The organism is Arthrobacter echini, from assembly GCF_004803505.1.
GTDB lineage: Bacteria > Actinomycetota > Actinomycetes > Actinomycetales > Micrococcaceae > Arthrobacter_D > Arthrobacter_D echini.
Genome location: NZ_SSWH01000001.1, coordinates 113,476 through 225,410 on the forward strand (window position 1 = coordinate 113,476; position 111,935 = coordinate 225,410).

Genomic DNA, 111,935 nt, shown 5'->3' on the forward strand with positions numbered 1-111,935 from the left:
CTCCGGGTAGTTCTCGGAGGCGAGCACCACCGCGACGGCGGTCTTCGACGACCAGTTCAACGGTTCCAGTGTGTCCAGGGTCCCCCTGGCCGCCGCGAGCAGTACACCGCCGAGAGGAGTGGCCAGCCGGGCGAGCACGGCCTGTGTCTCCGGATCGCCGAAGCGGACGTTGAACTCGATGACGCGCATGCCGCGGGACGTCAGGGCGAGTCCGATGTAGAGGACGCCGACGAAGGGCGTGCCCCGATGGGCCATCTCGTCGATCACCGGCTGGGCCACCCGGGTGATGACGTCGTCGACGAGGCCGGCCGGCACCCAGTCGAGCGGCGAGTAGGCCCCCATGCCGCCGGTGTTGGGGCCTTCGTCGCCGTCGCGGATGCGTTTGAAGTCCTGGGCGGGTGCCAGCGGGACCACGGTGCGCCCGTCGGAGAGGACGAACAGGGAGACCTCCGGTCCGTCGAGGTACTCCTCGATGACCACGGCGCCCCCGGCACGGAAACAGGTATCGGCGTGGGCGCAGGCGTCCTCCAGATCATCGGTGACCACTACGCCCTTGCCCGCGGCGAGGCCGTCGTCCTTCACCACGTAGGGGCCTCCGAACGTGCTCAGCGCCTCGGCCGCCTCCTCCCCGGTGGTGGCCACCCGGGCCATGGCGGTGGGGACGTCGGCGGCGGCCATGATCTGCTTGGCGAAGGCCTTGGACTCCTCGAGCTGTGCTGCGGCCCGGGTGGGGCCGAACACGGGGATCTGAGCCTCGAGCAGGGCGTCGGCGACCCCTGCGACGAGCGGGGCTTCCGGTCCGATCACCACCAGCTGCACGCCGAGCCGACGGGCGAGATCCGCGACGGTCTCCGGGTTGCCGGCGTCGACGTCGTGCGTGGTGACGTCCTGCGCAATTCCCGCATTGCCGGGGGCCGCGTGCACCTCCGCGACGAACGGATCGGCCAGCAGCGCACGGACGATGGCGTGTTCGCGGCCTCCGGGGCCCACCACGAGAATCTTCACAGTAGGACAGCGTACTGGAGGGCACCGGGTCCTCCCAGAGCCCGGGCACCTGGTACGGATGGCCCCCACCACCCATACTGTTGCCGCCGCCCTCCGAATACCCGGCATGACACCTTCCACCCGGGAACACCGCGGCAGCACCGTCCTGGCCGCGCTCGCCGGCATCATCGCCGCGGGCCTGGTGCTCGGTGTCGCCGAGTTCGTCGGCGCCTTCTTCCGCGCCGGCGCCACTCCGATGATCGCGCTGGGTTCCACCTTCATCGACCTCACCCCGTCCTGGCTGAAGGACTTCGCGATCGAGACCTTCGGGACCGACGACAAGCTCGCGCTGCTGGTAGGCATGGGCGTGACGATCGCGATCCTCGCCGCAGTCCTCGGCGTCGTGGCGTACCGGAAGTGGGTGCTGGGCGCCGCCGGGGTGCTCCTCATGGGTGCGATCATGATCGCCGCCGTCCTGAGCCGCGCCGGAGCATCGTTGCCGGACATCGTCCCCACCGTGATCGGCACGGCGGCGGGACTACTCGCACTCCGCTTGCTGATCGCCCGCCTGCACCGTGCCGACGTCGCGCCGATCACAGCGGGCGCGTCCGCCAGCGGGAGCAGCGCCGCCGGCAGCGGCGCAGTATCCGACGACGCCGCGTCCGGTTCTGTGCTGTCGAACGGCGCAGCATCCGATAGCGGAGAATCCGATAGCCCGATACGTGCCGCCGAGCATCGGCGTACCGGATCCACGATGTCCAAGGCGACGGCCGGAGCCACTACGCGGCGGGGCTTCTTCGCTGCGGCGGGCGTGACCGCCGTCGTCGCGGCTGCCACGGCCGGTGGAGGTCGCCTCCTCGCCGGAGCGCGCAGCAATCTCGCCGCCGCCCGTGACAGCCTGCGGTTCCCGGCACCGGCCAGTCCGGCGTCACCACTTCCCGACGGCGTGCAGTCCCCCGTGGACGGCGTCGCCTCCTTCATCACCCCGAACGAGGACTTCTATCGGATCGACACGGCGCTGCGCGTACCCCAGCTCAGCGCCGAGGACTGGGTGCTGCGCGTGCACGGGATGGTCGAGGAGGAGTTCGAGCTCTCGTTACAGGATCTGCTCGACGCCGACCTGATCGAACGCCGCATCACCCTGACCTGCGTCTCCAATCCCGTGGGCGGCAGCCTCGTGGGCACCGCGAAGTGGCTCGGCTATCCCCTCCGGGAGGTCCTGGCCCGCGCCAGGCCCCTCGCCGGCGCCGACATGGTCCTGTCCACGAGCTCCGACGGCTTCAGCGCCTCCACTCCCCTGCCCGTGCTGCAGGACGACCGCGACGCAATCCTGGCGGTTGCGATGAACGACGAACCGCTACCGGCCGAACACGGATTCCCCGTGCGCATGGTGGTCCCCGGTCTCTACGGCTACGTGTCCGCCACGAAGTGGGTGGTGGACCTGGAGGTGACCCGTTTCGCCGACGCGAGGGCGTACTGGAGCGATCGGGGCTGGTCCGAGCGCGGTCCCATCAAGACCATGACGCGCATCGACGTACCGAAGCCCTTCGCATCGGTCGCCGCCGGGACCGTGATGATCGGCGGTGTGGCGTGGTCCCAGCAGCGGGGTATCACCGGGGTCGAGGTGTCGGTGGACGACGGCGCGTGGGAGGAGGCCACCCTCGCCGCGGAGGCCTCGGTGGACACCTGGCGGCAGTGGTCGCACGCTCTCACGCTCGACGCCGGGCTCCACACGGTCAGCGCCCGCGCCACGGACGCCGTCGACGGTCTCCAGACCGAGGAGCGCGCCGAGACCGTACCCGACGGCGCGTCGGGCTGGCAGCGGCTGCAGTTCACCGTGGAGTGAGCCGCAGGAGCCCGTCACGAGACCTGGAGCACGAGCTTCCACCTGATCTGCGCCCACCGGATGCCCGTTCTCTCCGGTGGGCGCAGCTGTGCCGGAGAGTTGAGGTGAGCGCTGAGCGGACGGCTCCGGCGACGCCGACGGACAGGAGCCATGGTGAATACTGGACGCATGCCCTCCACCTTCACCACGGCGGACGCCGTGGACCTCGCCGTCCTGGAACGCAACGGCTTCGCCGAGTCCCGCCACATCGGCTCTGCCGTGGTCCTGGCCTCCGACGGTTCCGTGGTCACCGAGCTCGGGGACATCCGCAGCCCCGTCTTCGCACGCTCCACCCTCAAGCCGTTCCAGGCCCTGGCCAGCATGAGGGCCGGCGTACCGCTGCGCGGACCGCAGGTGGCACTCGCCGCCGCGAGCCACGTGGCCAGCGATGACCATATGGACGTGGTGCGGACCATGCTCGACGCCGCCTCCGTCACCGAGGAGCACCTGCAGTGCCCCGCGGACTGGCCCCAGGACGAGGCGGCACGCACCGAGCTCGTGCGCGCCGGCAAGGGCAGGCAGCGCATCGCGTTCAACTGCTCCGGCAAACATGCGGCGTTCCTGTGGGCCTGCACGGAGAACGACTGGGACACCGCCACCTACCTCGAGCCGAGCCACCCGCTCCAGCGTGCCGTGGCCGAGGTCGTCGAGGAGTACACGGAGGAGTCCGTGGCGGCGTGGGGCGTGGACGGCTGCGGCGCTCCCGTGGCCGCGGTGTCGCTGACCGGTCTCGCCCGGGGCATCGGGAAGATGGCGAAGGCGCCGTCGGACAAGCACGCGGACGCCCGCGCGGCGACGATCACCACCGCCATGCTCGACTACCCGTGGGCCGTCCACGGCCGCGGCATGGAGAACTCCGTGGTCATGGAGGAGCTCGGGATCCTGGCCAAGAGCGGAGCGGAGGGCGTGCTGGTCCTCGGAGCGCCGAACGGCGCCGCCCTGGCCCTGAAGGTCCTCGACGGCAACTCCCGCGCCGCGACGCTCGTCGGCCTGACCCTCTTCGCCGCCGCGGGAGCGATCGACGCCGACGCCGTGGGAGCGGTCCTGCAGCGGGTCGTCCCGCCGGTGCTCGGCGGTGGCGAGCCCGTGGGCAGTCTCCGCCTCGCCGGCCCGATCATGGCACTGCTCGACTAGGAACGGCAGGACCCATGGCACGACGACGCATCAGCGCCGAAGACGGCCGGACGGCACTGGAGAAGGTCGCTGCCGGTTCGGCGGGACGCTCCGAGCTCGCAACAGCCGTGCGGTTCACCCTGGAGGAGCTGACCGAACTCGCGCCGGGCAACAGCGTGGAGGTGCGGGTGCCGCCCTTCGGTGTCACCCAGTGCGTTGAAGGACCGCGCCACACGCGGGGAACACCGCCGAACGTCGTCGAGACGGATGCCACGACCTGGCTGGCGCTGGTCACCGGCACCCTGGGCTGGGCCGATGCAGTGGCTGCGGGGCGGATCTTCGCCTCGGGCCAGCGCGCTGATCTCAGTGGATGGCTGCCGTTCCTCCCGGACCGGATGTGAGCACTGCTGCAGCAACCGGCGCGCCCCGGTCCTTTGCCAAGCGGGTGCGCCAGGCGGTGCGAGGCCAGCCGATCGCCGCGTGGCTGACCGGCCTGGCGGCCGCCGTCCTCTACACCGTGTTCTCACTCACGCAGTGGTACGGGCTCGCCTCGCCGTCCTGGGATCTCGGGATCTTCACGCAGCTCGCGAAGGCCTATGCCGGGTTCGGGGCGCCGATCGTCCCGATCAAGGGCGAGGACTTCAATCTGCTCGGCGACCACTTCCACCCGCTGCTCGTCCTGCTGGGGCCGGTGTATGCGCTCGCGCCGTCGGGACTGACGCTCCTGATCGTGCAGGATCTCCTGTTCGCCCTGTCGGTGGTCGTCGTGGCGAGGACCGGGATGAGACTGCTGGGCGCTGTCCCGGGAATCGGCGTCGGCATCGTCTACGCGCTGTCCTGGGGACTGCAGTCAGCGGTCGCCGCGCAGTTCCACGAGATCGCCCTCGCCGTCCCGCTCCTGGCCCTGAGTCTCGAGGCCGTCCTGCTGCGGCGCGTCGGTGCCGCTGCCTTCTGGGGTGGACTGCTCGTGTTCGTCAAGGAGGATCTGGGACTCACGGTGATCGTGCTCGGGCTCGTGATCGCCTGGCGTCTGCGTTCCGTCGCCGGGCTGTGGCTCGCCGCCTGGGGCGCGCTCTGGCTGATCCTGTCGGTCCTGCTCATCCTGCCTGCGCTGAACACCGCCGGGCAGTACGACTACTCGGATCGCATCGACATCGGCGCGATGCTCGCGGATCCCGCTTCCGCCGTCGTCGAGCTGGTGTCCGGGGCCGCCAAGTACGAAACCCTCCTGCTGCTCCTGCTCGCCGGAGGCGTCCTGTTCCTGCGCTCCTCGCTGGGCCTGGTCCTGCTGCCCACGCTCGTGTGGAGATTCGCCGCGGGCGAGGAGAACTACTGGGGTCCGGAATGGCACTACAGCGCCGTGCTCATGCCCGTCCTCTTCCTGGCCCTGGTGGACGGCGTGCACACCCTCAGGGCGAGCTCCCGCCCGACGGTCCGCACCGCCGCTACGCTCGGCGTTCCCCTGGCCGTCGCGGCGGGCCTGGTCCTGCTGCCGGCGCAGCAGTTCGCAGTCCTCGCGGAACCGGAGACCTACACCCGGTCCGAGCGCTGGGATGCAGCGCACCGCATGATGGATCTCATCGAGGAAGGTGCCTCGGTGGAGAGCGGGGTGGTGCTGATGGCGTATCTCGTTCCCGAGGCCCGCGTGTACTGGCTCGGTAACACCAATCCGACCCCTGACTACGTGATCGTCGACGCGGACGACTGGAGCTGGGGTCCAACCAGGCCGGACGACGCCGAGGCGCATGCGGAGCAGCGGTACCCGGGGACGGACTACACGCTGATCTTCGACGAGGCGGGCTACCAGCTCGTCCGGGCAGAACGCTGAATCCCGGTAGCCTTCAAGCATGACCTCCGAGCAGCCTCCGCCGATCGACCCCGCCGAGCAGCCGGAGCCCCCTGCTGCCGAGACCGCGGACACGTATGGTGCGGTCCCGGCGGACGGTCGGCCCGGTCCTGCGGAGCTCGATCCGGCCTCCGGAGCGGGGTCGGCGGAGCCTGAGGGGACGACGCATGCAGCAAACACGACGGATTCGGCTGGATCCGCAACGCCCGCCTATCGTGAGGTGACCGTCAGGCGGGCCCCGAAGATCGTGCCGTTCATGGCGCTCGGTGCCGTCGCAGGCTTCCTCGCGGCCCTGGTGGTCGCCTACACGGGACCGGCGGATCCCACCGTCACACGCGAATCGGTCCTCGGCTTCTTCACCGTCGCATTCGCCGTGCCGGGTCTGCTCCTCGCTGCCCTGCTGGTGCTCGTGATCGACCGGCGCAGTATCCGCAGAGCCGAGCGGGCGCGCGCCGAGCGGACGTTCGACGACGACTGACCGGTGTCCGGAACCCTCCCCGGCCAGGATGGGCGGGCGTTCTCCCGACGCGGCACCGCAGGCGGACGAAAGGGGACGGTGTCGATCCCTGAACCGACGACGAGTGAACCCCGTGACGTCACTCGCCTGGCCGAGATGTGGTGCCCGTCTGCGAGGCCCGCCGGGTCCGCAGTACCGAGGACGAGGTCCTCGCGCAGGTCGGTTCGCACCTGAGCGCGTGTTCCCCGCTGCCGAACGGGTCCCAGTGTCGTAGGCTTTCGGCCCACGACACTGGGTAGAGGCGGCGGGCATGCGAGAATGGCCTCATGGTGCGCGGCGACGGACGGCTATCCCACGATCTTCTCCCCGGCGAGAAAAAACCGCAGGACGCCTGCGGCGTCTTCGGGGTCTGGGCGCCCGGTGAAGAGGTGGCCAAGCTCGCCTACTACGGCCTCTACGCCCTGCAGCACCGGGGCCAGGAATCGGCGGGGATCGCCACGAGCGACGGCGAGCGCATCCGCGTGTACAAGGACATGGGCCTGGTCTCCCAGGTCTTCGACGAGCCGACCCTGAACACCCTCACCGGGCATATCGCCGTCGGGCACTGCCGGTACTCCACCACCGGCTCCTCCCTCTGGGCCAACGCGCAGCCCACCCTCGGCGCCACAGCGACCGGCACGGTAGCCCTTGCGCACAACGGCAATCTCACCAACTCCGCGGAGCTCTACGAACTCGTGCTCTCCCGCGACGGGAAGCCCCGCGCCGGGGAACTGGCGCAGGGCAACACCACCGACACCGCCCTCGTGACGGCACTGCTGGGTGGACACGACAGGCGCTCGCTCGAGCAGACGGCCATGGAACTCCTGCCCCACATCAGTGGCGCGTTCTGCTTCGTGTTCATGGACGAGGGCACCCTGTACGCGGCGCGGGATCCCCATGGCGTGCGCCCGCTCGTCCTCGGGCGCCTGCAGCGCGGCTGGGTGGTCGCCTCCGAGCAGGCAGCGCTTGCGACGGTGGGCGCGAGCTTCATCCGCGAGGTCGAGCCCGGAGAACTCATCGCCATCGACGAGGACGGCGTCCGCAGCAGCCGCTTCGCGCCGGCGACGCGCGCCGGCTGCGTGTTCGAGTACGTGTACCTGGCCAGGCCCGATGCCACGATCGCCGGCCGGTCGGTGTACGAGGCACGCGTGGAGATGGGGCGGCAGCTGGCTCGTGAGAACTCAGCGGTCGGGGACATCGTGATCCCGGTGCCCGAGTCGGGCACGCCTGCTGCGGTCGGCTTCGCCGAGGAGTCGGGCATTCCCTTCGCCCACGGCTTCGTCAAGAACGCCTACGTGGGCCGCACCTTCATCCAGCCCAGCGAGACCCTCCGGCAGCTCGGTATCCGCCTGAAGCTCAACCCGCTCGAGACGGTGATCCGCGGCAAGCGCGTCATCGTCGTGGACGACTCGATCGTCCGCGGCAACACCCAGCGCGCGGTCGTGCGGATGCTGCGCGAGGCCGGCGCAGCCGAGGTCCACGTGAAGATCTCCTCCCCTCCCGTCCGCTGGCCCTGTTTCTACGGCATCGACTTCGCCTCGAGGGCGGAACTGATCGCCAACAGCGCCGCCCTGGAGGAGATCACCGCGTCCATCCAGGCCGACAGCCTCGCGTACATCTCCGAGGACGGCATGATCGGCGCCACCCGGCAGCCGCGCGAGCGTCTGTGTACCGCGTGCTTCACGGGCGCTTACCCCATCGCGCTGCCGATCGAGGATCGCCTGGGCAAGAATCTGCTGGAGCGCCTGAATCCCGCCGACCAGCCCGGCGCCACGGGGGGCGACCCGGGTCCGGGCTCCGAGCTCGAGGGCCTGCTGACCGACGACGACAGGAAAGAGCGGGTATGAGCTCGTCCGATCCCATCACCTACGCAGGCGCAGGGGTGGACGTCGAAGCCGGTGACCGCGCCGTCGAACTCATGAAGGACGCGGTCCGCGCCACGCACGGCAGGGACGTGCTCGGCGGCGTCGGCGGATTCGCCGGTCTCTTCGACGCCTCACGACTGCTCCGCTACACCCGCCCCCTGCTCGCGACGTCGACGGACGGCGTGGGCACGAAGGTGGCGATCGCACAGGCACTCGACATCCACGACACCATCGGCTTCGATCTCGTGGGCATGGTGGTCGACGACATCGTGGTGGTCGGCGCGGAACCGCTCTTCATGACCGACTACATCGCGTGCGGGAAAGTGGTCCCCGAGCGTATCGCTGCCATCGTCCGCGGGATCGCTGCCGGTTGTTCCGCCGCCGGGACGGCGCTGGTGGGCGGCGAGACGGCGGAGCACCCCGGCCTGCTCGGGGCGGACGAGTACGACGTCGCCGGTGCGGCCACGGGTGTGGTGGAGGCCGCGCACGTCCTCGGGCCGGAGCGTGTCCGCCAGGGGGACGTGGTGATCGGCATGGCGTCCTCCGGTCTGCACTCCAACGGCTACTCCCTCGTCCGGCGTGTGATGAGCCGGGCCGGCTGGTCCCTGGAACGCGACGTGCCCGAACTCGGGCGCACGCTCGGGGAGGAACTCCTGGAACCCACGCGTATCTACGCCGCGCACTGCCTCGCGCTGGCCCGCGACGACGCGGCGCAGGTCCACGGCTTCAGCCACGTCACGGGGGGAGGTCTGGCCGCGAATCTGGCGCGCGTGCTGCCGCGTGGTCTCGAAGCCACCGTGGACCGGGCCACCTGGGCGCTGCCGCCCATCTTCTCCCTCGTTTCCGACCTCGGCAGCGTGCCGCTCCCGGATCTCGAGCGCACCCTCAACCTCGGTGTGGGAATGGTGGCGATCGTCGGGGCCACAGGCGCTGACGTCGCCGTCGCCCACCTCAACGATGGGGGCGTACCCGCCTGGGTCATGGGCAGCGTCGGGGCTCCTGCCGGGTCCACGGAGGGTCCCGACTACGTCCAGGGCGCCAAGGGCGTGGACGGCGGATCGGTCCGGCTGCTCGGGGCCTACGCCTCCTAACCCGATGCGTCGCGGTAGGAGTCGCCGTTCCGGTGGGCACTCGGTACCGGATCCCGGCCCTGAGGGCTCCGAGGCGGACCCGAGAGCTGCTGGGGCGAAGGAGCTTCGGCGCAAGCAACACGAAAAGGCGCATGGTCCCCGGAGGGACGATGCGCCTTGTCCGCTCAGCCGGTGTGCGGTGCTCAGCCGGTGCGGCGGGAGGTGCTCCCGTCGCCGTCGTCGTCGTCCGCATACTTGTCCGCGTACGACGAATAGTCCGGCTCCACCGGCTCCAGCGGTTCGGGACGCCGGGCAGCAGCGCGACTTTCCTGATCCGTGAGCTCTCGCTGCAAAGCGGAGTAGTCCGTGGCCGGGCTGAAGTACTTCATGTCCCGGGCCTGCTTGGTTGCTTTTGCCTTTTGACGGCCGCGCCCCATGGCGTGACCCCCTTTGTGCGTCGATCCGGAGGTGGTCACTGGGGCACGAGGCCCAAGGCTGCAGCGAGGCCCCGGAGTATTTGGTCAAATTGTCGTACGTCTAGGTTACATGCTTTCAGTGGCCCCCGATTGCCGGTCGGATCGCACCCCGGGCACAGTGGCCACTCCACTCGACCGGCGGGAGACGAGGCCGGCCCTTGCGGGTTCCTCCCCGGATGAACTTGGATGGACTCCACGGCAGGTCGGAGCACGCAGCCTACGCACCACCGGGAATGCAGGGAGACACGGCCATGGACAATGCGAGGCAGAACCCGGACGATTCAGGACCCGGCACGGTTCCGCAGGACCCACCTGCGCCGGAGGATTCAGCCGGTCCGGACACGGCGCCCCGCGGTGCGGGAGCCACCGGCACCGACCGCGTCGGTGCCGGTGCACCGGCGGGCGCAGAGACGACCGACGACCCGATGCCGAGCGGGAGCGTCCAGCCGGAGCTGTCGGTGGGACCCGACACGATCGATCTGTCCGAACCGGATCTCGCGCCCGCGCAGATCAGCCAGGACGTGGCGGACGCCGCCTCCCTCGAGGCCGCCGCAGCCGAGGCCCGGGCGGTCGCCGCGGAGGCGGAACAGGCCAGTTCCCTCGTGGGCGGTCCCATGCCCCGGAACGCGCCGGTCACGCGAGCCTCCCACGATGCCACCGCACCTGCGGGCGGCGTGGTGGAGGACACGGAGCAGGATTCCCGTGCAGGCTCCGTTGCGGAGTCCGACCCGGCGTCCCGGGAGCGGACCTCTCCTGATGCCCCGGCCGAGGTCGCAGTGGCGGCCGAGGCATCTGCTGGACCCGATGAACGTCCCGCGGCATCAGGGCGCGCCACGGGAGGCGCAGGCGCGGAACGCACCCCCAGTACTCCCACTGCTCCCGGCGCTCCCGTTGCCTCCGCAGGCGTGGCCGCCGGTGCTTCTGCGGCTCCGGCTCCCGGCACGCGATCGGAGGACCGGGTCGTCAGCGGGAACCCGGTCGGGGAGAGTGACGGCACGAGGGTCGTCGGCCGGGCCGACGGCGCCGCCGACCGTGCCGGGCGCGAAAGGGCTGGCACCGGCGGGGACAGGGACATGCCCGCCGCTCAGGACGAACCCCGGACAGGGAGCAACGCCCTGCCGCTGCTGCTGGTGATTGCCGCGGTGGTGGTGCTGGTCGGTCTGCTGATCTGGCTCGTCGTCTCCCTCATCAGCGGGCTGGAACTCTTCGACGTAGCGGGTCAGGACCAGCTGGGGCAGCTTTCGGTCATCGCGCGCGAATGACGCAGAACGGGGACCCGGCCGGTCCCCGTTCTGAACCCGTGCAGCATGCTGGACTACATCTGACCGGCCGCACGTACGGTCAGCCCGGTCTCGTCCAGGGCCGCGTCGTCCTCCTCGGAGCGGTCGACGACGACGGTGTCCCCCTCGACGATGTCCCCGGAAAGGATCCCCTTCGCGAGCCGGTCACCGATCTCCCGCTGCACGAGCCTGCGCAACGGGCGTGCGCCGTACGCCGGATCGAAGCCGGTCAGCGCCAGCCACTCGCTCGCCGCGGCGCTGACATCGAGTTCGAGACGCCGATCCCGCAGCCGCTCCGCGAGCTGGTCGACCTGCAGGTCCACGATCCGGGACAGCTCGTCGAGGCCCAGCGGATCGAAGATCACGACGTCGTCGAGCCGGTTCAGGAACTCGGGCCGGAAGTTCGCGTTGACGGCGGACATCACGGCGGCACGCTTCGCGGCGTCGTCGAGCGAGGGGTCCACGAGGAACTGCGAGCCGAGATTCGACGTCAGCACGAGGATGACGTTGCGGAAGTCCACCGTCCGGCCCTGGCCGTCGGTGAGACGGCCGTCGTCGAGCACCTGCAGGAGCAGATCGAAGACCTCCGGGTGCGCCTTCTCCACCTCGTCGAGCAGCACGACGCTGTAGGGCCTGCGCCGCACGGCCTCGGTGAGCTGACCACCCTCCTCGTAGCCCACGTAGCCCGGAGGAGCACCCACGAGGCGCGCCACGGAGTGCTTTTCCGAGTACTCGGACATGTCGATCCGGACCATGGCACGCTCGTCGTCGAACAGGAAGTCCGCGAGCGCCTTGGCCAGCTCCGTCTTGCCGACACCCGTGGGACCGAGGAACAAAAAGGAGCCGGTGGGACGATTCGGATCGGAGACGCCGGCCCTGGCGCGGCGGACGGCGTCGGACACGGCAGTCACCGCGCGTCGCTGGCCGATCAGGCGCGAACCGATCCGCTCCTCCATCTCGAGGAGCTTCTGGCTCTCGCCCTGGAGCATGCGCCCTGCGGGGATGCCGGTCCAGGCCGAGATGACCTCCGCGATGTCGTTCGCGGTGACCTCCTCGGCCACCATCAGGTCGGGTGTGTTGACGGTCTGCTCCTCGGCCGCCTGCGCCTCGCTGAGCTCGCGCTCGAGACCCGGGATCTGCCCGTACAGGATGCGTGACGCCGTCTCGAGGTCGCCCTCCCGCTGGGCGCGGTCGGCCTGCGAGCGCAGGTCGTCGAGGGAGGCCTTGAGCTCACCCACGCGGTTCAGGCCGGCCTTCTCGGACTCCCAGCGCGCGTTCAGCCCGTCGAGCTCCTCCTGCCGGTCGGCCATCTCGGCACGCAACGCCTCCAGCCGTTCCACGGACGCCTCGTCCCGCTCGCGGGAGAGGGCCATCTCCTCCATGCGCATGCGCTCCAGGGAACGGCGCAGTTCGTCGATCTCGACCGGCGCGGAATCGATCTCCATCCGCAGCCGCGATGCGGCCTCGTCCACGAGGTCGATCGCCTTGTCGGGCAGCTGCCGGCCCGGGATGTAGCGGTGGGAGAGGGTTGCCGCTGCCACGAGGGCGGAGTCGGCGATGGAGACCTTGTGGTGCGCCTCGTAGCGCTGTTTCAGGCCGCGGAGGATACCGATGGTGTCCGGCACCGACGGCTCGCCCACGTAGACCTGCTGGAACCGGCGCTCGAGCGCGGGATCCTTCTCCACGTTCTCGCGGTACTCGTCCAGTGTCGTCGCGCCGATCAGCCGCAGCTCGCCGCGTGCGAGCATGGGCTTGAGCATGTTGCCGGCGTCCATGGAGCCCTCGGAGGCGCCGGCTCCCACCACGGTGTGGAGCTCGTCGATGAAGGTGACCACCTCGCCGTCCGAGGCACGGATCTCCTCGAGCACGGCCTTCAGCCGCTCCTCGAACTCCCCGCGGTACTTGGCACCGGCGATCATCGAGCCGAGATCGAGGCTGATGAGCCGCTTGCCACGGAGCGACTCGGGCACGTCACCGGCCACGATGCGCTGGGCGAGTCCCTCGACGACGGCGGTCTTGCCCACACCGGGCTCGCCGATGAGCACGGGGTTGTTCTTGGTGCGGCGGCTGAGCACCTGGACCACGCGGCGGATCTCGGTGTCGCGCCCGATCACGGGATCGAGCTTGCCACTGCGTGCCACCTCCGTGAGGTCGGTGCCGAACTTCTCCAGCGCCTGGAAGGTGTTCTCCGGATCGGGCGAGTTCACGCGCCCCTCCCCCCGGACACCCGGCAGTGCGGCGGCCAGCGCCTCGCGCGTGAGATCGAGGCCGCGCAGGATCCCGCCGGCGGCGCCGTCGTCGGCCGCCAGCGCCAGCAGAAGATGCTCGGTGGAGACGAACTGGTCCCCGAGGCGATCGGCCTCCTGCTTCGCGGTGTTCACGACCTGCAGTGCCTGGCGGGAGAACTGCGGCTGGGCCACGGACGCTCCCGACGACGCCGGCAGCGCCTTGATGGCATTGCTGGCCTGCACGCTCACGGTGTCCGGGTCCGCCCCGGCGGCCTTCAGCAGGGCGACGGCGATCCCCTCCCGCTGATCCATCAGTGCCTTGAGGAAGTGTGCTGTGTCGATCTGGGCGTTGCCTGCCGTGGACGCGTTCATCGCAGCGGCCGACAGCACCTCCCGACTCTTGGTGGTGAAATTCGTGTCCACGGGTACGTTCCTTTCTCCGGGATTCCAACGGTAGAACCAGTACCTTGAGTCTACCTGACTCAACTCTCGGACGGAGTGTTGCAGCCGACGATCCGGTAGAGAGACGCATCACCCTCGCTGTCCACCAGCACGAATCCGTTCTCCACCGTCAGCTCGTCCAGTCCCGACGGTACGGGCGCGTTCCCGCCCCTGACGGACGCGCTGCCGAAATCCAGGACGAACCGGAGATTCGTTCTGCGGACGGCGGCACAGACCTCCGGATTGCCCACCATGGTGTCGAGCTCCTCGAAGACCAGCCGGGCATCGGCGGTGGCGGGAACCGTTCCGTGCGGCAGCAGGGTCCTGCGGTCCGCCAGCGCGTAGGACAGCGAGGCCCCGGTCAACGGCATGCCCGCCACCACGGCGTCGGGTGGCACCGATTCGGGAAGCCGTTGCAGCAGTTCCAGTTCGTCCGAGGTGAGGAGCCGGGAATTGTCGGTGTAGCGGTACTGGGCCGCCGCCTCCACGACGCCGCGCTGCACGGCGAAGAACGGAGCCACCGCGAGCGCCGAGAGGACCAGCGCACCCGCGAGAACAGGTACGAACCAGGAGGGTTCCGGCGTTCCGCGCAGGGAGCGACGGCGCCGTGCCCGGGCAAGCAGGGCATCCGCCACCGCGGCGCCCCCGACGCTCGCGAGGAGGATCCCACCGACCGGTAGCAGGGCACTGATCCGGAAGTAGTCGTTGTACCAGGGCCCGGTGACGATCCAGCGCAGATCCGGTGCCTGACGCCAGTTGCCGATCACGAACAGGGCTGCGGCCACCGCGTACAGCGCGAGGATCCAGCGGTTCCTGCGCCGACGCAGCACGACGACGGCGCCCACCACGGTCAGCACCGTCACCAGGACGGCGACCGGCCGGGCCAGCGGACCGTGGAACAGGACCTCCGCCACGGCCCTGCCGGCGTCGCCGAGCTCGAGCCAGTTGTCCGCGCCGCTGCGCGCAGGACGCACCGTCGCCCACAGGAGGACGCCGACGAGCAGGAACGCCGCCCCACCCGCCAGTGCAGTGCGTCGAGCCCGCCCGTCCGCGCTGCGGGCGCGCCGCTGGACGACCGCCAGGACGGCGGGCGCCCCCAGTGCCAGCAGACCGAGCAGCGCCGACGGATGGGCCAGCAGCAGCCCCGGCAGCACGCCGATCAGCAGGGCGACGGAGAGCAGCGTGCGCAGCGGACCCGGGACGCCCGCGCCGACGAGCTGGAGGACGAGGCCCAGTGCTGCGGGCAGCAGGGCGACGGAGAGCAGGAACGGGTAGACGACGCCGAACTCGAGCAACAGGTAGGGAAAGGTGCTGTAGGCGGTCGAGAGCACCGCGGCCACCAGGAGGGGCAGGGCCCCCTCGCCCAGGACACGGGTGACGAGGAACAGGCAGCCCGTACTCCAGATGGCCGTGATCAGGACCACGTTGGTCACGTTGACGGCCGCTGTCAGGGGGACCCCGGAGGTCATCACCAGGGACACCACCGCATGCCATGCGGCCGGGTAGAACGTGCCCTCACGGCTTCCGAGATACCCCAGTGTCAGGGACGAGGCATTCGCGGTGTCGTCGATGTAGCGGAGGGCGTTGAGGTGGAAGGTGTTGTCGTGGGACTGCGCAATGTTCTCGGAGACACCGATGATCCAGATCATGATGGCCGCGAGGGGAACGGCCGAGACGGCCCACGCCGTGATCACGGTCCGCCAGGACGCGGCGGGCGCGGCCTCCGGCTGCGGATGCAGCAGATGCGCGAACAGGTGGCGGGCGAACCGGAGGAGGACGGCCACTCCCGCGGCCACCACCGCGACAGGCAGCAGGGACCACCCGATCCCCACGAGCGCGGCGGCCTCGGCCGAGACCACCACCGCGGTGATGCTGAGGGGACCGGCGAGGGCCAGCAGAGTCAGCCGCCGCAGGCCGAGGGCCGCGCCCCACAGCAGACCAGGACCGAAGACCACCAGCAGGGACACCAGGAATGCAGGGGCGGCTTCGGCCCAGCTCATGCTCCCCCTCGTGGTCAGTGGACGCCGGTGCTCGATGACGGGCGGTGCTCAGCGGACTCCGATGACGGATGGACGTCGTACTCGATCCTCGTCACTGTACGGCGGCGCGCTCCGCCAGACCATTCTTCAGCCCTTCCCTGACCACGGCCTGGATCAGCTCCCGATCCTGCCGGGCGCACGGTCCTGCGCGCCGAACCGCGGCGAGGCGAACGATCTCGTACATAATGAGCCGCATGGGGAAACTCCATCGTGGCACCGGGTTTATCGTCGTCGCCCTCGCCCTGACGCTGACCGCCTGCACCGACGACCGTCCGACGGCGGAGGACGCGGCCGCCACCCTCGCCGCAGGGCTGGCGCGCCTCGACGTCGGGCAGTCCGCCTTCGTCTCCGCCCCGGCGTCCGAGGTCACGGACGAGCTCGCCACCATCACCGAGGACTTCGCGCCCGGGTCGCCGGAGGTGAGCGTTGCCGGCGTCGAGGAGACCGGCGAGGACATCGCCACGGCCACGCTGGACTACGTCTGGCATCTCGACGCGACGGATCGGGACTGGACCTACAGCACGACGGCGGAACTCACCCGGGTCGAGGACGGCTGGCAGACCGCATGGAACCCGGCAGTGTTCGTCCAGGATCTGCTGCCGGAGGAGAAGCTCTCCCTGACGAGCATCCCGGCGGACCGGGGAGACATCACCGGCGCCGGTGGTGAGGTCATCGTGACGGAACGGCCGGTACTGCGCGTGGGCATCGACAAGACACAGGTATCCGAAGCCGGCCAGGATGCGTCCGCGCGCGAACTGGCCTCACTGCTCGATCTCGACCCCGACGGGTACGCCGATGAGGTTGCCGCAGCAGGGGACGAGGCCTTCGTCGTCGCCCTCGTGGTACGCGACGACGCCGACCGTGAGGTGACGGACGCGCAGATCGACGCCATCGAGGGAGCGCTCGCACAGCCGGGCACGCTCGAACTCGGCCCCACGCGTACCTTCGCCCGGGAACTGCTCGGCAGCGTGGGAGAGGCCACCGAGGAACTCGTGGCACAGTCCGACGGCGCCCTCGAACCCGGCGACATCACCGGGCTCAGCGGTCTGCAGCTGCAGCACGACGCGCAGCTCACCGGCCTGCCGGGACTGGAGGTCAGCACCGTGTCCACCGACACGGCCGCACCCACCCAGCGCCTCTTCGCCGTCGAGCCCGTGGCCGGAACGGATCTCGCCACGACCCTCGACCCGCGCCTGCAGACTCTCGGGGAGCAGATCCTGGCGGACGAGCCCTCGGCATCCTCCATCGTCGCCCTGCGGCCCAGTACCGGGGAGATCCTCGCGATCGCCAACGGACCGGGAAGCGAAGGCTTCCAGACCGCGCTGCTCGGTCAGTACCCACCCGGTTCCACCTTCAAGGTCGCCACGACACTCGCGCTCCTACGCAACGGTTTCACTGCACAGAGCCCGACCGAGTGCACCGAGGAGGTGGACGTGGACGGGCGCTCCTTCAACAACGCCGGCACCTACCCCGATGAGTTCCTCGGCACCATCGAGCTGCTCGAGACCTTCGCGCAGTCCTGCAATACGGGCTTCATCGCCGCACGGAACGACGTCACGCAGGCCGAACTCGCCGCCGCCGCCCAGGACCTGGGGATCGGCGTCCCGGCGAGCATCGGCACACCGGCGTTCTTCGGCGACGTTCCCATCGAGGCGGAGGGGACGGCGCACGCTGCATCGATGATCGGGCAGGGCCGGATCCTGGTCTCCCCGCTCTCGCTGGCCACCATGGCGGCCTCGGTCGGGGCGGGCGAACGTGTCACACCCACGCTGCTCGCACCCGGCGGGGCCACGACGCCCGACGCCGAGCAGTCCGACGAGCCGGCCCCGAGTTCGTTCACGAGTGCCGAAGCAGAATCGCTGCGGAGTTTCATGGGTGCCGTCGTCGAGCAGGGCGGTGCGCAACTCCTGCAGGACGTCCCCGGCGAGCCGGTCCTGGCCAAGACCGGTACCGCGGAGTTCGGGAGCGAGGACCCGCCGAGGACGCACGCGTGGGTGATCGCGCTCCAGGGCGATCTCGCCGTCGCCGTGTTCGTCGAGGAGGGCGAGCTGGGCTCGACGTCCGGCGGACCCCTGATGCAGGAATTCCTCACCGGTGCGGCATCCTGACCGGCAGGGCGCCCACCGGCGTGACCAGCGTCCGGACAGTGGGCCGGAGCACAGTCGAAGACCGTCGGACTAATCACCGCGGATTCACGTTCAGTCCGCTCATCCGGACCGGCCCGGATCTTCGCACTGCTCGGCAATCTCCTGAAGAACGCGGACGGGTCCGACCCGAAGAGCTCGGGCGACGCCGATTCCCAGTAGGCCTTCCACGAGAAGGGCCGCCATCCCTGGGGGCGGCGGCCCTTCTTCAATGCTGTCCGGCAGGTCTCAACGGTAGCTGGGCAGGTACGTCGAGGACGGGACGATCACCTTGCCCAGGGGTGCGAGCGAGACCGGGATGAGCTTGAGATTGGCGATGCCCAGCGGAATCCCGATGATGCTCACGAACATCGGGATGGCAGTCAGGACGTGGCCGATGGCGATCCAGATCCCGGCGACGAGCAGCCAGATCACATTGCCGATCGTACTGAGGGCACCCGCGCGGCCACCCCGGTTGACCACCATCTGGCCGAAGGGCCAGAGTGCGTAGACGCCGATCCGGAACGAGGCGATCCCGAACGGGATGGTCACGATCAGCAGGCAGCAGAGGATTCCTGCCGCGAAATAGCCGATGGCCAGCCAGATGCCGCCGAACAGGAGCCAGATGACGTTCAGAATTGCGTTCATCAGCTCATTGTCCCGCATGCTGCCCGCCGCTGCACGTGCCGTAACGGACGGAAGTCCCCTACCCGCGAGCGGGTAGGGGACTTCCGGGACTTCCCGGCGGCTCAGCGTGAGCGGCGGTCGTTCGACGCCGGAGCGCCCGCCCTGCGGGACCCGCCGGAACGGCGTGCTCCTTCGGCGCGCGGTGCGGACGAGGACGCGTGGTTCCGCTGGCCCTGCGCTGCGGGCGCTCCCGCAGCCGGGCGCCGAACGGCGTCGCCGACGCGCTGCCCGGAGGCGGGGCGGCGGGTGCGGGACGACGTCTCCGACGTCGTGCGTGGTTCTACCGCCCGTCCACGTGAGCCGCCGGATGCGGCTGCCCCGGCGTCGGAGCCGAAGCGCGGTGCCTGCGGCTGATTCGTGCGACGCTCGGCGCGATTCCCGGACTGCTTCTCCGCCGCGACGCGGCCGCGGCCGCCCCTGCCGCCGCGCCCTCCGGCGACCGGTGCTGCGGTGCTGCGTGCACGCTTGCGCTGCGCATTGGCCCCGGTGGACGTTCCTTCCCCACGGGTTGCCTCGCGGGAGGCGAGCAACGCTGCGCGGGTGCGCGGATCGATCTTCTCCGCCACGTCACCGACCAGCGAGAGGACGTGCGGCGAGGTCGGCTTCACGGTCTCGAAGGCGACGTCGACACCGGCTGCCTTCATCAGCTTCTGCACCTCGGACTTCTGCTCGGGCAGCGTGATCGTGACCACCGTGCCCGAGGAACCGGCGCGGGCGGTACGCCCGGAACGGTGCAGATAGGCCTTGTGCTCGGTGGGCGGGTCCACGTGCACCACGAGCTCGACGTCGTCCACGTGCACACCGCGGGCCGCGACGTCCGTGGCGACCAGCACGCGCACGTCGCCCGAGGAGAACTCCGCCAGATTCCGGTCGCGGGCATTCTGCGACAGGTTGCCATGCAGATCGACGGCAGGGATCCCGGCGTCGGTGAGGGTCTTGGCGAGCTTGCGCGCGTGGTGCTTGGTGCGCATGAACAGCAGGCGCTTCCCGGTGCCCGAGGCGAGCTGGACGATCAGCTGCTTCTTCTGGGCCTGGTCACCGATCAGCAGCACGTGGTGCTCCATGGTGGTGACGGAGGCCTGGGGGTCGTCCACGGAGTGGGTGACCGGCTTGCTCATGTAACGGTTGACGATCTTGTCGACGCCGTTGTCCAGGGTCGCGGAGAACAGCAGGCGCTGGCCGTCGGCCGGCGTGGTGTCGAGCAGCTTCTTGACCACGGGCAGGAACCCGAGATCGGCCATGTGGTCCGCCTCGTCGAGGATGGTGATCTCGACGGACTCGAGCGTGATGAGCTTCTGGCGCATCAGGTCCTCGAGTCGGCCGGGGCAGGCGATGACGATATCGACACCGGCGCGCAGTGCCTTCTCCTGGCGTTGCTGGGAGACCCCGCCGTAGATCACGGTGGTCTTCAGTCCGAGCTCGCCGGCCAGGGGCTCCACGGTCGCGTTGATCTGGGTGGCGAGCTCGCGGGTCGGCGCGAGGATGAGCGCCAGGGGACGCCCGGGTTTGCGGCGGTAGGCCGCCTCCTGCTCGGCGAGCCGGGTCACCATCGGCAGGGCGAATGCCAGGGTCTTGCCCGAGCCGGTACGACCGCGTCCGAGGACATCCCGGCCGGCCATGGAATCAGCCAGGGACTTGACCTGGATGGGAAAGGGTTCGGTGATGCCTTGCGCGTCGAGGTTCTCGACCAGCGTCCTGGGCACACCGAGGGCAGCAAAAGTAGTCATAAAGGAGCTAGGGGCTTTCTTCTCATCTTCCCCGGCACCGGTTGGACACCGGGGTTCGCCGAAGAAAAGTCAGACAGTGTCCACCGCGCCTGCTCGGGGAGCCGGATGCGGGACAAAAGAATGCGTTCATCGACGCAGGCTGCGCACCGTACTGATGGAGTGTCATCGCGCGCAGGCAAGTGCATTCAGTCTAGCAGCAGGCGTCACCGGAGCCCGCATCGGAGACGGATCACCGCTCACCGGGCGTGGTGCGGTCGCATACTTCCGTCGCGTGCTTCGGCCGCCTGCCGCAGTCCAGGGCGGGAGCTGCCGGTAGCCTTGACCGTGATGGAGCCACCGACACAGACCCCCGATCAGCCGTACCGCACACAGCCCGTGTCCTTCGTCCGGCGGGGCTCACGTCTCCAGGGCAGGCGCCGGGAGGCCTGGGACGAACTCGCCGAGGACTTCCTGCTCGACCTGCCGCACGTCCATGGCTCCGATACCTCGGTGGCGCCTGACTTCGTGCTCGATCTCCACGCCGCGTTCGGCCGGCCCGCGCCCCTGATCATCGAGGTGGGTTCGGGACTCGGCGAGGCGATAGCGCATGCCGCCGCACACGATCCGGACCGGAATTACCTGGCGCTCGAGGTCTACCGACCGGGCCTGGCCCAGACCATGCTGCGCATCAGCCAGGAACAGCTGACCAACGTGCGCACGGCCCAGGTGGATGCGGCTGCGGCCTTCGCCGGGATGATTCCTGCGGGAGCCGCCGCGGAGGTGTGGACCTTCTTCCCCGACCCCTGGCACAAGGCACGTCACCACAAGCGCAGGCTCGTCAAGGAGGACTACGTCGAACGGGTGGCCCGGGTCCTGGAACCGGGCGGCGTCTTCCGGCTCGCCACCGACTGGTCCAGCTACGCCGTGCAGATGCGCGCCGTCCTCGACGCGAGCGGTCACTTCGATAATCTGCACGACGGCGAGCGCTCGGGTGAACGGAGTCCGCTCACCCAGGTCTGGGAGAGCGGCGTGGAGACCGTGGTGGGCGGTGCTCCCGTGCGCGAGGGCAAGGACCCGGTCAGCACCGGTAACACGGGGGTCAACGAGGGTGTGGACCTGGTGGGCGGGTGGGCTCCGCGCTTCGACGGCAGGATTCCCACGAGCTTCGAGAACAAGGCGCTGGAGGCGGGCCGGATGGTTTTCGACCTCGCGTACCGACGCCGCTGAGCGGCATTCCCATGGAACCGCACCGATGACGCTGCGCGCACCCCGCCGATGACCGCGCTGCCGTGGCAGGGCCACGCGAAGGACTCCGCCGCCTACCGCCGTATCCTGCTCGCGCTGCTCTTCGCCGGGCTCGCAACCTTCGCCCAGCTGTATTCGCTGCAGGGCGTGCTGACCGGCGTCGCCTCGGAGTTCGCCGTCTCACCGGCGGACGCGGCACTGACGATCTCCGCCGCGACGCTGGGACTCGCCCTCGCAGTCATTCCCTGGTCGGCCGTTGCCGACCGGGCCGGACGCAAGCGCACCATGAGCTGGGCCATCGGGGCCGCCGTCGTGCTCGGGGTCCTCGCCGCGGTGGCGCCGAGCTTCGAGCTGCTGATCGTCCTGCGGTTCTTCGAGGGCGTGGCCCTCGGTGGGGTTCCCGCGACGGCCTTGGTGTACCTGCACGAGGAAGTGCAGCAACTGCATGTCGCCGTCGCCGCCGGGACCTATATTGCCGGGACAACGCTCGGCGGGCTCACGGGGCGGCTCGTGGCAGGGCCCGTCGGTGATCTGCTCGGGTGGCGCACGGGCGTCCTGTCCGTCAGCCTCCTGGCCGGCGCCGCCGCCGTCGCCTTCTTCCTGCTCGCGCCCCGTTCCCGGGGTTTCACCCCGAGTGTGCGCGGCAGCGGACCGTCCCTGGTGCGCCGGATCGTCGCAAATCTGCGATCGCTGCGCCTGCTGGCCCTTTACGCGCAGGGCTTCCTGCTCATGGGCGGGTTCGTCGCCGTCTACAACTACCTCGGCTTCCACCTCGAGGCGCCGCCGTTCCTCCTGCCTGCCTCCCTCGTGAGCCTGCTGTTCCTCGCCTATCTCTCCGGCACCGCGACCTCGCGCCTCGCGGGCAGCCTGAGCGTACGGGTGGGGCGACTCCCGGTTCTCCTCACAGCCGTCCCGGTGATCCTCCTCGGCCTCGCGGTGACGCTCACCGACTCGATCCCGCTCATCATCCTGGGACTGATCATCTTCACCGGCGGCTTCTTCGCCGCGCACTCCATCGCCTCGGGGTGGACGCCGGCGCTGGCGAGCGTGGGGCGTGCCCAGGCGTCGGGGCTGTACAACTTCGCCTACTACGCCGGCTCGAGTGTGCTCGGCTGGCTCGGCGGCCTGTTCTTCGCGCAGTTCGACTGGGCGGGCGTGGCCGGCTTCACCGGGACGCTGGCGATCATCGCCGGGCTCCTCGCCGCCGTCGCGCTTCGCGAGGCTCCGGGCGGCAGGCCCGCGTAGCGCGACACCGGGGAAGTGCTGCGCGACCTGCGCCTACACTGCTCCCATGCCGAGGCCCCTGGACAGCTCGAGGAAGGCGTAGTAATTCCGGGGCCCGACCCTGCCGAGCGTGTGCGCCGAGGCCCTCGCCACCCATTCATCGGGCAGCCACAGTCTGCTCAGCAACTGCTCGTGCTGCGCGCAGCGTGCCGTGGCCCAGAAGAAGAAGACAAGTTCCGCCCAGTCCGACTCGAGGATCCAGTTCACTCCTCCGTTGGTGGAGGTGCCCATGAGCTGCAGCTTGCCCGGTCCCACCAGGGTGGCCATCTGGATGCTGGTCCACCCCCAGGCGAGGATGGCGGAGGGCGTGTGGAGATAAAAACCGTGGTTCGTCACGGTCAGCGTGCCGGTATCGATCACCGTCCACTGCGGTGCTGCCAGCGCAGCCGCCCGACGTCGACGGCTCGAATTGACCAGGGCAGCCGCCGCTCCGTATCCGAGCATCGCGGGAATCGCGCCGCGTCCGGTCGCGACGAACAAGGAACTGCTGGACTGGTAGCTGCCATCGCCGCGCGCTTCGAAGGAGAGCAGGCGGAAGGGTCCGTGCGCGTAGGGCCGTTCATCACCGGCGTGCTGCATCGCGAAGGGCACCGACACGGGGTGACGCTGCCCCAGCCGTCCCTCGCGGTGGAGCAGCGCCAGCTCCGCCGTCGTCCACAGTGCCTCGTCACGTGCCGACCACTGCGGCTCCTGGATCTGCTCTCGTCCCGCCATGCCGCAATCCTAGAGGTGAGGCACCACCGAATGAACCCTCGGATTGCTCATGCCAGATGCAGCGTGAAAGCCGTGAGGAAGCCCAGCGTCGCGATCAGGCCCGTGTAGAGGGAGGCCGACTCGAAGGCCTCCGGAATCATGGTGTCGGTGATCATCGCGAGGATCGCTCCGGCCGCCAGGGCATTGACGAACGCCAGGGTGCTCGGCGCTGCGCCGTCCAGCAGGACGTACCCGGCCAGGGCCGCCAGGCCGCAGACGAGTGCGATGGCTCCCCAGATCCCGAACACGTACTTCGGGCTCCGTCCGGCCTGCTTCCAGCCGGCCGTGCTGGAGAGTCCCTCGGGGACGTTGGAGATGAACACGGCCGCGAACATCGGGATGCTCACGCCGCTGCCACCCAAGAAGCTCAGTCCCAGCACCATGGATTCCGGAACGCCGTCCAGCAACGACCCGATGGCAATGGCACCTCCACTGCCGGACTGCTCGCCCTGGGAGGGTTGCTGGGACCCGGATCGCTTGCGGTGCCGGGCCCCGTACTGGGCGAGGACGACGTTCAGCCCCACGTACACGACCGCCCCGACCAGGAAACCTCCTGCAGTGGGTAGCAGTCCACCCTGGTCGGAGGCCTCCTGCACCAGTTCGAAGGTCAGAGCGGAGATGAGCACCCCCGAGCCGAACGCCATCACCGCGGCCACGACACGGGTAGGGACGCGGACGAACCACGCTATGGAGCTGCCGAGCAGCAGGGCCGCTCCGGCGAGGAGGCCTGCGCCTCCCGCGAACAACCACTCAGGCACAGGCCCTCCCCGGAGAAGTCATCATCATGGTCACCATCAGTAGACGCCGGTGCATCGCGTCGTCAACCGGGGGCGTTCCGGCACAGCGTCCGTTGCGCCCGAACGGCACACAGCGTATGTCCCTGCACCTGCGCGGCACGGTAGATTCTCTGGGTCGAAGCATCCGGACGCCGGCAAGGGAACGCGGGGATCATGGGCAGGATCAGTCGCAGATGCGTCCGGCGCCGTGGAACCGGCAGGGATCCCATCAGCGCCTTCTGGCAGTGGTGGGCGGACGAGGGCGAGGACCTGCTGACCACGGCGACCCGCGACGGGGGCTTCGGGTCCCACGTCGAGGTGATGACGCGGCAGGTCCAGGCCATCGCGCGGGGGTTGGAGTGGGAGACCCGCACCGGTTGGGGTGCCGAACACACCCTCTACGTCTCCGGCGGCGCCGACCCGTCCCTGCGCGCTGTCGCCGAACGCTGGTTCCGCGCGTCACCGCCTGCGGGCAGGCGCTGGGAGTTCGCCCCGGCGCGCAGCCCGAGACCGGAGATGCTGGAATCGACCATCACCTACCGCGGCAGGACCTTCGACCTCGCACGGACCCGGGTGCACGCGAACCCCACCAGAGCGGGCGACAGCTTCATCGTCTCCGTCTTCAACCCCGCGTTCACGGGGCAGTGGGACGACGAGTACGAGCTGTGCGTCCTGCTGCTCGAATGGCTGCTCGGGGAGGACGACGTCCGTCGCTGGGTCCGCCGCGTGGACTGCATCGTGCACGACGTCGTCGACAGCATTTCTGCCGCTCAGCTGCCTGAGCGGGTTGCAGATCTAGCCCGCTCCCTGCCGCGGCCGCACTGGCTCCTGCTGCGGGGCACCCTCGGCAGCGGTAGCCCGATCCTGGTGCGGGTGCGGCGGCCGCTGCGCTGGATCGATCACCCGCGCTTGGATCTCCACTCGGCGCTGAAGGTCCCGTTCGACGCCGACGACCAGGGCCTTCCCGCTCCGTCCGCCGAGGACATGCTGCACAGCGTCGAGCAAGCCCTCGTGCGGCAGCTGGGGCCGCGCGGCCTGCTGGTCGCCACCGAGACCTCCCGGGGAGTTCGGACACTCCACGTGTACTCGGACTCCGAGGACCGGACCGCCCGGGACGTCCTCGATGCCGCGGCCCGGAACTCGCGGCGCGTCAGCATCAGGCACACGCTGGACCCCACCTGGAAGAAGGTGCAGGACTTCGCATGAACCCGCGCACCCCCACGTTCATCGGCCACCTCATCGGGGCCTCGTTCGGCACGGTGTTCGTGCTGGTCAACGCCACCGGCCGGCCTCCCGGCGTCGCGGTGCCGCTGCGGATCCTCGCCGTGAGCATGATCAGCATCAGTCGGGCCGCCAAAATTTAGGGGTCGATGTCACTCACGCGGGTGTACTCAGGATGCACCGGGCAAACAAACGATCCTGCCCTGCACGACAGGGCAGACCAATCCTGCGTGCTTCGACAGGAACGGTGAGCGACCGGCTTGCGGGCAAGTGTCAGCCGGAAAAGTGCCCGATCTCAGAGAGCCCCCGACCGCACTCGAAACCGGCTCACGCTACGCTTCTGGCATGGAGGAATTGACACGGCGTAGTCATCTTCCGGATACCGCCGGGTCCATCGTTGACCTGAATAATCGAGCGGCGATCAACCATGAGTGGTGGGCCACCCTCGTACCAGCCACCTGGGATCAACGGACGCTGACCTTGAGCGGTCCCAGCTGGTACTCACCCTCCTTCAATGACGCCAACAACGACGAATTCGAGTTCTGGCCTGTGCCGGCCACGATGCTGCGGAAAGCAGCAATCATTCACACTGGTTCCATGCCCCGCCCTGCAGGAAAGAGGCCACAGCGCCGTCCGGGAAGTGTCTCCTTCCTAGGAGGCGTCGTTTATAAGTACTGCGCGGACGGCTTGCTGAACGGCCGTCCTGGACGCGCGGCCTGGGCCCATCCCTCTGAAGGCATCGCGCCCGAGGACCTCGAGCGACACGGCGTGGAACTGGTCGCAGGCCTTCTTCACGCGAAGTCGCCATGCGGGTAGGACCAAGGCAAGCTCCGCATCCCGCTGCCGGATCGCCTACCGGGACGCGACTGATGCATCCTGTTGGAATGCAGTCGGGCGTTCAACGGTGGAGAGACACGGTCACGTCAGTTGTGGCGATGCTCAACGACCTGGATCCGTACGGTCTGGGCCCGGGCACCGGTGATGGAGCACCTCACGACGAGTACTCACTCGAAGCGATTCCCCTGGCTGGCTTGCTGCTCAGGAACGGATGTATCAGCAGCGACGACGTCGACGCAATCTGGCGGAAATGGTTTCAAGAGCCTCTGAGCGACGTTGTCGGATGCGACGCGATGAACAGCTTTTGCACCAGGCTCAATTCGCTGGGCACCATCGGATAGTTTGGAAGAGTAACTGATCAGAGTCAGGCGATGGGGACTCATGCGGCTTATCGAAAAACAAGTACTTACTATCGGGCTCGCCCTGGTGCTCTCGACTGCCGCCTGTACGAGCGCCGAACCCGGTGCGGAAACAGCATCGAGCAGTGCGAGCCCGAGCAGGAGCGCTTCCCCGACGCCCACTGCACCGCCGACCCCGGCGGCCCCCTCGACGGCCCCGACCCCCAGCACGTCCCCGACCCCCTCCTCCCCGGCGACGCCCCCGAGCGAGGCGCCTACACCGGCTTCTACCTCTGAGACGTCCGTGGCCGCGACGGCCCCGCCGGCGCCTGCTCCCATTGACCCTCAGCCAGCCCGCCCCGCGCCGTCTGCCCCAGCCGACTCGCCGACCGTCAGCACCCCTGAACAGGCCATCGAGCTGATCCGGGCAGAATACGGGTCGAATTCCGATCTGCAGTACCTCGCCGGCCCTGATCCCCTGGGCGATCCGGGCTTCGAGGTGATCGTCCAGTCGATCAGCCTCAGCGCCGGCGGCGGGTCAGGGACCATCGAGGTATGGCAGGTCCACCCGGACGGGACCTACAGCCGCGACAACTGAGCCCGAGCACTCTGGCAGACCCGGCCGACCCCATAGCAGGTCAGCGAAGGCACACTCTCCGGTTCCTGCCAGAACCACCATGAAACCTCAACATGAGACCTCGACGGCGGCCGTCCTTCCCGCACGGCGGACAGCTCCAGCAACGACCCAACGTCAGTAGGAAGGTACCTATGTGGACGAAGACGAAGACCTACACGGCCTCCGGGCTGCTAGCCCTCACTCTGGGAGTCTCGGCTACCGCGTGTGCGAATAGCGCAGAACCGACAACAGAGCCGACTACGACCAGCAGCAGCCCCGGGGAACCCCCGGCATCCATGACGCCATCAGCTTTGCCGACCTCGAGTCCGACGGCGACGTCTTCCCCGTCCCCACCGGCAAGCACATCGACGGCAGCGCCTACTACTGAGCCGGCACCGTCGTCAGCCCCGCCCGCTCCGTCCGCAGAGGGAGTACGAATCGAACACCCGTACGGGCCGTACCTGCAGGTTCCGCTACCCGAGGACGACACGGCGTACGACGTCGCTGGTCCCAGCTTCGTCTCGGCGCCGGATCTCGGCCGGATCTTCCCGACCGAGGTCTTCACGCCCGAACAAGTCGCCTCCGCCCAGAGGACCGTGAGTGACTTCATCGCCTCCGAAGGCGTGAACTCCGTCCTCAACAACTCCGCCGCTCTCCCCCCACAGGAACTCGCTGCCCTCCGCGACACCTGGTGGGACGAACACAAGGCCCTGTTCGCCCCGGACCGACGCGGAACGATCGAGCTCAACCTCTCCGGGGAGTCACCCGTCGTGGAGATGGAGCCCTGGCAGAAGGACTCCCCGACCTATCGGTATCTGTACGGGGAGAACGAACCACGGGTACAGGACCGCACCATCAGGACGCAGCAGGTCTGGGCAGGACCAGGACAGAGCCTCACCTTCGTCATCGCCGTCGTCTACACCGCCGACGTCCTCCTGGACGGCGCTGCCCTACCCTTCCCGCAGATGTCCTACGGGAACATGTCCTACACGGTGGTCCCCGACGGGAACGACACCTGGTTGATCAGCGACTACGGCGTCGGCGTGTCCATCGACATGACCACCATTCCCGCGTCGACAACCACCAGCCCCGAAAGGACCGAAGCCGAGCAGTTCGTCGAAGCCCTCAACCGGACAACGCCGGTATGATCCGGTCCTCACTGTCCAATGAACGGTGAGGGATAAACTACTGATCGAGGCTTGGTTGATCGGACCAGATCACGGAACCACGGAGCCCGCCCCGCCCCCGCAATGACTTCCGGCCGCAGTGCACGCTCAAACTTGCCCACCTACTCGTGACGACAGGTTGGCGACGCCACCTCAGGAGGACGCAGATGGCCCGAAGCACCCAGCACGACGAGGGTCGTGAACCGGTCGGTGACTACGTCGAAGCTCTCCGCCATGACGTGCCGTTCCGTGACGGGACGGGTGTGCTTCATTATCCGACGATGCGCAGCCGCCCGCAGCCGTCCTTCGTCCTCGACCCACTGCATCGATTCCTGCTCATCGGCAGTGTCGTGGCCGCCCTCGGCTACACCATCTGGATCATCGGCCGTATTCCGTCGATGCCGGCGCAGATTCCACTGCACTTTTCCGCTGACGGCTCAGTCGACCGTTACGGTTCCCCGTGGGAGATACTCATCCCTGCGTGCATACTTCTGGCAACCATCATCGGACTCGCGATCCTGACCCGTTACCCCAGAATCTACAACTACGGCGTCGGGAGAGTCACCGAGGAGAACATTCAGGCCCACTACAGGAACGGCGTCCAGATGATGATCTGGGCTACCTTCAGCGCGACAGTGCTGCACATCGCCGCCCTGGGTAGCATCGCCGGGGACTGGTCGATCATCCCTGGGATCTGGTTCGGACTGGGACTGCTTCTGGGTTCAATGACGTTCTTCATCCTCCGAATGCTCAGACTCTGACTCAGCGGGATCAGTTTCGCCGCGCAACTACTTCAGGGGCGGACTGTCAGCCGTGACGACGCCTGCAGCCTCGGCCCGTACCTGGGTTCCCATGGTGAGAGCTGTCCCGTGTAACCGGAGGCCCGGTGGGAATGCGCGCGGTGCTCAGAACGCCGTCGACGGCAGATCCCGCTCATCGTCGCGGATGGCCGTGATGATGCGCTCGGCAACCGCCGCGGGGTCCTTGCCCTGCGGCAGCTTCGGGGCTTCCCCCGCGATCGGACGGCTCGCGAGGCCGGTCTCTGTATGCGGAGGGCGCGCGTCCAGCACCTTCACACCCTGCTTGCGCAGTTCGAGAGTCAGCGCCTTCCCGTACGCGCTCAGACCCGCCTTCGTCGCCGAGTACGCCGCCATGCCTGCCGTGGGCGACTCCGCGACGACGGCGCTGAGCTGGGCCACGAACGACCCTCGGGTGAGCTTGGGAGCGACAACGCGCATGAGCCGCATGTAGCCGAGCAGATTCACGAGCATGAGTTCGTCGAGGGTGTCGTCGTCCACCTCCACAGCGGGACCGAAGGCAACCACGCCGGCCGCGAAGACCACGCCGCCCAGCTCCCTGTCCTCGAGTGCCGCAGCGATCGCCACCGGGCTGTCCGGCGTGCCGAGGTCCGCAGCGACCTGTCCCACGACGGCGTCGCCGAGTTCGCCCGCGAGTGTGGACAGTTTCTGTGCGGAGCGGCCCGACAGTGTCAGCCGGGCGCCGTGGGTCGCCAGCCGACGGGACAGCTCGGCACCGAGAACCCCGGTCGCACCGATCACGAGTACATGGGAACCGCTGAGCTCAGTCATGGGCCGAGTGTAACAACGCCCCTACTGCCCCGGCGGGTGCTCCCGGGGCATCCTTCGTTTGAGTTCCTCGAGCTCCTGCTGGGCCGCCGCATCCGCCTCGAGCTCCTCGAAGGCCTGCTGGAGTCGCCGGGAGGACGGATCGGACCAGGACAGTTCCTCGCGTGCCTGCACCTGCGCCTCGAAGCGCCGCACCTCGAGCTCCGCATCACGCCGTGCGGCTTCGATCGCTGCTGCTTCGCGGGACGACGATGCAAGGGCATCATGGACGCCGATGGCCGCCTCAGCAGCCGCTCGCCGGGCGAGCATGGCGTCGTAGTCCATGGCGTTCTGCTGCACGCGCTGCTCGAGCCGCCGCACGTCATCGTGGAGGCGCCGGGCCTGCTGCTCCGCCTCGCGCAGTTGCGCCGTCAGCGTCTCGAGGCGGCGCCGTGCCGTCATCGATTCGCGGATCGCCGCACGGGCGGCGGCGTCGTCCCCCCGCTGCACGGCGGCGGCCACCGCGGCCTCGACACGGTTGAGGTAGTCGGCGGCCTCGTTCGCGGCGAGTCCCACCCGGTGGTGATGCGCGGCGACATCGGCCGCTCCACGCCGAGCCCTGTCGAGCAGGGCGCGCTGCGCCTGCTGTGCGTTCTGCGCCTGGACCCGAGGGTCCTCTCGGGACTCGGCGGACGCGTTCCTGTTCGCCTGGACGATGCGCGTGATGCGCCGTTTGATCGACACTGCCTGACCCCCGGAGGTGCTGGATGGTTGAGGACTACCGCCGCGAGCCGGTCACCGGCCCTGACGGTTCCCATAAGTATCCCGCCACGTCGCCATGGCGGAGATCTCGGTGCGCAGGCGCGTGGTGGCCTGCTCGAGCTGCAGTGTGTCGATGGAGCGTGAAGTATTCAGGAGGCAGCGGCGCAGATCGGCGGAGAGTTCGTCGAGAGCCCTGGCCTGTGCACCGAGGTCATCGGTCCACTCCTGCTTCAGAGTCCGGTTCGGTTCGCGGTCAGCAGCTCTGAGCAGATTCTCCAGCGAGGCCGCCGCGCGATCGATCTCCGCTGCTGCACGTGGCAGCTCACCCACGGGCCGTCCCTGCGTGACCGCCTCGTTCAGTGCTGCATGCGTGGCGTGCGAGGAGCGCTTGAGTTCGAGGATCAACCGGGCCGGCTCCCTGGTGAGCCGATCGGGGGCGTAGGCACGGGCGGCGAGAATACCGCGATCCTTCGTGCGCTCGATGATCCGCGAGCGCCTGAGCTTCCGGACAACCAGCCACCCGGCCACTCCCGTACCGGCTCCGATCGCCGCAACCACCCCGGCTCCGATGGCCAGGGCTTCGACGAAGAGCTCAAGCACGCGGCAACTCCAGACGGTCTTCCATGCACCAAGTCTGCCCGGGTGCCCCGACAAATTCCAGCCATGGACAACGAGGGAGCCGACGCCATAGCCCGCAGGTCCGAAGTCGGTGCAGCCACGAAACGTGAGTGAGAGTGTAAGCGCTTGCAGCGGTGCCCTGAAAACGTGGTGATCAGCAGTGAAACAATGAGAAATCTACCTACATAGCCGCATTGCGGCGCTGCAAGCGTTTCCACCAGCGTCGGCTCGAGCACTACGCTGGGGCGCATGTCCGAGATCATCGACGTCCTGCAGCACGAGCAGCTCCCTGTCCGCACTGCGTTCCATGAGCCCCTGCACGTTGCCTCCGGATCAGACCAGTGGTGGCGTAGGTCCGTCATCTACCAGGTGTATCCGCGCTCGTTCCGCGATTCGAACGGCGACGGCGTGGGAGACCTTCCCGGCATCGCGTCGGAACTCGCGCGGCTGGCCGAGCTCAGCGTCGACGCCGTGTGGCTCTCCCCCTTCTACACCTCGCCCCAGCGCGACGGCGGGTACGACGTCGCCGACTACTGCGACGTCGACCCGCTCTTCGGCACGCTCACCGATTTCGACACCCTCGTGGCGGAGGCGGACCGCCTCGGCATCCGCGTGATCGTGGACCTCGTCCCGAACCACTGTTCCAGCGAGCACGCTCTCTTCCGGGCCGCGCTGGCCGCCCCGGCCGGATCCCCGGAGCGGGAGATGTTCATCTTCCGTGACGGCACCGGCACCGCCGGTGAGGAGCCTCCCAACAACTGGCAGTCCCACTTCGGCGGTCCGGCCTGGACGAGAATCCTCGATCCGGACGGCACGCCCGGCCAGTGGTACCTGCACCTGTTCGATTCCTCCCAGCCCGACTTCAACTGGGACAACCCCGCGGTCCACGCGGAGTTCGAGCGGGTGCTGCGCTTCTGGCTCGATCGCGGCGTCGGGGGTTTCCGGGTCGACGTCGCCCACGCGCTCATCAAGGCCGAGGGCCTGCCGGACTGGGGAGGACGCCCCGACGGCGGGTCGACGGAAGGCTACCCCGGCTGGGAAGCACCCATGTTCGGTCAGGACGGGGTCCACGCGATCTTCCGCCGGTGGCGGAGCATCCTGGCGGAGTATGACGGCGAGCGCATCCTCTGCGCAGAGGCCTCGATAGACCCCCTGGCGCGGCTCACGGACTGGGTGCGCCCCGACGAGATGCACCAGGCCTTCAACTTCGCCTACCTGCACAATTCGTGGAACGCCCATGGTCTGCGCAGTGTCGTCTCGGCCTCGCTCGCCGCCTTCGACACCGTGGGAGCCCCCACCACCTGGGTGCTGAGCAACCATGACGTCGTCCGGCACACCAGTCGCTTCGGCCTCACGGACGGCTCACCCCGAGGCGGCGACGGCATCGGAAGCGCGGACGTGCAGCCCGACACCGTTACGGGACTGACCCGCGCCCGCGCGGCCTCCCTGGCGATGTTCGCTCTTCCGGGCGGCATCTACCTGTACCAGGGCGAGGAGCTGGGTCTCCCCGACCACACGTCCATGCCCGATGACGCCCGGCAGGACCCGACCTTCGCGCGCACGGGCGGTGAACGCCTCGGGCGCGACGGCTGCCGCGTCCCCCTACCCTGGCGAGCGCAGGCGCCGGCGTTCGGCTTCATCGGCACCGACGATGCTGACTCCGCAGGCAATACTCACGATGCAGGCGCCACTGGTACACCGTGGCTCCCCCAGCCTGAGAGCTGGGGCGGCTATGCGCGGGACCTCCAGTCCGTGGACCAGGACTCGACGCTCACGCTCTACCGCACGGCCCTGCAGCTCCGCAGGGATCTGCGCCTCGGTGCCGGCTCGCTCAGCTGGTCCCGCGACTTCGAGCAGACCGATGTCGTCGCGTTCCGGAACGGGGAGATCATCGTGGTCCTGAACATGGGCGGGTTCGCCGTCCCGCTGCCGGAGGGTGCGGTCGTTGCCGCCAGCATGCCCGACGCCGTCCTGGCCGGTCAGCTCGCGCCGGACGCCTGCGTCTGGCTGATGAGCGGGGCGGATCAGGGGTAGGCCGTGACCGGGATCAAGGATGTCGCCCGGCGTGCAGGCGTCTCCACGGCCACCGTCTCCCGTGCCCTCAGCGGCAACGGCCGCGTCTCGGACGCGGCCCGCACGCGCGTCCAGGACGCCGCCCGGGAGCTGGGCTTCGTGGCGAGTTCGACGGCGTCCTCCCTCGCCTCGGGCCGCCATCGCAATATCGGCGTCGTGGTGCCGTCGGTGGCCCGCTGGTACTACTCGCAGATCGTGGACAGCGTCGCCGCGGCGCTCCTGCGCGCGGGATACGACCTCACGCTGTACAACCTCAACGAGGATCCCACTCACCGTGAGAGCGTGCTGTCCGAATTCCTCCTGCGCCAGCGGTGCGACGGCGTGATCCCCGTGTCGCTCGAACTGGGATCGAAGGAACTGGATCAGCTGCTCGCGGTCGGGAAGCCGGTGGTCGGGATCGGCGGACCGCTGTCCGGAACCGAGACCTACAGCGTGGACGACCGGGAGATCGCCGCTCTTGCGACGGAGCACCTGATCACCCTCGGCCACCGGCGCATAGCCCATATCGGCGGGCACGAGACCGATGAGAAGGATTTCCGGATCGGCAGTACGCGGCGGCACGGCTATGCATCGGCCCTGGAGAGTGCGGGGCTGGAAAGCGCCGATTCCTGGTGGGTCACCGCCGATTTCACCATCCAGGGCGGGCTGGCCCAGGCGAGGCAGCTCCTCGGCTACCCCCGAGACAGGCCGACGGCGGTCTTCTGCGCCTCGGACGAGATGGCCATCGGGGCTGTTCTCGCCGCGCGTGAACTGGGTCTGCGTGTGCCCGACGATCTGTCGATCATCGGGATCGACGGGCATGAACTGGGAGAGGCACTCGGACTGACCACAGTGGCGCAGTTCCCGCAGGAGCAGGGCCAGCGAGCCGTCGAACGCCTTCTGCAGATCCTGCAGGATCCGGCGTCACTGCAGCCGGTCAACCACCCCGCGCGCACGGAGCTGATCGTGCGCACGAGTACCGCAGCACCCGCAGCCTGAGACCGCTCATGCGCTTGCCGCACCACGGCAGCACGTCGGCACAGGGAAACCGTTTACTGAATTGTCAGGCCACGTCCGGTGCCACGGAGGGTCCATTGATCTCGGACTCGACCGCACGCGCCAGCGATCGGAGCTTCTTGCCGTCGCGCGAGGAGAATTCCCGGGGACTCTTGTCCATCACACACAGCGTGCCCACCGTCCACCCTCCCGGGCCACGCACCGGATAGCCGGCGTAGAACCGGGTATGGGGAGCGCCGATGACCAACGGGTTATCGCGGAAACGATCGTCCTCGAGTGCATCGCGGACGATCAACGGCCCGGCGCTGCGGATCGTGACGTTGCAGAAGGTCGACTCCCTCGGAAGATTCTGCCGGGTGTGGCCGGTGGCCGACTTGAGGAACTGCCGGTGATCGTCGATCAGTGTGATGCTGCTCGAACCGGTGTGGAAGAATTCCTTCGCCTCCCTCGTGATGCGGTCGAAGCGCTCTTCGCCCGCGGTGTCCAGCAACCCCGTGCGCACCACCGCATCACAGCGTTCCTGCTCCTGTTCCTCCTCGGTGAACAGGAAAGCACCGGCAACTCCGAGACCGCGTCGGGAGTCCGTCGGTGATTCCTGCGCCACGTCGGCGTCATCGGGGGTACAAGGGGGAATCAGCGGTGCGCTCCCACCGGCGGCCTCGGCCAGGAGCTGATTGACGGCCTCGCCCAGCACGTCACACTCCGTCATGGACAGTTCGAGTGACCCTCTGATGAACGCTTCGAGCTCGACCCGGGATGCCCTTCCTCCGATGGAGTAGTACCCGAGCCATACCTCATCGAGGCTCACTCCCGAGGCCGAGAGGGCATCGGTGATGCGTCTGGCCTGTGCCTGCTGATCCATCCCAAAGCCTCCACAGGCATAACGGTTCTCTCCGTCGACACCTGGATCGGTTGTCCGGGAACGGTCATTCCCGCCTATTGATCAGCCAGCTTACTACTGGGACACCTCGGAGGTTAATGGACTTGTCCCTTGGTGGAGAACCCATGTTCTGGTATGGCTCCCGCTCTCTGCCCGGGCCGGACGGCAGGAGCCATCAGCGGTGCGGGATCTCTCCCGTCACCACGAGCTGCTCCGCGACGGACCGCAATTTCTCGTTCGTCTCGGAGCTGGAGCGTTCCAGTATGGTGAAAGCCTGCTCCCCGGTGATCTTGTACCGCTCCATCAGGATCCCCTTGGCCTGGCCGATCAGATCCCGCGTAGCGAGGGCTTCACCGAGCTGTTCCACCTTCAACGCCTCGGCAAATGCCACCGCAGCATGGGCCGCCACCAGGAGCCCGACGTGCCGTGATTCGGCGCTGAACGCATGTTGTCGAAGGGAGTACAGATTGAGTGCGCCGAGGTTGTCTCCCTCGACGTAGAGCTGGAAGCACAGCATGCTGCCGACTCCAGCACGTGCAGCTCGCTGGGCGAATCTCGGCCACCGGGTCTCCGCCGCCATGTCCGGCACGTGCACGGTCTCGTGCTCGTACATCGCATCGAGGCAGGGGCCCTGCCCGGCCTCATTCTGCAGTGCGTCCAGATGCCCTGCCAAGGCGCTGGTCGGAGCGCGGGAGCCGATGCGCTGGCGGGCGTGCACCACGCTGATGGAGCCCTGGTCGACTCCGGGTATCAGCTCCACGGCAGCTGCAGCCATGATGGACAGGATGCGGTCCGAGGACTTCTCATGCTGCAGTGAGCGAGCGAGTTCTCCCAGACGCTTTGCCAGGCCACCCCGCTCGTGGTCGGGCTCTTGATCGTCCAAGGCCTGCCGAACCGCTGGGCCCTCACCCGGGGAAGAGAGATCTTCGAGGCGCTGAGCACCGTGTTCTACCATGCAACGTCCTCGTCTCGTCCCGACCAGTATGGCGTGCACGACACGCTCTGGCCAGAGTCGACAGATGCTCACCAACATGCCGGACCGTCCCGGATTCGGGCCCCGAGGCCAGCCTGTAGGGTGGAACCATCGTTCAGCAGCGGGCGGTGCAGATGCATTTCCTGTGCCGTCCGGGATCTCGGTCCCGTTGGTAGGAAAGCTTCTCACCTACCTAAGGACCCCAGTGGACCACTCGCTGCCTGGCACAAGCCCTCCTCAGACCACTCCGCCATCGCATCTGACCTTTGCGCTCCAGACTCTGGTACTCGAGAGTGATGCGATCCAAGACTTCATGGTCAGTCTCGCCCACTTCGTTGCCGAACACTTCGCCACCGCTGACAGAACCGTCCTGTGCGGTATCACGCTGATGCGGCCCCGCACGGCGGCAACGGTCGCAAGCAGTGGTGAACGGGCTCAGCTCATGGACGAGATCCAGTATGCGTTCGACGACGGTCCCTGCCTGAATTCCGCCCGCCGACGCGTCACGAATCACGTCCCGGACGTCCTCGAGGAAGACCAGCCATGGGCTGAGTACCGTGCGGAGATCGCCAGTCATGGCCTGCGCTCCATCCTGGCCGTGCCGATCCACCTGAACTCGCCGGCCAATGACGCCGACCGGGATGACAGTGCGCCAAGGGGGGAGAATGCTGCGATCAATCTCTACGCAGACGGCCCGGGGGCTTTTTCTGCAGCCGATATCTCCAAGGCCGAGAGCCTTGCGGCGGACGTCACCACCACGGTGGCGATCGCCGTCCGCCTGGCCGGGAGCAGCGACCGGGCCGACCAGCTCGAAGCGGCGATGAATTCCAGGACGATCATCGACCTTGCGGCAGGAATGATCATGGCCCAGAACCGATGCAATCAAGACCGCGCCATGACCATTCTCAAGGCCGCGAGCAGCGCTCGCAACATCAAGGTCCGGGACCTGGCCGCATCCGTCGTCGCCTCGGTATCGGCGGAGCAGCCGGTGACGCACTTCGACAATTGAGCAGCAATACCGCGTTGCACCGGGCCTTCTCAAAACCGAAGGAGACGGCCAGCGGATCGGTAGCGCGTACGGCTACCTCGAGGAGCGGGACGCCCCTGGTCGCCACACCACCAGTGCCTGGCTACGGGCGCGGGGACGCTGTCCGCGCGCGAGTGTGACGACGTCGCCGGCCAGTCCGGCTGCGAAGACGCGGCCCGATTCCGAAGAGGCGCGACGCTCCGCCAGCTCGGCCGCGAGTTCGACGATGCGCGATTGCAGCGCGGATACGTGGTTCTCGAGTTCGAGGATGCGCCGGATGCCCTCCAGGGAGACGCCTTCCTGCGACAGTCGCTGGATCTCGCGCAGCGTACTGACATCCCTGGGTGAATAGCGGCGCCCGCGCCCGGCGGTCCGGCTCGGAGTCACCAGACCCATGCGGTCGTACTGACGCAGCGTCTGTGGATGCATCTCGGCGAGTTCAGCGGCAACAGAGATGACATAGATGGGTGTCTCGGGATCCACTGCTGTCCTCCTTCCGTCACCGGTGCACCCGGTCATTGATGGTCGATGAAGTTACAGACTCGCTTTCGCTGCCAGCCCGGCACGCGGGTCGGCGTCCCTGGTGGCTTCCCGGAATGCCTCGACCGCGGCCTGAGCTTCCTTCGAAAGATTCTGCGGCACGACGACGTCGACCGTCACCAGGAGATCCCCGGTGCCCTTCGAGGTCTTCACTCCCCTGCCCTTCAGTCGCAGGGTGCGGCCCGACGGCGTTCCTGCCGGGACCCGCATCTTCACCATCTCGCCGGTGAGCGTCGGCACTTCGATCTGGGCGCCGAGAACCGATTCGTCGAAGCTCACCGGCACATGGACGCGAATGTTGTCGCCCTCGCGCTTGAACAGCGGGTGTTCCTTGACGTTGACAGTGACCATGAGATCGCCCGGACCCGCCTGCCCCGGCTGTCCCTTGCCCTTCACGCGGACCTTCTGGCCGTCGCGGATGCCGGCGGGAATCCGAACGTCGATCTGCTCACCCGAGGGTTCGCGCAGACCGATCGTGGTGCCGTTGATCGAGCCCGCGAAGGAGATGGAGGTACTCGCCGTTCGGTCGGCGCCCTTCTGCGGCCGCGGGGACGGGAAACCACTGGGGAATCCGCCACCCCCCATGCCCGATGAGCCACCACCGAACAGATCTGCGAATTCCGGGGGAAGATTCGCACCGGAGAACCCGCCGCGCTGACGCGATCCGGCGCCCTGGCTGAAGAGGTTACTGAAGACGTCCTCGAAGCCGCCGGCACCTCCGGTGGCACCACCTGCACCACCGGCGGAGAAGCGTGCCCCGCCACCCATGGCACGGATGGCGTCGTACTGCTGGCGTTCCTCCGTGTCCGAGAGGACCGAATATGCCTCGGACACGTCCTTGAACATCTTCTCGGACCCCGCATCGCCCTGGTTCTGGTCAGGGTGATGCTTCCTGGCGAGCTTCCGGTACGCCTTCTTGATATCGGCGTCGCTCGCGTCCTTCGAGACGCCGAGGATCTTGTAGAAATCCTTATCGACCCAATCCTGACTGGCCAACTGGCGTCTCCTTCCTAAGTTCTGCTGATTCTGAGCGAGATGAGATGGATGCCGGGGCTATGCCGGTCCGGTTCCCGAGGAAGGCGACGTCGCGCCTCCCCCGGAACGCCGGGTGGGTCGGTCTTCTGTAGGGCCTTTAATATTCCCGTGCGAGCTCTGCGAGCGCAGGAATTTCGTTGGCCCGGGAAGACCGTCCCACCCGGCGATACAACACCTACTCCGGCACTGCCACGATCACCTGTGCGGCACGGAGGACACGTTCGTCCTTGCGGTACCCCACGCGGAGGATCTGGCTGACGCTGTCGCGGGCGACCTCCGCGCTGGGCTGCTGGATGAGAGCCTCGTGGATATTCGGGTCGAACTCCACGCCGACCTCGTCGATCCGGGCGAGCCCGTACGTCGCCAGGACATTCTCCAGCTTCCCGATGATCGCGGCGAACGGTCCCTCTCTCAGATCCCCGTGCTGACGGCCCGCATCGATGTCGTCGAGAACGGGCATCAGCGAGTTCAGAACACCGATCACGGCCTGCTCGCGCGCCACATCCCGGTCACGCTCCACGCGACGGCGGTAATTGACGTACTCGGCCTGCAGACGGAGCAGATCGTTGCGAAGTTCCCCGGCCGGATCGGCCGGGGCATTCTCCTCACCCTCGGCGCCGGCTTCGTTCAGGATCGCTTCGGCCTGAGCCAGCACGTCCTGCTCCGGGTCCGTCTCAGCGGGCGCGTCCTGGCCGCCGGCCCCGGTGTCCTCCGGGGCCGGGTTGCCGGCGTCCTCCTGTTGCCCACGGACCTCGCCCGTCTCAGGGTCGATCTTCCGGTTGTCCCGGAAGCTGACCGGCTCCGACTCGTGCTCTTCTTCGTTTCCGTGGTGCGACATGGCTACTTCTTCTCGCTGGTCTCTTCGTCGACCACTTCGGCGTCGACGATGTCCTCGTCGGTGCCATCCGCGGTCGCCTGATCGGCCGGTGTGCCACCGGGCTGCTCGGCATCCTGCTGTGCGGAGGCGTAGATCGCCTCACCGAGCTTCGACTGGGAGGCCTGGAGCTTCTCGAACGCCGACTTCACCTCGTCGTCGTTGTCCTGGGACTCGAGGGCCTTCTTGAGGTCGTCGACATCGGCCTGGACCTCGGTCCTGACGTCCTCGGGCAGCTTGTCGGCGTTGTCGGAGATCAGCTTGTCCACGGAGTAGGCGAGTTGCTCTGCACCGTTGCGGGTGTCTGCTGCCTCGCGGCGCGCCTTGTCCTCGGATGCATGCTCCTCGGCCTCGCGCACCATGCGGTCGATATCCTCCTTGGAAAGAGAGGACCCACCCGTGATGGTCATGGACTGCTCGGTGCCGGTGCCCTTGTCCTTGGCGGACACGTGCACGATACCGTTGGCGTCGATGTCGAAGGTGACCTCGACCTGCGGCACACCACGGGGAGCCGGAGCGATACCTGTCAGCTCGAAGGTGCCCAGCGGCTTGTTGTCGCGGGTGAACTCGCGCTCGCCCTGGAAGACCTGGATGGCCACCGACGGCTGGTTGTCGTCGGCGGTCGTGAAGGTCTCGCTGCGCTTGGTGGGGATGGCCGTGTTGCGCTCGATGAGCTTGGTCATCATGCCACCCTTGGTCTCGATGCCCAGGGACAGCGGGGTGACGTCGATCAGGAGGACGTCCTTGCGCTCACCCTTCAGCACGCCGGCCTGGAGTGCAGCACCGACGGCCACGACCTCGTCAGGGTTGACGCCCTTGTTGGGCTCCTTGCCGCCTGCGAGCTCCTTCACGAGTTCGCTGACAGCAGGCATACGCGTGGAGCCGCCCACGAGCACGATGTGGTCGATCTCGGAGACCTTGATGCCGGCCTCGGCGATGACGTCGTTGAACGGCTTCTTGGTACGGTCCAGCAGGTCCTTGGTGAGGTCCTGGAACTTCGCTCGCGAGAGATGCTCGTCGAGGTGGACCGGGCCGTCCGCCGTCACCGAGAGGTACTGGAGGGAGATGTTCGTGGAGGTGGCCGAGGACAGTTCCTTCTTGGCCTGCTCGGCGGCTTCCTTCAGGCGCTGGAGGGCGATCTTGTCCTTCGAGAGGTCAGCGCCCTTGGCCTTGGCCTGCGAAAGCAGGTAGTCGACCACACGCTGGTCCCAGTCGTCACCACCGAGGCGGTTGTCGCCGGAGGTGGCACGCACCTGGATGGTGGAGAAGGCGTCCTCGTCCTTGCCGACCTCGAGGAGCGAGACGTCGAACGTTCCACCGCCGAGGTCGAACACCAGGATGAGTTCGTCCTCCTTGCCCTTGTCGAGGCCGTAGGCCAGCGCTGCCGCCGTCGGCTCGTTGACGATACGCAGCACATTCAGACCGGCAATCTCCCCGGCCTCCTTGGTCGCCTGGCGCTCGGCGTCGTTGAAGTAGGCGGGAACGGTCACGACGGCGTCCGTGACCTTCTCGCCGAGGTAGCTCTCGGCATCGGTCTTGAGCTTCTGCAGGATCCGCGCGGAGATCTCCTGCGCCGTGTACTTCTTGTCGTCGATGCCCACACTCCAGTCGGTGCCCATATGGCGCTTGACCGAAGCGATGGTGCGGTCGATGTTGTTCACGGCCTGGCGCTTGGCGATCTCGCCGACGAGGACCTCGCCCGACTTGGAGAAGGCGACGATGGACGGCGTCGTGCGTGCACCTTCGGCATTCGCGATGACGGTGGGTTCGCCACCTTCGAGCACCGAGACGACCGAGTTGGTGGTTCCGAGGTCAATACCTACTGCACGTGACATGCAATTTCCTTTCGACTGCCCGGTGTTTGCGTGGCGCTCATCCGCCGGGCACGTGGATTGAGCGTTCTGCACTCAACTATAGGCATCCGCTGCGTCAGGATCAAATCGAGTTGAGTCAGCAAGACTCAACCTGAATGCTCGTGGCGAAGAGCTCGCCACCTTCTCGGTCAGGCTGCCGGACACACGTAAAAACGGTGTACCAAAGCCACAAGTCGTTGGTACGATCATCGGGCGAGCAACCGCTCGTCGACAAAGGCAAACCCGATGCAAATCGGGGACGCAAAGCCACGGGACCCATGAGGTCAGCCGGGCCGCCGAAGAGAACAGGTCCTTACCGCATGAGATGGACATCCCACGTCCCTTGTACTCGGCAGAATGTTGCGCGGTCGACTCGGTCTCCCGTGCCGCTGACGAATCGCAGCGCGGCCGAAGGTCATGAGTAGCGGATCTCCCGGCGAGGGCCGGGCAGCGGTGGTCATCGAGGACGATCTTGAGATTCGCAATCTCGTCTGCGCCGTCCTCGAGCAGGGTGGCTTCCAGGTCACTTGCGCAGCCAGCGGGCGTGAGGGTGTCGACGTCGTCCGCGAGAAAGCCCCCACCGTGGTGACCCTGGACCTCGGTCTGCCTGATATCGACGGGTACGAGGTTCTGCGTCGTGTGCGCTCGGGCAGTGACTGCTACGTAGTGGTGCTGAGCGGGCGGGCAGAGGAGCTCGATATCCTCACAGCACTGCAGGCCGGCGCCGACGACTACGTCCTCAAGCCCTTCCGACCACGTGAGCTGAGGGCGCGCATCGATGCCATGCTCCGCCGACCGCGGGTCGAGCAGTCCTCGCCACCAGCCTCGGCACCTGTCCAGCGCGAGGACAGCGGAGCGGCAGCGAACCGCTCATCCGCGGCGCTCCTGCGCGTAGGCAGCCTCGCGATCGACGCCGGGACACGGACGGCAACCTGTGCCGGCGTGGAACTGCAGCTCACCAAGACGGAGTTCAACCTGCTGCTCGAGCTGGTCAGCAGCAACGGGGCGGTCCGGACGAAGAACGAGCTCGTGCGGATTTCCCGGGGGCAGGACTACCGTGGCTACAACTTCGTGAGCCGTACCGACGAGCGCGCCATCGAGGTGCACATCGCGAATCTTCGTCAGAAGCTGGCCCGCGCCGACGGCGACGCCAACCTGATCGCGACGGTCCGCGGGGTCGGTTTCCGCATCATGGTGCGTAGCGACAGCCCCCGCTAGAACGCCCGGATGAGCCGCCCGGATAGATCGCCTGCAGCTGTGTGATGGTGTCGGCGGCGCTCGTCCGAATCTTTGCCATGAGGAGCAGGGCGGAGTCCATGGCGCCGCGCGCCATGAGATCCTGCACCTCCACGGCCATCCGGGTGAGCTGGACCGCCCCCACCATCATCGACGAGGTCGTCACGCTCTGGATCGCATCGGCCGAGCCTGCGGCGTCTTTCACCCCGAGAGCACGCTCGATGCGGTCGAGCTTCCCGCCGAGGGATTCACAGAAGTCGCGAGCGAAGCGCGCCACCACTGCCTTGTCCGCGAAGTCGTCCTCCATGGCGCGGAGAACAGCGGGGTCGACGACCGTCGCTCCCGGGCCGGGAGCAGCGGAACCACCCTCGACGTCGTCGTTCGCGGGTGTGGCTGCCGCGTCCCGGTGGGAGTCGGACGGCGGGGTGGAATGGATTGGCACTTCCCTAGGGTAGCGACCTCGACGGGGTGCCCTCTCACAGGCGCCTGTTCCTGCGCAAAGCTTGCGTAACACTCCCGTTCGAAGTTGCACCGGCGGGAGACTTGGGTGCGCCTTTGCTCAGCCGGCACTCGTCATTGCGCCTGGTGGTCGACCAGCGCCTGCGACACCGCCGGTGAGGAGGCGGCGGTCGGCTCGACGAATCCGCAGCCGTCTTCACCCGCGCTCGCTCGGAGTTCCCGGACTCGATCGCAGTCGTCGCCTTCGAAGCCCTCACCCTGCACGCGGCAGGCCGGACGGATGCCTCCGTCGGGAATCTCCTCGGGCTGATCGCGGAGCACCTGGACGCAGACGAACTCGACCGGTACCGGCCCGCCCTGTACGGCAACGCGGAGTATCTGAGGTCACTCGACTCCTCGGTGCCGTAGGAACGTGGAGGTCAGTCGGTGAGTGCACGCCGCATCGCAACACGGGGCCACGCATCGAGTCCGAGGTCTGCTTCATGCTCACGGATCCGCTGCAGCCCTGCCGGCCACTGATCCGGCGGGACGACCGTGAAGCCGAGACGCGCGTAATAGGGCGCATTCCAGGGAACGTGGGCGAACGTCGTGAGCGTCAGCGCAGCCAGGCCGCGCTGCCCTGCCCACCTGGCTGCGGTCTCGATGAGCTCCCTCCCCCTGCCCTGTCCGGCATGGTCCGGGTGCACGGAGACCTGCTCGATGTGCGCGGCGTCGTCGACCCGGTCATCGACGTCAACCCATGCCCGGCCGTCGCGCTGGTAGGTGAGCAGGGCATGGACGGTCGGTGGCTCGTCCTCGGCGGTAGAAAGAGCAATGCGCGCATCCGCCACCCCTTTGTCGATGTACAAGTCATCGTGCTATGCCCCGCTGCAGGCGGGCCTGACTTCTGCCGATCAGGTGACGGAGCCCCCTCCACTCTCCCTCAGATACGCATCGGGACTACTACCGGACCCGCTCGAGGTCAGGACTCTTGTCGTTGACTCCAACGTAAGTGTCACAAACGTATGTCGGAACGTGTATCGTTTGTTGCTCGTTGACGTGTATACATGGGCTACCAGCAGATGAACCACCACGACACCTCGATAGAAGGACCATCATGGGCGACGGAGCAACCACGAGGACACGGCACGGACGCGGCGGTGTCACGGGATCACCCGGATACGACCTCGAAACCGGATTCAGCGACATGGTCTCGGTGCTCAACGACAACTTGGGTCCAGCGCTGACGCAGCTGATCGCGGGAAAAGACCGCCAGACCACCTCGCGATGGATGAGTGGTAAGCAGCTCCCGAAGTCCCTGGAGCCGGAACGTCGTATCAGGGCGGCCTACCAGATCTTCATGTTCCTTACTCATGATCCGCAGGCCCCGCAATCGGCCCACACGGTTCGAGCGTGGTTCATGGGGATGAACGGCCAGCTTGATGACATGTCACCTGCGGAAGCGATTGCTGCCAACCGTACCCGTGAAGCGATGGCCGCTGCGCGCGCGTACCGGGCAGGGGGATGAAGCATGAGTATGGCGACTCGCTCACACCGAAGTCAGTAGATATCCCTGACAGGGTCTGGCGAGTCGCCCTCATCCCCTCAGGGCAGCGCTTCTCCGAGATCGCGCCCGGTGATGCCCTCCTACCTGATGCCGGCAACCGATTCGATGTACCAGGCGGAGGTGTCCTGTACTGCGCCACCGAACGCCGAGGGTCATATCTGGAGACCCTTGCCGGTAAGAGGGTGTCACCAAAGATGGCCGCCCTTGTCCAGGATGACCCCAGCGGATTCATGCCACCGAACAGCATCCCTGCATCCTGGCGAGACGAACGTCGTCTCTTCAGCGTGGGTACCACACACCCAGCGCCATTCATCGACCTCGAAGACCTTGAAACGCGCCAATTCCTACTCGGTCAGGTTGGCGAGCAACTCGAGCCACTGGGCGTCGATACCCTCGATGTTCCCGACGTACGCGGCATAAATCGCCTACTCACCCGGGAGATCGCACGCTGGGCCTACTCCTCCCTGGACGATGAAGGTGTTTTCAACTACTCAGGAATCAGGTACGTGTCGAAGCTCGACGATGAAGAGTGCTGGGCGATCTTCGACGGCACGGAGACGTTCATTCATGAACAATCGACGATCGAGAAGACCGATCCGAGCTTGATTGATGTCGCCCGCTTGTTCAACCTGACAATCCACTAGTCCGCGTGAAGCTCACGGCTTCCGGGCGATGATCGTGTAGGTGCAGGGCACGAGCAGACGTTCGGCCTCGGGCCAGGCAAATCCGTCCGGCACCTCGATCGTGCGCGGTGAGAACCTCCACGGCAGCGTGGTGCCCTCCTCGACGTGCAGGATCTGCAGACCGGCGGTGATCAGCGACGTGATGATCTCGGACAGCGGATGCGCCCACTCGTACGTCCGCGAGTGGGTCACCGTGCCGTCTCCTGCGTACGTCGACGCGTCATCCCAGATCTGCGCCTCGCCGTCGCCGAAGTACGGGTACGACAGGTGTAGCCCGTCGGCGTTCTCGTCGAGGGCGTAGAGGATCGGGTGCCCGTCCCTGATGTAGAAGAGGCCCCCTGCCCGCAGGAGTCCCGCGACCTGCTCGGCCCAGCGGGCAAGATCCGGCAGCCAGGTGATGGTGCCGATGCTGGTGTAGACGACGTCGAAATCTCCCTTCACCGCAGCTCGCGCCTCGAGGACGTCGGTCTCCACCCAGGTCGCCTCGAGCCCCAATCGGCGTGCGAGACCGGCCGCGGAGGCCAGCGCGCCCGGTGAGAAGTCGACGCCGGTGACGCGCGCCCCCGCCCTGGCCAGCGACACGGTGTCGGTGCCGATGTGGCACTGCAGATGGCATACGTCCAGGCCGCTGATCACGCCGTCGGGCAGGAACGGCGCCATGGCTGCCAGGTCCGTGCGAATCACTGAACTGAAATAGTCGGGGTCGTCGAAAGCGCTGAGCGAGTAGGCCGCCTCGTGCAGGGGCACCCGGTCCTCCCAGTTCTCCCGATTGGTCGAGCGCGCGGTGTCCCAGCTGATGTCGTCCCTCATGGAGCGAGCATACGAGGAATCGCCCCCGCTGCGCTGTTCGCACGGCAGTAGGCTCTTACGGTGCCCGATCAACCGACGCCCGACCGTCCGAGCGCCAACAGCGCTGGTGTGATCAGGACCCAGGCCGCAGCGACCGTCGTGAGGGACGCCGAGGGCCGCTTCCTGCTGATCCTTCGCGGTCACGCCCCCGCAGCCGGGCGCTGGTCCCTGCCCGGCGGACGGGTGGAATCAGGTGAATCGCTGAAGGAAGCAGCCGTCCGGGAGACCCTGGAGGAGACGGGCCTTCAGGTACGCATCGATCGCCTCCTGGGGTCCCTGGAGATACCGCACGGCCCGGACCGGGTCTTCGAGGTCCACGACTTCCTGGCACGTCGGGTCGGTGGCACCCTTCAGGCAGGCGACGACGCCGCCGACGCCGGCTGGTTCACCTACCAGGAGATGACCACCATGCCCCTCACCGAGGATCTGCTGGGGTTCCTGCACCGCACCGGGCTACTTCCATGAGTCCCCGACGAGAGCGGCCCTACCGCGGCGACGGCTCCCTGCCGAGCTTCGACGGCCACCAGATCTTCGCGCCGATATCGTAGGAGAGGGCCGGAATCAGCAGCGAGCGCACCAGCACGGTGTCCAGCAGTACGCCGAACGCCACGATGAAGGCGATCTGCGCGAGGAACAGGATCGGGATCACGCCCAGCGCCGCGAAGGTCGCCGCCAGAACCACCCCGGCCGAGGTGATCACCCCGCCGGTGACCCCGAGTCCACGCAGGATGCCGGGTCTGGTCCCGATCCGCAGCGACTCCTCCCGCACCCGGGTCATGAGGAAGATGTTGTAGTCCACCCCGAGCGCCACGAGGAACACGAAGGCGAAGAGCGGCACCGAGGCATCCGCGCCCTCGAACCCGAAGATGTTGTTGAACACCAGCGCGGAGACACCGAGCGCCGTGGCGTTCGAGAGCGCCACACTGGCCACGAGCAGCACCGGCGCGAGGACCGAGCGCAGCAGGATGATGAGCACCACGAGGATCACCGCGAGCACGATCGGGATGATCTTCACGAGGTCGGCGAGCGCCGTGTCGTTCGTGTCGATCGCCACGGCGGTCACGCCGCCCACGAGCGCGTCCGGGCTGGCGTCGTCGAGCGCTGTCCGCAGGTCCCGCACCACGTCCTCGGCCGCGTCCGAGTCGGCGGGATCCTCGAGGGTGGCGCTGAGTAGCACGCGGCCGTCCTCCACGAGCACCGCACCGCCCGGATCGGTGGTCAGCGACGCGTCGGAGATGCCGTCCTCCGCCGTGACGACCTCGAGCGCGGCGTCCTGGTCGTCCTCCGGGGCCACGACGTGGACGGGGCTGCCGGAGCCGGCGTCGAAGTGCCGGCCCAGTGCGTCCTGGCCGTCGACGGCGTTGGACGGGGCGAGGACCAGGGCCGACTGCGGTACGCCGCTGGCCTGCAGCTGGGTCAGGCCCAGGGCGCCGGCCACCAGGATCAGCAGCGAGACGGCCCAGACGGCGCGGGGACGCCGCGCGACCAGATACGCGACGCGCTGCCAGAGTCCCGTGAGCCGTTCGAGCCCGGTCTCGGGTCCGCCGTCGGTGGGTACCAGGTGCTTGCCGTGATGGGGTGCGACGGCGGTGGTCGCCTCCTTGTCGTAGCGCGGGCGCAGCGGCCAGAAGGCAGCGCGTCCGAGCAGGAGCAGGACCGCCGGGAGGAAGGTCAGGGCCGAGGCGAGGGAGAAGGCGATGCCGATGGCGGCGATGGGGCCAAGGCTCCTGTTCGAGTTCAGGTCGGAGAACAGCAGGCACAGTAACCCGAGGATCACGGTGGCTCCGGAGGCCAGGATCGGCTCCACGGCTCCGCGGTAGGCCACCCGCATGGCCTCCCACGTCGTCTCGTTCTCGACGAGCGCCTCACGGTACCGGGCCACGAGCAGCAGTGCGTAGTCCGTGGCCGCACCGATCACGAGGATGGAGAGGATGCCCTGGCTCTGGCCGCTGAGCTGGATCCAGTCCAGTTTGGCGAGACCGAAGATCAGCAGGATCGACGTCGCGAGCGCGAAGACCGCCGTCAGGAGCACGATGAACGGCAGCACGACCGACCGGTACACGGCGAGGAGGATCACGAAGACCGCGCCGAGCGCCACGCCGAGCAGGATGCCGTCGATACCGCCGAAGGCGTCCACGAGATCGTTCGTGAAGCCTGCCGGACCGGTGACGTACCCGGTGACGCCGTCGGGCAGATCATCGGTCAGGACACTGCGGAGTTCGGTGACGACGTCCCCCAGCTCGGCGTCGGGCGAGATGAAGGCGATGTACTGCACGGCGAGGCCGTCCTCGGACGGGATGGGACCGGCGAGGGGTGGTGCTCCCTCGGCAGGTGCCTCGAGGCCCTCCACGTCGCCGAGCGAAGCACCGAGCTCCTCGTAGGCGCCGAGATCCCGCGGGTCGATCTCGGTCTCGGATTCCGCGACGATCACCGCCGGGAGTGCGTCGGAGTCACTGAACTGCTGCTGCAGTTCGCCGGCCTCCGTGGACTCGGCGCTCGCGGGGAGGAAGGATGCCTGATCGGTGCTCGAGACCTCCCCCAGGCGCCCGAACGTGGGGCCGCCCACAGCCGCACCGGCCAGCCAGATGAGCACGACGACGACGGGCAGCACTACTCTGAGCCAACTACTTCTCATGGATCTCCGAACCCTTCTCGATGTATCTCCGCGGTAAAGTATATCCATCGCAGAGATAAGTCGAAGAAGTCTAGGCTGGGCTTGGAAGAAGGCGAGGGACAGTGACGGCGAGGGACGAGCTCATGGAGCTCCTGCGACAGTTCACCGTGGAGACCGACCGCTATGTCGACGTCGCCAGTGCGCGCGACAGTCTCCACCGCACGGATCTCCATGCTCTCAGCATCATGATGGGCGCGGCCCAGGCGGGCCTGACCGTCACACCCGGGGTGCTGCGCGAAGAGCTGAATCTGAGCTCCCCGGCCACCACGGCGCTGGTGGATCGCCTGGACTCTGCAGGGCACGTGACCCGGAGACGGAGTGACGTGGACCGCCGGCAGGTCCATCTCGAGCTGACGAACAGGGCGCGCACCACGGGGGCCGAGCTGTTCGCCCCGCTCGGACGCCACATCGACGCAGTGTTCGAGGAGTACTCCGAGGACCAGCTGGTGCTGCTGCGCGACATGATGCAGGCGGTGACGGACGCAACCGTCGCCGCCAGGAACGAGGCTGCCGACAAGGCCGACTGACACCCGCACTCCGTCCCGATACTGTCCGACCCCGGGTTGCCCGATTGTCTCTATCATGGAGATACTTGACGCATGGCTACCCGATCAAGCACTTCAATTGCACAGACCAACGGCTCTCCCGCTCACGCGACGACGGCGGACCGTGTGCGTCAGATCGTCGTGACCGTGAGCGAGATCATCAGTCTCCTCGGTCCGCTGATCGGCTTCGGCCTCATCGGCTCCGACGTCAACGAGACCTCGGGCGGCGATCTGGCATCCGACGCCACGCTGGTGGCACCCGGAGGCCCCGCCTTCTCGATCATCTGGTCGGCCATCTACCTCGGTCTCTTCGTCTACACCATCTGGCAGTGGCTGCCATCACGGACCGTCGACACCAGGGCGCGGGCCACGGGCTGGCTCGTCGCCCTATCGATGCTCCTCAACGCCGCGTGGCTCATCGTGACCCAGGAGGGCTTGATCTGGCTCAGCGTGGGGGTCATCATCGCGCTGCTGGTGGTCCTCGTCGCGCTGGTCGTCCGGCTCACCCAGGTACCGGCGCAGCAGGGCGGCGCCGAGGCGCTCATCGTGGACGGCACGTTCGGGCTGTACCTGGGCTGGGTCAGCGTGGCGACGGCGGCCAATATCGCCGCCGCTCTCGCGTCATCCGGCGTGGCGACGACGGGCACCGGTCCGGAGTGGGCCGTAGCAGCGCTCGTCCTCTTCCTCGCCGGGGCCCTGACCTTGCTGCAGGCACGAGTGGGGGGTCGCTGGGCCGTGGCGGTCGGGGCCGCCTGGGGGCTGGGCTGGATCACGGTCGCCCGCATCTCCGACGAGCCCGCGTCCACCATCGTGGCCATTGCGGCCGCTGTTGCCGCAGTCCTGATTCTCGCCGCCACGGGCATCATCCGCTCGCGCAGGAATCCCACGCGATCGCCCGAGGTCGGATCATCGGCCCGAGCCGGACGCTGACGGACAGCGCCGCTCCGCGCTAGTCTCCAGGCATGAACGACGAGGCCTACTCCCACGGGCACCACGCGAGCGTCACCGCCGCCCACGCCACACGCACCGTGGCGTCGTCGGCGGCGTACCTCGCACCCCACCTGCAGTCCGGGATGGACGTGCTCGATGTCGGGTGCGGCCCGGGCAGCATCACGGCCGGGCTCGCCGAGCTCGTTGCGCCCGGTTCGGTGGTCGGCATGGACGGGTCGGCCGACGTCGTCGCGCAGGCCGCCGAGACCTATGCCGACGTGACGAACGCCGAGTTCCACGAAGGCAACATCTACGATCTCGACGTGCCCGACGAGTCCTTCGACGTCGTGCACGCCCACCAGGTGCTGCAGCACCTCGCCGATCCGGTGGCCGCCCTGCGCGAACTGCGGCGCGTGGTCCGTCCCGGCGGCGTGGTGGCGGTGCGCGACGCCGACTACGGCGCCATGACCTGGCACCCCGCCGTCGAGGAACTCGACGAATGGCGCGAGGTCTACGGTCGACTGGCACGGGGTAACCACGGGGAGCCCGACGCCGGCCGCCGGCTCCCGGGCTGGGCCTCCGCCGCGGGCTTCGCGGAGGTCGAGGTGTCGTCGTCGACCTGGGTGTACTCGTCGGCGGAGGAGCGCCGGTTCCTCTCCGACCAGTGGGCCGAGCGCGTGCTGCACTCCGCCTTCGCCGAGCAGACGCTCGAGCGCGGACTCGCCGACCAGCGGACCCTGGCCCGACTGGCCGAGGGCTGGCACCGCTGGGCGCGCATGGACGACGGCGTGTTCCTGATGCCGAGTGTCGAGATCCTCGCGCGCGACTGAGGCCGCAGCGGCATAGCGGGCTAGGCTGACCGAATGTACCGCATCATCGCCGTCTGCACCGGAAACATCTGCCGCTCCCCCATGGCCGAGTTCATGCTCACCGACGCGTTCTCGAAGGCGGGTCTCGAGGACGACGTCGTCGTGGACTCCGCGGGAACCACCGGCTGGGAGGCCGGCAACCCCATCGACCCGCGAGCTGCCGCGAGACTGACGGAAGCCGGTATCGACAGTGACGGGCACCGTGCCCGGCGCTTCGAGTCCGAGTGGTACCGCGAGCGCGATCTGATCCTCGCCCTCGATCTCGATCACTACCGCGTGCTCCGGGAGGAAGCGCCCGACGACGACGCCCGCGACAGGATCCATCTGCTGCGCGAATTCGATCCCGACACCACGGACACGGATCTCGAGGACCTGGGCATCTACGACCCCTGGTACGGCGACGCCAGCGACTTCGACGCCACCTACAGGATGGTGGACGGCGCGGTGGGCGGGGTCGTGAGCTACGTGCGCCAGGAGCTCGACGCCGACGTTGCGTGACTCTTGAACCGATCCTCCTACCATGAACGAGTGCATCCCTCCCTCTGCCCGGCGCCGGGCTGACTCGTGCCCGCAGCCTCGCCGCTCCTGATCGCCGTCGACGGCCGTTCCGGTGCCGGAAAGACGAGCCTCACCCTCGAACTCGCTGCTCTGCTGCGCGAACACCACAGCGTCACCGTGTTCCACCTCGAGGACATCTACCCGGGCTGGGACGGGCTCGACGGCGGCATTGCCCGCTATGTGCAGCACGTCCTCGGACCCCTGCGGGCAGGACAGCACGCCACCTGGGCCGCGTGGGACTGGGACCGGGACGCGGACGGCGAGCAGCGCACGACGACGACCGCGGAGATCGTACTGCTCGAGGGCGTGGGTGCCGCCGCGGCCCTGGCCCGGCCCCTGCTCGACGCGGTGATCTGGATCGAGGCCGACGCGCAGGTCCGGCGCCGCACGGCCATCGAACGCGACGGCGACACGTACGCACCCTTCTGGCGCCGTTGGGCCGATCAGGAGGACCGCTGGCTCGCAGGGGACGATCCCGCAGCAGCCGCCGACGTCGTCGTGCAGGGGCACACCGACGCCCTGACGCCGCAGGCCGTGCGCCGTGCTCTGGCGGCGCTGCCGTCCTGCGCCGTCCTGCTGGCACCCGAACGGGCGGACCGGCGCGGACTGACCGTCCGGTGCGAGCGTGTCGACGCCGTGCCGGACACACCGACGGTGTTCTCCGAGCTGTACGGCGCGAGCACCGCCGCGGTGTGGCTCGACAGTTCGGACGCTGTCGGCCTCATGCCGGCTCCGGATTCCCGCGGCCGATTCAGCATCATGGCGGACTCGGGCGGCTCCTTCGGCCAGCAGGCGCACCACCGCGGCGGCGTGACGGAGATCAGCGCCGGTGCCGTGACCACCCGGATCCGCGAGCCGTTCTTCCGCTGGCTCGACGACGTCTGGGGCAGGCGGGCCGTGCGCGCACCGGAGGACTTCCCGTGCGAGTTCGCCCTGGGCTGGCTGGGGTATCTCGGGTACGAGCTGAAGCGGGAGACCGGCGGCACCGATGTCCGCTCCGGCGGCGCTCCGACCGGCCCGGACCTGCCCGGCACGCTGCCCGACGCCGCGCTGGTCTTCGCCGGACGCGCCGTCGTCGTCGACCACGCGGAGGGCGCCGTCTTCCTGCTGACCCTCTCGGACGGCGGGTCCGATCCCGAACGGGACGCCTGGCTCATCCGTGCCAGGAACGCGATCGGGTCGGCCAGCGCGGTGGCAGCAGCAGACCCTGCTGGAATGGCCGGCGTGACGTCCTCGTCACCACCCGTGCTTCCCGTACCGCAGTTCACCCTGCGCGACTCGCGTGAGGAGTACCTCGACAAGGTCCGCAGCGCGCAGGCGGAGATCACCGAGGGAACCACCTACGAGGTGTGCCTGACCACCGCGCTCACGGCACGCGCAGAGCGCCTCGATCCGCTGAGCGTGTATCTGCACCTGCGACAGGTGAGCCCCGCGCCGTTCGCCCACTTCCTCCGGTTCCCCTCATTCGCCGTCGCCAGCACCTCTCCTGAGCGCTTCCTGAGGCTGGACGGCGGGGGGAATCTCCGTGCGGAACCGATCAAGGGGACCCGCGGGCGCTCCACCGACCCCGTGGTGGACGCCGCGCTACGGGAGGACCTCAGGACCTCGGCCAAGGACCACGCGGAGAACATCATGATCGTGGATCTGCTCCGCAACGATCTCTCGCACCACGCGGTCCCGGGGTCGGTGACCGTGTCGCGCCTGTGCGACATCGAGACCTACGCGACCGTGCACCAGATGGTGAGCACGATCGACGCGCGCCTGCGGCCCGGACGTCCCCATGCGGCGGTCATCGCCTCGGCCTTCCCGGCGGGATCGATGACCGGGGCGCCCAAGATCAGCACCATGGCGATCCTCGATCGTCTGGAGCAGGCACCGAGAGGGCCGTACGCGGGAGCCGCCGGGTATTTCAGCCTCACCGGCGCCACCGACCTCGCCGTCGTGATCCGCACCCTCGTGCTGCAGGACGGCATGCCCGACGACGGCACCCGCCTCACGCTCGGCGTGGGCGGCGCGATCACCGCCGATTCCGATCCGGCCGAGGAGTGGGACGAGGTGCGCATCAAGGCCCGCGGGGTCCTGTCGGCACTGGGGTCCCGGTTCCCGGATACTGTCCTTCCATGAGTCTCCTGGCCACCACCCTCCGCGGCACCCGCGTGGTGCTCGGACCCCTCGCACCTGACCACCACGACGGACTGGTGGAGGCGGCCCGCGACGGCGAACTCTGGAACCTCCGGTACACCTCGGTTCCCACGCCGGACGGGATGGAGAAGGAGATCGAGCGGCGCCTGGCCCTGCAGCACAAGGGCTCCATGCTCCCGTTCACCACGCGCCGGATGGACCGGGAGACGGGCGAGCCGGGAGCGATCATCGGCATGACCACGTACCTGAACATCGACCAGGCAACTCCGCGGGTGGAGATCGGGTCCACCTGGAATGCGGCGTCGGCGACATTTTTCTACGTCATGTAGAAAACCTTTAGAATGAAGGGACAACTGTTTCGGCCCGTCAGCATCCGGCACCTACGCCCGATGAGTTCTTCCGGGCCGGCCGCGAAGCGAAGGAGCCGCTCATGCTGTCCGATCTGTCCCGCCCTGTCGTCCAGGCCACCCTGCCCGTAGTGGGTGAGAACATCACGGAAATCGCCCAGCGCTTCTACGCGCACATGTTCGACGAGCGGCCCGAGCTCATGGACGGTCTCTTCAACCGGGGTAATCAGGCGGACGGGCGCCAGCAGCAGGCCCTCGCCGGTTCCGTGGCCGCCTTCGCGAGCTTCCTCGTCAACAAGCCCGACGAACTGCCGGACCGGATGCTCGACCGGATCGCCCACAAGCACGTCTCGCTGGGGCTTCGCGCGGATCAGTACCAGATCGTCCATGACCATCTGATGTGGGCCATCGGCGATGTTCTCGGCGAGGCCGTCACCGAGGAGGTCGCCGCTGCCTGGGACGAGGTATACTGGCTCATGGCCAACGTCCTCATCAATCAGGAACGCGCCATGTACCAGGCGCTGGATCTCGCACCCGACGCCATCTGGCGCACCTGGCGGGTGAGCGAGAGGATCCAGGAGACGGACGACGTCGTCACGTTCGTCGTCGAGCGCACCGATGAGCGCGACGTCAAGCCGTCCCTGCCCGGGCAGTACGTGACCCTGAAGATGCTCATGCCCGACGGCGTGCACCAGCCGCGCCAGTACAGCCTCACCCGTGCCGATGACGGTCATCACCGCAGCTTCGCCGTCAAGCGCATCCACGGGCTGTCAACCCCCGACGGCGAGATGTCCAATCTGCTGCACGACACCATTTCGGTCGGCGACGAGGTGACCCTCTCCGTTCCGGCAGGGGACGTGGTCATGAGTTACACCGACCGTCCCGTCGTCTTCGCCAGCGCCGGCATCGGCATCACCCCCATGGCCGGCATGCTCTCGCACCTCGTGAAGTCCGGTTCGCAGCGCAAGGCGATGCTGCTGCACGCCGACAACTCCGCCGGCAGCTTCGCGCTGCGCGAGCAGGTCCAGTCGGATCTCGCGCAACTGCCCGGTGCGTCCATGCACACCTGGTATGTGGAGCCCTCCGAGCCGACGCAGACCGTGGAGAACGAGCTGGTCGGCTTCATGGACATCAGCGACGTCGATCTGCCCGACAACGCCGAGTACTACCTGTGCGGGCCGCTGGTCTTCATGCAGTCCGTGCGCAGCGCGCTCATCGACCACGGTGTTCCGGCCAAGGACATCCAGTACGAGGTGTTCGGGCCCGACCTCTGGCTGGCCGACGTCCAGTAGCAGCGCACCCTACCCCGAGGGCACCAGGGACTGGACGATATCTGCCGCGCTCCCGGCGATCGTCCGTCCCACATTGACGCCGGCCCACAGATTGAGGCGCTGTGACTCACCCGCCGCTGCTGCGGCTGCCCGCAGCGGCGCGGTGAGGTGGTGCACCTCGGGGTAGGCCAGCGGTGCGTCGTGGTCATGGTCGCGCATGAAGTCGTTCAGCAGCGCGCGAGCGTAGCGCCCGGAGAACGCCCTCGTGAGTGCGGTCGCCTCGAACTCGCGCGACGCCAGGGCCGCCCGATGCGCCGCCTTCGTGCCCGCTTCATCGGCGCGGAGGAACGCCGTTCCTGCCTGCACCGCGATCGCCCCGTGGCCCAGCGCTGCGCGCGTGTCCTCGCCCGAGACGATCCCACCTGCCGCGATGAGAGGCACCGGCAGATCCCGAAGCTCGTCGAGGAGCTCGAGCAACGGTGTGGTGCCCGGCTCGGCCAGCGCGTCGAAGGTGCCGCGGTGGCCGCCGGCTTCCGGCCCCTGCACCACCAGGGCATCGACGCCGGCCGCGACGGCGCGATCCGCTTCGGCACGCGAGGTGACGGTCTGCAGGACGGCGATCCCTGCAGCCTCCAGGGCGGCGAGCACATTCTGGTCGGGGACATCGAACGTGAAGGAGACGACGGCCGGGGCGAGGTCGAGCAGGACGTCGAGCTTGTCGGACCAGCCGTCGTCGTCGTGGCGCGGTGTGCCGAGGGCGGCTTCCAGGGCAGCGGCGTCGGCCTCGAGGGACCGGGCGTAGGTCGCGAGGGCCTCCTCGTTCGCCGTCGAGGGCTGCGGGACGAAGACGTTCACCCCGAAGGGTGCCTGCGTCAGCGTGCGCACTGCCTGGATCTCCTGCCGCATCGCATCGGCCGTCTTGTATCCGGCGGCGAGGAAGCCCAGCCCGCCCGCGGCGCTCACGGCGGCGGCGAGCGCCGCAGTTGACGGGCCTCCCGCCATCGGTGCTGCGACGACGGGAACCGCCCGTGTGCGGAGGTCGAACGCTCGCGCGGGCCTGGGGCTGTCGGTGTGCATGGTGCTCCTTTCCGATCTCCGCCTCAGACTACTCACCCGGTCAGTGGTGCGTCGTCGTCGCGAACTGTCCATGGTGGTGAAGTCGGCGACGGCAACATGTTGTGCACGAGCGCTCTGTACCGCCATGGGTGCTCTATGACCTGACCAAGGAGGCATGGAACGGTGACGGCGCCTGCTTCCGTAAACCTTTCGCTGACGATAGGTTTACGTACATGGTCTTGAGTGTCAATGAAACCAGCGCGCGTCTAGGCATCACTTCCGTGCGAGTTCGCCAGCTGATTTCCGCCGGCACACTTCCTGCGGTCAAAGTGGGCCGTCAGTACATCCTTCAGGAAGCCGACGTCGAACGGTTTTCTCCCAGACGGCGCGGACGGCCCGCCAGTCCAGCCAGCGCCTGGGCCTTCTTGCAGTATCTCTCCGAAGACCCGTCCGGCTGGTCGGGCATCAGTAGCGGGATGCGTCAGCGCCACATTGAGTGGACCGATGACCTTCGCCGCCTGCCATCCTCTCTTCGGCCCATCCACCTCGCTGCACTCGTGCGCGCACGGGCAGAGACGAGGTTCCTGTCCGCCGACCGCCACGAGATACCGGACCTTCTGCGGGATCAGTTCTTGACTATTACCGGAGTGTCTCACCCTCAGTCAGGGTTGCTGAACAACGCCGAGGTGGAGGCGTACATCCGTGAGGAAATCTTCCAAAAGTTCCGGAGGGAATGGCTGCTGGTCCCTGCGAACCCGAAGGAGGCCAATGTGATCCTGCACGTTGCACAAAGGCTTCCCTCGGCTTTGCCGCTTGCTGCAGTAGCTGCGGACCTCGCCGAGCATCGGGGCGAACGCGAGCAGGGTCAAGCTGAACAAATCCTGGAAGATCTCCTGCATGATTGAATTACCAGTCAGCAATGAGCTCGCGACCGCCGTCAATCCGTGGCGCAGGATGTTCTCAGTACAACGGGCCCTACTCTTACGCGCTGCGCTCGGCCGTCGCCACGCTACGCCACGGTTGCCGATGACGTCGAGTGACCATCAGGTAAGCATCAGCGTGGCGTTGGCGTCTGCTGGTACAGAGCGAGACGGGGTGAACCGTCGACAAGGACGTAGGTGCTGACCATGAGCGCCTCGAACGGGTCCTCGTCGCCGCGGTACGCTTCGGCCCCGTAGACCAGCGCAGCGGCGCCCGGACCTATCGGCACCAGCCTCTCGTCGCTCAGCTCGTAGCGGTCCCACGCAGGTGCCTGATCGAGTGACGCAACGACCGCATCGCGGTTGAGGACAGCGCCGTTCACAAGGACCATCAGTCCTTCGGAAAGCATGAGATCGCCGTAGAATCCACCGCCGGTGGATGCGCACAATGCATCCCATCCAGCTCGCTCGAGGGCAACCAGTGCGTCGTGGTCCAGGCCAGGCATGACCCAATGTAGGCAGACCGCCGCGAGCTGAGCAATTTGCGGAACGTCGAGCCCCCTACGACGGAGCACTCACCATCGGTCCATCGCTTGGTGCTGGCGTAGCCGTATGCCCTTCGTCTTCTCGTCACGGGGGAGTGGCGGGCGCCAACGGTCCATGGCGCGCCGGACCGGGTGCCGTCCAGCTGCGCAGACGGTGCGATAGTGGCGGGATGACCGATCAGCAGCAGCTCTGGGACGCCGCTACCGCTCAGGCGTACGACACTCCAGGGCAAGGCATGTTCTCCCCCGAGGTCCTCGCCCCCACGGTGGAAGTTCTCTCTCAACTCGCAGCTGGAGGCCCAGCCGTCGAGTTCGCTGTCGGTACCGGCCGCGTCGCCGTCCCGCTCTCCGAGGCCGGGGTCCAGGTCAGCGGCATCGAACTGTCGCACGCGATGATCGCCGTCCTGCGCGAGAAGGTCGCTGAGGATCAGATGCGCGTCGTCCAGGGCGACATGACCACGACGACGGCGGGCGAGAACTTCTCGCTCGCGTTCCTGGTGTTCAACACCATCGCCAATCTGTTGACCCAGGACGACCAGGTCCGCTGCTTCGAGAACGCTGCCCGTCAGCTCGCGCCCGGTGGATGCTTCGTCGTCGAGCTCTGGGTGCCGCAACTGCGCTCGCTGTCGCCCGGACGTGGCGGGACGCTCGAGGTGAGCGAGCCCGGATACCTCCTCGTCGACACCTACGACGTGCTGCAGCAGCACGTCATCTCTCACCACGTCCAGTTCGGGCCGGAGCTGTCGGACGGACCGGCAGCTCGAATTGCCCGCACACCGCACAGGTATATCTGGCCCAGCGAGCTCGATCTCATGGCCCGGCTGGCCGGGTTCGAGCTGGAGTCGAGGTGGGCGGACTGGGACCGTAGTGCCTTCACGGCGGAGTCTCGCAGCCACGTCTCGGTGTACCGGCTGCCCTCCGCCTGACGTGGGGGCTCGGCGCCGAGCGGCAGGAGGCGAAGCGCGCAGGAGTCACACGCTCTGCTGAGCCCGGTTCTTCCTCGTCGCAGATGCCATTCCATTCATGCAGATCCCGAGCACCACGAACAGGACGAGCCACTTCACCCCGGCCTCGCCCCACGACGCGACCTCCCAGAACCGGCTGGACTGCATCGCCAGGAGGAGCAGAATGACGTAGGCCATATAGGGTCCAGAGTGGCTCGGAGCAGGTCGCGGTGCGGGCTTCCCCCTCGACGCCAGGTAGTACCAGAGCCCGAGTGGCACCAGGAGCGCGCTCAGGCCGAGAATGACGGACCAGGACACGAAGTTCAGGAGGGCGATGATGGTCGTGAGCAGGACCAGCAGAACGAGCATGAAACCGCGAGGTGCTTCGCGAGAGCTCGGCATGGCTTGAGAGGAGCGGGAAGTTTCCGCACGTGTTTCTCGCCGGTCGGGCGCCCGGAACGGTCCGACTTCTCCGGACTGTCCGGAACGCGATTCGTTCTCGGCCATGACGATCCCCCGCTCTCCGATGTGGACACTCTATCCGTCGACGGTCGCACCCAGCCGCTACGCTGTGGGCCATGACTGTACTGGTGTTCCTCGATCCCGCCCACGACGACGGCAGGATCGTCGACGCTACCCAGCCGCAACTCATGGCCACCGATCTGGGTGCCACGCGCGGCGACGGCCTCTTCGAGTCACTCCTCGCCGTCGACGGCACCCCGCGCAAACTCGATGCCCACCTCAGGCGCCTGGCGTCGTCGGCCGCTGCCCTCGACCTGAGCGTGCCCGACGCCGATGCCTGGCGCCGCGCTATCAGCACAGGCTTGCGCGAGTTCGCCGCAGCCGAACCAAACCGGACCACCGCCGCCGTGAAGCTGCTGGCCACCCGGGGCGTTGAAGGCGCCAGTCAGGCGACCGCCTGGGTACAGGTGACGCCCGTCCCCGCGGCCACGCTGGCTCAGCGCGAAGCCGGCCTGCGGGTACTCCTCCTCGAGCGCGGTTACGACAGCACCGTGGCACAGCGCGCGCCGTGGCTCCTGATAGGCGCCAAGACCCTGTCCTATGCGGTGAACATGGCGGCGGTGCGCTACGCGAAGGCGCACGGGGCCGACGACGTTATCTTCACCTCCTCCGACGGCAAGGTCCTCGAGGGTCCCACCTCGACCGTGCTGTTGGCCCACGATCGCGACGGGCAGAAGACCCTCGTGACACCGCAGCTCGAGAGCGGCATCCTGCCCGGGACCTCGCAGAGCGCCCTCTTCGACGCCGCCCAGGAGCAGGGCTGGGAACTGGGCTACGGACCATTGGAGCCGCACCATCTGTACGAGGCCGACGCCGTCTGGCTGATCTCCAGCATCCGCCTGCTGGCGCCCGTGGTGTCCCTCGACGGCCAGGAGCTACGGACCTCGCCTGCTCTGACCACGGAGCTCAGCGACCTCGTGGAGCGTTTCGTCTAGCTCCGCCGGTAGTGCACGTCCTTTTATGACGCTGTGCGTCTGCGGCGGACCGTTGCCTTTTGACCGCAGAGCCGCCGTCGTCCTACCGTTTTCCTGAAATCAAGAGTTCCAGCCATCGGCCCTGGCCGGCTGGACAGCAACCCTCTCCCGTAGTGGGGTGCTCCAGGTGAAGATTCGGCCGCCGGGCAAAGTCCCCCGGATGGCAAGTACGGTGTCGTGCGGTCCTGTCCCGAGATCACGGGTACATCGACCGCGCGCGCATGAACCAGAACAGCGAGCGTGTCACCCCGCAGTCAATCCTCCCCGCCGTCACCCGGCGCACTTCCCCCTCTCCGCACGCCCGTATCCGGGCCAGCTCCGAAGAAGGACACCATGACCATCTCCCGCACACTCCTCGCGGCCCTCGCCGTCCCCCTCCTCGCACTGACGGTCTCCTGCGGCAGCTCCGACACCGAGCCGGCGTCGGGCACAGGATCCACCGCCGGTACCGACGCCCTGGCCGGCAGCGACCAGGAGTCGCTCGATCAATATACGACCGACGACACCACACCCCTCGACGAGATCGACATCTCGGAGCTCGACCTCATCACCGACGGCACCCTGCGCGTCGGGACCCTCTCGGACGCACCGCCCAACATCTTCCTGGAGGACGGCGTCTTCACGGGGTACGACAACGAGCTGCTGCGCGCCATCGGGGACAAGCTGGGCCTCGAGGTGGAGTTCGCCTCCACCGACTTCTCGGCCCTGCTCGCCCAGGTGCAGAACCAGCAGTTCGACGTCGGATCCTCCTCCATCTCCACCACGGCGGAACGCCGGGAGAACGTGGGCTTCACCAACGGGTACGACTTCGGCTACATGGCTGTGGTGGCCGCCGAGGACTCCGCCGTCACGGGCTTCGACTCGCTGTCCGAGGACACCCGCATCGGCGTGGTCCAGGGAACCGTGCAGGACGACTACGTGACCAACACGCTCGGGCTCGAGCCCGTGCGCTTCCAGGACTACAACACGGTATATGCCAACGTGAGGAACGGCCAGATCGATGCGTGGGTGGCGCCCTCGCAGCAGGCCACGGGCCAGGTGAAGGAGGGCGACGGCACCACGATCGCCGAGACCATCATCAATACCGAGAACTTCACGGCCTACGCCGTCAACAGTGAGAACCAGCCGCTCATCGACGCCCTCAACGCGGGTCTGGACGCCGTGATCGCCGACGGGACGTGGACCGAACTGACCGAGGAATGGTACCCGGACCGCGAGCTGCCCACCGACTGGCAGCCCGGCAGCAGAGCCGTGGACGTGGAGTAGCGGGCGCTGCATGGACACCCTCGAACAACTCGGGAACACCTTCTTCGACTGGCAGGCGATGGTGGCGATCCTGCCGGAGCTGCTGACCGTCGGACTGCCGAACACGATCATCCTCGCCCTCGCCTCCGGCATCATCGGGACGATCGTCGGCATGGTCCTGGCCATCATGGGCATCTCCCGCAACCGGGCCCTGCGCTGGACTGCGCGCGTGTACACGGACATCTTCCGCGGCCTGCCCGCCGTCGTGATCATCCTGCTCATCGGTCTGGGCCTCGGCCCGGTCCTGAGGCAGCTCACGGGCAGCACCAGTCCCTATCCCCTGGGCATCCTCGCCCTCTCGCTGATCGCCTCGGCATACATCGGTGAGATCTTCCGCTCCGGCATCCAGAGCGTGGAGAAGGGGCAACTGGAGGCCTCGCGAGCGCTGGGCTTCAGCTACCGCTCGTCGATGCAGCTCGTCGTCGTCCCCCAGGGTGTACGGCGTGTGCTGCCCGCCCTGGTGAACCAGTTCATCGCCCTCATCAAGGAGTCCTCGCTCATCTACTTCATCGGCCTGGTCGCCAGCGAGCGCGAGCTCTTCCGGGTCGGCAATGACGCGGCGAGCAATACCGGCAATCTGTCTCCCCTGATCGCCGCCGGCGTGTTCTACCTGTTCCTCACCATCCCGCTGACCCACCTGGTGAACTTCATCGACACCAGACTGCGCGTGGGCAGGAAGCAGCAGATCGAGCCGAAGGATGACGCCATGGAACCGGTCGAGGAAGGAGCCAGGGCATGACGACCACCACATCAGGATCCCTGACCGGCAAGGACCTGCATCTGGCGTTCGGCTCGAACCGGGTGCTGCGAGGCATCGACCTGCACGTGGAGAGCGGCACGACGGCGTCGGTGATCGGCCCGTCCGGCTCCGGTAAGTCGACGCTCCTGCGCGTGCTGAACAGACTCATCGAGCCGGACCGCGGCGACGTTCTGCTCGACGGCCGGTCCGTGCTCAAGGACAATCCGGACGAGCTGCGCCGGCGCATCGGCATGGTCTTCCAGCAGTTCAACCTCTTCCCGCACAAGACCGTGCTCGAGAACGTCGCCCTGGCGCTGCGCAAGCTCAGGAAGATGCCGGCGGACGAGGCCGAGGAGTCAGCACTGGCTCAACTCGATCTCGTGGGGCTCAAGCACAAGGCCCAGGTACGTCCGGGCAACCTCTCCGGTGGGCAGCAGCAGCGCGTGGCGATCGCCCGGGCGCTGGCCATGGGTCCGGAGGTGATGTTCTTCGACGAGGCCACCTCGGCCCTGGACCCGGAACTGGTCAAGGGCGTGCTGGCGCTCATGGCCGATCTCGCTGCGGCGGGCATGACCATGGTGGTGGTCACCCATGAGATGGGCTTCTCCCGCAACGTCTCCGACACCGTCACGTTCATGGACGGCGGCGTCGTCGTCGAGTCCGGCCCTCCCGCGGCGATCTTCGACGATCCACGGACGCCGCGGCTGCACTCGTTCCTCTCGGACGTGCTCTAGCGATACGAGCCGGCGCCGGGGCCGATGTCAGGTTCGGGGCGTTTCCGGAACTGGGATCGACGGCGGCAGATGTTCCGGTTCGGGGGACTTCGACCGGCGTCGGCCCTGGTCGCACGGCGTGTCGTCCCCCGACACGCAGCCTGGGCTTCCGAAGTCCCCGGATCCGTAACCGAAGACGGCAGGACGGCGGACCGGACAACCACATCGGGCGTCCGGGTTCCGGCTCGGCCACCCCTACCGGAACTGGGATCGACGGCGGCAGGTGTTCCGGTTCGGGGGACTTCGACCGGCGTCGGCCCTGTTCGCACGGCGTGTCGTCCCCCGACACACCGTTGAGGCCCCCGAAGTCCCCGGATCTATGACAGCGGGCAGCGAGAACAGCTCAGGACAGAATGAAGTTCCAGGTCCCGGCCAGGACCGCCGTCGTCACCGCTCCCACCGCAACCACGAGCCCGACGACGGCGATCACGGCGTCGAGCGCGGAATAGGTGCTCGACCTCGCCCAGGTGCGCGTGCCCCCGCCGAAACCGCGCGCCTCCATCGCCGTCGCCAGCCGGGTTGCACGCCGGATGGCCTGCACGATCAGCCCGAAGGACTGGCCCAGCAGATTCCGCGTGCGCGCAACGAGCGACCCGTCTGAACCGACCCCGCGCGCCTGACGCGCCAGCCCGAGCGTCTCCCACTGCTCCACGAGCAGGCCCACGAGGCGCAGGGAGGCGAGTCCGCCGAGTACGAACCGGTGCGGGAGATGCAGTTTCTGCGCGAGCGCGTCGGCCAGGTCCGTCGGATCCGTGGTCAGCAGGATGAAGATGCCCGGCAGCGCGAGCGCCAGGCCACGAAGACCGACGGCGATCCCATCGGCGACGGAGTCCTCGGTGAAGACGATGGGCCCGATGGCGAGCAGCACGTCGCCGGTCTTCTCCGCGAGCAGCGCCGTGCCGTAGCCACCGATAGCGGCGGCGATCAGCAGCGGCCAGATGCGACGGAGGAGCCCCCACACGCTGATGCCCAGCAGCGGCATCAGGGCAAGCTCGCAGACCAGCACCACGGCAGCACTCACCCAGTCGATGCTGGACATGAGTGCCACCGTGATCACGACCGCGGCGAAGAGCTTCGAGACCGGGTTGGCGCGCAGCAGGGTCCTGCCCGTGAGGACCGGCGTCAGATAGGTGGTGCTCATCGGGACACCAGTCGCCCCGCGCCACCCGAGATGTGGAGCGTGGCTCCGCCCAGCGCATCGACGAAATCGGCGTCGTGCGTCACCGAGAGCACGGCGACGCCGTCGTCGATCAGCTCCCGCAGCAGCGTCACGAGCTCCGCCCAGGTCGAAGCGTCCTGACCGAAGGTCGGTTCGTCGAGGATCAGCAGACGCGGAGCGGTGGCGAGCATCGTCGCGACGGACAGTCTCCGCTTCTCCCCGCCGGACAGCGTGAAGGGGTTCGCTCCCAGCAGGTGGGTGAGCCGGAGCCGCTCGGCCAGCTCGGCGATGCGCTGGTCGTCCACGGCGTCGCTGACCCTGCGCGGGCCGAACTCCAGTTCGTCCTGCACGCTGGTGGTCAGGAACTGATGCTCGGGTTCCTGGAAGACCGTCCCGATGCGCTGCACGAGCTGCGGCGAGCGCCAGCGGAAGGGGTTGCTGCCGGCCGTCCCGGCGAGGAGCGGCTGCGCCTCCAGCGTCCCCGCGCGGGGACGGAGCAGCCCGCCGAGCGTCAGGGCTGCCGTCGATTTCCCGGCGCCGTTCGGGCCGGTGATGCCGAGCGCTTCCCCTGCGCCCACCTCGATCTCCAGAGACTCCACTGCAGCCGGGCCACGTCTGGTGCGGGCAACGGTGAGACCGCGCGCCGACAACAGCGCCGGACCCGGGGCAGAGGATGGCATGGCACCGCCCACGGCGGGCCGCCAGCCGGGGATCCATACGCCCGCGCCGGCAAGACGGCTACGCGTCGAATCCTGCACGAGCACCGTGCCCGGCGGACCATCGGCGAGCACGCCGCCGCCGGCGTCGAGCACGATCACGCGATCTACGACGTCGGCCCACACGGCCACCCTGTGCTCGACGACGACGAGCGTCGCCCCGGTGCGCCCGAGCACCCGGACGACGGCGTCGCGCACCTCGACGACGCCCTCCGGGTCGAGATTGGCGGTGGGTTCATCGAGCAGCAGCAGACCCGGTTCCATCGCGAGGACGGCGGCAAGTGCGAGGCGTTGCTTCTGGCCGCCCGAGAGCGCGGTGGTGGGGTGATCGAGCGGCAGCTCCAGCCCGACGTCGTCGAGCGCGCGGTCGACCCGCTGCCAGATCTCGTCCCGGGGCACGGAGAGATTCTCCGCGGCGAAGGCGACCTCGTCACCGACCCGTGCCAGGACCACCTGCGTCTCGGGGTCCTGCAGCACCAGACCCGCCCGGCCCATCGCGGGAGTGGGCCGGACGCCGTCGAGCAGCAGCTCACCCTCCTGTTCGCCCTCGTCCTGCGTGCCGAGGACGCCGGCGAGTCCGTGCAGCACGGTCGACTTCCCCGCGCCGGAGGCCCCGAGGAGCAGCACGCGCTCCCCCGGCGTGATGTCCAGATCGAGCCGACGCGCCGCGAAGGCCTTTCGCCCCGCATGGCGCCAGCCCCACCCCTGGGCGGTGACGTGGACGGCGCCCGGGGACGGAGCACGAGCTGGTGTCATACGTCAGCCGTGCGGCCCGCGGCAAAGGAGGACAGCACACCCGTCTTCGCCAGGCCCCGCATGGCCAGCCAGGAGATCAGACCCGCGATGACGGTGCCGGAGACCGCGGCGAACACCACGTACAGGAGCTTGAACTCGAAGGTCCACAGGGCGTTGTAGAGGATGTTCTCGCTGATGGCAAGGGCCAGGCCCGATCCGAGTCCTGCCAGGAGCGCCACCGGCAGATTCCACTTCCGGTAGAGGAACAGCAGGAAGACGACTTCAGCGCCGGCCCCCTGGATGGCTCCGGAGAGCAGGACGCTCACGCCGAACTGCGTGCCGATGAGCGCGGAGACCGCTGCGGCGAGGACCTCGCAGTAGATCGCGGCTCCGGGCTTCCGGATGATCAGGCCGCCGAGCACTCCGGCGATGAGCCACCCCCCGGTGTACAGGCCGGCGAGAGGTGGGAAGCTCGCGGTGAGCACACTGATACCCGAGTATCCGGCGGACCACGCGAAGAACAGGACGCCGACGGCGACCGCGATGACGGAAGCCACCACGATGTCGACGACGCGCCACTGATTGCTGCGCTGGGACGTCTTCTTCGGTGCTGCTGGTGCTGTCATTGGATTTTCCTCCTGAGATACAGGAGGGGAGAGTGCACGGGCACCGCGTCTGCAGTGGTCGTACACTCCGAGAACTCGACTCCCTTCGCCGGTACTAGCCGGATCAGGTTCGAGGGTCTGCGGCTTCCCGCACTCTCAGCGCCCGGTCCGCTGTGCTGCTGCGGATCTGCGCTCCCCTGTCGCTTGGTGAACAGTATCGAGCGTACACCGGTGTCCCGGCTAGCGCCCGTGATCCTGTTATACAACTAGGCTTGTCGCAGAACCCCGGATCAGAAGGAGAAACCATGAATGTTGTATTCAAGCTGCTCGGAGCGGGCCTGAGCTTCGGCGCGGGTTTCGTCGGCACGAAGCTCGTCGATCTCCTGTGGGAGAAGATCACCGGCGAAGCGGCGCCGAAGAGCAAGGACGGCCTGGAGAGCACGCTGCGCTCGGCGCTCGTCTTCGCACTCATCTCCGGTGCCGTCAGCACCACGATCCAGGTGCTGGCGAACCGCACCACGCAACAGGCGATCGAGCGCTTCACGAAGACGCGCGACATCACCTGAGCGGCAGTTGACGATGAAGGGGTGCCCGGAAGGGCGCCCCTTCATGCTCCGCCGACGCGACGACGATTACCCACGAAGGACGGCGGCGCCACGTCAGGACTGGGCATGCACAGGCACGAGACAGTCCACTTCCCCCGCCCGACGGTAGTACTCGATGTGCGGGCGCCCGGGATCCTGGTCGGCGTTCTCGAAGAGCACCTCGAAGGCCTGAGCAAGCTGCCCATAGACCACGGAGGGCTCCCCGCGAAGACGCAGCCGGAGGTAGTCGCCTCCCGGTATCACGGTCTCGTCCAACCGGAGCGGGTTCCCCTCGTCCCTGGCGACTCGCACGGAGGACATCCGATAACGGTCGTCGTCGTTGAAGACCAGCCCCATCATCCGGCGTCCCTGCAACGAATCGAAGGCGTTCTCGAACTCCGGCCACGCTGCCTGGATGGCCGACAGTTCGAACGGGACGTCCCGGCTCAGTGCGGGCGTGTCCGCACGCGTCACCCTGTCGATCACTCCGAGACCGTGGTTGGTGGCTTCCTGACTCATGGTTCCATCAGTACCAGATTCAGCTGCCGACGCGACGGCGGAAGTATTCTCCGCCGCCGGCAGGAGCGTCAGTCACTCGACTCGACGCGCAGATCCGGCATGACCGCCTGGAGGATGCGGTGCAGGCTCATCCCGATCGCCGCCGCCGCACCGAACGGAACGTCCGGCGACACCGTCTCGTAGGCTGCCCGCTCGAGCGCCCGCAACCTCTGCTGGGCGGCCAGGAACATCCCGCCATCCGACTCCTCCACCGTCCAGAGATCGAGCACCTGACCCACTGCGGTGAACGCCTCCTGCAGTACGGGTCGCAATGATTCCGGCATGGGGCTCTCGTGGCTGGTGCCGTGGAGCGCATCCTGAAGCATGTTGGTGATGTTGAGGGTGTGTGATGCTACGGTCTGCAGAACCTCCACACGGTAGTAGTCCCTGGTGATGTCGCGTGGATGGAAACGCCACCGGACGTTGCCTTTCCGGCTCTCATCGGCGTAGCGCAGGGCGTCGCGCGCGTTCCGGGTGGATCTCATCAGGTCGTCCCTGCGCCTGGCCCACCGGGGGTCGTCCTCGGCCCAGTCCTCCTCGAGGGCCTGCCCCATCTCCTGGAGATCCTGGGCAGCCATCCTGCGGAGAGAACTCATCTGACCGACGGCGTCGTTGAAATTCAGCGGCGGAAAGATCAGCCCGCTCACGGCGAGACCCACCACAACCCCTACGATCGTCTGCACGAAATAGGCCAGTGAATACCCGAGATTGTCGTTGCCGATCACGAGGACGAACAATCCCGCAGAGGCTATACCCGTTCCTCCGCCTGCTGTGCGCTTCAGTCTCCCGGCAAGAAGCACTCCCATGCCGACCACGAAGGCGATGGTCAGCCAGTTCGGGTCGCCCGCCCACACGGCGAGGTAGGCCAGCACGATGCCGATGGTGAGGCCGGCCACTGTCTGCAGCCCCTGCGTCAGTGTCCCGGCGACGGTGGGATACATGGCCAGCAGCGCACCGAGAGGCGCGTAGTAGGGGTACTCCGACGGCGTACCCGGCAGCGCGTTCGCGATCGTCCACGCGATGGCAGCGGCGAGCGCCGCCTTGGCCGCCAGGACGAGCTGGGGATCGGTGGCCACGGCACGCACGCGCCCCGTCAGCCCGTCGTCGAAGCGGGCTGCGAGGGTCTCCCGTCTGGGAGTCTTCCTGGGGGACATCCTCGCAGTATCGCACCGCGGCGTTGCTCCCGCACCGGGATCCGCCAGGACGGCACAGCTGGCGTGATCTATCCCCTAGCGTGTAGCAGTCCTTTTTCCCTGCCCGCAACGCGTCGATCGCCCTGCACCACGCACCGGCAGCCGCTACGTTTGTCCACGTACCTGCCACACCTATCGAAGGATCTTCTGTGTCGTCCGCGCTCATCCTGAGCTTCTCCGTGGTGCTCCTCATCGGGGTCCTGATCTCCGAGCGGGCAAGCCGCACCATCCTCTCCACGGCCGTCCTGTTCCTCCTCGCGGGTTTCGTCCTCGGTGAGGGCGTGCTCGACGTCGTCCCGATCGCCTCCGGTGATCCGATCGTCGGCACGCTCGCCGAACTGGCACTGTTCTCGGTCCTGTTCACCGACGGCATGAAGGTCGGCTGGCAGGACCTCCGCTCCGCGTGGCGCCTACCGGGGCGGGCTCTGCTCCTCGGGCTCCCCCTGACACTCCTTGTCACCGCCGTCCTCGCCCACTACGTCGCCGGTCTGCCCTGGCTCGAGTCCTTTTTGCTCGGCGCGGTCCTGGCACCCACCGATCCCGTCTTCGCATCGGCCATCGTGGGCCGGAAGGAAGTACCCGGGAAACTGCGGCACCTGCTCAACGTCGAATCGGGGGTCAACGACGGCCTCGCGCTGCCGATCGTCCTGGTCCTCCTCGCGGTGGCAGGCGGGACCGAGACGGAGGGTTGGGCCCTGGCGGGGGAGATTCTGCTGGGAATCGTCGTGGGCGTCGTGGTTCCGCTCGTGGTCATCACGCTCGACCGCCTCCCCTTCCTCAAGGCCGAGTCGAAGCTCCAGCCGCTGCTGACAGTCTCCATCGGTCTCCTCGTGCTGGCCATCTGCTCCGCGACCCACGCCAATCTGTTCCTCGGCGCCTTCTCTGCCGGCATCACGGTGGCCTCACGCGGGCCCGAGTACCGCCGGGAGTTCGAGCAGTTCGGCGAACTGGTCACGGAGCTACTCAAACTCGCTGCGATCCTCGTCTTCGGTGCCCTCATCACGCCGGACTTCCTGTTCCAGGAGATCCCGCTGCTCGGCTGGGTGTTCGCGGTCCTCGCAATCGTCGCCGCGCGGCCCGCGGCTCTCCTCGTGTCCTTCATCGGCGCCAATCTTCCCGGCAAACAGCGGCTCGCTGCCATGTGGTTCGGCCCGAAGGGCTTCGCGTCCGTGGTGTACGGCCTGCTGGTGCTGGAATCGGGGATCGTCCAAGCCGACTACGTCTTCCATCTCGTGGGACTGGTGATCGTGCTCTCGATCCTCGCCCACTCCTCCACGGACGTGGTGATCGCCCGGCAGTTCGACGACGAGGACGCGCGCCAGCCGACCACCTGATCGGAAGATCACCTGGTCGGGACCGCGAAGGGGTCTTCTCTTCCCCCTCGGACGCGACGATACTGGCGGCATGAGCCTCCTCAGCACAGCGCAGATCCTGGACGCCGGCCTCGCCGACTGGCGGAAACTGCCGCAGGCTCTTCACGCTCGCTTCCTGACCCGGGACTTCACCACGGGTCTCGCCCTCGTGGCGGCCATCGGTGAGCTGGCGGAGGACGCCCGTCATCATCCCGACGTCGTCCTGACCTACCCTCACGTGGACGTGAAACTGCTCAGTCACGACGCCGGCGGGGTCACAGAACGTGATGTTGACCTGGCCCGGAGCATCAGCGAGCTCGCCGCCGGTCGCGGCATCAACGCTGATCCCGGGGCACCCACCGTGGTAGAGCTCGCCCTGGACACCGCCGAGGCACAGACCATCGGCCCGTTCTGGGCGGCACTGCTCACCGGCGATGCCGGGGCGGTGGACGGCGACGACGTCGTCGATCCCAGTGGACGAGTGCCGCTCCTGTGGTTCCAGCACACCGACCACCACGAGACACCCCGGCAGCGTTTCCATCTCGATCTGTGGGTGCCGCACGACGTCGCCGATACCCGCATCGCCGCGGCCGTCTCCGCCGGCGGCCGGATCGTCGACGACGCCGAGGCGCCCTCCTTCACGGTGCTGGCCGATGCGGAGGGCAACCGGGCCTGCGTCTGCACCATTCTCGACCGCTGACGAGCAGCCTCGCCGTGGAGCACGTACCGGAGCGCGTGGACGTGCTCGTCGTCGGAGCCGGGCCCACCGGGCTGATGCTGGCGAACTGGCTCGTGGAACTCGGTGTCAGCGCCCTGCTCATCGACGGCAAGGACGGCCCGACCGTCGAATCCCGCGCGCTCGGCGTGCAGACCCGGTCCATGGAGATCTACGCCCAGCTCGGCGTGATCGACCGAGTTCTCGAGGAAGCCGTCAGAGCCACGGCGATGCGGCAGGGTTTCGGCCGCAGGGCCTTCGGGCCCGTTCCGCTGACCGCACTCGGGCAGGGCCTCACCCCCTACCCCGGGTTGTACGTCCTGGAACAGAGTGCCAACGAGCGGATCCTGGCGGACAATCTGCACGTTCTGGGCGGCGCTGTCCACTGGCGCCACCGTCTGGTGGGACTCGAGGATGCGGGCGCTACCGACGGCGTCGCCGCCGTGATCGAGGGACCGGGCGGATCCGAGGATTCCGCGACTCCGGTGACCGTCCGCACACGCTTCCTCGTGGGATGTGACGGCGCATCCTCCACGGTGCGGTCCCTCCGCGGGATCCCGTTCGAAGGCACCACCAGTCGGCAGATGTTCTACCTCGTCGACGCCGTGGGGGTCAGCGGTCTCGCCCCTGCCTCGGTGAACATCCGGCAGGGCGTCCGCGAGTTCCTCCTCGCCTTCCCCATGCGCCCCGACGCGGCGGGACGCAGTGGCCAGCGGCTCATCGGCATTGCCGATGAGCCCACGAGCGCCGTCACGGAGGACTACGCACGACGACGGCTCCGGGACGCCTTCGGGGTGACCTACGAGGATCACCGGTGGTTCTCCACGTACCGCGTCCACCACAGGATCGCCGCTCGCTTCCGCGACGGGCCGGTGCTGCTGGCAGGAGATGCGGCCCACGTGCACTCCCCCGTCGGAGCGCAGGGCATGAACACCGGGCTGCAGGATGCGCACAATCTGGCGTTCAAGCTCGCCGAGGCTGTCCGGTCGGAAGCTGCGGACGGCCTCCTCGACCGGTACGAGGCGGAGCGCCGGCCCGTGGCACTGCGGCTCCTGGCCACCACCGACCTCCTGTTCCGCGGCATCACCTCCCGGTCCACGACGGCGATGCTGGTGCGGAAGTACGTCCCGCGCCTCGTCCTGCCGCTCGGCGTCGCCGTGCTGCCCCATCTGCCCCTGGGACGCCGACTCGCCGGCTACCTCGGCCAGCTGAGGACCCACTACCCGATGGACGGTGACCCTGCCGGTGTTCCTGGCCGCCGAGGCCGGGCCGCGCGCCGGACTCGCTGCGGACGGCCTGATCGCGTCACGGGACGCCGTTTGCCGTGGACCGGCGAGAACTTCGATGTGCTTCGGGCCGCCGAGTGGGGCATGCACCTGTACGCGGCGGACGACACCACCCGCGCACGGGCCGCGGCTGCCGCCCGGGAGCTCGACCTGCCGCTCCACACCTTCGGGTCCACAAGTGCCACCCCACTCCGCCCGGGTGTGCTGTACCTCGTGCGACCCGACGGATTCGTGGCGGGGGCGGCGTCGCCGGAGACGGCTGTTTCGATCTTCCAGGCATCACGTGAGGGGACGAGCGCGCCGCCGCACCGCCCGGGCGGGACGTGACAGGTACCGGGTGGAGAAGCGCGCGGTCATCGAGCGGCACCTGCGGATCCGCCCGGCCCGTCCTGCACTCCAGCGTCGGCGCCGTCAGCGCCTGCTGGCCGCTGCCGCTCGGCCTGGTCGACGATCGCCCGCTCCACGACGTCGTCGAGTTCGTCCAGGGTGAGCAGCTCGCGCCTGAGGTGCCGCGTGCGGTAGCCGGTGCGACCCACCATGAGCGCCGACACGGGACTGGTGAGCAGCTGGAAGAGCCAGCACAGGAACAGGACCGGCAGCAGCAACCAGCTCCCGGTCTCGACGGCGAGCGCCGCGAGGACGAGCAGGAGCCCGAGGACCTGCGGTTTGGTGGCGGCGTGCATGCGCGAGAGCAGGTCCGGGAAGCGGAGGAGCCCGATACCGGCGGCAAGGGACATGAATGCTCCGCCGATCAGCAGTATCGAGACGATGACATCGGTGAGCACGGTACTATCCCCTGTCCGTCAGGAAGCGGGCCACCGCGACGGAGCCGATGAAGCCGACCAGCGAGATGACCACGAGCAGGATCAGGTGGTCCAGGTGATGGTTCACGATCATGGTGAGGACCAGTGCGGCCGAGATGATGGCGAGAACGACGTCGAGTGCCAGAGCCCGATCGAGGATCGACGGGCCGACGACCGCCCGGTACAGCGCGAGCATCACGGCGAGGGCGAGTATTGACTGCACGACATAGATCACGATGGTCATGGTGTGGACTCCTCGGCCCGCAACTCGTCGAGTTCCTTCCGTGTCCCCATGATGCGGATGAGCCCGGCCTCCGAACGAAGCACCGAGGCGCGCACGGCGTCGGCATCCTTCGGGGTCACGATATTGAGGCAGTGCAGATAGAGCGTCGACGACCCGCGGTCCACTTCCAGGACGAATGACCCGGGAACGAGCGAGGTCACGTGCCCGGTCGCGGTGAGGATGAGGTCCGAGCGGGTGCGCAGCCTCACCGCGACGACGGCGTTCCGCAGATCCGGACCCTTGCTGATGGCGAGCCAGAAGACCTCGAAGCTGGCCGTGACCAGATCGACGAGGAAGCGACCACTGAACGCGATCAGTGACAGGACGTTGAAACGACCACTCAGGCCCACGGGAGGCAGGTAGAAGAAGTTCACCACCACGATCGCGATGATGAAACCCGGTATCAGCGTGCCCGGGCCGAAATCCTGCCAGAGGGCGCTCCACACGAGTGTGAGCCAGATGATGAGCGGAATATCGGTGACGAGGGAGAACTTCTGCCGACTCATGTGCCGGCTCCGACTCCGAGGACGGCCTCGATGTAGGGCGTCCTCTCGAGCATGTCGGCTGCTGCGTTGTCGGTGAGCGTGTAGAGCGGACCGGCGAGGAACGTCAGGGCTACTCCGAGGGTGACGAGCCCGATCGTGGGGCCCGTCATCGAGCCGGGCAGGAGCTTCACGGACTCCTTCGCGAGGGAGGTTCCGGTGATCTGATCAGCCACCCGGTGCATTCCACTCGCGGTCGAGTCCGGTGCCGTGCCGACGAGCAGGATGGGCTCCGGATCCTCGACATCCTCCGTGCTGCGCCAGAACGCACGGTTCCACACCCGCGCCATGACGAGCAGTGTCAGCAGACTGGTGAACACTGCCCCTGCTACGAGGACGAAGGCCAGGGGCGTGCCGGCGTCCACGCCCGCCTCGAGCAGTCCGAGCTTCCCGAGGAACCCCGAGAACGGCGGTATCCCAGCCAGGTTCATGGCGGGGATGAAGAACAGGATGCCCAGCAGTGGCGACAGTCTGGCCAGGCCGCCGAGCCGGTCGACGTCCGCCGTTCCGGCGCGGCGCTCCACCAGCCCCGTGACGAGGAACAGGCTCGTCTGGATGATGATGTGGTGCACCACGTAGTAGACGGCAGCCGCCAGGCCGAGCCGTGAGGACAGTGCCAGCCCGAAGACCATGTAGCCGATGTGGCTGATGAGGGTGAAGGACAGCAGCCGTTTGAGATCGGACTGCGCCAGGGCGCCGAGGATCCCCACGACCATGGTGACCAGGGCGACCACCATGAGGAACGAACCGAGCCGACCGCCCGGGAACAGGAGGGTCTCCACACGCACCATGGCGTACACACCCACCTTGGTCAGCAGCCCCGCGAACACCGCCGTCACCGGGGCCAGCGCGGTGGGGTAGGAATCCGGCAACCAGAAGTACAGCGGGAAGACAGCGGCCTTGATACCGAACGCCACGAGCAGCATCAGGTGCAGCACCAGTTGCGTCGCCGGGTCCACGTCGTCGAGCTTGGTGGCCAGGTCGGCCATGTTCACCGTGCCCGTGGCTCCGTAGATCATCGCGATGGCTATGAGGAACAGCATCGAGGACACCACGGACACCACCACATAGGTGATTCCTGCCCGTACCCGCGGCGCCGTCCCGCCGAGTGTCATCAGCACGTAGCTCGCGGTCAGCAGGACCTCGAAGCCCACGTAGAGGTTGAAGAGATCTCCCGTCATGAAGGCGTTCGAGACGCCGGCCACGAGGATCAGGTACGTGGGATGGAAGATCGACACGGGCGCCTCGTCGCCGCTGTCCTCCGTCCCCTGGCCCGCCGCATAGATGAGCACCACGAGACTGACCGCCGAGGACACCACGAGCATGAGCGCCGAGAACTGGTCCACCACGAGCACGATGCCGAACGGTGGCTCCCAGCCTCCGAGGCGCACCGCGTGCGTCCCGGCGGAGGGAGCCGCCAGGAGCATCACCACTGCGAGACCCAGGGTGAGTCCCAGGACCGTGACGCTGACCAGGCGCTGGGCACGGGAGTACCGCATGAGGATGAACGCCACGGCGGCACCGAGGAGGGGCAGCGCGACGGCCAGCGGCGCGAAATCGGCGGCGATCACCGTGCCTGCCCTCCCGTCGATCCGGACGCGGACCGCGACCCGGACGCAGGTGTGGTCCTTGCACGAGGGAGGGGACGTACCTCGGCGGGGTGCGGGAACTCCGAGGCGTCCGCCGCCCTGTCGGCGTCGTCCGCGTGCCCGTAGTCGTCCTCGGTCTCACGGCGCAGCGACTCGGGATCGTCCTGCACCTCGTCCTTCCGGCCCAGGACCCACGACCGGTAGATCAGGCCGAGCATGAACGAGGTCACCGCGAAGGTGATGACGATCGCCGTGAGGATCAGGGCCTGTGGCAGGCTGTCCACGTAGTCCCGCCCCGATGTTCCCTCCGTGTAGAACGCCGCCGCGCCGCCGACCCCACTCATCGCGAGGATCAGGATGTTCACGCCGTTACCGAGCAGGATCAGGCCGAACAGCACGCGCGTCAGGCTCCGCTCGAGCAGCAGGTAGAGACCCGCGGCGAGGAACGCGGCCATGAGCACGATCAGCGTGAGGTCGACGGTCACGGGCGCACCTCCTCGATGGTCGATGGTACGGCGGCGTCCTGCGCGGACTCGTCCTGCGGCAGCGGCCCCGTTTCCGTCCGGACGTCGAGTTCCGAACCCAGACTCCGCAGGACATCCAGGACGAGCCCTACGACGATGAGATAGACCCCGATGTCGAAGAAGGTCGAGGTCGCGAACTCCACGTCACCGATCAGGGGCAGGCTGAACTCCAGGATGTAGCTCTGCAGGACGGCGCCTCCGAACACCAGGGGCACCATCGCGCTCATGAAGGCGACGAGCAGGCCGGTGCCGAGCAGCGCACCGGCGCTGAGCGGGGTCGCCTCGCCGAGTTCGAAGCGGCCACCGGCAAGATAGCGGATCGTCAGGGCGATCCCCGCGAGGAGCCCACCGGCGAAGCCGCCGCCGGGCAGGCTGTGTCCGGCGAACAGGAGATAGATGGAGAGCACGATCACGGTGTGGAACAGCAGACGCGTGATGACCTCGAAGATGATCGATCGCCGCTCGGGCGCGAGTGTTCTTCCCGCGACCAGCCAGGGGTCCCGGGCGGCTTCGGCGAAGTGCGCGGCGAGTTCACGTGCTGCTTCCGCACGGCCTCCGGCATCCAGGGACTCCTGTGTGCGATCGACCGAGCCGTCCTCGACGTCGACGGCCCGCTTCCTCGTGTCGCTGCGTCCACGGATGAAGATGAGGCTGGCGATCCCGGTGGCGGCCAGCGCCAGGACCGTGATCTCGCCGAAGGTGTCCCATGCCCGGATGTCCACGAGGAGGACGTTGACGGTGTTGGCGCCGCCGCCCTCGGTGTAGGCCAGCTCGGGATACGCCAGGGAGATGGGCGCCGCCGTCCTGGACGCCGCGGCTGATACCGCGATCACGGCGATGATGGAGCCGAACGCGATGCTCAGACCCCCCCGCAGCAGTCTGCGCTGGTTCCCGGCCCTGCTCCACAGCCCCGAGGGCAGCGACCGCAGTGCCAGGACGAACGCCACGAGCACGATGGTCTCCACGAGCATCTGGGTGAGTGCCAGATCCGGTGCACCATGCAGGGCGTAGATCAGGACCAGGCCGTACCCGGTGACACTGACCATGAGGACGCCGGTGAAGCGCCTGCGTGCCCTGAGCGCGCCGACGATGCCCACCAGGATGGCCAGTGCGACGACCACCTCGGCCGGCGATTGCGCCCACTGCACGTCGGTGGCCATGGGTGCCCGGAGGAGGACGAGGGCCGTGAGCGGCACGAGGACCGCGGTCGCCAGGATGACGTACAGGTAGAACGCGAGGGAGCCTCGCTGCGTCCGGCCGGTGACCCACCGCGCGACGACGTCGAGGACGCCGAGCACGGACCAGTAGACGGCCGCCGCCTCGCGGACGTGGGGAAGACGGGACTGGAGCCGCTCGACCGGGCCGCGCAGCAGGAACAGTGCCACTCCTGCACCGAGTGTCACCACGGTCAGTACGAACGACAGACCGATGCCGTGCCACAGGGCCAGATGCGGGGCTGCGACAGTGGAGGTGAAAGTCGTCGCGTACGGCTGGACCAGGATGTCGAGCGGGTCGGGCCAGAGCCCGAAGACCACGGAGGCGACGGCCAGGACGGCCGGCGCGAGGAGGAAGGCGACCGGGACCTTCGCGAAATCGGTCCGCGGTGTCCCGTGCTTGAGCGCGAATCCTCCCCAGACGAAACGCGCGCTGTAGGCGAAGGTCAGGATCGATCCGAGGACGACCCCACCGAGCAGAAGAGTGCCGATGATTCCCTCCTCTGCCTGGACCACGAAGGCTTCGTACACCGCTTCCTTGGCGACGAAGCCCACCAGGGGCGGAACTCCGGCCATCGACGCCGCCGCGACCAGTGCCACCACGAAGAGCGCCGGCGACGCGGACCCTACGCCGGAGAGCTTCCTGAGATCCCGGGTACCGGCCTCGTGGTCGATGATCCCCGCCACGAGGAAGAGCGTCGCCTTGAAGAACCCGTGGGCCAGCAGCAGGCCGAGCCCGGCAACAGCGCCGTCCCGTCCGCCGAGCCCCACGACCATGGTCAGGAACCCGAGCTGGCTCACCGTCCCGTAGGCGAGGACGAGCTTGAGGTCGAACTGCCGCAACGCCCGCCAGCCTCCGAGCAGCATCGTCGTCATACCGAGGAGGAAGATCATCGGGTACCACAGGGTGGTCTCGCTGAAACCGGGCGCGAAGCGGGCAATGAGGAAGATCCCCGCCTTCACCATGGCCGCGGCGTGGAGGTAGGCACTCACGGGTGTCGGCGCGGCCATCGCCGCCGGCAGCCAGAAGTGGAAGGGCACCAGCGCGGACTTGGTGATGGCTCCGACCAGCACCAGCGCGATCGCGACGTCGATGATCGTTCCGCGGGCGGCAAGGGCATCCGCGCCGGCGAGGATCTCGGAGATGCGGTAGGTACCGGCCCCCTCACCGAGGATGATCAGGCCCACGAGCATGGTCAGGCCGCCGGCGGTCGTGACGATCAGCGCCTGGAGGGCGGAGCGACGCGCCGAGAGGCGGTGGCGCGAGTACCCGATCAGCAGGTAGGACAGGATGGTGGTCAGTTCCCAGAAGATGAACAGCAGGATCAGGTCATCCGCGAGCACCAGTCCGAACATCGCTGCCGCGAAGGCGAGCAACTGCGCACCGAATGCCCCGAGGTCGGCGTCGTCGTCCTTGAAGTAGCGCGCACAGTAGAACAGGACCAGGGCACCGACTCCCAGGACGAGGATGCACAGGACCGCCGCGAGCGCGTCGAGCCGGAAGGCGAGCTCGAGGTGCACGCCGGGGATCCACGGGACGGTGACGGACGGCGGAGCGTCGCCGCCGACCAGGGCGCCCTGGTCGGCGGACAGAACATCCGGGAGCATGACGAGGAGCCAGCCGAAGGCCGCTGCGGGTGCGGCCGCGAGGATGAAGAACGCCGACCGTCCTAAGCGGGAGAAGAGCGCGGGCGCCACGAGTGCCAGCGCGAACATCGCGATGAGCACAGTGAGCATGGTCTCGCTTCTCCGCTGCAGGGATGGTCGGGCTGTCGAAGTCTATCGGCGGGACCGCCACGACACTGCATCCATGACGCGGTATTCATGACGCGTTCCTGCCGGGGAGGGCGAACAGGTACCATGCCTGTCCTGCACGACTAGCATCACCCTATGAGTACGCATCAGCAGGGTCCGGGCACTCCTGCCGAAGCACCCGGCCCGGCTGTGGGCTCCGGGCGGATCCTCAGCAGGCCGGTGCTGGCCTGGGCCTCGTGGGACTGGGGCTCGGCGGCCTTCAACGCCGTCATGACCACCTTCGTCTTCACGGTATATCTGACCTCCGAGGCGTTCGGCGATGAGGCACGCACCTCGCAGGTGCTCGGCTGGGGCCTCGCAGCCGCCGGGCTGCTGATCGCGCTCCTGGCTCCCATCACAGGCCAGCGCTCGGATACCGGCGGACGGCGGAAGCGGTGGCTCGGGGTCAACACCCTCTTCGTCGTCGTCCTGACCGGCCTGTGCTTCTTCGTCCTCCCCAACCCGCAACTGCTCGTCCTCGGAGTGGGACTCATCGCGGCCGCGAACATCTTCTTCGAGTTCGCCGGAGTCAACTACAACGCCATGCTGAGCCAGATCTCGACGCCGTCGACCATAGGGCGCGTGAGCGGGTTCGGCTGGGCCATGGGTTATGTCGGGGGCATCGTCGCGCTCGTGGTGGTGCTGCTGGTCTTCATCTCACCGGTGGTCGACTGGTTCGGGGCCTCCAGTGACAACGGACTGAACATCCGGCTCGTCGCTGTCTTCTCAGCCCTTTGGTTCGCGGTGTTCGCGCTCCCGGTGCTGTTCACCATCCCGGAGCTCCCGCGCAGCACCGCCGCTGCCCGGCTCGGGTTCCTGGCCTCCTACGGTCTGCTCCTGCGGCGTGTCCGGCAGATGTACCGGCAGAGCCCGCACACCATCTACTTCCTGCTCGCCAGTGCCATCTTCCGCGACGGGCTCGCCGCCGTCTTCACCTTCGGCGGGGTCCTCGCTGCGGGCGCTTTCGGCTTCTCGACGAGCCTCGTGATCGTCTTCGCGATCGCCGCCAACGTCATCGCTGCCGCGGGTGCGGTGATCGGTGGCTTCCTCGACGATCGGCTCGGCCCCAAGCGGGTCATCATCGCGTCGCTGATCGGGCTGCTGGTGGCCGGGTCGGCGATTCTCCTGCTCGGCACCCGAACGTACTCCTTCTTCGGGCTGGAGTGGACCTCGGACACCACGTTCTGGGTCTTCGGCCTGCTCCTGACGCTGTTCGTGGGGCCGGCGCAGGCGTCGTCGCGTGCCTTCCTCGCGCGCCTCGCGCCCGTGGGCGGGGAGGGCGAACTCTTCGGTCTCTACGCGACCACCGGCCGCGCCGTGAGTTTCCTGGCCCCCACGCTCTTCGCCGTGAGTATCGGCATCTTCGGCTCCCAGCTCTACGGCGTCATCGGGATCCTCGTGGTCCTGCTCGCCGGCCTGATCCTGCTGCTGCCGGTGAAGCCGCCCGCACAGGTCGACCGCGCGGTCCTGCCGGTGGCCTGAAGCCTCAGGTAGCGGGGGCGGAGATGTCGGTGCGATGGAAGTTCAGGTGGCTGCGCGACGCCGTCGGGCCCCGCTGGTTCTGGTAGCGGTTGCCGTACGTTCCTGACCCGTAGGGGTGCTCCGCCGGGGAGGTGAGCCTGAAGAAGCACAGCTGGCCGATCTTCGACCCGGGCCACAGCTTGATGGGCAGGGTGGCCATGTTGGACAGCTCCAGGGTCACATGACCCGAGAACCCGGGGTCGATGAAGCCCGCCGTGGAGTGCGTCAGCAGGCCCAGGCGCCCCAGCGAGGACTTGCCCTCGAGGCGCGCAGCCACATCGTGCGGCAGGGTCACGGTCTCGTAGGTGGAGCCGAGGACGAATTCGCCAGGGTGCAGGATGAACGGTTCGTCGGCTGCTACCTCGACCAGGCGCGTGAGCTCCGGCTGGTCCTCCGCCGGATCGATGTGCGCGTACTTGTGGTTGTCGAAGAGCCGGAAGTAGCGGTCGAGCCGGACATCCACGCTCGAGGGTTGCACCATCGCCGGGTCAAAGGGGTCCAGGATGATGCGCCCGGCGGCGATGTCCGCCCGGATGTCACGGTCTGAGATCAGCACCGTCCAAAGCTACCAGCCCACCCGCGACCCTCCTGAGCCCTGTGGTCAGCGGCCGATCTCGGTGCGGACCGCGAAGAGTTCGGGGAAGAAGGTCAGTTCCAGGGCCCGCTGGAGGAAGCCGACGCCGGACGAACCGCCCGTGCCGGTCTTGAACCCGATGGTCCGCGCAACGGTCTTGAGGTGCCGGAAGCGCCACAGCTGGAAGTTGTCCTCGAGATCCACCAGCTCCTCGCACGCCTCGTAGATGTCCCAGTGGCCCGCCGCGTCCTCGTACACCTCCTTGTACACGGCGACGAGCTCGGGCGAGAACTCGTGGGCCGTGCTGACGTCGCGATCCAGCAGGGCCTGGGGAATGCGATACCCCCGGCGGGCGAGCAGGGCGATGAACTCGTCGTAGATGCTGCTCTGCCCGAGCAGTTCGCGCAGCAGGGCCTGCGCGGTGGGATCGGCATCGAAGACCTCGATCATGGCAGCGTTCTTGTTGCCGAGCAGGAACTCCACCGCACGGTACTGGTAGGACTGGAAGCCGCTCGAGGAGCCGAGGTCACCGCGGAACTCCGCGTACTCGGAGGGTGTGAGGGTAGCCAGCACCGACCACTGCTCGGTGAGCGAACGCTGGATGTGCTTGATGCGGGCAATGCCCTTCATGGCGGCCCGGAGATCGTCCGCCTGCAGCTTCAGGCGCACCGCACGGAGTTCGTGGAGGACGAGTTTGAGCCACAGCTCCGAGGTCTGGTGCTGGATGATGAACAGCATCTCGTCGTGGTGCTCGGGGGAGCTCACGGGCCGCTGCGCGTCCAGCAGCCGGTCCAGCTCCAGATAGGAGCCGTAGCTCATCTTGTCCGAGAAATCCCGCTCGATGCCCTGCTCCAGCCTGCGGGTGTTCCGCTCCACGCTCATGGACCAAGCCTACGTGCCGTGATTCGTCGGCCGGTGGGTCTACGGTGGGACACAGCGAAGGAGGCCCCCATGCCGCGGATCCACTGCAGTATCGTCCCCCCGTACCTGCTGGACCGGATCGCCGGGCTCGGCGATCCGCAGCTCGCCCTGGCCTCCCGGGCCGCACGCCATGCGCTGGTCGAGCTGGACCCCGTTCTGCAGAATCGCGCCGAGGCTCTGAGTGCGCCGGTCCGCCGGGGCGGCGCGGTCGTCGGCACACTGCACCGGCGCATCCACGACGCCGGTACCCGGGAGGAGCTGCCCGGGACTCTGCTCCGCGAGGAGGGTGCCACTGCCACGGGCGACCTCGCCGCCGATGAAGCCTACGAGGGGCTCGGCGCCACCTATGCGCTCCTGAGCGAGGAGTACGGACGGAGCTCGGTCGACGGGATGGGCAAGGCCCTGCATGCCACGGTCCACTACGGGATGAACTACGACAACGCCTTCTGGGACGGCGAACAGATGGTGTTCGGCGACGGTGACGGTGAGATCTTCACCCGCTTCACGGCGTCGCTCACCGTCATCAGCCACGAGCTGACCCACGGCTTCACGCAGTACTCCACGAATCTGGAGTACCAGGGCCAGTCAGGGGCGCTCAACGAGTCGCTCTCGGACGTCTTCGGTGTGCTGGTGGAGCAGCGGCTGCTCGGTGAGCCGGCAGAGACCGCCTCCTGGCTCGTGGGCAAGGGCATCTTCACCGACCAGGTGGAGGGAGAGGCACTGCGCTCGCTCAAGGCGCCGGGCACGGCATTCGACGACGACGTCCTCGGCAAGGACCCGCAGCCGGCCACCATGGCCGACTACGTGGAGACGTCCTCCGACAACGGCGGCGTGCACATCAACTCCGGCATCCCCAACCACGCGTTCTACCTCGCGGCGACAGCGCTCGGCGGGCCTGCGTGGGAAGGCGCGGGGCGCATCTGGTACGACGCCGTCGTCAGCGGCAGTGTCCTGACCGACTGCGACTTCCGCACCTTCGCCGGAACCACGCACGACGCCGCGGTGCAGCGCTTCGGGGCCGGGAGCCGCGAGGCCGGGGCCGTCGCCGGAGCGTGGACCCGGGTGGGTGTCCCGGTGTGAGGATCGAGATCGCCCGATCCGGCGGCGTCGGTGGACTCACGCGGACCTGGACCGTCGACGTCAGCAGCGCCGAGGCCGAGCAGCGGTGGCTTCCCCTCGCCGAAGCCGAAGTCCCTCCCGTTCCGGGGGACGAGCGTGACCGCTTCACCTACCGCATCACCATCGGCTACACCGAGGTCCACCTGCCCGAGAGCCGGCTCGAGGAACCCTGGCGGGAACTGATCGACCGGGCGCGAGCGGCAGCGGTGCCTGCCACGCCGGAGGACCCACCGTCGAGCGTCGAGCCGGGCACTGCCGGGACCGACGCCGTCCGCGACCCCGGGGCCCAGGCGTAGGACGGCTGTCGTCCTGCGAAGGCGATACCACTGCGGTGGGTGGAGTTGTGTTTGAGCCCGGCTGGGGGTGGGGTAGGCTCGATCTCGTTGTTCCACAGGGACTGGCGGGCGATGACCCGGACGGTCCCGCTGCGGGCGTAGCTCAATGGTAGAGCGCTAGCTTCCCAAGCTCGATACGCGGGTTCGATTCCCGTCGCCCGCTCCCTCGTGTACTTCCGATGTATATCTGCTGTACCTCCGCCGGCGATCGATGCCATTGGATGCCGATCGATGCGGGCGCGTCCTCCGCGGTCTCCCGACCGGCCTGCCGCTGGCCTCACCGCTCCAGCACCCCTGTGGTGGCGATGCCCTTCCCTTCATGTGGTGGACTCCCCTGGTCGAGGGCTCGATGGCTGCTGTCTAGCGAATCGCGGCCTCAGGGCATATGGTCAAAAGCACGTTAGCCCGGGCTGTCGGTCCAATCGGATCCGCGGCCGGGTTGTCTACGAAGATGTGGAGGCTCGGTGCGAATGCCGACCAGTCGAAGAACACAGAATGCGGTGAAGAACCGCCGACACGCCGCCGTCGTGGCGGGCGTCCTGGCCGGAACGCTGCTGATGAGTGGGTGCGGGCCCGCGGCGTCCGACAACACCCTCACCTGGTACATCAACCCGGATGCCGGAGGCCAGGCCGCCATCGCCGAGAGATGCACCGCCGAATCGGACGGGCGCTACAGCATCGAGACGTCGCTGCTGCCCAGTGATGCCGCCTCCCAGCGCGAACAGCTCGCTCGCCGCCTCGCAGCGGGGGACTCCTCCCTCGATATCATGAGCCTCGACCCGCCGTTCGTCCCCGAACTGGCAGGCTTCCTCGCCCCGGTGCCCGACGACGTCGCAGCAGCCACCACCGAGAACGTCGTCGAGGGTGCACTGGCCGGGGCCACGTGGCGGGACGAACTCGTCGCCGTACCGTTCTGGGCGAACACGCAGATCCTCTGGTACCGGGAGTCGGTGGCCGAGGCTGCGGGCCTGGACATGTCGGCACCGGTCACCTGGGACCAGATCATGGACGCCGCAGAATCCCAGGACAAGGACCTCGGGGTACAGGGCGCCCAGGCGGAGTCGATGACGGTGTGGGTGAACGCCCTGGTCGAGTCCGCGGGCGGGTCGATCGTCACCAATCCGGAGGCCCCGGCCGACGAGATCGAGCTCGACCTCGTCTCCGATGCAGGACGCGAAGCCGCGCGGATCATCTCCACCATCGGTGAGGAAGGCCTGGGCGGGCCGGGACTCGCGACACAGAACGAGAACGCCTCCCTCGACCTCTTCCAGAGTGATGCGGGTTCGTTCATGGTCAACTACCCCTTCGTCTGGCCCGCCACCGTCGGAGCCGTGGACGCAGGCACTCTCGACGAGGCCGTCCTCGACGACATCGGTTGGAGCATCTACCCCCGCGTCTACGACGACGAGTCAGCGGCCGCTCCCCTCGGTGGCATCGACCTCGGTGTGGGTGCCGAGAGCGACAACCCCGAGCTGGCGTACGAGGCCGTCCAGTGCATCGTGTCCGTCGAGAACCAGGCGGAGTACTTCGTCACCAACGGCAATCCGCCGTCCAACACCGAGGCCTACGAGGATCCGCGTATCGCGGACTCCTTCCCGATGGCTCCGGTCATCCGCGACTCCCTGCAGGATGCCGCACCACGTCCGCAGACCCCGTTCTACAACGAGGTGTCGACGGGGATCCAGCAGCTCTGGGCTCCGCCGTCCGAGGTGGACCCCGAGACCACTCCGGAGCAATCCACCGATTTCATCACCGCTGTCCTACGAGGAGAGAGGCTGCTATGACCTCCGCCGTACCCGCTCCACCGGCAAATCCCACCAGCTCTCCCGATTCGACGCCGAGTGTCGAGACCCGGTCGACGCCGGGGAAGAAGGCCCCGAAGCAGTACAGCGAGCGGGCCCGGGCCGAACGTCGCCTCGGCTGGCTCCTTGCAGGTCCGGCCTTCGTGGTCATGCTGCTCGTCACGCTGTACCCGATCCTGCAGGCCACCTACGAGTCCCTGTTCCAGTTCCGCCTGACCGCACCCGACGAGCGGCAGTTCGTCGGGCTCGGCAACTACGGGGTCATCCTCACCGATTCCGTGTGGTGGCGAGATCTCGGCACCACACTCCTGATCACCGTCATCACCGTGGCCGTGGAACTCGTCCTCGGCTTCGCCCTGGCCCTCGTGATGAACAAGGCCCTGAAGTCCGTCAGGGGGGTGCTCCGGACAGCGATCCTGGTGCCGTACGGCATCATCACCGTCGTCTCGGCGTTCGCCTGGTTCTACGCCTTCGACATCAACTCGGGCTATGTGAACTCGTGGTTCGACTGGCTGCCCGGCATCGACGAGAACCTGAACTGGTTCGCCCAGACAGGCACCGCCCTGTTCGTGATCATGGCCTCCGAGATCTGGAAGACCACCCCGTTCATCTCCCTGCTCCTGCTGGCCGGTCTGGCGCAGGTACCCGACGAGCTCAGCGAAGCCGCGAAGGTCGACGGCGCCACCTGGTGGGAGCAGATGCGCAAGGTCATCATCCCGAACATGAAGGCTGCGATCATGGTCGCGGTCCTCTTCCGGGCGCTGGACGCCTTCCGGATCTTCGACAACGTGTTCATCATGACCAACGGCGCATACGGCACCGAGGTCCTCTCGCTGCTCGCGTACCGACAATCGATCAGTAGGCTGGAGATCGGCCTGGGCTCGGCGGTCTCCGTCCTGCTCTTCCTGTGTGTCCTGATCATCAGCTTCGTCGCGATCAAACTGTTCAAGGTCGATCTCGCCGGCACCCAGGGAGGAAAAGGATGACGAACTCCAGCACCAAGAACAAGGTCCTCTGGGCCATCGTCACGGTCCTCGTGCTCCTGTACGCGCTCTTTCCCGTGGCATCGATCCTGGCCACCTCGTTCAAGGCCCCGAGCGATCTGACGAGCGGCACGTTCCTGCCGACGTCGGGGCAGGCAACCACATCGAACTACGAGCAGATCCTCGTCGGCAACGCACAGGGACTCTTCCTCTCGGCACTGCGCAACTCGATCGGCATCTCGCTGATCGCCACGTTCATCGCCGTCGTCCTGGCCACACTGTGCGCCTACGCCATCGCCCGGCTGGACTTCCCCGGGAAGGGTCTGGTTCTCACCACGGCGCTGGCAGTCTCGATCTTCCCCGTCATCTCGATCGTCACGCCACTGTTCAACCTCTGGCGGACCATCGGTCTCTACGACACGTGGCTCGGACTGATCATCCCGTACCTGTCACTGACTCTCCCGATCTCCATCTGGACCCTCGCCGCGTTCTTCCGGCAGATCCCGTGGGAGCTCGAGCAGGCAGCACAGGTGGACGGTGCGACGTCGTGGCAGGCCTTCCGCAAGGCGATCGTGCCCCTGGCCGCGCCCGGCGTCTTCACGACGGCGATCATCGCCTTCTTCATCGCGTGGAACGACTTCGTCTACGGGATCTCCCTGACCTCCACGGAGACGGCGAGACCCGTTCCGGCGGCCCTGGCGTTCTTCACGGGAGCATCCCAGTTCGAGGCGCCCACCGGCGCGATCTCGGCAGCGGCGATCATCGTCACCATCCCCGTGGTCCTGCTCGTTCTCCTCTTCCAACGCCAGATCGTCTCGGGCCTGACCTCCGGCGCCGTCAAGGGCTAACGCCCCCGGTTCAAGTAAAGGATTCGCACCATGGCTTCAATCACCCTCAACAACCTGGTCAAGAAGTACGGGGACGGCTTCCCCGCCGTCAACGACATCAGCATCGACATCGCCGACGGCGAGTTCATCATCCTCGTCGGCCCCTCCGGCTGTGGGAAGTCCACCCTGCTGCGCATGATCGTGGGGCTCGAGGACATCACCGACGGTGATCTGCTGATCAACGGCGAGAGAGTCAACGAGAAGGCTCCGCGTGACCGAAATCTGGCGATGGTGTTCCAGAACTACGCCCTCTACCCGCACCTCACCGTGTACGAGAACATCGCCTTCCCCCTGCGCCTGGCCAAGGGCAAGCACTCGGAGGACGAGGTGAACAGGCTGGTCACGGATGCTGCCTCCACGCTCGAGCTCACGGAGCACCTGCAGCGCAAGCCCGCGAATCTCTCGGGCGGCCAGCGCCAGCGCGTCGCGATGGGCAGGGCGATCGTCCGTCAGGCGGACGCGTTCCTGTTCGACGAACCCCTCTCCAACCTCGATGCCAAACTGCGCGGGCAGATGCGCTCGGAGATCTCCCAGATGCAGCGTCGGCTGGGCATCACCTCGGTGTACGTCACGCACGACCAGACCGAGGCTATGACCCTCGGCGACCGCGTAGCGGTGCTCAAGAAGGGTGAGCTCCAGCAGATCGCCTCGCCACGCGAGCTCTACGAGCAGCCCGTCAATCTCTTCGTCGCGGGGTTCATCGGCTCTCCCTCGATGAATTTCCTGCCGGCGACCATCGAGGGGAACACGCTGCACACCTCACTCGGTGACCTCGAGATCCCGGCATCGAAGGCCGAGAAGGCGGCGGGCAGGAAGGTGGTACTCGTGGGCCTGCGCCCCGAGTTCTTCGAGGACGCCAAGCTGGTGGAGGACCACAAGCACGCCAACGGAACCACCTTCACGGCGACCCTGACGCATACCGAGTGGCTCGGCAACGAGCAGTACGGATACATCAATTTCGATCCCGCGCCCGAGATGCGGGACGTGCTGAACAGTCTCGCCCGTGAGATGGACGCCGATGAGCTGCGTCCGCAGATCGTCGTCACCCTGGACGCGGCCAGCCGCATCCGCGGAGGGCGGGAAGCGGAGATCTGGCTCGATACCCGCAAGCTCCACCTGTTCGACGCGGAGAGCGGGGAGAACCTGACGCGGGACGCCGAGGCGGGCGCCCAACTCACGCGCGAGGCCAACGAGGAACGCGCCGAGGAGATCGCAACGGCCCAGCAGGCCGACGAGGAGCGCGGATCCGGGACGGGTGAGCAGACGACCTCGGGCCGGCCCGCCGCCACTGTCCAGGCCGGTGCACCGCGGTCCTCGGGTGCCACTGCGGCGGGCGGGAAGCACACCGCCGGCTGACCCGCGCGCCGACCCTGCGCCTGCGGGGTCCGACGGGCATGAGGCGAGGCGCAGGAGGACACACAGCAGGAACGGCACCGCCGAACGGGTGCCGGTCCTGCTGTGTAGGCTGGCCCCCATGGGTGAACGCGACGCCGCCGGGCAGATCCCGGCGGATCCCCTAACTCCGGGGCCGGCTGTGCCGGAGCGGGTGGCCCTGCAGGGCGCTCACGCATGATCGCGCTGGAGATCATCAGTTCGACTCTCACGGCCCTCGGTGTGGGCCTCCTCCTGGCAGCGGTGGCGATCCGGCTCATCTACGGCTCGTGGATCAGCACGCACGCCATCAGCTTCGAGCACGAGGGCCACGCCTACCTGCGGTGGCACGACCACCGGTACCGGATCATCGAGGCGCTGTGGTCCGGCCAGGTGGAACCCAGGGGCACTGCCAGGCCTGATCCTCCTCCGTCGGGCGAGGAGATCGGCATCTACTTCCACGTCCGCAGACCCGTCACCTTCTCGCTCCGGGCACCCTATCGGGGCACCCGCGGCCTCGCCGTCGTGGGCCTCTGCCTCGCGGTCCTCGGGGTACTGGTGGGCTTCCTGCCCGGCTGAGTCCCTCCAGCCGGTACCGTTGAGGCGTGCAGACAAGCCCGGTCGTGAAGGTTCTCGCAGCCTGGGTGCTGGCCATCCTGCTGATCGTGGCCTGCTGCAGCGCGCTCGTGGCCGCCATGAACTCGCGGCTCTACAGCCCCGAGCACCGCGTGGAGCGCTACCTCGGAGCACTGCAGGAGGGCGACGGCGGGCAGGCCCTGGGTCTGCTGGACGCAGCTGTTCCCGAAGGCGTCGATCCGAGCCTGCTCGACGGCGATGCTCTGCGTGCGGCGAGTGCACCCCTCGAGGACATCGAGGTGCAGGATGCCCGGGACACCGGTGCGGACCGGGTGGAGGTCCCGGTCAGCTACCAGCTCGACGGCGCAGCGCAGACCACGCTCTTCGAGCTGGAGCAGACGGGGACCACGTGGGGTGTCTTCGACGTCTGGGAGTTCACGCGGACGACGCTGCCGACGCTCAGGATCTCGGCGCCGACCCTCGATATGGCGACGGTCAATGGCATGGACGTCGGACTCGGGGACGGCGCGACCGATCTCGCATCGTTCTACCCGGCGATCGTCACCGCACAGGTCAGCGGCCCGTATCTCACCTCCCCGCAGCAGCAGGCCGTCGTGACGGGCTCCGGCGATACCCCGGCGCAGCTGGACCTCGCCACCACGACCACGCCAGAGCTGGAGCAGGCCGTGACCGACCGCGTGCATGCGTTCCTCGACTCCTGCGCCGCCCAGGCGGTCTTCCAGCCGACCGGCTGTCCCTTCGCCTACGTCACCACCGAGCCGGTGGCCGCCGACGTCGTATGGACCATCGAGGAGTACCCATCGGTGACCATCATGGCGGAGGACGGCGGCTGGGCCCTGGCTCCCCTCGAGGGCTCGGCCCGGCTGGAGACGACGTTCCGCGACTACTTCTCCGGCGCCGAGACCGATATCTCCGAATCGATCGCCTACCAGTTCGAAGCGGACCTGACGGTCACGGGGAACGCGGTCACCGTGACCCCCATCGTCGACGACTGAGCCCATGCGAACCCGGGCTCCGTCGTCGGAGTCCGGGTCGTCCTTCCCTCCGGAGCGGCCAGGAGCCTCAGTCCAGGCCGCGCAGGTCCAGCGTCAGGGCGCTCTCGCCGTCCTCGGTGACGGACACCGGGATCCCCCAGTCCTGCTGGTACAGATGGCAGGCGGCGTGGTCGGGGATCTCCCCGCCCGGCTCGCCGTCGCAGGAGGCCGCCCGTGCGGTGATGTGCAGCACGCCGTCGCCCGCCTCCGGTGAGAGCACGAGCTCGCGCGTCAGCCCCTGTGAGGTCCCGCCGCCGGAGACGATGAGCGACTCCGGGGAGGCACTGATCGCCAGCTGCGTGGGATCACCCCAGCGGTCGTCGAGCTTCTGTCCGCTGGGCGCGGTGAAGCGGACCGTGAGCGCCAGCGGCCCGTCGGCCACCGCCGTCGTGGGTCGCTGCGTCCGGGATGCCCCCTCGTCGACCGCGAGCGCTTCCCGGGGCAGCGGAGCCCGCACCAGCTGATGACTGTTCGCCTCGACGACGATGAGCAGGGGATCCCCGCCGCCCGCCACCGGGCCCACATCCACGAGCACGTCGGAGGGCTCCGAGAGACCGCGCAGGAGGGTGGAGACCTGGCGCGTCGCAGGATCGTATCGGCGGACGGCTCCGTTGTAGGTGTCGGCGATGGCGATCGACCCGTCGGGAAGCGCGGTCACGCCCAGCGGGTGCTGCAGTCGTGCCTGCTCCGCGTCACCGTCGCGGAACCCGAAGTCGAACAAGCCGGTCCCGATGACGGTGTGCACCTGTGTCCGGATACGCCCGTCGGTCTCACTGAAGGTCAGCGAGCGCACGGCCGAGGTCTCCGAATCGGCCACCCACAGAGTACCGTCGGCGTCCTCGACGAGCCCGGAGGGCTGGGCGAACCACGCGGCGGAGGCATCGCCGTCCAGCAGTCCCTCCAGCCCGGTCCCGGCGAGGACGTCGATGGCACGGGTGCGCGGGTCGTAGCTGAACAGCTGGTGCGTGCCGGCCATCGCCACGACCACGCGCTCCAGGACGGACGAGTACACCACGTCCCACGGCGAGGAGAGCGAGACGTCCAGCGCGTCATCCCCGAGGTGTGTCTCGGTCAGGCGCGGCGACTCGCTCTCGGCACCCACCTCACGGGCGTTCTCCTGCAGCCCGGCCCGCGTGTGGTTGCCTGCGTCGAGGAGTCGCTGCGTCCCGTTGCCGGCGAGCGTGGTGACCTCACCGGTGGCCAGCTCGACGCCGCGGAGCCGGTGGTTCACGGAATCGGCGACGACGACGTCGTACCCCACCTCTGCGGCGAGTGCCGCGGGAAGCAGCGTGAGCCCCTGCGGTTCGTTGAAGCGGGCCTCGGAGGGCCCGCCGTCGGCGTGGCCCCTGGCCCCCGACCCGATGGTGCGCCGTACGGTGGTCAGGTCCGCTTCCAGCTCGACGAGTCGGTGGTGCCCGGTATCACCCACGAGGAAGGTGCCGGAGTCCGGCATGGCGAGGAGCTTCCCGGGGAACTTCAGGGTCCCGGCTGTGCCGGCGGCCGGCACGTAGGGGCCGTCCCCACGGTGCAGCGTCCCCTTGGCCTCGTGCTCGGCGACGAGTTCGGCGACCAGCGAGGTGAGACCTGCCGCATGCCCCTCTCCGGAGAGGTGCGCCACGATGTAGCCCTCGGGATCGATCACCACGAGGGTGGGCCAGGCGCGGGCCGTGTAGGCCGCCCAGGTGCCCAGCTGCGGATCGTCCAGGACCGGATGGTCGATGTCGTAGCGTTCCACCGCCGAGGCAAGGGCTGCGGGATCGGCCTCGTGCTCGAACTTCGGGGAGTGCACCCCCACGGTGACCAGGACGTCCGGGTACTGCTGCTCGAGCGGCCGCAGTTCGTCGAGGACGTGCAGGCAGTTGATGCAGCAGAACGTCCAGAAGTCGAGGATGACGATCTTCCCGCGCAGGTCCTCGAGCTGAAGTTGCCTGCCTCCCGTGTTGAGCCAGTTACGGCCGGTCAGGGCTGAACCGCGCACCCGGTATCCGGTGCGCACAGTGGTTTCGGTCATTCATCGTCTCCTGCTGTGGTGGCCCGCGCAGCGGGCTGCGTCCGGGGGGCCCGGGGTCCGACGTCCCGCGCTGCGAGGTCGGTGAACATGCTGTTGTAAGCGGCGAGCTCGGCGTCGTTATTCCTGTCCGCCGCACGGTCCTTCCGCTTCGTCTCCCGTGCGTCGGACCGGGACCACATGACAGCGACACCGATGGCGAGCAGGAGTGTGGGAAGCTCCCCGACGCCCCAGGTGACAGCCCCTCCGACCTGCTGGTCGGCGAGCGCGGAGCCGCCCCACTCACGGCCCATGTTGCCGAACCAGGACGCCTGGAGGAGGGATGTCGAGCCCATGAGCGCGACGCCGAAGAACGCGTGGAAGGCCATGGTCGCGAAGAGCAGCAGGATCCTCAGGGGGTACGGAGCGCGGTACGGCACGGGATCGGAGCCGATCATCGACAGCACGAAGATGTACCCGGTGATGAGGAAGTGCGTGATCATCAGCTCGTGTCCCACATGCTCGCGCAGCGCGAAACCGAACAGCGGCGAATAATAGAAGACGATGATGGAGGCCACGAAGTTACCGGCGGCGAAGAGGGGGTGTGTGATGATCCTGGACGGCCAGGAGTGGACGATGGCGAGGATCCACTCGCGGATGCCCCGCGTGCCGTCCCGGCGCGCACTGAGCGCCTTCAGGGCGAGCGTCACCGGCGCGCCGAGGACCAGGAACAGCGGCACCACCATGGTCAGCGCCATGTGATCGATCATGTGGGCGCTGAAGAGCACCATGCCGTAGACAGCAGGCGCACCCGAGGTGAAGTAGGTCAGCAGGAGCAGTCCGGTCAGCCAGCTGAGGAGTCTGAGGATCGACCAGGAGTCGCCGCGGCGACGCAGCTTGAGTACACCGAGCACGTACGCGATGCCGAGGGTCAGCGCGACGGCGATCCACAGCCAGTCCGGGCGCCATTCCGTGAGCCACCGGGAGAGGACGGGCTCGGGCGGCAGGTCGTACCCCGTGAGGATGCGTGCCGGTCCGGCCTCGGCGGGCAGCACCTCCGCCCGGGGCGGCGCGGTACGTCCGAGCGCTCCGGCCACGCCGAACACGGCAGCCATGACCACGAGCTCGACGGCGATGAACTGCCAGAGGACACGACGTGCCGAGAGCCCTGATGCAGCCGATCCCGCCGGGGCCTCGAGCTGGGGGATGATCCACTGGCGGTGCATCCAGCCGATCCCGCCGAGGAGCAGGGTGGCGATGGTCTTGAAGGTCACGAGCAGCCCCCACGGGGAGCCGAGCTGCGCGAGATCGGTGATCCTGAGGCTGGCGTTGATCACACCGGACGCGACCACGAGGACGAAGGCGAACCCCGCCAGCGCCGAGAAGCGCTTGAGCACGGGGAGCGTCTGGTCGCCGAGTCTCCCGCTCACCATGGCGAGGGCGATGATTCCGCCCGCCCACAGGCATACGCCCACCAGATGCAGCGCGATCGAGTTCACCGCGGCGTTGTGGTCGTCGCCGCTGGCGGAGTGGCCCACCAGCGCCATGGGGAGCAGGTTCAGCAGCGCCAGGACCAGTCCGAGCGCCAGTCCGATCTGGGAGCGCACCCCGAACAGTATGGTCGCGAGGAGCGCGGCGACGATCGAGGTGACCAGCCAGGCGCGCCCGGTGGAGAAGTCGGTCAGGAAGGCTGCCAGGCCCTCGGTGTAGGTCGGATCCGAACTCAGGGGCAGACCCGCGGCGTCCGAGTAGGTGAACACCAGCACGCCGAGTGCCCCCAGGGTCCAGGCGACCGCCGAGACGGAGGCCAGGAGTACCGCCCGCGAGAACGCGGGATGCTCGGCCGCATCCTTGTGCGGCTTGCGGCCCACCGCGCCGATCCTCCGCGGGAGCATGACGACCGCGAACACGAGGGCACCGATGGTCCCGGCGGCCGCGGTGTTGTTGAGGGTCTTCGCCACGGGCAGTCCCCAGCGGGTCAGTGCTCCGGGGTCGCCCAGCTGGCGGGTTGCGGCAGCGCCCGAGTAGAGCAACCCGAGGATCAGGGCTGCCAGGACCACGAGGCCCGCGGCGATCAACCAACCGGTGCCGATGAAGCGCCCGGTCGCGGGCGCGGCAAGCCTCTCACGCGGTTGCTTCGCAGTGGTGGACACGGACACCATTCTCTACCCGGAGTAGAAATAGGGCCAATTCCCAGGGGTCGTCCGATCGGTCGGTCCGTACCGCCGACAACGGCTACCGCTACGTGTCAGATGAAGCACAGGGGTGGGCTCTTACGACGGAGGACCGCCACCGTGAGCGGTGGCGGTCCTCCGGATCACCGTGACCTACTTGGCGGAAGCCTTGAGCTTCGAGCCCGCGGTCAGCTTCACGCTGTGGCCTGCGGCGATCTGGATGGTCTCGCCGGTCTGCGGGTTGCGTCCGGTACGTGCTGCGCGGCTCGTGCGCTCCACCGCCAGCCACCCGGGGATGGTGATCTTCTCGTCCGCGGCGACGGACTCGGCGAAGACCTCGAACAGTGCGTCGAGGACGCCGTTGACGGCGGCCTGGCTGGTGTCGGCCTTCTCTGCTACCTCGGCAACAAGTTCACTACGATTCTTAGCCATGTCAGATCCTCCTGGAAGTCAGACTTCGGAATTGAGCTCTTCTCGGTGTTGGAAAAGCCTCTGTTCGAAAACCTATCAGCTTGTCAGGTATCTCCCGCGTGTTCATGCGGCACTGCGCCGTGAATACCGGTATTTCCTGCCTCGCGGGGTTGCGTGCTGATACGGTGCTCCGCTCCCGGCCCCCGGCACGGCCACTGACACGAAGGAGTCGGCCGCCCGAGGGCTGCCGACTCCTTCTGCACCGTCGACCATATCGACGGCACCCACTACTGGGCGAAAGCGCTCGCGCCTGTCACCAGCTCGACTTCGTCACGCCGGGCAGCTCGCCACGGTGCGCCATGTCGCGGAACCGGACGCGCGAGATACCGAACTTCTGGAGCGTCCCCCGGGGACGGCCATCGATCTGGTCACGACTGCGCAGTCGCACCGGCGATGCGTTGCGAGGCAGCTTCTGCAGCCCGAGGCGTGCAGCCTCACGGGCTTCATCCGTGGCGTTCTCGTCCACGAGGGTCTTCTTGAGCTCGAGGCGCTTGGCCGCGTAGCGCTCGACGACGAGCTTGCGCTGCTCGTTGCGGGCGATCATTGACTTCTTGGCCATGCTTAGCGCTCCTCACGGAATTCGACGTGCTTGCGGATCTTGGGGTCGTACTTCATCAGGACCATACGGTCCGGATTGTTGCGACGGTTCTTCCGCGTCACGTAGGTGAAACCCGTTCCTGCGGTGGACTTCAGCTTGATGATCGGACGTACGTCCCTGTCCTTCGCCACTAGAGCTTCACTCCTCTCGCGAGGATCGAGGCGACAACGGCTTCGATCCCGCGGACATCGATGGTCTTGATGCCCCTGGCCGAGACCTGCAGGGTCACGTTGCGGCGCAGGGAAGGCACGTAGTAGCGCTTCTTCTGAATGTTGGGGTCGAACCGGCGCTTGTTGCGGCGGTGCGAGTGCGAAATGCTGTGTCCAAAGCCGGGCTCGGCTCCGGTCACTTGGCAGTGGGCTGCCATAACTCTCCTCCAGATTAGATGAACGTGACGGAATCACTTGTCGGGCGTCCCGCCACCAGTAATGACACCGTTATTACTGCAGCTTTCCGGAGGTTGACCTGGCAGGGTGAGAACCTGCCGAAGCACCTCGCCGCGGGGAAGACGGTGAAGATCAGGTGGTGCGCGGCGTCGCCACCGGCACATACCTGAATTCCAGGTAGTCGCGGGTAGCCGGAGAGCACCTGCCTGTCCACGGACGAGCGCGCTGACCTCCGACCAAACGCCCTACCATGCTACCGGCAGGCATGGCCGCGGCCAAACCCCGCTACGAGATACATGGGAAGTCCCTGTGCCGCGGGAGCCGGCGGGTGGCGCGGGCGCGCCGGCGCCCGTGCCTGGTCAGGAGGCGCCCGAGGCCCATCGCGGGTGCACCAGCGCCGGGTACTTCGCACTGAGCCCGTCACCCGAGGACACCCGCCGCAGCCGCCGTCCCACCCAGGGAGTGAGGTACTCCCTGGCCCACTGCGCATCAGCGCGTACCTGCGCGAGCCGTCTCAAAGCCGGACGTTCCGCGAGTTCGGGAAGGTCGATCCGGTGCGATGCGCTCATGGCCTCGAGGACCCGCACCGCCATGAGCGTGTGACCTGCCGTGGACATGTGCATCCTGTCCACGTCCCAGTAGCCCCAGTCCTGGAACTCACGAAGACGCCAGTAGTCCACGATCAGTGCCCCGCGCCGGTCGGCGATCTCGCGCACCAATTCGTTGTAGATGGCAGTACGCCCGCGGGTCGTACCGAACACAGCGGAGGCGGAGGCGTCGAAACCGGTGAAGAGCACGACGTCGGCCCCGGACTCCCGAAGTCTGCGTACCCCGTCGTCGTACCGGTCCATCAGCTGGTCGATGTCGACGCGCGGTCTCAGGATGTCGTTCGCGCCGGCATAGATGGTGACGAGGTTCGGCTCCAGCGCCAGCGCGGCGTCGATCTGCTCGTCGAGGATCTGGCGCATCTTCTTCCCGCGGATCGCCAGATTGGCGAAACCCCAGGACGGATCCGCATGGATCAGCTGCTCCGCGACGCGATCGGCCCAGCCCCGGACGCCGTTGGGCGAGCCCGGATCCGTATCGCCGACCCCCTCGGTGAAGGAGTCTCCCAGTGCCACGTATCTGCGGGTGAAAGTCACCTCGAGAACACTACTACCCGACGCCTGCACCCGACGGGATAGGCTCGAAGCCCACCCGCCGGCCCCCGTATGAAGGACATCATGCCCACTGACGCTCCCCCCGAGGCGATCACCGGTCCAGGGACCGACACCGGCACGGGCCCGGGTGGCCGCCGCGCAGCGCTGATCATCAACCCCACCAAGTCCCCCGCCGACGACGTGCGGGACGCCGTCGAACGCTTCTCCGCCGAGGAGGGCTGGGAGGCACCCCTGGTCCTGGAGACCACGGAGGAGGACCCGGGCCAGGGTCAGGTGCGTGAGGCACTCGATGCGGCAGTCGATCTCGTGATCGTGGGCGGAGGAGACGGCACTGTGCGGTGCGTCGCGGAGGAGCTCGTCGGCACCGACACGCTCATGGCCCTGGTGCCACTGGGGACCGGGAATCTCCTGGCCCGCAATCTCGACATCGCCGTCGATGACCCGACATCCGCCGTGGAGGCCGCCTTCCGCGGCACCGAGCGCAGCATCGATGTGGTCCACCTCACCATGGACCGCGCACAGGACGCGCAGGTCTTCCTCGTGATGGCCGGGCTCGGCTACGACGCCGCCATCATGTCCGATACGCGCGAGGATCTGAAGGACCGGGTCGGCTGGCTCGCCTACGTGGATGCGGGAATCAGGAATCTGCCCGGTGAACCTGCCCACGCCTCCATCTCGATCGACGGCGCCGCGCCCTTCGAGTGCCGCCTGCGCAGTGTGATGGGCGGTAACTGCGGGAAGATCATGGGCGGGCTCGAGATCTTTCCGGGAGCGAAGATCGACGACGGCCTGATGGACCTGATGACCATCGCGCCGAAGGGCCGACTGGGGTGGCTGGCCGTTCTCGGCAAGCTCTTCGTCCGCGGCAGGGGCAAGGATCCCTCGCTCCAGTACCACCAGTGCCTCACGGCCGAGGTCACCCTGCGGGAGCCGCTGGAGGTCCAGATGGACGGTGACGCCCTCGGGGCAGCGACCCATCTGCTCTTCGAGGTCAAGCCGAGATCGCTCCGGTTGAGGATGCCGCTGGGCTACAAGGATCCGGCCGTCGTGAGTGATCCCCTACCCTGACCGGGCACAGCCTGATCCGACCCGCTTGCTCCGGTGCGATCAGAACCACGGTGCCGGATCGACCTTATCCCCGTCGAGCAGCACCTCGAAGTGGAGATGGCACCCGGTGGAGTTGCCCGAACTGCCGACCCTGCCGACCAGCTCGCCCCGACCGATCAATGCACCCGCCGGAACCTCCAGCACACCGAGATGGTTGTAGGTCGTTGCCAGTCCGCCCCCGTGATCGATCACGACGCGCAGACCTCCGCCGTACGCATGCCAGCCGGACTCCATCACCGTGCCCGGCTCGACGGCGGTGACAGCGGCACCGCATCCGCAGGCGTAATCCAGGCCCGGGTGGAATTCCAGACCCACCCCGGTCACCGGGTTGATGCGGTACCCGAAGGATGAGGCGAGGACCGCACGCTCGACGGGTACGTCGAAGGCACTGTGGGAGTCGCTCATGATCTCCGGGGGCGCCAGGGACTCCACGGACCCCGTGGCACCAGGTAGCGCCTCGACGGCGGCGCGTACCGGGGGGCCGACGTGGACCGGCGGCCCTGCAGGGTGCAGGGAGAACGCCGCGTCCGCATCCGCAGCCGTCACCGCCACTGCACGATCGGGGGAATCGGGGTGGGCGGTCCTGGAGGTGGTCACCATGGCGGGTGATGGCGCGGTGCTGTCCGGCCCGTGGGCGATGATCAGGATCCCTACGGACGCGATACCGATACCGACCTCCATGGCCCTGCTGCGCGACGACCCGATGAGGCGGACGACGCGCTGCCCATGCCCGGCTCGTCGGGTGATCACACTGTCCTTCTCCGCAGGGGAACCGGCGGCACGATGCCGTCCTGACCCTGTCGTCCCGGCCATCCGCCACCTCCAGCCGACGTCTCGTCGCTGCGGTTCTCGTCGCAGCTGTTTCCGTCGTCACTGTAGGGAAGGAGAACCGGGGCCACAACGCGTGCACCACGCCTGTGGACAACCTGTCGCGAAAGCTCAGGACGGTTCGCTGCGACCCGTCCGCCAGTACCCCATGAAGGAGACCTGCTTCCGATCCACGCCGACGTCGCGCACCAGGTCAGGAAAAAAAGCCGTGCTCTGACACCCGCCCCGAAGCAGGTCCGAGCTGTTGGATCAGGGGGCCTCCGGTGGGGTCCCGTCGCCGAAGGGCTTTCCGCCCAGTGCTTCCCGCCCGTGCTCGGTGGTCCACCCGGAGAGGTCGGGTCCCTTCGGCACGATGCCGGTGGGATTGATGTCCTCGTGGACGATGTAGTAGTGCTGTTTGATCTGCTCGAAGTCGACGGTGTCGCCGAATCCCGGGGTCTGGAACAGGTCACGTGCGTAGCCCCAGAGTGCGGGCATCTCCGTCAGCTTGTTGCGGTTGCACTTGAAGTGGCCGTGGTACACGGGATCGAACCGCACCAGGGTGGTGAAGAGGCGGACGTCGGCCTCTGTGATGGTCTCCCCGACGAGGTACCGCTGCGTGGTCAGGCGCTCCTCGAGCCAGTCCAGAGCCGTGAAGAGCCTGTCGTAGGCGGCGTCGTAGGCCTCCTGGGAACCCGCGAAGCCACAGCGGTACACCCCGTTGTTGACCTCCGTGAAGACACGCTTGTTGACGGTGTCGATCTCCTCGCGAAGGTGCTCCGGGAGGAGATCGGGGGCACCGTCGCGGTGGAAGTCCTTCCACTCCGTGGAGAAGTCGAGCGTGATCTGGGGGAAATTGTTCGTGACGACAGCACCGGTGGTGGTGTCCACGATGGCGGGAACGGTGATTCCGCGTGGGTAGTCGGGGTCGCGCTTGAAGAACGCCTCCTGCAGTCGTTCGATCCCGAGCACGGGATCCCGCCCGTCCGGATCGAGATCGAAGGTCCATGAGCGCTTGTCGTGCGTGGGGCCCGGGGTGCCCAGCGAGATCGCGTCCTCGAGGCCGAGGAGCCGCCGTACGATGATCGAGCGATTGGCCCAGGGGCATGCTCGTGCTGCGATGAGCCGGTACCGGCCGGCCTCCACCGGGTAGCCGTCGGCGCCGTCGCGCGTGATCCTCGTCTCGATGTACTGGGTGTCCCGCGTGAACTCCTTCCCGTCGGTCACATAGGATCCCTTGGTGCTGTGCGTCGATGTGTCGCTCTGCTCGGTGTTGGTCATGGTGCAAGTCTAGAATGTCCGGCTGATACAGGAGGAGCTCCACTGCACGGCAGTGGAGCTCCTCCTGTATCAGCATTTCATCGCCGCTTCGTCAGGACTTGCGTGACTCGCGCTCCGAGTCCAGGCGCAGCTCGCGCCCCTCGTTGACGATCTTCAGGTACTTCTCGTGCTTCTTCTCCGCGGCGGAGAAGTCCCGCGGGGGGAGCTGGATGGTGTCCTCGGCCTCGATTCCTGCCTGCAGTTGCCGGCCGCGCTCCATCTCGGCGTCGAACTCCACGCCGAAGAGGAGTGAGAGATTGGCGAGCCAGAGCCACAGGAGCAGGACGATCACGCCGGCAACCGCACCGTAGGTGGCGTTGTAGTTACCGAAGTTGGCGACATAGATGGAGAATCCGGCCGTGGTGATCGCCAGGACGATCAGCGCGATGAATCCGCCCAGGCTCATCCAGCGGAACTTCGGCTGCTGGATGTTCGGCGTGCCGTAGAAGAGGACGGCGATCATGGCGACCGCGAAGGCGACCATGACCGGCCACTTCGCGATGTTCCACACGGTCACGGCGGTACTGCCGAGCCCGATCGCATCGCCGACGGCCTGGGCGACCGGACCGGAGAGCACGAGGAGCAGGCCCATGATGACGACCAGGACGAGGACGATCAGGGTGATGAGCAGCATCTGCGGACGCAGCTTGAAGAAGCTGCGGCCCTCCTCCACCTCGTACACCCGATTCGTGGCCCGGGAGAACGCGGTGACATACCCCGATGCACTCCAGAGGGCGCCCACGAGACCGATCACGAAGGTGAGCCCGGCCGCCTGGTTGGAGGCCAGGCTGAGAATGGTCGGCCTGATCGTCTCGAGTGCTTCTTCCGGTGCGAACTCCCCGAGGATCTCGAGCACCTGATTCGTGGTGGCCTGCGCCTGTCCGAAGAGCCCGAGAACGGAGAGCAGGGCCAGGATGCCGGGGAAGATCGAGAGGACGGCGTAGTAGGTGAGCCCGGCCGCGAGGTCGGTGCACTGGTCCTTGCTGAACTCGCTGACAGTGCGCTTGAACACGTATCCCCAGGCCGGCTTCCTGACCTCGTTCAGGCTGTCCGGCTTCCGCGAATCCTCCGGATGCACAGCGGTCTGCGCCCTCTTGGCCGCCTCGCTCTTCGGTGCGGTACGCACCCTGCTGCTACTACTCATGGATATCTCCCTGTCAAGCCATGGACCCGGCCCCCGGTGTCCATTGCGGCTGTGCGTCACCGTCAACTGCACCATAAGCTTACTGAGCGGTCCAGTCGCGCTCCGACGCGCCCGGGTCGCCGCAGTCGTGGAACCCGGCTGCAATCACCAGACCCAGGAGTCAGTCATGCGCATCATGGTCACCGGTGCCACCGGAAATGTCGGCACCGCCGTCCTCAGCCGTCTCCACCAGGCCGTGCGCGACCAGGAGCAGGTCTCCGGGTCCGAGGACGGCACCCTCTCCATCGCGGGAATCGCCCGGACCGTTCCCGACACGTCACTGGAGCCGTACGACGGCGTCGACTGGCACGCCATCGACATCGGCTCCGAGGACAGCGTGGACGCCCTGACCGCTGCGCTCACCGGGGTCGACGCCGTCGTTCACCTCGCGTGGGCCATCCAGCCGAACCGCGACGAGGGATTCATGCACCGGACGAACGTCACGGGAACCGCGAACGTGCTGCGGGCAGCAGCGGCGGCGGGAGTGCAGCACGTCGTCTGCGCGTCGTCGGTCGGCGCGTACTCCCCTTCCGCCAAGCACACCCGCAGGGACGAGTCCTGGCCGGCCGGTGGTATCGACTCCTCCCACTACAGCCGGCACAAGGCCGAGCAGGAGGCTCTGCTCGATGCCTTCGAACAGGACCATCCGCACATCCCGGTGGCACGGCTCCGGCCGGGCCTGATCTTCCAGGAGCAGGCCGGCAGCGAGATTGGCCGCTACTTCCTGGGTCCGCTCGTCCCGAAGATCGTGCTGGGTGCAGTACCGCTGCCCCTCGTGCCGATCCCGGACGCCTTCGTCTTCCAGGCAGTCCACGCGGAGGATGTCGCCGACGCGTACTGGAGGGTCGTGGCGCAGCGCGCCTCGGGCGCCTTCAACATCGCGGCCGAGCCCGAGCTGACACCTGCGCGCGTTGCCGATCTGCTCGGCGCGCGTCGTGTCATCTCCATGCCGGTCCGCGTCCTGCGCTGGATCGTCGGGGGAAGCTGGGGACTCGGGCTGCAGCGCACCGACCCGGGCTGGATCGACATGGCGGCGCAGTGCCCGGTCATGGATACCTCCCGTGCACGGGCCGACCTGGGCTGGGAGGCTCGCCGGACATCGCGCGATGCCATGACCGCTGTGATCGCCGGTCTGCGCTCGGGAGAAGGTCACACCGGCTCGCCGAAGCTCTACCCGCGAGGCAGGGGGTAGGCCTCCTCGCGCGACAGATCGTCAGCAGGGGGTCACGTCTGCGCAGAGGCCATCGAGGAAGCCGCTACGCCTTCGCGCCGGGCACTTCCGGGCATCTGATCCTGGCACGCCGGCAGGCTGACCGTGAACTCCGCCCCGCCGCCGGGAACGTTCCGCACGGCGATCCACCCGCCATGGCTCTCCGCGATGCGTCGGCAGATGGCCAGCCCGAGGCCCGTACCCGACGCCCGTGTCAGGCCGTTCTCGGAGCGGTGGAACTCGTCGAAGACCCGATCGAGGTCCGCCTCGGGAATGCCGATACCGTTGTCCCGGACGGACACGAGTGTCCTGCCGGTGTCCGCGTCGACCGACGTCGCGATGGTCACCTCCGCCGTCCCGTCGGTGCGTCCGTACTTCAGGGCATTGCCCACGAGATTCTCCATGAGCTGCAGGAACATCCGTTCATCGGCGTGGACCGGATGGTGGGTCAGGACGGTGAATCGGACCGGAGGCACGGTGGCTCCGCGCAGTGCACTCCTCAGTTCGATGATGCCCTGGACGGCGTCGGTCACGTCGAGGTCGGCCGGGGAGAGCCGCTCCTCCTTGGCCAGGCTGTACACGAGGAGGTTGCGGATCAGGGTCCTCATGCGCAGGCTGGCCTGCTGAAGCCGTCCGACACTCGATTGCCGTTCAGCGGGCGAAAGATCCGGGTCCTCGAGCATCTCGAGCCACCCGTCGAACACGGTGAGCGGCGTCATGAGGTCGTGGGCCACTACAGAGGCGAAGCGGCCCAGATCGCGCTGGTATACGCGCTCGTCGGTCATGTTGCGGGTGACGACGACGGCGCCGCGTTCGCCGGGTAGCGGCATGGCATCCACGGACAGATGGAGCACCTGCCCGTCCGGATGGATGAGGTCGAGGTCCATGCGTTCGGTGGCGATCCCCTGCAGCGCGAGATTCAGCGGATTCTCCGCATCGGCGAGCGGCTCACCGTCCGCAGTGGTGATCTCGTAATCGCGCTGCCAGGGTTCACCGGGCTGGGCAGCCCCGGATCCGAGCCAACGGGCACTCGTCTCGTTCTGGAAGATCAGGCGCCGATCGGGACCGGCGACCAGAACGCCGTCGTTCATCCGGCTGATCACGAGATCCCGGAGGTCGGCCGAGGCCTCCGCCTCGGCGTTGGCGCGGTACAGGCCCGCGATCAGGTGCCGGCGCTCGTCCATGCTCAGGGCCAGGACCGCGGAGAGCGAGAAGGCGATGAACATGAAGGACTGCGCTGCGTAGGTGGCAACGCCCTCGCCGAGCTCCTGGAACGGTCCTCGACCCACCACGGTGAAGAGGATGAGAAAACCGCCACAGGCGAGTCCGTGCACCATTGCCCACCCGGACCGCAGGCGAAGGCCCGCCCACATGTGGACCGGAATGACGATAAAAGCGACCGGCAGCCCGGAGGTCGCCCCGAAGGTCACCGTGTACAGGAGCAGGGAGACTCCCGCCAGAGCTGCAGCCTCGTTGGGTCCGGCACTGTTGGGATACGCGCGCTCCCTCCCGGCCGCCCGGTTCCTGATGCCTCCGGCGAGGATGATGCCGAGCGAACCGACAGCGGTGAGGGACACCGCGTGGCGGACGAGCCAGGGCACGAAGACGGAGAAGGGGGAGTCGGAGCCATCCAGCGCGCTGCCACCGACGATGACGAGGGCGCCGACGGAACAGGCGATCAGTGCCACCGCTCCGAGTCGGAGATAGTCCCCCACCGTTCGGATGCCGGGCCGGGGAACCAGTCGCCGGACGAGGTATGACGCAATGACTGTCTGGACCGTGCTTCCGAGAACCACACCGGTAGCCAGTGCGGGGCTGAGGCCGGTGACCAGGGTGACCGTTGCCAGCACGGGGATCGCTGCGATGAGCACGACGGCGACGTCGCGCCGGGATCTCAGGCTCCAGAGTCCCCAGAGGAAGTGGATGGCTGCTGCGGGCCAGACGAGGGCGAGCTCCGAGGACTCGAAGGTGATGGTGCGCCCGAGAAGCGCTGCCGCCGCGAGGAGGATGGCGAACAGAAGATGAACAGCCGGGGACGACAGCATCGTCAGTCCGCGCGCGACTGCCTGAACCCACCCCATGTCCATGCCACTACCCATTCAGAAGAATCAGCTGCGCACCGCTGCTGGACCCTGCGTGCGCACAGCAACCTGAGACCTGGCAGCTGTGCCACACATCATACGTGCTGACTTTGCCCGCCTGTGCTCACCAGCACCCCTTCGGCTGGTCGAGCGACCCGGCGTACCCTCTGCTGCGCCGCATTCAGCCCGGGATGCGGGCCAGCGTCCTGTACTGCGGGTTCTGCTCCAGGAAGGTCTGCGCTTCAGGGCAGGCTGCAACCACGCTGAGTCGACGCCTGTGGGCGTTGAGCAGCGCATGGCGTACCAGGAGACGATCGAATCCTTTGTCCTCGAAGCCTGGCTTCTCCACGAGGGAGCGCAGGGTGAGCTGACCTCCGACAATGAGGTATCTGAGGTACGTGGTCAGATACCCATCGAGGTACAACTCGAATCGCGACGTGAAGGCAGAGTCCTTGAAGACCGTACGGTCACGGCCATCATCGACCTCCGGCTCGCGACGGACCCTGGCTTCGATCTCCTCGACGGCTGCCAGGTACCGCTCATGGGCCTTGATCGGCGGATCATCGGTATCGAGCAGACGGAACATCCTGGTTGCCATGATCCTCAGGTCCGCCAGCGACATCGCGGTGAGATCCTCGGCTCGAACAGCACATGCGAGCCACTGCGCTTCGCGCTCCCGCCTCGTGGGAGGCACGGTCGCAGGACTGGTGTTCTCGAGGTGGGCGGGGGTCAGTTCTTGATCAGCCTGAACGTCCGCTGTGGCGGTGTCGAGGACGATCACGGGTTCTGTCATGAGTATCCAATGCTGGTCCGGCGCCAGAGCCTGCTGCTAGACCATGGCGTGAGTGACAGTAATCTCTGCCACCCCCAAAAATTTGCAGCGCGGACGAGATCCGGCACGGCACCCTCCTACGCTGATAAGCTTGCTCACACCCGGAACGAAGTGGTAGAGGGTTCTTCACGGACGACAGGGGAGATGATGACGATGGCCGACAAGAAGTTCACCGTGACCGAGGAGTCCACGAGCAGGCATCCGCAGGACTGGGGGCGCGCCATGGCTGTTGCCATCTGCCGCCTCACCGACCTGGCCCGGGAAGCAGGAGACCCGGTCCACGATGAGGCATTGCTGGGTGAGGACCTCCATCTCAATGTCGGCGAGACGGCTGACGGCGTGAACATCACGATGTCCTGGACCCCGCGTGAGCAGGAGGAACTGACCCTGGCCACCGGGGGCGAAGAGATCACGGGCGACGGCGGTCGCAGCGCAGGTTGAGCGCGATTCGGCCCAGCCGGCGGGAACACCGCGGGGCTCGGCCAGTAGCGCAGTACGAACCAGTAGCGCTGAATGAAGAGGGTCGGCCTCACCGAAAATCGCTAAGCAGACTGATGTTCTCCGGAGTACGCTGGGGTGGAATCACCCGACGCACCACGTGGAGGACATCATGACTGAACGGCACCCTGATCCGTCGGACTCGGACGCAGGTCACCCCGATCCCGAGGAGAACAACATCACCGGGCTGGAGCCGGGCGGAGGTGTCCCTCCGGGCGAAACACCTCCGGCAGAAGCGAGTACCACCTGGGACCAGGGTCACACGGAGGACAAGACCCAGTCGAAAGGCATCACGGCGGTATGGATCGGGGTCGTGGCCGTGATCGTCCTGCTGGTCCTGATCTTCATCGTGGGAAATATCGTCGGTCTGATCAACCTCACGTAGCTCGGCTTCGCTACGACTTGGCTACGACGGAGCCCCTGTTTCGCACCAGCGATACAGGGGCTCCGTCGTAGCCGTGAGTGGGAGAAGTACCCCGCCTACTCGGCGCCGTCCCGCAGCCTGTAGTGGTCGATCAGCGCCGATTCCTCCTCCGGTGAGAGTTCCGCTGCGCTCGCTGTCTTCGGCGAATCGGCGATCTCGCTCTTGGTCCAGCCGAGGTGGAGTTCGTCGCGCTCGAAGCGGGAGTTCGCCAGCGGTGCATAGTGCTTGCGCGAGTTCAACAACCCGAGCGAGACCGTGATCCACGCCGGTACACCCGTCTCCCGCTCGAGGTGCACGTCATTGACGTCGCCGAGTTTCTTGCCGTCGCTGTCCCATACCGTTGCCGATTGGAGCTTCGTGATTTCGCCCTGAGCCATCGCAGGTCCCTTCGTGGATGGGGGAAGTTGGTCCGCTGTCCATTTCAGCCCAGATACCGGTAGAGGGCAATCGGAGCCCGGAGTCAGTCCTCGTCAGCGGCGTCCGCAAGCATCGGGACGAAGGCGTCCTCGATGGTGAGCTGACCTGAATGCCATTACGGACTGTCTGTCCTACGTGATGGTCACCCCTCGCGGGCCTTTTTGGTCTCACGGTCGTTGGCCTTCTGCAGCGCATCGACCAGCTCACCCTTCGACATCGTCGATCGACCGCTGACCCCGAGTTTCTTCGCGAGGTCGTAGAGGTGCTTCTTGGAGGCGTTGGCGTCCACTCCCCCGGCTGTGGGAAGAGCGTCCGCCTTTCCCCCGGCGGCCTGGTCGTCGGAGGGACCCTTCGACTCCTTCTGTTCCCAGTGATCACCGACCTTCTCGAACCCGTGCTTCAGGGATGCGAAGGCCGTGCGGTGCGCACGCTCTCCGTCGCCGTACTGCTCCTCCGCGGAGTCCAGCGTCGCGGCGAAGGTGTCCTGCGCCTTGACCTCGGAGCGCTGCAGCGTGCTCGGCAGCGTCTCCGACCTGACCTTGCCGTCCTTCGTGAACCGCGCCATCTCTCCCACCTTCCACTGTTCCGTCGCGTCACGCTCCCTGGTGCCGGACGCTCGACGGCTGCGCAGCACACCGCGCACTCTCGGTAGACTATGGGACGGCAAGCGCGCCACGCGAGAGCCATCGGACTGCACATCGCTGCACCGGGGCGCACCGGGCTGAGAGCCCGCTTCAGCCCTGTCCTGCCTCATCACCCGTGAAAGGCTCCCATGAGCACCGTTTCGACCACGACCGACACGCCGGTCATCCCTCGCCAGACGTGGCTTGCCCTCGCAGCCCTTCTGCTGGGCATGGGTATTGCGCTCCTGGACACGACGATCGTCAATGTCGCCCTCCCGACGATCCGCACCAGCCTGGACGCCTCGGAGTCCATGCTCTCCTGGATCATCTCCGGCTACGCGCTGGCCTTCGGTCTGACCCTGATACCCGCCGGCCGGCTCGGGGACCGGATCGGCCACAAGTGGATCTACTTCTCCGGCGTCGCCCTCTTCACCATCGCGAGCCTCGCCTGTGGATTCGCACAGAGCGATCTGCAGCTGGTGATCTTCCGTGTCCTCCAGGGCCTGGCCGGAGGTGTCTTCGTACCGGCCGTGACGGCCTTCATCCAGCTGCTCTTCCCTGGAAGAACCCGCGGCACCGCGTTCGCGATCATGGGCGCGGTCATCGGCGTGTCCTCGGCGCTCGGACCGATCATCGGCGGGCTCATCATCGAAGCGTTCGGTGAGGAGAACGGCTGGCGTCTGGTCTTCTTCGTGAATCTGCCGGTGGGGATCATCACCTGCATCGCGGCCGCCGTCCTGCTCCCTCCCCGCGACAAGACACTGCCGCGCCCCGCCAAGGGCCTGGACGGCTTCGGGATCGCCCTCGTGTCGGCTGCTTTCGTGGCTCTTCTCGTTCCCCTGATCCAGGGGCAGGAGGAGGGCTGGCCGCTGTGGACCTGGCTCTCCCTGGCCGGCGGGGTCGTGCTGCTTGCAGCATTCGGCGCGTGGGAGGTTCACACCGCGCGGCAGGGACGCATGCCGCTGGTCCCGCCGACGCTGTTCTCCCACAAGTCGTTCACGGGTGGGGTGATTCTCGCCATGATCTACTTCGCTGCCTTCACCAGTATCTTCTTCACCATCTCGCTCCTCTGGCAGTCCGGTCTCGGCTACTCGGCCCTGGCCTCCGGCGCAGTGGCCATTCCGTTCGCCGTCGGCAGCATCATCAGCTCCTCGCAGAGCAATCGCCTGGCACTGAGGCTCGGCCGTAACGTCCTGATCCTGGGAACCGCCCTGGTGACCGTGGGACTGGGTTGGTCCTGGCTGATCCTGCTGCTCACGGAACCCGCCGACCTGACCAACTGGCTGTTCGCCGTTCCGCTGCTGCTGGCAGGGCTCGGCAACGGCTTCTTCATCGCACCGAACGTGCAGTTCATCGTCGCCACGGTGGATCGGCAGGACGCCGGTTCGGCCAGTGCCGTCATCTCGGCGATCCAGCGCATCGGGTCGGCGGTGGGCATCGCCATCATCGGCAGCGTTCTGTTCGGCTCCCTGCCGGGTGGCCAGGAGCTTGCCACCGCGGCCGGCCGCGCGGCAGGTTTCACGGACGCATCGGCGGCTGCCATGGGCGTCAGCGCAGCCTTCGCTGCCGTCGCCTTCGTGCTGGTCTTCACTCTGCCGCGGCGGGTCGCCACACCCGGACCTCCGGCTGCGGATCGGAAGACCCAGTCGACGCCGGACCGGGCCGCCCAGGAGGCGTAGGCCGGAAGGATCGATAGGGGCCACTGACCCGTCTCCTAGACTGGGGGCATGACCGCAACCCTCGTGGCGAAGGATCTCTCCGGGGGTCCGGCAGACCGCACGCTCTTCTCCGGGCTCGATCTCACGGTGGCCCCGGGGGACGTCATCGGGGTCGTGGGGGCCAACGGCGCCGGCAAGACGACGCTCCTTCGTCTGCTCGCCGGCGCGGACCAGCCCGCTGCCGGAACGGTGTCCACCACGCCGCCGGATGCCTTCGTGGGCTGGCTGCCGCAGGAACACGAGCGCCGCCCCGGCGAGACGGTCGGAGCCTACATCGGCCGCCGGACGGGAACGACGGTGGCCACCACCACCATGGAGGAGGCTGCGGCGGCCCTCGATGGCGGTGGCAAGCAGGCGGAGAACGCCTACGCCGTGGCCCTCGAGCACTGGATGGCCTCCGGGGCTGCGGATCTGGAGGACCGGATGCCCGCTGTCCTCGCCGACGTCGCCGGGGGGATCGGCCCGTCGACGCCGACGCTCACCCTGTCCGGCGGGCAACTGGCGCGCGTTGCTCTGGCCGCTTTGCTACTGAGCCGCTTCGACGTCGTCCTCCTCGACGAACCCACGAACGATCTCGATCTCGCTGGACTCGAGCGCCTGGAATCCTTCATCCAGGATCTGCGCGGCGGCGTGGTGCTCGTCTCCCACGACCGCGAGTTCCTGGCACGCAGCGTCACCACCGTCGTCGAACTCGACCTGGCGCAGGCGAAGGTGTCCGTGTACGACGGCGGGTACGAGGCCTTCCTGGAGGAGCGGGCCGTGGCGCGCCGTCATGCACGTCAGGCCTACGAGGAGTACGCGGAGAAGCGGCAGGACCTCGTGGGACGCGCCCGCACGCAGCGCGAGTGGAGTTCGCAGGGCGTGCGGAACGCCATGAGGAAGAGCCCGGACAATGACAAGCTCCGCCGGAAGGCGAGCGCCGAGTCGGCTGAGAAGCAGGCGCAGAAGGTGCGGCAGATGGAATCGCGCATCGCCCGGCTGGAGGAGGTGGAGGAGCCTCGGAAGGAGTGGCAGCTCAAGTTCACCATCGGTTCGGCGCCGCGCTCCAGCTCCGTGGTGGCAACCCTGAACAATGCCTCGCTCACCCAGGGCGGCTTCACCCTCGGCCCGGTGTCACTCCAGCTCAACGCGGGCGAGCGCATCGGGATCACCGGCCCGAACGGCGCCGGGAAGTCGACGCTCCTGCGCCTGTTGCTCGGTCACCAGCAGCCCGACGACGGCGCGGCGGCGCTCGGCCCGAACGTGGCCGTCGGCGAGATCGACCAGGCGCGCGGGCAGCTCGCTGACGCCCTGCCCCTCGGTGCCGCCTTCGAGAAGCTCGTGCCGGAGCTGACGCAGGGCGAGGTACGGACACTACTGGCGAAGTTCGAGCTGAAGGCCGATCAGGTGCGCGCCCTCGTGGGCGCTCTCTCCCCGGGCGAGCGGACCCGGGCGGGCCTGGCCCTGCTGCAGGCCCGCGGCGTGAATCTGCTGGTGCTGGACGAACCCACCAACCATCTGGATCTCCCGGCGATCGAGCAGCTCGAGGACGCCCTCGAGTCCTACACGGGCGCCCTGCTCCTCGTCACGCACGACCGGAGACTGCTCGAGAACGTCCGCCTCGACGCGCGCTGGCATGTCCAGGACGGCCGGGTCAGCGTTGCATAGCGGGTCGAGTGCCGTGGCCTCGGCCAGACTGTCACGGGGTGCCCGATTGTGGACGCGTGACGAACGACTCCAGGCAACCGCCGTGGAACTCGACGTCGGTCTTTCCGTTTCATGACACCATGAAGGCCGAGGCGCGTGTCCACCGCCTCCCGGACGAGGGGTGCCGTACCCGGTGTGCGACAAGACGGCCCGTGGGAGTATGTCATGGCATGGGTGGTCCTGATCATCTCGGGTGTCCTCGAAGCCGTCTGGGCCACGGCCCTCGGCAGGTCCGACGGCTTCAGCAGGCTGGTGCCGACACTGGTGTTCGCCGTCGCCATCGCCGCCAGCATGGCCGGGCTGGCCTACGCCATGCGGACCCTGCCCGTCGGCACCGCCTACGCAGTCTGGGTGGGCATCGGGGCAGCCCTGACCATTATCTATGCGATGGTCACCGGCTCAGAGCCCGCGTCGCTGCTGAAGATCATCTTCCTGACCATGATCGTGGGCGGCGTGGTCGGGCTGAGACTGACGTCGTGAGACTCACGGGAGTGCGCCCTGTACTGAAGCATTTGGCGCGGAACCGGAGGAAGCGAACCCTGCGTACCTAGACTGGGCTGGAACGGAACGTCACCACGAGGAGATGCCATGAGCCCGATGATGCGCGCCGCAGTGCTCCGTACCGCGGACAGGACTGCGCCCTACGCCGACAGCAGGCCACTCGGCCTCGAGGAACTCCCCGTGCCCGAACCGCGCACCGGCGAGGTCCTGGTGCGCATCGAACGGGCCAGCCTCTGCCACTCCGACCTGTCCGTCGTCAACGGCTCCCGCGTCCGTCCGCTGCCCATGGCACTGGGCCACGAAGCCACCGGCGTCGTGGACACAGTGGGCGACGGCGTGAGCGATGTCCGCGCGGGCGACCGCGTGGTCCTCGTGTTCGTCCCGGCCTGCGGGTCCTG

111 protein-coding genes, 1 tRNA gene, 1 pseudogene and 4 riboswitches (2 of these 117 only partly in view) are annotated in these 111,935 nt (G+C 67.7%); of the genes and pseudogenes, 59 read left to right on the forward strand and 54 right to left on the reverse strand.

What is annotated here, in order from left to right:
• Positions 1-1,005, reverse strand: partial view of a phosphoribosylamine--glycine ligase gene (gene purD / locus E8P82_RS00540; protein WP_136452540.1) — the 5' portion only. The gene continues 297 nt to the left of window position 1, outside the view; only the first 1,005 of its 1,302 coding nucleotides appear in the window; its start codon is at positions 1,003-1,005; the stop codon falls past the left edge of the window.
• 106 nt (positions 1,006-1,111) lie between these two features.
• Between purD and E8P82_RS00545 the strand changes: the two genes are divergently transcribed.
• Positions 1,112-2,830 (forward strand): molybdopterin-dependent oxidoreductase, encoded by a 1,719-nt coding sequence (locus tag E8P82_RS00545; protein WP_136452541.1) that lies wholly within the window; start codon positions 1,112-1,114, stop codon positions 2,828-2,830.
• A gap of 14 nt (positions 2,831-2,844) precedes the next feature.
• On the opposite strand, the gene E8P82_RS14945 is transcribed toward E8P82_RS00545, so the two are convergent.
• On the reverse strand, positions 2,845-3,000 hold the full coding sequence (locus E8P82_RS14945) for a hypothetical protein (RefSeq protein ID WP_168796453.1): 156 nt from the start codon (positions 2,998-3,000) through the stop codon (positions 2,845-2,847).
• Between E8P82_RS14945 and E8P82_RS00550 the strand changes: the two genes are divergently transcribed.
• From E8P82_RS00550 to purM, 7 genes are all read left to right on the forward strand, one after another.
• Positions 2,999-4,003, forward strand: a complete 1,005-nt coding sequence (locus E8P82_RS00550; protein ID WP_136452542.1) for an asparaginase — start codon at positions 2,999-3,001, stop codon at positions 4,001-4,003. The two genes, E8P82_RS14945 and E8P82_RS00550, sit on opposite strands and share 2 nt — an antisense overlap.
• 14 nt (positions 4,004-4,017) lie before the next feature.
• Positions 4,018-4,383 carry a sterol carrier family protein gene (locus E8P82_RS00555; protein WP_136452543.1) on the forward strand — a complete coding sequence of 122 codons (366 nt, stop codon included), beginning with the start codon at positions 4,018-4,020 and terminating at the stop codon, positions 4,381-4,383.
• Complete coding sequence (locus tag E8P82_RS00560) at positions 4,380-5,810, forward strand: DUF2079 domain-containing protein (RefSeq protein WP_168796454.1); 1,431 nt, start codon at positions 4,380-4,382, stop codon at positions 5,808-5,810. Before E8P82_RS00555 ends, E8P82_RS00560 begins: the two co-directional genes overlap by 4 nt.
• A gap of 19 nt (positions 5,811-5,829) precedes the next feature.
• Positions 5,830-6,306: a hypothetical protein gene (locus E8P82_RS15235; protein ID WP_246020863.1), complete on the forward strand. Its 477-nt coding sequence runs from the start codon at positions 5,830-5,832 to the stop codon at positions 6,304-6,306.
• A gap of 140 nt (positions 6,307-6,446) precedes the next feature.
• Complete coding sequence (locus E8P82_RS15460) at positions 6,447-6,584, forward strand: hypothetical protein (RefSeq protein ID WP_211096764.1); 138 nt, start codon at positions 6,447-6,449, stop codon at positions 6,582-6,584.
• A 27-nt stretch (positions 6,585-6,611) separates the two neighbouring features.
• Entirely contained in the window at positions 6,612-8,171 is a 1,560-nt protein-coding gene (purF, locus tag E8P82_RS00575; protein WP_136452546.1) for an amidophosphoribosyltransferase, read from the forward strand.
• Positions 8,168-9,280: a phosphoribosylformylglycinamidine cyclo-ligase gene (gene purM / locus E8P82_RS00580; protein WP_136452547.1), complete on the forward strand. Its 1,113-nt coding sequence runs from the start codon at positions 8,168-8,170 to the stop codon at positions 9,278-9,280. The genes purF and purM overlap by 4 nt, the downstream gene beginning before the upstream one ends.
• Positions 9,281-9,462: 182 nt before the next feature.
• On the opposite strand, the gene E8P82_RS00585 is transcribed toward purM, so the two are convergent.
• Positions 9,463-9,696 carry a DUF3073 domain-containing protein gene (locus E8P82_RS00585; RefSeq protein ID WP_136452548.1) on the reverse strand — a complete coding sequence of 78 codons (234 nt, stop codon included), beginning with the start codon at positions 9,694-9,696 and terminating at the stop codon, positions 9,463-9,465.
• Positions 9,697-9,986: 290 nt separating this feature from the next.
• On the opposite strand from E8P82_RS00585, the gene E8P82_RS00590 reads away from it, so the two are divergent.
• Positions 9,987-10,997 carry a hypothetical protein gene (locus E8P82_RS00590; protein ID WP_136452549.1) on the forward strand — a complete coding sequence of 337 codons (1,011 nt, stop codon included), beginning with the start codon at positions 9,987-9,989 and terminating at the stop codon, positions 10,995-10,997.
• A gap of 53 nt (positions 10,998-11,050) precedes the next feature.
• Here the strand turns inward: E8P82_RS00590 and clpB are convergent, their stop codons facing one another.
• The 3 genes from clpB to E8P82_RS14950 form a co-directional block, all read right to left on the reverse strand.
• Entirely contained in the window at positions 11,051-13,666 is a 2,616-nt protein-coding gene (gene clpB, locus E8P82_RS00595; RefSeq protein ID WP_136452550.1) for an ATP-dependent chaperone ClpB, read from the reverse strand.
• 59 nt (positions 13,667-13,725) lie between these two features.
• Complete coding sequence (locus tag E8P82_RS00600; RefSeq protein WP_136452551.1) at positions 13,726-15,684, reverse strand: DUF6541 family protein; 1,959 nt, start codon at positions 15,682-15,684, stop codon at positions 13,726-13,728.
• Positions 15,685-15,775: 91 nt separating this feature from the next.
• Positions 15,776-15,919 (reverse strand): hypothetical protein, encoded by a 144-nt coding sequence (locus E8P82_RS14950; protein ID WP_168796455.1) that lies wholly within the window; start codon positions 15,917-15,919, stop codon positions 15,776-15,778.
• Between E8P82_RS14950 and E8P82_RS00605 the strand changes: the two genes are divergently transcribed.
• On the forward strand, positions 15,918-17,831 hold the full coding sequence (locus E8P82_RS00605) for a penicillin-binding transpeptidase domain-containing protein (protein WP_246020864.1): 1,914 nt from the start codon (positions 15,918-15,920) through the stop codon (positions 17,829-17,831). The two genes, E8P82_RS14950 and E8P82_RS00605, sit on opposite strands and share 2 nt — an antisense overlap.
• 264 nt (positions 17,832-18,095) lie before the next feature.
• Here E8P82_RS00605 and E8P82_RS00610 read toward each other — a convergent pair whose 3' ends face one another.
• Both E8P82_RS00610 and E8P82_RS00615 read right to left on the reverse strand, forming a co-directional pair.
• Positions 18,096-18,494: a YccF domain-containing protein gene (locus tag E8P82_RS00610; RefSeq protein WP_136452553.1), complete on the reverse strand. Its 399-nt coding sequence runs from the start codon at positions 18,492-18,494 to the stop codon at positions 18,096-18,098.
• A 101-nt stretch (positions 18,495-18,595) separates the two neighbouring features.
• Positions 18,596-20,260: a DEAD/DEAH box helicase gene (locus tag E8P82_RS00615; RefSeq protein ID WP_136452554.1), complete on the reverse strand. Its 1,665-nt coding sequence runs from the start codon at positions 20,258-20,260 to the stop codon at positions 18,596-18,598.
• Between the two features lie 327 nt (positions 20,261-20,587).
• Here E8P82_RS00615 and trmB point away from each other — a divergent pair, with 327 nt between their 5' ends.
• Positions 20,588-21,466: a tRNA (guanosine(46)-N7)-methyltransferase TrmB gene (gene trmB / locus E8P82_RS00620; RefSeq protein WP_136452555.1), complete on the forward strand. Its 879-nt coding sequence runs from the start codon at positions 20,588-20,590 to the stop codon at positions 21,464-21,466.
• A gap of 48 nt (positions 21,467-21,514) precedes the next feature.
• The gene (locus E8P82_RS00625; RefSeq protein ID WP_136452556.1) at positions 21,515-22,729 is read left to right on the forward strand and encodes an MFS transporter; all 1,215 of its coding nucleotides are present in this window, start codon (positions 21,515-21,517) and stop codon (positions 22,727-22,729) included.
• A 33-nt stretch (positions 22,730-22,762) separates the two neighbouring features.
• Here the strand turns inward: E8P82_RS00625 and E8P82_RS00630 are convergent, their stop codons facing one another.
• Complete coding sequence (locus tag E8P82_RS00630) at positions 22,763-23,482, reverse strand: hypothetical protein (protein ID WP_136452557.1); 720 nt, start codon at positions 23,480-23,482, stop codon at positions 22,763-22,765.
• A 47-nt stretch (positions 23,483-23,529) separates the two neighbouring features.
• Positions 23,530-24,279 carry a ZIP family metal transporter gene (locus tag E8P82_RS00635; protein WP_136452558.1) on the reverse strand — a complete coding sequence of 250 codons (750 nt, stop codon included), beginning with the start codon at positions 24,277-24,279 and terminating at the stop codon, positions 23,530-23,532.
• Positions 24,280-24,471: 192 nt separating this feature from the next.
• On the opposite strand from E8P82_RS00635, the gene E8P82_RS00640 reads away from it, so the two are divergent.
• The 5 genes from E8P82_RS00640 (at position 24,472) to E8P82_RS00660 (ending at position 29,236) form a co-directional block, all read left to right on the forward strand.
• Positions 24,472-25,503: a DUF695 domain-containing protein gene (locus E8P82_RS00640; RefSeq protein ID WP_136452559.1), complete on the forward strand. Its 1,032-nt coding sequence runs from the start codon at positions 24,472-24,474 to the stop codon at positions 25,501-25,503.
• A complete protein-coding gene (locus tag E8P82_RS14955) occupies positions 25,500-25,661 on the forward strand; it encodes a hypothetical protein (protein ID WP_168796456.1) in 162 nt (53 codons plus the stop codon). Before E8P82_RS00640 ends, E8P82_RS14955 begins: the two co-directional genes overlap by 4 nt.
• A gap of 1,336 nt (positions 25,662-26,997) precedes the next feature.
• Complete coding sequence (locus E8P82_RS00650; RefSeq protein ID WP_136452561.1) at positions 26,998-27,291, forward strand: hypothetical protein; 294 nt, start codon at positions 26,998-27,000, stop codon at positions 27,289-27,291.
• Positions 27,292-27,905: 614 nt separating this feature from the next.
• Positions 27,906-28,457: a hypothetical protein gene (locus tag E8P82_RS00655; RefSeq protein ID WP_136452562.1), complete on the forward strand. Its 552-nt coding sequence runs from the start codon at positions 27,906-27,908 to the stop codon at positions 28,455-28,457.
• Between the two features lie 185 nt (positions 28,458-28,642).
• Entirely contained in the window at positions 28,643-29,236 is a 594-nt protein-coding gene (locus tag E8P82_RS00660) for a DUF1648 domain-containing protein (RefSeq protein ID WP_136452563.1), read from the forward strand.
• A 144-nt stretch (positions 29,237-29,380) separates the two neighbouring features.
• On the opposite strand, the gene E8P82_RS00665 is transcribed toward E8P82_RS00660, so the two are convergent.
• The 3 genes from E8P82_RS00665 to E8P82_RS00675 are packed head-to-tail and all read right to left on the reverse strand — an operon-like array spanning position 29,381 to position 31,402.
• Positions 29,381-30,064 (reverse strand): SDR family NAD(P)-dependent oxidoreductase, encoded by a 684-nt coding sequence (locus E8P82_RS00665; RefSeq protein ID WP_136452564.1) that lies wholly within the window; start codon positions 30,062-30,064, stop codon positions 29,381-29,383.
• Positions 30,065-30,085: 21 nt separating this feature from the next.
• Complete coding sequence (locus E8P82_RS00670) at positions 30,086-30,784, reverse strand: PspA/IM30 family protein (protein WP_136452565.1); 699 nt, start codon at positions 30,782-30,784, stop codon at positions 30,086-30,088.
• 51 nt (positions 30,785-30,835) lie between these two features.
• A complete protein-coding gene (locus E8P82_RS00675) occupies positions 30,836-31,402 on the reverse strand; it encodes a hypothetical protein (RefSeq protein ID WP_136452566.1) in 567 nt (188 codons plus the stop codon).
• Positions 31,403-31,669: 267 nt separating this feature from the next.
• Between E8P82_RS00675 and E8P82_RS00680 the strand changes: the two genes are divergently transcribed.
• Positions 31,670-33,454, forward strand: a complete 1,785-nt coding sequence (locus tag E8P82_RS00680) for a glycoside hydrolase family 13 protein (protein ID WP_136452567.1) — start codon at positions 31,670-31,672, stop codon at positions 33,452-33,454.
• A gap of 3 nt (positions 33,455-33,457) precedes the next feature.
• Entirely contained in the window at positions 33,458-34,471 is a 1,014-nt protein-coding gene (locus E8P82_RS00685) for a LacI family DNA-binding transcriptional regulator (protein WP_136452568.1), read from the forward strand.
• Positions 34,472-34,535: 64 nt separating this feature from the next.
• On the opposite strand, the gene E8P82_RS00690 is transcribed toward E8P82_RS00685, so the two are convergent.
• Together E8P82_RS00690 and E8P82_RS00695 are read right to left on the reverse strand one after the other, a co-directional pair.
• Positions 34,536-35,351 (reverse strand): GAF domain-containing protein, encoded by an 816-nt coding sequence (locus E8P82_RS00690; RefSeq protein ID WP_136452569.1) that lies wholly within the window; start codon positions 35,349-35,351, stop codon positions 34,536-34,538.
• A 193-nt stretch (positions 35,352-35,544) separates the two neighbouring features.
• Positions 35,545-36,252 (reverse strand): ANTAR domain-containing protein, encoded by a 708-nt coding sequence (locus E8P82_RS00695; RefSeq protein WP_281275753.1) that lies wholly within the window; start codon positions 36,250-36,252, stop codon positions 35,545-35,547.
• A 403-nt stretch (positions 36,253-36,655) separates the two neighbouring features.
• Here E8P82_RS00695 and E8P82_RS00700 point away from each other — a divergent pair, with 403 nt between their 5' ends.
• Positions 36,656-37,351: a GAF and ANTAR domain-containing protein gene (locus E8P82_RS00700; RefSeq protein WP_136452571.1), complete on the forward strand. Its 696-nt coding sequence runs from the start codon at positions 36,656-36,658 to the stop codon at positions 37,349-37,351.
• A 72-nt stretch (positions 37,352-37,423) separates the two neighbouring features.
• On the opposite strand, the gene E8P82_RS00705 is transcribed toward E8P82_RS00700, so the two are convergent.
• The 4 genes from E8P82_RS00705 to dnaK all read right to left on the reverse strand — a co-directional run bounded on the left by E8P82_RS00705 (position 37,424) and on the right by dnaK (position 41,653).
• The gene (locus E8P82_RS00705; RefSeq protein ID WP_136452572.1) at positions 37,424-37,888 is read right to left on the reverse strand and encodes a heat shock protein transcriptional repressor HspR; all 465 of its coding nucleotides are present in this window, start codon (positions 37,886-37,888) and stop codon (positions 37,424-37,426) included.
• Between the two features lie 15 nt (positions 37,889-37,903).
• Positions 37,904-38,905: a DnaJ C-terminal domain-containing protein gene (locus tag E8P82_RS00710; protein WP_136452573.1), complete on the reverse strand. Its 1,002-nt coding sequence runs from the start codon at positions 38,903-38,905 to the stop codon at positions 37,904-37,906.
• Positions 38,906-39,119: 214 nt separating this feature from the next.
• The gene (locus tag E8P82_RS00715) at positions 39,120-39,782 is read right to left on the reverse strand and encodes a nucleotide exchange factor GrpE (protein WP_136452574.1); all 663 of its coding nucleotides are present in this window, start codon (positions 39,780-39,782) and stop codon (positions 39,120-39,122) included.
• Between the two features lie 2 nt (positions 39,783-39,784).
• The gene (dnaK, locus tag E8P82_RS00720) at positions 39,785-41,653 is read right to left on the reverse strand and encodes a molecular chaperone DnaK (RefSeq protein WP_136452575.1); all 1,869 of its coding nucleotides are present in this window, start codon (positions 41,651-41,653) and stop codon (positions 39,785-39,787) included.
• A gap of 244 nt (positions 41,654-41,897) precedes the next feature.
• Positions 41,898-41,972: riboswitch (cyclic di-GMP riboswitch) on the forward strand.
• A 116-nt stretch (positions 41,973-42,088) separates the two neighbouring features.
• Between dnaK and E8P82_RS00725 the strand changes: the two genes are divergently transcribed.
• Entirely contained in the window at positions 42,089-42,889 is an 801-nt protein-coding gene (locus tag E8P82_RS00725) for a response regulator transcription factor (RefSeq protein ID WP_136452576.1), read from the forward strand.
• Here the strand turns inward: E8P82_RS00725 and E8P82_RS00730 are convergent.
• From E8P82_RS00730 to E8P82_RS00740, 3 genes are all read right to left on the reverse strand, one after another.
• Complete coding sequence (locus tag E8P82_RS00730; RefSeq protein ID WP_136452577.1) at positions 42,861-43,349, reverse strand: Hpt domain-containing protein; 489 nt, start codon at positions 43,347-43,349, stop codon at positions 42,861-42,863. The genes E8P82_RS00725 and E8P82_RS00730 overlap by 29 nt on opposite strands.
• A 131-nt stretch (positions 43,350-43,480) precedes the next feature.
• Entirely contained in the window at positions 43,481-43,687 is a 207-nt protein-coding gene (locus tag E8P82_RS00735) for a hypothetical protein (protein WP_136452578.1), read from the reverse strand.
• Positions 43,688-43,785: 98 nt separating this feature from the next.
• Positions 43,786-44,214, reverse strand: a complete 429-nt coding sequence (locus E8P82_RS00740) for a GNAT family N-acetyltransferase (RefSeq protein WP_136452579.1) — start codon at positions 44,212-44,214, stop codon at positions 43,786-43,788.
• Between the two features lie 248 nt (positions 44,215-44,462).
• Between E8P82_RS00740 and E8P82_RS00745 the strand changes: the two genes are divergently transcribed.
• On the forward strand, positions 44,463-44,873 hold the full coding sequence (locus E8P82_RS00745; RefSeq protein ID WP_136452580.1) for a hypothetical protein: 411 nt from the start codon (positions 44,463-44,465) through the stop codon (positions 44,871-44,873).
• Complete coding sequence (locus tag E8P82_RS00750; protein ID WP_136452581.1) at positions 44,870-45,556, forward strand: RES family NAD+ phosphorylase; 687 nt, start codon at positions 44,870-44,872, stop codon at positions 45,554-45,556. The genes E8P82_RS00745 and E8P82_RS00750 overlap by 4 nt, the downstream gene beginning before the upstream one ends.
• 12 nt (positions 45,557-45,568) lie before the next feature.
• Here the strand turns inward: E8P82_RS00750 and E8P82_RS00755 are convergent, their stop codons facing one another.
• Positions 45,569-46,405 (reverse strand): class I SAM-dependent methyltransferase, encoded by an 837-nt coding sequence (locus tag E8P82_RS00755; protein WP_136452582.1) that lies wholly within the window; start codon positions 46,403-46,405, stop codon positions 45,569-45,571.
• A gap of 60 nt (positions 46,406-46,465) precedes the next feature.
• Here E8P82_RS00755 and E8P82_RS00760 point away from each other — a divergent pair, with 60 nt between their 5' ends.
• The gene (locus E8P82_RS00760; protein WP_281275754.1) at positions 46,466-46,909 is read left to right on the forward strand and encodes an NUDIX hydrolase; all 444 of its coding nucleotides are present in this window, start codon (positions 46,466-46,468) and stop codon (positions 46,907-46,909) included.
• A gap of 19 nt (positions 46,910-46,928) precedes the next feature.
• On the opposite strand, the gene E8P82_RS00765 is transcribed toward E8P82_RS00760, so the two are convergent.
• Complete coding sequence (locus tag E8P82_RS00765) at positions 46,929-49,079, reverse strand: MMPL family transporter (protein WP_136452583.1); 2,151 nt, start codon at positions 49,077-49,079, stop codon at positions 46,929-46,931.
• Between the two features lie 101 nt (positions 49,080-49,180).
• Here E8P82_RS00765 and E8P82_RS00770 point away from each other — a divergent pair, with 101 nt between their 5' ends.
• From E8P82_RS00770 to E8P82_RS00800, 7 genes and pseudogenes are all read left to right on the forward strand, one after another.
• Positions 49,181-49,645: a MarR family winged helix-turn-helix transcriptional regulator gene (locus tag E8P82_RS00770; RefSeq protein ID WP_246020866.1), complete on the forward strand. Its 465-nt coding sequence runs from the start codon at positions 49,181-49,183 to the stop codon at positions 49,643-49,645.
• Between the two features lie 72 nt (positions 49,646-49,717).
• Positions 49,718-50,593: a tryptophan-rich sensory protein gene (locus E8P82_RS00775; protein WP_136452584.1), complete on the forward strand. Its 876-nt coding sequence runs from the start codon at positions 49,718-49,720 to the stop codon at positions 50,591-50,593.
• Positions 50,594-50,625: 32 nt separating this feature from the next.
• A complete protein-coding gene (locus E8P82_RS00780) occupies positions 50,626-51,423 on the forward strand; it encodes a methyltransferase domain-containing protein (RefSeq protein ID WP_136452585.1) in 798 nt (265 codons plus the stop codon).
• A gap of 33 nt (positions 51,424-51,456) precedes the next feature.
• Positions 51,457-51,960: a low molecular weight protein-tyrosine-phosphatase gene (locus E8P82_RS00785; RefSeq protein ID WP_136452586.1), complete on the forward strand. Its 504-nt coding sequence runs from the start codon at positions 51,457-51,459 to the stop codon at positions 51,958-51,960.
• Positions 51,961-52,026: 66 nt separating this feature from the next.
• Positions 52,027-54,144: a chorismate-binding protein gene (locus E8P82_RS00790; RefSeq protein WP_136452587.1), complete on the forward strand. Its 2,118-nt coding sequence runs from the start codon at positions 52,027-52,029 to the stop codon at positions 54,142-54,144.
• Positions 54,141-54,467, forward strand: a pseudogene (locus E8P82_RS00795) (GNAT family N-acetyltransferase); the annotation flags it as partial. The gene E8P82_RS00790 and the pseudogene E8P82_RS00795, both read left to right, overlap by 4 nt.
• 125 nt (positions 54,468-54,592) lie before the next feature.
• Positions 54,593-55,801 carry a globin domain-containing protein gene (locus E8P82_RS00800; protein WP_136452588.1) on the forward strand — a complete coding sequence of 403 codons (1,209 nt, stop codon included), beginning with the start codon at positions 54,593-54,595 and terminating at the stop codon, positions 55,799-55,801.
• A gap of 9 nt (positions 55,802-55,810) precedes the next feature.
• On the opposite strand, the gene E8P82_RS00805 is transcribed toward E8P82_RS00800, so the two are convergent.
• Positions 55,811-56,857, reverse strand: a complete 1,047-nt coding sequence (locus E8P82_RS00805; RefSeq protein WP_136452589.1) for a nitronate monooxygenase — start codon at positions 56,855-56,857, stop codon at positions 55,811-55,813.
• 128 nt (positions 56,858-56,985) lie between these two features.
• Between E8P82_RS00805 and E8P82_RS00810 the strand changes: the two genes are divergently transcribed.
• Entirely contained in the window at positions 56,986-57,741 is a 756-nt protein-coding gene (locus E8P82_RS00810) for a helix-turn-helix domain-containing protein (protein ID WP_168796457.1), read from the forward strand.
• Positions 57,742-57,890: 149 nt separating this feature from the next.
• On the opposite strand, the gene E8P82_RS00815 is transcribed toward E8P82_RS00810, so the two are convergent.
• On the reverse strand, positions 57,891-58,262 hold the full coding sequence (locus E8P82_RS00815; RefSeq protein ID WP_136452591.1) for a nuclear transport factor 2 family protein: 372 nt from the start codon (positions 58,260-58,262) through the stop codon (positions 57,891-57,893).
• Positions 58,263-58,471: 209 nt separating this feature from the next.
• Between E8P82_RS00815 and E8P82_RS00820 the strand changes: the two genes are divergently transcribed.
• Entirely contained in the window at positions 58,472-59,227 is a 756-nt protein-coding gene (locus E8P82_RS00820; RefSeq protein WP_136452592.1) for a class I SAM-dependent methyltransferase, read from the forward strand.
• A 45-nt stretch (positions 59,228-59,272) separates the two neighbouring features.
• Here the strand turns inward: E8P82_RS00820 and E8P82_RS00825 are convergent, their stop codons facing one another.
• A complete protein-coding gene (locus E8P82_RS00825; protein WP_136452593.1) occupies positions 59,273-59,647 on the reverse strand; it encodes a hypothetical protein in 375 nt (124 codons plus the stop codon).
• Between the two features lie 176 nt (positions 59,648-59,823).
• Between E8P82_RS00825 and E8P82_RS00830 the strand changes: the two genes are divergently transcribed.
• From E8P82_RS00830 to E8P82_RS00845, 4 genes are all read left to right on the forward strand, one after another.
• Positions 59,824-60,702: an aminodeoxychorismate lyase gene (locus tag E8P82_RS00830; RefSeq protein WP_136452594.1), complete on the forward strand. Its 879-nt coding sequence runs from the start codon at positions 59,824-59,826 to the stop codon at positions 60,700-60,702.
• A gap of 97 nt (positions 60,703-60,799) precedes the next feature.
• Positions 60,800-60,917, forward strand: a riboswitch (SAM riboswitch).
• A 157-nt stretch (positions 60,918-61,074) separates the two neighbouring features.
• Positions 61,075-62,007, forward strand: coding sequence for an ABC transporter substrate-binding protein (locus E8P82_RS00835; protein ID WP_136452595.1), 933 nt, complete (start codon positions 61,075-61,077; stop codon positions 62,005-62,007).
• 10 nt (positions 62,008-62,017) lie between these two features.
• Positions 62,018-62,785, forward strand: coding sequence for an amino acid ABC transporter permease (locus tag E8P82_RS00840; RefSeq protein ID WP_136452596.1), 768 nt, complete (start codon positions 62,018-62,020; stop codon positions 62,783-62,785).
• Complete coding sequence (locus E8P82_RS00845) at positions 62,782-63,519, forward strand: amino acid ABC transporter ATP-binding protein (RefSeq protein ID WP_136452597.1); 738 nt, start codon at positions 62,782-62,784, stop codon at positions 63,517-63,519. The genes E8P82_RS00840 and E8P82_RS00845 overlap by 4 nt, the downstream gene beginning before the upstream one ends.
• 382 nt (positions 63,520-63,901) lie before the next feature.
• Here E8P82_RS00845 and E8P82_RS00850 read toward each other — a convergent pair whose 3' ends face one another.
• Genes E8P82_RS00850 through E8P82_RS00860 form a run of 3 tightly spaced genes read right to left on the reverse strand, consistent with a single transcriptional unit; the run spans position 63,902 to position 66,794 of the window.
• Positions 63,902-64,699: an energy-coupling factor transporter transmembrane component T family protein gene (locus tag E8P82_RS00850; RefSeq protein ID WP_136452598.1), complete on the reverse strand. Its 798-nt coding sequence runs from the start codon at positions 64,697-64,699 to the stop codon at positions 63,902-63,904.
• Positions 64,696-66,189 carry an ABC transporter ATP-binding protein gene (locus tag E8P82_RS00855; RefSeq protein WP_136452599.1) on the reverse strand — a complete coding sequence of 498 codons (1,494 nt, stop codon included), beginning with the start codon at positions 66,187-66,189 and terminating at the stop codon, positions 64,696-64,698. Before E8P82_RS00855 ends, E8P82_RS00850 begins: the two co-directional genes overlap by 4 nt.
• On the reverse strand, positions 66,186-66,794 hold the full coding sequence (locus E8P82_RS00860; protein WP_136452600.1) for an ECF transporter S component: 609 nt from the start codon (positions 66,792-66,794) through the stop codon (positions 66,186-66,188). The genes E8P82_RS00855 and E8P82_RS00860 overlap by 4 nt, the downstream gene beginning before the upstream one ends.
• Positions 66,795-66,857: 63 nt before the next feature.
• Positions 66,858-66,982: riboswitch (TPP riboswitch) on the reverse strand.
• 96 nt (positions 66,983-67,078) lie between these two features.
• Between E8P82_RS00860 and E8P82_RS00865 the strand changes: the two genes are divergently transcribed.
• Positions 67,079-67,339 (forward strand): DUF4235 domain-containing protein, encoded by a 261-nt coding sequence (locus tag E8P82_RS00865; RefSeq protein WP_136452601.1) that lies wholly within the window; start codon positions 67,079-67,081, stop codon positions 67,337-67,339.
• Positions 67,340-67,432: 93 nt separating this feature from the next.
• Here E8P82_RS00865 and E8P82_RS00870 read toward each other — a convergent pair whose 3' ends face one another.
• Entirely contained in the window at positions 67,433-67,876 is a 444-nt protein-coding gene (locus E8P82_RS00870; RefSeq protein ID WP_136452602.1) for a GyrI-like domain-containing protein, read from the reverse strand.
• A 68-nt stretch (positions 67,877-67,944) separates the two neighbouring features.
• Complete coding sequence (locus tag E8P82_RS00875) at positions 67,945-69,069, reverse strand: FUSC family protein (RefSeq protein ID WP_136452603.1); 1,125 nt, start codon at positions 69,067-69,069, stop codon at positions 67,945-67,947.
• A gap of 188 nt (positions 69,070-69,257) precedes the next feature.
• Between E8P82_RS00875 and E8P82_RS00880 the strand changes: the two genes are divergently transcribed.
• From E8P82_RS00880 to E8P82_RS00890, 3 genes are all read left to right on the forward strand, one after another.
• Positions 69,258-70,442 carry a cation:proton antiporter gene (locus E8P82_RS00880; RefSeq protein WP_168796458.1) on the forward strand — a complete coding sequence of 395 codons (1,185 nt, stop codon included), beginning with the start codon at positions 69,258-69,260 and terminating at the stop codon, positions 70,440-70,442.
• Positions 70,443-70,512: 70 nt separating this feature from the next.
• On the forward strand, positions 70,513-71,160 hold the full coding sequence (locus E8P82_RS00885) for a 4a-hydroxytetrahydrobiopterin dehydratase (protein ID WP_136452604.1): 648 nt from the start codon (positions 70,513-70,515) through the stop codon (positions 71,158-71,160).
• Between the two features lie 14 nt (positions 71,161-71,174).
• Positions 71,175-72,788 carry an FAD-dependent monooxygenase gene (locus E8P82_RS00890; protein ID WP_211096765.1) on the forward strand — a complete coding sequence of 538 codons (1,614 nt, stop codon included), beginning with the start codon at positions 71,175-71,177 and terminating at the stop codon, positions 72,786-72,788.
• Positions 72,789-72,814: 26 nt separating this feature from the next.
• On the opposite strand, the gene mnhG is transcribed toward E8P82_RS00890, so the two are convergent.
• Genes mnhG through E8P82_RS00920 form a run of 6 tightly spaced genes read right to left on the reverse strand, consistent with a single transcriptional unit; the run spans position 72,815 to position 79,153 of the window.
• A complete protein-coding gene (mnhG, locus tag E8P82_RS00895) occupies positions 72,815-73,246 on the reverse strand; it encodes a monovalent cation/H(+) antiporter subunit G (RefSeq protein ID WP_281275755.1) in 432 nt (143 codons plus the stop codon).
• A 4-nt stretch (positions 73,247-73,250) separates the two neighbouring features.
• Entirely contained in the window at positions 73,251-73,508 is a 258-nt protein-coding gene (locus tag E8P82_RS00900) for an MrpF/PhaF family protein (protein WP_136452605.1), read from the reverse strand.
• Entirely contained in the window at positions 73,505-74,053 is a 549-nt protein-coding gene (locus tag E8P82_RS00905) for a Na+/H+ antiporter subunit E (protein ID WP_136452606.1), read from the reverse strand. The genes E8P82_RS00900 and E8P82_RS00905 overlap by 4 nt, the downstream gene beginning before the upstream one ends.
• The gene (locus E8P82_RS00910; protein ID WP_136452607.1) at positions 74,050-75,660 is read right to left on the reverse strand and encodes a Na+/H+ antiporter subunit D; all 1,611 of its coding nucleotides are present in this window, start codon (positions 75,658-75,660) and stop codon (positions 74,050-74,052) included. The genes E8P82_RS00905 and E8P82_RS00910 overlap by 4 nt, the downstream gene beginning before the upstream one ends.
• Positions 75,657-76,163 carry an NADH-quinone oxidoreductase subunit K gene (locus E8P82_RS00915; RefSeq protein ID WP_136452608.1) on the reverse strand — a complete coding sequence of 169 codons (507 nt, stop codon included), beginning with the start codon at positions 76,161-76,163 and terminating at the stop codon, positions 75,657-75,659. Before E8P82_RS00915 ends, E8P82_RS00910 begins: the two co-directional genes overlap by 4 nt.
• Positions 76,160-79,153, reverse strand: a complete 2,994-nt coding sequence (locus tag E8P82_RS00920; protein WP_136452609.1) for a Na+/H+ antiporter subunit A — start codon at positions 79,151-79,153, stop codon at positions 76,160-76,162. Before E8P82_RS00920 ends, E8P82_RS00915 begins: the two co-directional genes overlap by 4 nt.
• A gap of 153 nt (positions 79,154-79,306) precedes the next feature.
• Here E8P82_RS00920 and E8P82_RS00925 point away from each other — a divergent pair, with 153 nt between their 5' ends.
• Complete coding sequence (locus tag E8P82_RS00925) at positions 79,307-80,692, forward strand: MFS transporter (protein WP_136452610.1); 1,386 nt, start codon at positions 79,307-79,309, stop codon at positions 80,690-80,692.
• A 4-nt stretch (positions 80,693-80,696) separates the two neighbouring features.
• Here the strand turns inward: E8P82_RS00925 and dcd are convergent, their stop codons facing one another.
• Positions 80,697-81,287: a dCTP deaminase gene (gene dcd / locus E8P82_RS00930; protein WP_136452611.1), complete on the reverse strand. Its 591-nt coding sequence runs from the start codon at positions 81,285-81,287 to the stop codon at positions 80,697-80,699.
• Between the two features lie 45 nt (positions 81,288-81,332).
• Positions 81,333-82,187 (reverse strand): tryptophan 2,3-dioxygenase, encoded by an 855-nt coding sequence (gene kynA, locus E8P82_RS00935; protein ID WP_136452612.1) that lies wholly within the window; start codon positions 82,185-82,187, stop codon positions 81,333-81,335.
• 69 nt (positions 82,188-82,256) lie between these two features.
• Between kynA and E8P82_RS00940 the strand changes: the two genes are divergently transcribed.
• The 9 genes from E8P82_RS00940 (at position 82,257) to E8P82_RS00980 (ending at position 90,315) form a co-directional block, all read left to right on the forward strand.
• Positions 82,257-83,306 (forward strand): M4 family metallopeptidase, encoded by a 1,050-nt coding sequence (locus E8P82_RS00940; protein ID WP_136452613.1) that lies wholly within the window; start codon positions 82,257-82,259, stop codon positions 83,304-83,306.
• Positions 83,303-83,641, forward strand: coding sequence for a protealysin inhibitor emfourin (locus E8P82_RS00945; protein ID WP_136452614.1), 339 nt, complete (start codon positions 83,303-83,305; stop codon positions 83,639-83,641). The genes E8P82_RS00940 and E8P82_RS00945 overlap by 4 nt, the downstream gene beginning before the upstream one ends.
• Positions 83,642-83,772: 131 nt before the next feature.
• A tRNA-Gly gene (locus E8P82_RS00950) sits at positions 83,773-83,843 on the forward strand.
• A gap of 307 nt (positions 83,844-84,150) precedes the next feature.
• Complete coding sequence (locus tag E8P82_RS00955) at positions 84,151-85,464, forward strand: extracellular solute-binding protein (protein WP_136452615.1); 1,314 nt, start codon at positions 84,151-84,153, stop codon at positions 85,462-85,464.
• Positions 85,461-86,468: a carbohydrate ABC transporter permease gene (locus E8P82_RS00960; RefSeq protein ID WP_136452616.1), complete on the forward strand. Its 1,008-nt coding sequence runs from the start codon at positions 85,461-85,463 to the stop codon at positions 86,466-86,468. The genes E8P82_RS00955 and E8P82_RS00960 overlap by 4 nt, the downstream gene beginning before the upstream one ends.
• On the forward strand, positions 86,465-87,313 hold the full coding sequence (locus E8P82_RS00965; protein WP_136452617.1) for a carbohydrate ABC transporter permease: 849 nt from the start codon (positions 86,465-86,467) through the stop codon (positions 87,311-87,313). Before E8P82_RS00960 ends, E8P82_RS00965 begins: the two co-directional genes overlap by 4 nt.
• A gap of 30 nt (positions 87,314-87,343) precedes the next feature.
• Complete coding sequence (locus E8P82_RS00970) at positions 87,344-88,708, forward strand: ABC transporter ATP-binding protein (protein WP_136452618.1); 1,365 nt, start codon at positions 87,344-87,346, stop codon at positions 88,706-88,708.
• Positions 88,709-88,921: 213 nt separating this feature from the next.
• Positions 88,922-89,302 carry a hypothetical protein gene (locus tag E8P82_RS00975; RefSeq protein ID WP_136452619.1) on the forward strand — a complete coding sequence of 127 codons (381 nt, stop codon included), beginning with the start codon at positions 88,922-88,924 and terminating at the stop codon, positions 89,300-89,302.
• 26 nt (positions 89,303-89,328) lie between these two features.
• Entirely contained in the window at positions 89,329-90,315 is a 987-nt protein-coding gene (locus E8P82_RS00980; RefSeq protein ID WP_136452620.1) for a hypothetical protein, read from the forward strand.
• A gap of 67 nt (positions 90,316-90,382) precedes the next feature.
• On the opposite strand, the gene E8P82_RS00985 is transcribed toward E8P82_RS00980, so the two are convergent.
• The 7 genes from E8P82_RS00985 to E8P82_RS01015 all read right to left on the reverse strand — a co-directional run bounded on the left by E8P82_RS00985 (position 90,383) and on the right by E8P82_RS01015 (position 97,112).
• Positions 90,383-92,365, reverse strand: coding sequence for an NHL domain-containing thioredoxin family protein (locus E8P82_RS00985; RefSeq protein ID WP_136452621.1), 1,983 nt, complete (start codon positions 92,363-92,365; stop codon positions 90,383-90,385).
• Positions 92,362-94,503, reverse strand: a complete 2,142-nt coding sequence (locus E8P82_RS00990) for a bifunctional copper resistance protein CopD/cytochrome c oxidase assembly protein (RefSeq protein ID WP_136452622.1) — start codon at positions 94,501-94,503, stop codon at positions 92,362-92,364. The genes E8P82_RS00985 and E8P82_RS00990 overlap by 4 nt, the downstream gene beginning before the upstream one ends.
• 165 nt (positions 94,504-94,668) lie before the next feature.
• Positions 94,669-94,947 (reverse strand): HU family DNA-binding protein, encoded by a 279-nt coding sequence (locus E8P82_RS00995; protein ID WP_136452623.1) that lies wholly within the window; start codon positions 94,945-94,947, stop codon positions 94,669-94,671.
• Between the two features lie 292 nt (positions 94,948-95,239).
• Positions 95,240-95,545: a 30S ribosomal protein S14 gene (gene rpsN, locus E8P82_RS01000; RefSeq protein WP_136452624.1), complete on the reverse strand. Its 306-nt coding sequence runs from the start codon at positions 95,543-95,545 to the stop codon at positions 95,240-95,242.
• A 2-nt stretch (positions 95,546-95,547) separates the two neighbouring features.
• Entirely contained in the window at positions 95,548-95,715 is a 168-nt protein-coding gene (gene rpmG, locus E8P82_RS01005; protein WP_136452625.1) for a 50S ribosomal protein L33, read from the reverse strand.
• Positions 95,715-95,951 (reverse strand): 50S ribosomal protein L28, encoded by a 237-nt coding sequence (gene rpmB / locus E8P82_RS01010; protein ID WP_136452626.1) that lies wholly within the window; start codon positions 95,949-95,951, stop codon positions 95,715-95,717. The genes rpmG and rpmB overlap by 1 nt, the downstream gene beginning before the upstream one ends.
• A 378-nt stretch (positions 95,952-96,329) precedes the next feature.
• Positions 96,330-97,112: an SGNH/GDSL hydrolase family protein gene (locus tag E8P82_RS01015; protein ID WP_136452627.1), complete on the reverse strand. Its 783-nt coding sequence runs from the start codon at positions 97,110-97,112 to the stop codon at positions 96,330-96,332.
• Positions 97,113-97,193: 81 nt separating this feature from the next.
• Here E8P82_RS01015 and E8P82_RS01020 point away from each other — a divergent pair, with 81 nt between their 5' ends.
• Entirely contained in the window at positions 97,194-98,198 is a 1,005-nt protein-coding gene (locus E8P82_RS01020) for a diacylglycerol/lipid kinase family protein (protein WP_136452628.1), read from the forward strand.
• Positions 98,199-98,237: 39 nt separating this feature from the next.
• Here E8P82_RS01020 and E8P82_RS01025 read toward each other — a convergent pair whose 3' ends face one another.
• The 3 genes from E8P82_RS01025 to E8P82_RS01035 all read right to left on the reverse strand — a co-directional run bounded on the left by E8P82_RS01025 (position 98,238) and on the right by E8P82_RS01035 (position 101,508).
• The gene (locus E8P82_RS01025; RefSeq protein ID WP_168796459.1) at positions 98,238-98,987 is read right to left on the reverse strand and encodes a M23 family metallopeptidase; all 750 of its coding nucleotides are present in this window, start codon (positions 98,985-98,987) and stop codon (positions 98,238-98,240) included.
• 327 nt (positions 98,988-99,314) lie between these two features.
• The gene (locus tag E8P82_RS01030; protein WP_136452630.1) at positions 99,315-100,325 is read right to left on the reverse strand and encodes a glutathione S-transferase family protein; all 1,011 of its coding nucleotides are present in this window, start codon (positions 100,323-100,325) and stop codon (positions 99,315-99,317) included.
• A 91-nt stretch (positions 100,326-100,416) separates the two neighbouring features.
• Positions 100,417-101,508 carry a YihY/virulence factor BrkB family protein gene (locus E8P82_RS01035; RefSeq protein WP_136452631.1) on the reverse strand — a complete coding sequence of 364 codons (1,092 nt, stop codon included), beginning with the start codon at positions 101,506-101,508 and terminating at the stop codon, positions 100,417-100,419.
• A gap of 166 nt (positions 101,509-101,674) precedes the next feature.
• On the opposite strand from E8P82_RS01035, the gene E8P82_RS01040 reads away from it, so the two are divergent.
• Positions 101,675-102,739 (forward strand): NAD-dependent epimerase/dehydratase family protein, encoded by a 1,065-nt coding sequence (locus E8P82_RS01040; protein ID WP_136452632.1) that lies wholly within the window; start codon positions 101,675-101,677, stop codon positions 102,737-102,739.
• Positions 102,740-102,771: 32 nt separating this feature from the next.
• On the opposite strand, the gene E8P82_RS01045 is transcribed toward E8P82_RS01040, so the two are convergent.
• Both E8P82_RS01045 and E8P82_RS01050 read right to left on the reverse strand, forming a co-directional pair.
• Positions 102,772-104,844 (reverse strand): ATP-binding protein, encoded by a 2,073-nt coding sequence (locus tag E8P82_RS01045; RefSeq protein WP_168796460.1) that lies wholly within the window; start codon positions 104,842-104,844, stop codon positions 102,772-102,774.
• 175 nt (positions 104,845-105,019) lie between these two features.
• Entirely contained in the window at positions 105,020-105,631 is a 612-nt protein-coding gene (locus tag E8P82_RS01050; RefSeq protein WP_136452634.1) for a GNAT family N-acetyltransferase, read from the reverse strand.
• Positions 105,632-105,814: 183 nt separating this feature from the next.
• Here E8P82_RS01050 and E8P82_RS01055 point away from each other — a divergent pair, with 183 nt between their 5' ends.
• Both E8P82_RS01055 and E8P82_RS01060 read left to right on the forward strand, forming a co-directional pair.
• Positions 105,815-106,111, forward strand: a complete 297-nt coding sequence (locus E8P82_RS01055) for a hypothetical protein (protein WP_136452635.1) — start codon at positions 105,815-105,817, stop codon at positions 106,109-106,111.
• A gap of 169 nt (positions 106,112-106,280) precedes the next feature.
• On the forward strand, positions 106,281-106,553 hold the full coding sequence (locus E8P82_RS01060) for a DUF6480 family protein (protein WP_136452636.1): 273 nt from the start codon (positions 106,281-106,283) through the stop codon (positions 106,551-106,553).
• 95 nt (positions 106,554-106,648) lie between these two features.
• On the opposite strand, the gene E8P82_RS01065 is transcribed toward E8P82_RS01060, so the two are convergent.
• Together E8P82_RS01065 and E8P82_RS01070 are read right to left on the reverse strand one after the other, a co-directional pair.
• Positions 106,649-106,969 (reverse strand): PRC-barrel domain-containing protein, encoded by a 321-nt coding sequence (locus tag E8P82_RS01065; RefSeq protein WP_136452637.1) that lies wholly within the window; start codon positions 106,967-106,969, stop codon positions 106,649-106,651.
• A gap of 182 nt (positions 106,970-107,151) precedes the next feature.
• Positions 107,152-107,574, reverse strand: a complete 423-nt coding sequence (locus tag E8P82_RS01070) for a ChaB family protein (protein ID WP_136452638.1) — start codon at positions 107,572-107,574, stop codon at positions 107,152-107,154.
• Between the two features lie 207 nt (positions 107,575-107,781).
• On the opposite strand from E8P82_RS01070, the gene E8P82_RS01075 reads away from it, so the two are divergent.
• The 4 genes from E8P82_RS01075 to E8P82_RS01090 all read left to right on the forward strand — a co-directional run.
• A complete protein-coding gene (locus tag E8P82_RS01075; protein WP_136452639.1) occupies positions 107,782-109,311 on the forward strand; it encodes an MFS transporter in 1,530 nt (509 codons plus the stop codon).
• A 48-nt stretch (positions 109,312-109,359) separates the two neighbouring features.
• A complete protein-coding gene (locus E8P82_RS01080) occupies positions 109,360-110,997 on the forward strand; it encodes an ABC-F family ATP-binding cassette domain-containing protein (RefSeq protein WP_136452640.1) in 1,638 nt (545 codons plus the stop codon).
• A gap of 125 nt (positions 110,998-111,122) precedes the next feature.
• A riboswitch (guanidine-III (ykkC-III) riboswitch) is annotated at positions 111,123-111,191 on the forward strand.
• A gap of 10 nt (positions 111,192-111,201) precedes the next feature.
• Entirely contained in the window at positions 111,202-111,516 is a 315-nt protein-coding gene (locus E8P82_RS01085) for a DMT family transporter (protein ID WP_136452641.1), read from the forward strand.
• 120 nt (positions 111,517-111,636) lie between these two features.
• On the forward strand, positions 111,637-111,935 hold the start of the coding sequence (locus E8P82_RS01090; protein WP_136452881.1) for an alcohol dehydrogenase catalytic domain-containing protein. 823 nt of this gene lie beyond the right edge of the window; only the first 299 of its 1,122 coding nucleotides appear in the window; the start codon lies at positions 111,637-111,639; its stop codon lies beyond the right edge, outside the window.

What these genes read in the sequence shown, in the direction of transcription:
- E8P82_RS00750 (WP_136452581.1), top strand. Translation starts at nt 44,870, where the DNA reads ATGAAGCATGAGTATGGCGACTCGCTCACACCGAAGTCAGTAGATATC.
- E8P82_RS01060 (WP_136452636.1), top strand. Translation starts at nt 106,281, where the DNA reads ATGACTGAACGGCACCCTGATCCGTCGGACTCGGACGCAGGTCACCCC.
- E8P82_RS14950 (WP_168796455.1), bottom strand. Translation starts at nt 15,919, where the DNA reads ATGCGGCTCATTATGTACGAGATCGTTCGCCTCGCCGCGGTTCGGCGC.
- E8P82_RS00625 (WP_136452556.1), top strand. Translation starts at nt 21,515, where the DNA reads ATGACCGCGCTGCCGTGGCAGGGCCACGCGAAGGACTCCGCCGCCTAC.
- E8P82_RS00960 (WP_136452616.1), top strand. Translation starts at nt 85,461, where the DNA reads ATGACCTCCGCCGTACCCGCTCCACCGGCAAATCCCACCAGCTCTCCC.
- E8P82_RS00555 (WP_136452543.1), top strand. Translation starts at nt 4,018, where the DNA reads ATGGCACGACGACGCATCAGCGCCGAAGACGGCCGGACGGCACTGGAG.
- E8P82_RS00835 (WP_136452595.1), top strand. Translation starts at nt 61,075, where the DNA reads ATGACCATCTCCCGCACACTCCTCGCGGCCCTCGCCGTCCCCCTCCTC.
- E8P82_RS00800 (WP_136452588.1), top strand. Translation starts at nt 54,593, where the DNA reads ATGCTGTCCGATCTGTCCCGCCCTGTCGTCCAGGCCACCCTGCCCGTA.
- E8P82_RS00875 (WP_136452603.1), bottom strand. Translation starts at nt 69,069, where the DNA reads ATGTCCCCCAGGAAGACTCCCAGACGGGAGACCCTCGCAGCCCGCTTC.
- E8P82_RS00995 (WP_136452623.1), bottom strand. Translation starts at nt 94,947, where the DNA reads ATGGCTAAGAATCGTAGTGAACTTGTTGCCGAGGTAGCAGAGAAGGCC.
- E8P82_RS00870 (WP_136452602.1), bottom strand. Translation starts at nt 67,876, where the DNA reads ATGAGTCAGGAAGCCACCAACCACGGTCTCGGAGTGATCGACAGGGTG.
- E8P82_RS00745 (WP_136452580.1), top strand. Translation starts at nt 44,463, where the DNA reads ATGGGCGACGGAGCAACCACGAGGACACGGCACGGACGCGGCGGTGTC.
- E8P82_RS00630 (WP_136452557.1), bottom strand. Translation starts at nt 23,482, where the DNA reads ATGGCGGGACGAGAGCAGATCCAGGAGCCGCAGTGGTCGGCACGTGAC.
- purF (WP_136452546.1), top strand. Translation starts at nt 6,612, where the DNA reads ATGGTGCGCGGCGACGGACGGCTATCCCACGATCTTCTCCCCGGCGAG.
- E8P82_RS00660 (WP_136452563.1), top strand. Translation starts at nt 28,643, where the DNA reads ATGGCCCGAAGCACCCAGCACGACGAGGGTCGTGAACCGGTCGGTGAC.
- E8P82_RS00780 (WP_136452585.1), top strand. Translation starts at nt 50,626, where the DNA reads ATGAACGACGAGGCCTACTCCCACGGGCACCACGCGAGCGTCACCGCC.
- E8P82_RS00830 (WP_136452594.1), top strand. Translation starts at nt 59,824, where the DNA reads ATGACTGTACTGGTGTTCCTCGATCCCGCCCACGACGACGGCAGGATC.
- trmB (WP_136452555.1), top strand. Translation starts at nt 20,588, where the DNA reads ATGGAGCCACCGACACAGACCCCCGATCAGCCGTACCGCACACAGCCC.
- E8P82_RS00785 (WP_136452586.1), top strand. Translation starts at nt 51,457, where the DNA reads ATGTACCGCATCATCGCCGTCTGCACCGGAAACATCTGCCGCTCCCCC.
- E8P82_RS00990 (WP_136452622.1), bottom strand. Translation starts at nt 94,503, where the DNA reads ATGGTGTCCGTGTCCACCACTGCGAAGCAACCGCGTGAGAGGCTTGCC.
- E8P82_RS01075 (WP_136452639.1), top strand. Translation starts at nt 107,782, where the DNA reads ATGAGCACCGTTTCGACCACGACCGACACGCCGGTCATCCCTCGCCAG.
- E8P82_RS01040 (WP_136452632.1), top strand. Translation starts at nt 101,675, where the DNA reads ATGCGCATCATGGTCACCGGTGCCACCGGAAATGTCGGCACCGCCGTC.
- rpmB (WP_136452626.1), bottom strand. Translation starts at nt 95,951, where the DNA reads ATGGCAGCCCACTGCCAAGTGACCGGAGCCGAGCCCGGCTTTGGACAC.
- E8P82_RS14945 (WP_168796453.1), bottom strand. Translation starts at nt 3,000, where the DNA reads ATGCGTCCAGTATTCACCATGGCTCCTGTCCGTCGGCGTCGCCGGAGC.
- E8P82_RS01085 (WP_136452641.1), top strand. Translation starts at nt 111,202, where the DNA reads ATGGCATGGGTGGTCCTGATCATCTCGGGTGTCCTCGAAGCCGTCTGG.
- E8P82_RS01055 (WP_136452635.1), top strand. Translation starts at nt 105,815, where the DNA reads ATGATGACGATGGCCGACAAGAAGTTCACCGTGACCGAGGAGTCCACG.
- E8P82_RS00815 (WP_136452591.1), bottom strand. Translation starts at nt 58,262, where the DNA reads ATGCCTGGCCTGGACCACGACGCACTGGTTGCCCTCGAGCGAGCTGGA.
- E8P82_RS00805 (WP_136452589.1), bottom strand. Translation starts at nt 56,857, where the DNA reads ATGCACACCGACAGCCCCAGGCCCGCGCGAGCGTTCGACCTCCGCACA.
- E8P82_RS00970 (WP_136452618.1), top strand. Translation starts at nt 87,344, where the DNA reads ATGGCTTCAATCACCCTCAACAACCTGGTCAAGAAGTACGGGGACGGC.
- E8P82_RS00905 (WP_136452606.1), bottom strand. Translation starts at nt 74,053, where the DNA reads ATGAGTCGGCAGAAGTTCTCCCTCGTCACCGATATTCCGCTCATCATC.
- E8P82_RS00840 (WP_136452596.1), top strand. Translation starts at nt 62,018, where the DNA reads ATGGACACCCTCGAACAACTCGGGAACACCTTCTTCGACTGGCAGGCG.
- E8P82_RS01030 (WP_136452630.1), bottom strand. Translation starts at nt 100,325, where the DNA reads ATGACCAACACCGAGCAGAGCGACACATCGACGCACAGCACCAAGGGA.
- E8P82_RS00550 (WP_136452542.1), top strand. Translation starts at nt 2,999, where the DNA reads ATGCCCTCCACCTTCACCACGGCGGACGCCGTGGACCTCGCCGTCCTG.
- E8P82_RS00820 (WP_136452592.1), top strand. Translation starts at nt 58,472, where the DNA reads ATGACCGATCAGCAGCAGCTCTGGGACGCCGCTACCGCTCAGGCGTAC.
- E8P82_RS01045 (WP_168796460.1), bottom strand. Translation starts at nt 104,844, where the DNA reads ATGGACATGGGGTGGGTTCAGGCAGTCGCGCGCGGACTGACGATGCTG.
- E8P82_RS00885 (WP_136452604.1), top strand. Translation starts at nt 70,513, where the DNA reads ATGAGCCTCCTCAGCACAGCGCAGATCCTGGACGCCGGCCTCGCCGAC.
- E8P82_RS00900 (WP_136452605.1), bottom strand. Translation starts at nt 73,508, where the DNA reads ATGACCATCGTGATCTATGTCGTGCAGTCAATACTCGCCCTCGCCGTG.
- E8P82_RS00985 (WP_136452621.1), bottom strand. Translation starts at nt 92,365, where the DNA reads ATGACCGAAACCACTGTGCGCACCGGATACCGGGTGCGCGGTTCAGCC.
- E8P82_RS15235 (WP_246020863.1), top strand. Translation starts at nt 5,830, where the DNA reads ATGACCTCCGAGCAGCCTCCGCCGATCGACCCCGCCGAGCAGCCGGAG.
- E8P82_RS00860 (WP_136452600.1), bottom strand. Translation starts at nt 66,794, where the DNA reads ATGACAGCACCAGCAGCACCGAAGAAGACGTCCCAGCGCAGCAATCAG.
- E8P82_RS00845 (WP_136452597.1), top strand. Translation starts at nt 62,782, where the DNA reads ATGACGACCACCACATCAGGATCCCTGACCGGCAAGGACCTGCATCTG.
- E8P82_RS00615 (WP_136452554.1), bottom strand. Translation starts at nt 20,260, where the DNA reads ATGACTACTTTTGCTGCCCTCGGTGTGCCCAGGACGCTGGTCGAGAAC.
- E8P82_RS00590 (WP_136452549.1), top strand. Translation starts at nt 9,987, where the DNA reads ATGGACAATGCGAGGCAGAACCCGGACGATTCAGGACCCGGCACGGTT.
- E8P82_RS00610 (WP_136452553.1), bottom strand. Translation starts at nt 18,494, where the DNA reads ATGAACGCAATTCTGAACGTCATCTGGCTCCTGTTCGGCGGCATCTGG.
- dnaK (WP_136452575.1), bottom strand. Translation starts at nt 41,653, where the DNA reads ATGTCACGTGCAGTAGGTATTGACCTCGGAACCACCAACTCGGTCGTC.
- E8P82_RS00700 (WP_136452571.1), top strand. Translation starts at nt 36,656, where the DNA reads ATGGTCAGTCTCGCCCACTTCGTTGCCGAACACTTCGCCACCGCTGAC.
- E8P82_RS14955 (WP_168796456.1), top strand. Translation starts at nt 25,500, where the DNA reads ATGAACCCGCGCACCCCCACGTTCATCGGCCACCTCATCGGGGCCTCG.
- E8P82_RS00725 (WP_136452576.1), top strand. Translation starts at nt 42,089, where the DNA reads ATGAGTAGCGGATCTCCCGGCGAGGGCCGGGCAGCGGTGGTCATCGAG.
- E8P82_RS00925 (WP_136452610.1), top strand. Translation starts at nt 79,307, where the DNA reads ATGAGTACGCATCAGCAGGGTCCGGGCACTCCTGCCGAAGCACCCGGC.
- E8P82_RS00690 (WP_136452569.1), bottom strand. Translation starts at nt 35,351, where the DNA reads ATGGATCAGCAGGCACAGGCCAGACGCATCACCGATGCCCTCTCGGCC.
- E8P82_RS01070 (WP_136452638.1), bottom strand. Translation starts at nt 107,574, where the DNA reads ATGGCGCGGTTCACGAAGGACGGCAAGGTCAGGTCGGAGACGCTGCCG.
- E8P82_RS00705 (WP_136452572.1), bottom strand. Translation starts at nt 37,888, where the DNA reads ATGACCGGGTGCACCGGTGACGGAAGGAGGACAGCAGTGGATCCCGAG.
- E8P82_RS01020 (WP_136452628.1), top strand. Translation starts at nt 97,194, where the DNA reads ATGCCCACTGACGCTCCCCCCGAGGCGATCACCGGTCCAGGGACCGAC.
- E8P82_RS00855 (WP_136452599.1), bottom strand. Translation starts at nt 66,189, where the DNA reads ATGACACCAGCTCGTGCTCCGTCCCCGGGCGCCGTCCACGTCACCGCC.
- E8P82_RS01050 (WP_136452634.1), bottom strand. Translation starts at nt 105,631, where the DNA reads ATGACAGAACCCGTGATCGTCCTCGACACCGCCACAGCGGACGTTCAG.
- rpsN (WP_136452624.1), bottom strand. Translation starts at nt 95,545, where the DNA reads ATGGCCAAGAAGTCAATGATCGCCCGCAACGAGCAGCGCAAGCTCGTC.
- E8P82_RS00585 (WP_136452548.1), bottom strand. Translation starts at nt 9,696, where the DNA reads ATGGGGCGCGGCCGTCAAAAGGCAAAAGCAACCAAGCAGGCCCGGGAC.
- E8P82_RS00825 (WP_136452593.1), bottom strand. Translation starts at nt 59,647, where the DNA reads ATGCCGAGCTCTCGCGAAGCACCTCGCGGTTTCATGCTCGTTCTGCTG.
- E8P82_RS00545 (WP_136452541.1), top strand. Translation starts at nt 1,112, where the DNA reads ATGACACCTTCCACCCGGGAACACCGCGGCAGCACCGTCCTGGCCGCG.
- E8P82_RS01065 (WP_136452637.1), bottom strand. Translation starts at nt 106,969, where the DNA reads ATGGCTCAGGGCGAAATCACGAAGCTCCAATCGGCAACGGTATGGGAC.
- E8P82_RS00940 (WP_136452613.1), top strand. Translation starts at nt 82,257, where the DNA reads ATGCCGCGGATCCACTGCAGTATCGTCCCCCCGTACCTGCTGGACCGG.
- E8P82_RS00715 (WP_136452574.1), bottom strand. Translation starts at nt 39,782, where the DNA reads ATGTCGCACCACGGAAACGAAGAAGAGCACGAGTCGGAGCCGGTCAGC.
- E8P82_RS00920 (WP_136452609.1), bottom strand. Translation starts at nt 79,153, where the DNA reads ATGCTCACTGTGCTCATCGCGATGTTCGCGCTGGCACTCGTGGCGCCC.
- E8P82_RS00850 (WP_136452598.1), bottom strand. Translation starts at nt 64,699, where the DNA reads ATGAGCACCACCTATCTGACGCCGGTCCTCACGGGCAGGACCCTGCTG.
- E8P82_RS00665 (WP_136452564.1), bottom strand. Translation starts at nt 30,064, where the DNA reads ATGACTGAGCTCAGCGGTTCCCATGTACTCGTGATCGGTGCGACCGGG.
- E8P82_RS01035 (WP_136452631.1), bottom strand. Translation starts at nt 101,508, where the DNA reads ATGAGTAGTAGCAGCAGGGTGCGTACCGCACCGAAGAGCGAGGCGGCC.
- E8P82_RS00965 (WP_136452617.1), top strand. Translation starts at nt 86,465, where the DNA reads ATGACGAACTCCAGCACCAAGAACAAGGTCCTCTGGGCCATCGTCACG.
- E8P82_RS00680 (WP_136452567.1), top strand. Translation starts at nt 31,670, where the DNA reads ATGTCCGAGATCATCGACGTCCTGCAGCACGAGCAGCTCCCTGTCCGC.
- E8P82_RS00775 (WP_136452584.1), top strand. Translation starts at nt 49,718, where the DNA reads ATGGCTACCCGATCAAGCACTTCAATTGCACAGACCAACGGCTCTCCC.
- E8P82_RS00865 (WP_136452601.1), top strand. Translation starts at nt 67,079, where the DNA reads ATGAATGTTGTATTCAAGCTGCTCGGAGCGGGCCTGAGCTTCGGCGCG.
- E8P82_RS00600 (WP_136452551.1), bottom strand. Translation starts at nt 15,684, where the DNA reads ATGAGCTGGGCCGAAGCCGCCCCTGCATTCCTGGTGTCCCTGCTGGTG.
- kynA (WP_136452612.1), bottom strand. Translation starts at nt 82,187, where the DNA reads ATGAGCGTGGAGCGGAACACCCGCAGGCTGGAGCAGGGCATCGAGCGG.
- E8P82_RS00640 (WP_136452559.1), top strand. Translation starts at nt 24,472, where the DNA reads ATGGGCAGGATCAGTCGCAGATGCGTCCGGCGCCGTGGAACCGGCAGG.
- purM (WP_136452547.1), top strand. Translation starts at nt 8,168, where the DNA reads ATGAGCTCGTCCGATCCCATCACCTACGCAGGCGCAGGGGTGGACGTC.
- E8P82_RS00755 (WP_136452582.1), bottom strand. Translation starts at nt 46,405, where the DNA reads ATGAGGGACGACATCAGCTGGGACACCGCGCGCTCGACCAATCGGGAG.
- E8P82_RS00605 (WP_246020864.1), top strand. Translation starts at nt 15,918, where the DNA reads ATGGGGAAACTCCATCGTGGCACCGGGTTTATCGTCGTCGCCCTCGCC.
- E8P82_RS01080 (WP_136452640.1), top strand. Translation starts at nt 109,360, where the DNA reads ATGACCGCAACCCTCGTGGCGAAGGATCTCTCCGGGGGTCCGGCAGAC.
- E8P82_RS00975 (WP_136452619.1), top strand. Translation starts at nt 88,922, where the DNA reads ATGATCGCGCTGGAGATCATCAGTTCGACTCTCACGGCCCTCGGTGTG.
- E8P82_RS00955 (WP_136452615.1), top strand. Translation starts at nt 84,151, where the DNA reads ATGCCGACCAGTCGAAGAACACAGAATGCGGTGAAGAACCGCCGACAC.
- E8P82_RS00765 (WP_136452583.1), bottom strand. Translation starts at nt 49,079, where the DNA reads ATGAGAAGTAGTTGGCTCAGAGTAGTGCTGCCCGTCGTCGTCGTGCTC.